A 115,343-nucleotide genomic window follows, 5' to 3' on the forward strand; every position below is an offset into this window, starting at 1 on the left:
GGGCTGGTGGATCCACGGGTTCGTCGGCAGGAATTCCACCTGGTAGTCCGGCGTGAAGGTCGACAGGCCCTTGGTCCAGATCACCGCGCTGCGCAGCTCGGTGATCGGCTTGTAGTTGTTGCGCAGCATGTCCACGACCTTGTGCAAGGTGTGGCCGGAGTCGGCCAGGTCGTCGACCAGCAGCACCTTGCCCGCGATCTCGCCCTTGGGCGTGGTGATGTAGTGGGCGATGTCCAGGTGGCCCTGCACGGTGCCGGCTTCCGCGCGGTAGGAGCTGGTGGACATGATCGCCAGCGGCTTGTCGAACACGCGCGAGAGGATGTCGCCCGGCCGCATGCCGCCGCGCGCCAGGCACAGGATGGTGTCGAACTGCCAGCCGCTCTGGTGGATCTTGATCGCCAGCTTCTCGATGAGGTTGTGGTACTCGTCGTAGCTGACGTACAGGTGCTTGCCGTCTTCGGTCAACATGGCGGTGCTTCCTTTATGCGAGGTAGGGGTGGCGCATCATGATCGTGTGGTCGCGATCGGGGCTGGTCGAGATGATATCGACCGGCACGCCGGTGACCTGCTCGATGCGCTGCAGGTACAGGCGGGCGTTCACCGGCAGCTGGTCGTACTGCGTGACGCCCACCGTCGATTCGGTCCAGCCCTGCATGGTCTCGTACACCGGCTTGCAGCGCGCGATCTCGTCGGCGCCCAGCGGGAGGATGTCGGTGTGCTCGCCATCGAGCTCGTAGCCGGTGCACAGCTGCAGCTCCTTGATGCCGTCCAGCACGTCGAGCTTGGTGATGCACAGGCCCGTGAGGCCGTTGACCTGCGCGCTGCGCTTGAGCAGCGCGGCGTCGAACCAGCCGCAGCGGCGCGAACGGCCGGTGGTGACGCCCTTCTCGGCGCCCACGGTGGACAGGTGGTAGCCCACGGTGCCGGGCTTCTGCCAATCGAGTTCGGTCGGGAACGGGCCGCCGCCCACGCGCGTGCAGTAGGCCTTGGTGATGCCCAGGATGTAGTGCAGCATGCCCGGGCCGACGCCGGCGCCTGCGGCCGCATTGCCGGCCACGCAGTTCGACGAGGTGACGTAGGGATAGGTGCCGTGGTCCACGTCCAGCAGCGTGCCCTGCGCGCCTTCGAACAGCAGGTTGTCGCCGTGGATGTGCGCCTCGTTCAGCTCGCGCGAAACGTCGGCCATCATGGGCCGCAGGATCTCGGCGTGGCGCATCGCCTCGTCGAACACCGTCTGGAAGTCCAGCGCCGGGGCGTGCAGGTACTGGGTCAGCATGAAGTTGTGCAGCTCCATCAGCTCCTTCAACTTCTCGGCGAAGCGCTGGGGATGCTTCAGGTCCTGCACGCGCAGCGCGCGGCGCGCGATCTTGTCTTCATACGCCGGGCCGATGCCGCGGCCGGTGGTGCCGATCTTCTCGGTGCCGCCCTTTTCGCGGAAGGTCTCGCGCGCGATGTCCAGCGCCGCGTGGAAAGGCAGGATCAGCGGGCAGGCTTCCGAGATGCGCAGGCGCGAACGCACTTCGACGCCGGCCTTCTCCAGGCCTTCGATCTCCTCCAGCAGCTTGGCCGCCGACAGCACCACGCCGTTGCCGATGTAGCACTTGACGCCCGGGCGCATGATGCCGCTGGGGATCAGGTGCAGCGCCGTCTTCACGCCGTTGATCACCAGCGTGTGGCCGGCGTTGTGGCCGCCCTGGAAGCGCACCACGCCCTGCGCCATCTCGGTCAGCCAGTCGACCAGCTTGCCCTTGCCTTCGTCGCCCCACTGGGTGCCGACCACGACCACGTTGCGGCCCTTCGTCTTCGTCATGACAAATCGCTCTCGAGAAGTTTGGATTCGGTATCAGAGGCCGCGCACGGCCCAGCGGCCGGCGGCATCGCGCGCCAGCTCGCGGTCGCAGTGGAACTCGTCCACTTCGCTTTCGTGGCCCGGCAGCACGCAGACCACGGTTTCGCCCTGCCCGCGCAAGGCGGCGATGGCCGCCCGCAGGTCGCTTGCGTCCGGGCCGCTGTCGAGCCAGGGGGCGCGGATGGCGGCCTTCAGCGCGCGCTTCGAGGCCACGCCCACCAGCTCCTTCACGTCCAGGCTGAAGCCGACGGCGGGACGGTTGCGGCCGAACACGGCGCCGACCTCGTCGTAGCGGCCGCCGCGCACCAGCGCGTCGCTGGCGCCCGGCGTGTAGATGCCGAAGCGCACGCCGCTGTAGTAGGCGTAGCCGCGCAGGTCGGCCAGGTCGAAGCGGATGGCGGCGCCCTCGACGTGGCCGGCGAGCCATTCCAGGTGCTTCAGCGCATCGGCGATGGCCGGCGCGTCCGGCAGCGCCTTGCGCGCCTCGGCCAGCACCCTGCCGTCGCCATAGAGGGAGATCAAGGCCTGCAGGCCGCCGCGGGTGGCGGCGGGCAGTTCACGGGTGAGGTCGGCCAGCTCGGAGGCGTCCTTGGTCGCCAGCGCGGCGTGGATGCGGGCCAGGCGGGCGGCGTCGAGGCCCAGGCCGACCAGCAGCGCGCTCACGATGCGGGCGTCGGCCATGTCCACGGTCAGCGGGCCGACCTTGGTGGCTTTGAGGCAATCCAGCGCCAGCGACAGCGCTTCCAGGTCGGCTTCGAGGCCGGCGTGGCCGTATATCTCGGCGCCGAACTGCAGCGGTTCGCGGGTGGCGTGCGGGCGGTCCGGGCGGGTGTGCAGCACCGGGCCGCAGTAGCACAGGCGCGTGACGCCGCGGCGATTGAGCAGGTGGGCGTCGATGCGGGCGACCTGGGGCGTCGTGTCGGCGCGCAGGCCTAGCATGCGGCCGGACAGCTGGTCGACCAGCTTGAAGGTCTGCAGGTCGAGGGCTTCGCCGGTGCCGGTGAGGAGCGACTCCAGGTGCTCCAGCATCGGCGGCATCACCAGCTCGTAGCCGTAGCCGCGGGCGGTGTCGAGCAGCTCGCGCCGCAGTTCTTCGATGTGCCGGGCCTCGGAAGGCAACACATCGGCGATGTGATCCGGCAGGACCCAGGCGGACATGAAAAGGGGACGCTGTTAAAAACGTGATTCTACCGAAGCGCCGGGCCGGGAATCTCCGCCCCGGCCTGCGGGGGAGCCGTCAGAGCACCAGCCAGAGCGAAACGAGCCCCAGCACGATGCTCACCAGCCCGAAGAACCGCACCTGCCCGTCGCGCAGCTTCAACAGCTGCTCGAAGGTGCGGCGCCAGCCGCCGGGCGAGAGCAAGGGGAACAGCCCCTCGAACACCAGCATCAGGGCCAGCGCGGCCCAGACGAGGTTCCAGTCCAACGGGGCTACCGGCGCGGGCCGGGAGCGGCCGCCGGCGCGCCGCCGCCACCCGAGCCGCCGTTGCGGAAGGTGCGGAAGAACTCGCTGCCGGACGGGTCGAGCACGACCACGTCGCTCTTCTTGTTGAAGCTGTTCTTGTAGGCCTCGAGGCTGCGGTAGAACTGGGCGAAGCTGGGGTCGCGGCCGAAGGCCTCGGCGTAGGTGGCTGCCGCCAGGGCATCGCCCTCGCCCTTGATCTTCTGGGCGTCGCGGTAAGCGTTGGCCACCACCACTTCGCGCTGGCGATCGGCGTCGGCGCGGATCTTCTCGCCCTCGGCGGCGCCGGTGGAGCGCAGCTCGTTGGCCACGCGCTTGCGCTCGGCTTCCATCCGCCGGTACACGGATTCGGTGATGGCCTCGACATAGTCGGCGCGCGTGATGCGCACGTCCACCACGTCCACGCCCCAGGGCTTGGCGCCCTTCACCACTTCCAGCACCTCGCGCTTGACGTCGGCGACGACCTGCTCGCGCTTGACCGACAGCAGCTCGCGCACGGTGCGGCGGTTGATCTCTTCCTGGAAGGCGTTGCGCACCACGCGATTGAGCTGGTTGGCGCCCGCGGTCTCATCGAGGCCGACGTTGCGGATGTACTGCAACGGGTCGGAAATGCGCCAGCGCACGTACCAGTCGATCACCACGCGCTGCTTCTCGGCCGTCAGCATCGGCTCGGTGTCCACGCTGTCCAGCGTGAGCAGGCGCTTGTCAAGGTAGCTCACGTTCTGGAACGGCGGCGGCAGCTTGAAGTTGAGGCCGGGCTGGACGATCACGTCCTTGATCTGGCCGAAGGCGTAGACCACGCCGAACTGGCGCTGGTCGACGACGAACAGCATGGAGCTGAGCAGCGCGAGCGCCACCAGCAGCGTGGAAACGATGAAGCCGATTCTGTTCATGGTGTATCTGTTCCCTGCTCTCTAGCGCGACTCGCGCTCGCGGCCGCGGCCGGCGTCGCGGCTGCGCGCATCGGCGGCGGCGGCGGGCGTGGAGGGAGCGGCGGGCGCGGCGGCCGGCGCCGCATCGGGCGTGGCTGCCGGCGTGGCGGCGGAACCGCCCTGGGCCACCTGCTGCATGATCTTGTCGAGCGGCAGGAACAGCATGTTGGAGCCCTGGCGCGAATCGACCAGGATCTTGGTCACGTTGCCGTAGATCTGCTGCATGCTGTCCAGGTAGAGCCGGTCGCGCGTGACCTGCGGCGCCTTCTGGTACTCGGCCAGCAGCGACTTGAAGCGCTGGCTGTCACCCTGGGCCTGGGCCACTATGCGGGCCTTGTAGCCCTCGGCCTCCTGCGCCAGGCGCGCGGCGGCGCCGCTGGCACGCGGGACCACGTCGTTGGCATAGGCCTGGGCCTCGTTCTTGGAGCGCTCGCGTTCCTGGCCGGCGCGCAGCACGTCGTCGAAGGCGGCCTGCACCTGCTCGGGCGGCCGCACGCCGCTTTGCTGCTGGTTGATGCCGACCACTTCGACGCCGATCTTGTACTGGTCCAGCAGCTTCTGCATCAGCGCGCGCACGCGCGGGCCGATCTGGTCGCGTTCCTCGGCCAGCGCCGAGTCCATCTTCATCTTGCCGACCACCTCGCGCACGGCCGTCTCGGCGGCCTGCACCACGGCGTCCTGCGGGTTCTTGCTCTCGAACAGCCAGGCGCGCGCGTCGGAGAGGCGGTACTGCACGGCGAACTTGATCTCGACGATGTTCTCGTCCTCGGTCAGCATCGCCGATTCCTTCAGGCCGGTCGCGCGGATCACGGTGTCTCGGCCCACGTCGACCGAGCGGATCTGCGTGACGTAGACCACCTCGTGGCGCTCGATCGGGTACGGCAGCCGCCAGTTGAAGCCGGCGCCGACGGTGGAGTTGTAGCGGCCGAAGCGCGTGATGACGGCCTGCTGGCCTTCCTGCACGATGAAGATGCCGGTGAACATCCAGATCGCGACCACCACCACGGCGATCAGGCCGGCGCCCACGCCCGCGCTCTTCATGTCGGGCTGGAAGTTGCCGTTGCCGCCGCCGCCGAAGCCGCCCCCGCCGCCCTTGCGGCCGAACAGCCCCCCGAGCTTGCGGTTGAAGTCGCGCCACAGCTCGTCCAGGTCCGGCGGGCCCTGGTTGGGGCCCTTGCCGTCGCCGCGGTTGTTGTCGGCGTTCTTGTTGTCTTCGCCGCGGCCCCAGCGGGGATCGTTCAGGTTGAACATGCCCCGCAGGCGGTCTCTCAGCCCGGCAAAGGTCAGGCTGCGCAAAGGAAGGTTCATTCGCTCGGTACTCTTGTTGTCGGCAGCCGCATTGTGCCCGTTCAGGCTGAGGTTTCGGCCGGGGCGGGCTCGGGAAGGGGATGGCGCTCGGCCAGGATGCGCGCCAGCTCCTGGCGCAGCACGGGCAGGCCGGCGCCGGTCTGGGCGCTCACGAAGACGCGCGGCACCTGCCGGCCTTCGATCTCGAAGCTGTCGACCAGCTGCAGCGGCTGCCGCTCCGCGGCGACCGCATCGGTCTTGTTGAAGACGAGCAGCTGCGGCACCTCAGCCGCGCCGATCTCGCGCAGCACGTTCTGCACTTCCTCGATCTGCTCGGGGTAATGCGGGTTGGACGCATCCACCACGTGCAGCAGCAGGTCGGCGTCGATCGATTCCTGCAGCGTCGCCTGGAAGGCGGCGATCAGGCCGTGCGGCAGGTCGCGGATGAAGCCGACCGTGTCCGACAGCGACACCGAACGCCCCGCTTCGCCCAGGTAGAGCTGCCGCGTGGTGGTGTCGAGCGTGGCGAACAGCTGGTTGGCCGCATAGGCGCGGGCCTTCACCAGCGCATTGAACAGCGTCGACTTGCCGGCGTTGGTGTAGCCGACGATCGAGATGTTGAAGGTGTCGCGGCGTTCGCGCTGCCGGCGCTGGGTGGCGCGCTGCTTCTTCACCTTGACCAGCCGCTCGCGCGTGCGCTTGATGGACTCGTCGATCATCCGGCGGTCCAGCTCGATCTGCTTCTCGCCCGGGCCGCCGCGCACGCCGGCGCCGCCGGTCTGGCGCTCCAGGTGCGACCAGCGCCGCACCAGGCGCGTGCTCAGGTACTGCAGGCGGGCGAGCTCCACCTGCAGCTTGCCCTCGTGGCTGCGGGCGCGCTGGGCGAAGATCTCCAGGATCAGCAGGGTGCGGTCGTTGACCGGCAGGCCGGTGTGCTTTTCCAGGTTGCGCTGCTGCGCCGGGCTGAGGGCCTGGTCGAACAGGATCTCGCTGGCGCCGAGCTCCTCGGCCAGGGCCTTGATCTCGTCGGCCTTGCCGCTGCCCACGAACAGGGCGGCGTCGGGCGCGCGGCGCTTGCAGGTGATGCGGGCGACGGGGTCGAGCCCGGCGGTCTGGGCCAGCTGGCCCAGTTCCTCGAGCTCGGAATCGAAATGGGGAAGGCCCAGGTCCACCCCCACCAGGATGGTGGCGGCGGCCGGGCGCTCGGACGTGGCTGTCAAGGGGCTACCAGATTCTCGTGAAAACAGGGAGCGCCCGCCGGCAGCGGAAAGCGGAAGAAAGCGGGCCGGTCAGGTCGGGCTGCTTTCGCTCGCTTCGGCCGCCGTGAAGTTCACGGCGCGGCCGGGGACGATGGTGGAGATGGCGTGCTTGTAGACCATCTGGGTCACAGTGTTGCGCAAGAGCACAACGTACTGGTCGAAAGACTCAATCTGCCCCTGCAGCTTGATGCCGTTGACGAGGTAAATCGACACCGGAACATGTTCGCGACGCAGGGTATTGAGGAAGGGGTCTTGTAGTAGCTGCCCTTTGTTGCTCACGATATTCTCCGTGTTCAAGCGTTGTTGGAACTTGCACATTACCACAGCAACGGCTGCCGTGCGGCGCGCTTGAGCAACCCAACTGCCGCCGTTCGGGCGGAATTCAAGACCGACGGACTATTCTTTGTCGGCGTAAGGGTTCTTGGACGTCTTCATCTCGATGCGCAGCGGCGTGCCAACGAGGTTGAATTCCTTGCGGAAGCGCCCTTCCAGGAAGCGTTTGTACGCATCGGTGACATGTTCCAGCGAATTGCCGTGGACCACGATCACCGGCGGGTTCATGCCGCCCTGGTGGGCATAGCGCATCTTGGGCCGGAACATGCCGGCGCGCTTGGGCTGCTGGAACTGCACGGCCTCCAGCAGCAGCCGGGTGAGCACCGGCGTGGTCATCTTGCACATGGCCGCCTTGTGCGCCTGCGCGATCGAGCCCCAGAGCGGCCCCATGCCCTGGCGCTTCTTGGCCGAGATGAAATGCAGTTCGGCGAACTTCAGGAAGGGCAGCCGGGTCTCGATCTGCCGGCGCACGTTCTCGCGCGCATAGTCGTCTACGGCGTCCCACTTGTTCACGGCCAGCACGACCGCACGGCCCGACTCCAGGATGTAGCCCGCGATGTGGGCGTCCTGGTCGGTCACGCCCTGGGTGGCGTCGAGCAGCAGCAGCACGACGTTGGCCGATTCGATGGCCTGCAGCGTCTTGACCACCGAGAACTTCTCGATCGCTTCGAACACCTTGCCCTTGCGGCGCAGCCCGGCCGTATCGATCAGCTCGAACTTCTGGCCGTTGCGCTCGAAGGGCACCGAGATGGCGTCGCGGGTGGTGCCGGGCAGGTCGAAGGCCACCAGGCGCTCCTCGCCCAGCCAGGCGTTGATCAGCGTCGACTTGCCGACGTTGGGCCGTCCGGCGACCGCCAGCTTGACGATGCCCGACTGCTGCGGATCGGCGGCTTCGTCGTCCTCTTCCGGCAGGTGCAGCGGCTCGAAGGCCAGGTCCACCAGGTCGCGGATGCCCTGCCCGTGCGCCGCCGAAATGCCGTGGACGTCGCCCAGGCCCAGTTCGTAGAACTCCGACAGCTGCGCGCCCGCGGTCATGCCTTCGGCCTTGTTGGCCGCCAGCACGGTGGGCTTGCCCAGCTTGCGCAGGTACTTGGCGATGTCGTGGTCCTGCGCCGAGAGGCCCTCGCGGGCGTCGACGACGAAGATCACGACGTCGGCCTCGGCCACCGCCTGCTGCGTCTGCTTGGCCATCTCCTTGTAGATGCCCGTCTCGGCATCCGGCTCGAAGCCGCCGGTGTCGATGACGATGAACTCGTAGCGACCGTGCTTGGCGTTGCCGTAGTGGCGGTCGCGGGTGAGTCCGGCGTAGTCCGCCACGATGGCGTCACGCGACTTGGTCAGCCGGTTGAACAGCGTCGACTTGCCGACGTTGGGGCGGCCCACCAGGGCCATGACCGGCTTCATCTTGTCCTTTTACTGCGGCACGAAGCCGTAGACGCCGCCGTTTTTCGTCACGACGACGAGAGTGTTTCCGGCCACCACGGGCGCGGCGGCGATCGCCGAGCCGTCGGTGGCGAGGCGATTGAGCAGCGTGCCGTCCTCGCGCGACAGCATGTGCACGAAGCCGAAGGCGTCGCCCACCACCACCGAGCGGCCCAGGGCCAGCGGCGTGCCGAGGCCGCGGTGCAGCATCTTCTCGTTGGTCCAGGCACGCTGGCCGGACTCGCGCTTCCACGCGATCACCTTGCCGTCGGCTTCGGTGCCGAAGACGCTGGCGCCGTCCCCGCCCACGCCTTCGGAGCCGTTGGCCTTCTGGGTCCAGGCGACCTGGCCGCGGGCGGCATCGACGCAGCCCACCGCCGCCTGGAAGGCGCGCACGCAGACGCTGTCGCCGACCCGGCTGACGCGGCCGACCAGGTCGACCAGGCGCTCCACGTCGTTGATGCCGCGGGCGATGGCCACGGGCGCTTCCCAGCGCACGCTGCCGTTCAGCGGATTGAGGCCGGCCAGGCGGCCGCCCTGCCCCACCACCAGCGTGTCGGCCACGGCCAGCATCACGCCGGACTGGCGCAGCACCAGCGGCTCGCCGGCGCGCGACTGGGTCCAGAGGCGGCGGCCGGTGGCGCCGTCGAAACCGGCGACGGAACGGTCCGCGCCCAGCACGAACACGCGGGCGCCGGCCACGAAGGGCGCGGTGTACGACAGCACGGTCAGCTTCTGGCGCCAGGCTTCCTTGCCGTTGGCGAAGACGACGAGGTCGTTGTTGCGGGTCACCACCGCGGTGGTGGCGCCATCGGTGCCCACGCCGGCAGCCAGCGGGGCGCCGGCGCTCACGCGCCACTGTTCGCGGCCGGTGGCGGCGTCGAGGGCCATCACCGTGCCGTCGCTGGCAGCGAGCGTCGCGGTGGTGCCCGTGACGGCGACCGACAGCGGGAAGTCGACCTTGCCGATGGACGTGGTCCACGCCTGGCGGATCGCCAGCAGGTTCGGGTTGGCTTCCAGTTCGGCGGGCTTCGGCTTGTCGGAGCTGCCGCCGATGTAGGGGATCGAATTCCAGACCGCGCAGCCGCCCAGCAGGGAGGCGGCGGCGACAGCCAGCAACGCGCGGGTGAGGCGGCGGCCCATCATGACTTGGTGCTTTCCGCGGCCGGCTGCAGCGTCTTCACGTCGACGCCCAGCGAGGTGAGCTTCACTTCCACCAGGCCGCGGTAGTCGGCGGCGGTGCTCATGCCCTGCCAGGCCTTGGTGTACTCGGCCCGCGCCTGGTCGCGCTTGCCCTGCAGGTTGTAGATGTCACCGCGGCGGTCGGCCGCCAGCGGCTCGAAATCCTTGGGCATGGAGGCCGACAGCGTCTTGAGCGCCTCGTCGTAGGCCTTGGCTTCGGCCTGCAGGCCCGCCAGGCGCAGGCGCGCGACGGCCTGGTAGCCCTCATCCTTCGCCTCGTTGGCCACCCACTGCAGGTCGGCCTTGGCGGCATCGAGCTGGCCCTTGTCGGCCAGCACCTTCGCGGCCAGCAGGGCGGCCTGGGGCGCATAGGTGGTGCCGCCGAACTTGTCCTGGATGTCCTTCACGGCCTGCTGCAGGCGCGCCGTGTCGCCGCCGGCGGCGGCGCGGTCCACCTCGTCGTACAGCTGCGAGGCCTTGGCGGCCTGGGTGCGCTGCCAGTACTGCCAGCCGTTCCAGGCGGCGAAGGAGCCCAGGACGGCGATCAGGAGCCAGGTGATCAGGTTGCCCCACTGGTTCCAGAAGTGCTTGAGCTCGTCAAGCTGTTCCTGTTCTTCGAGATCGAGATGTCGTGCCATTGTGTTGCCCAGTTTGCGGGCGATTGTAGTTAGGCTTTGAGGGACGGGGCCCAGGACTGCGGATTGGCCAGCGGCTGGAGCGCCTGCTGCCCGTCGGTCAGGTTCTTCACCATGACCTGGCCGTGCGCCAGTTCGTCCTCGCCGAGGATCAACGCGAAGCGCGCCCCGCTGGCGTCGGCCTTCTTCATCTGGTTCTTGAACGAACCGCCGCCGGCGTGCATCGTCACCTGCAGGCCCGTGGCGCGCAGCGCTTCGACGAGCGACAGGGCGGGCGTCACGGCTGACTCCGAAGGCACGATGCAGTAGGCGGCCAGCGCGTCGCGCGGCGGCTGCAGGCCCAGCTCCTGCACCAGCAGCAGCAGGCGCTCGATGCCCAGGCCGAAGCCGATGGCCGGGGCCGCCTTGCCGCCCATCTGCGCGATCAGGCCGTCGTAGCGGCCGCCGCCGCAGATCGTGCCCTGCGAGCCCAGGTGGTCGGTGGTCCACTCGAACACGGTGCGGTTGTAGTAGTCCATCCCGCGCACCAGGCGCGGGTTGATGCGGTAGGGCTGGCCCGCCGCATCCAGCAGCGCGCGCAGCGCATCGAAGTGGGCGCGCGATGCGTCGCCCAGGAAATCGAGCAGCTTGGGCGCGGCTTCCACCATTGCCTGCATCGCCGGGTTCTTGGTGTCGAGGATGCGCAGCGGGTTGCTGTGCATGCGCTGCCTGGCCTCGCTGTCCAGCACGTCGAGGTTGGCCTCGAAGTGGGCCACCAGCGCGGCGCGGTGGGCGCGGCGCTCCTCGGCCTCGCCCAGCGTGTTGATTTCCAGCCGGTAGTGCTGCCCTTCGAGGAGCCCCAGCTCGCGCCAGAGCGCGCGGCCCATCAGGATCAGCTCGGCATCGACATCGGGGCCGCCGTAGCCGAGCGCCTCGACGTCCAGCTGGTGGAACTGGCGGTAGCGGCCCTTCTGCGGCCGCTCGTGCCGGAACATCGGCCCGGCGGTCCAGATGCGCAAGGGCCCGTTGTAGAGCGCGTTGTGTTCGACCACGGCGCGCACGATGCCCGCCGTGGCTTCGGGCCGCAGCGTGAGCTTGTCGCCGTTCATGGAATCGGTGAAGGAGTACATCTCCTTCTCGACGATGTCGGTGACCTCGCCCAGGCCGCGCACGAACAGCGCCGTCGGCTCGACCACCGGCGTCACGATGTACTGGTAGCCGTAGCGCGCCATCACGCGCCGCACGACGTCGTCGAACCACTGCCAGGTCGCCGAGCGCGGGAGCACCTCCTTGCGATCGACGCTCGCGGGCAGGATGTCGTTCATGCCTTTGACGGCATTCAATTTCTCGGCCATTTTTCTGTCGCCTTTAGGCGTGTTCGGTGACTTGACCGAAGCGCTTCTCGATGTAGTTCTCGACGATCTGGTGGAACTCGGTGGCGATGTTCTCGCCGCGCAAGGTGAGGGCCTTCTGGCCGTCGATGAAGACCGGCGCGGCCGGCGCCTCGCCCGTCCCGGGCAGGCTGATGCCGATGTCGGCGTGCTTGCTCTCGCCGGGGCCGTTGACGATGCAGCCCATCACGGCCACCTTCATCTTCTCCACCCCGGGGTACTTGGCGCGCCACACCGGCATCTGCGCGCGCAGGTAGTCGTCGATCTGCTTGGCCAGCTCCTGGAAGGTGGTGCTGGTGGTGCGGCCGCAGCCCGGGCAGGCGGTGACGCTCGGCACGAAGCTGCGCAGGCCCAGGGCCTGCAGGATCTCGGAGGCGATCACGACTTCCTGCGTGCGCGATTCGCCCGGCTGCGGCGTGAGCGAGACGCGGATCGTGTCGCCTATGCCTTCCTGCAGCAGGATGCCCATGGCGACCGACGAGGCGACCGTGCCCTTGGTGCCCATGCCGGCCTCGGTCAGGCCCAGGTGCAGCGGGTAGTCGCAGCGGCGCGCCAGTTCGCGGTAGACGGAGATCAGGTCCTGCACGCCGCTCACCTTGCACGAGAGGAGCACCTGCTCGTGGCGCATGCCCAGTTCCTCGGCGAGCCGGGCCGACGTGATGGCGGAGGTGATCAGCGCCTCGTACATCACGGACTTCGCGTCCCAGGGCGTGGCGCGCAGCGCGTTCTCGTCCATCAGCTGCGCGAGCAGTTCCTGGTCGAGGCTGCCCCAGTTGACGCCGATGCGCACCGGCTTGTCCCACTTGAGGGCCGCTTCGATCATCTGCGCGAACTGGCGGTCCTTCTTGTCGCCCTTGCCCACGTTGCCGGGGTTGATGCGGTACTTGGACAGCGCCTGCGCGCAGTCAGGGTAATCGGTCAGCAGGCGGTGGCCGTTGTAGTGGAAGTCGCCGATCAGCGGGACGTCGATGCCCATGCGATCGAGCTGCTCGCGGATGTACGGGACCTGCTGCGCCGCCTCGGGCGTGTTGACCGTGATGCGCACCAGCTCGGAACCGGCCAGCGCGAGCTCCTTCACCTGGATCGCCGTGCCGATGGCATCGACGGTGTCGGTGTTGGTCATGGACTGCACCCGCACCGGCGCGTCGCCGCCGACCGTGACCACGCGCGACCCCCAGGCCACGCGGGCCTGGACGGAGCGGCGGGCCGCGGGCGCGGCGGGTTCGACGGGCAGGCAGGGGGCGGTCATCACGAACTCACTTGACTTCGAAGCGGGCCACGTTGTCGCGCGACACGGGTCCCAGGTTGAACGGCTTGCCGCGCACCTGCACCTCGGTCTGCTCCACGCTGCCGATGGTGACGGCCAGCGGCAGCGTGCCGCTCGCGCCGGCGACGTCGCCGGGGCCCATCAGCTTGCGGAACACCGTCGTGCCGGCGGCGTCGGTCACCTGGATCCAGGAATTGCCGCGGGTGCGGAAGGTGACGACGCCCTTGGCCGCGATGGCCGCGGCGCTGGCGGCCGCACTGGCGGCGGAGGCGGCAGGCGTCGCCGCCGCGGCGATGGCGGATGCGGCAGCGGCGGGTGCGGGCACCGCCGGAGCGGCAGGCGCCGCCAGCGACGGCACGGCGGACGCCGGGCGCAGGGCCAGGGAGGCTGGCGCCGCCGGAGCGGCGGCGACCGCGGCGGGCGCACTGGCCACGGCGGCAGGCGCCGATGCGGGCGCGGCGGCGGCCGGTGCCGTTTCCGCGGGTGGATGGATCTCGACCGGCGCGCCCGGCGGGAAGGCCGGCTCGCCCGTCTTGGCGGGGCCTGCGCTGGCGGCTTCGTCGTCGCGCTTCGGCAGGAAGATCAGCACCACGGCGGCCAGCAGCAACGCCACCACGATCAGCGCCACGGGGCGTGACACTTGCTGCGGCAGCCCCGGCGCGGGACCGTCGCCAGGCGCGCGGAAAGGCGCGTTGATGCCGTCGTCGTCCTGGATCAGGCGCGGGCGGGCGGTCTGCGGCAGGCGCTCCAGCACCGGCTGCGGGTCGATCTTGAGCGTGCGGCACACGCTCGAGGCCAGCGCGCGGATGAACACGGCATCCCCGAGCTGGTCGTAGCGGTCCTCTTCCAGCGCCTCGAGCTTGCGCACCGGCACCTTGAGGTTGGCGGCAAGCGTCGCGACATGCAGGCCGGCGGCTTCGCGGGCCTCGCGCAGCAGCGTTCCGGCCGACGCTGCGCTTCCTTCCACGGCCTCCCCGCCCTCACTCATTGAAGGCCCCCCGGTCGAACGACTGGCGTTCCTTCGATTGCGGGAAGCGCTTGCGCAGCTGGTCGCCCAGCTGGTCCATCGCCACCTTGTCGTTCATGCGCTGTTCGACCTTGACGCCCAGCCACAGCGTTTCGGCATTGGCCAGGTCGCTGTTGTTCAGGCGGCGGATGTAGAACTGCGCGCGGTTGTAGTCGCCGCGCTGGTACAGCAGCTGCGCGAGGTTGTAGCCGATGATGGGGTTGCCGGCGTCGAGCTCGTAGGCGCGCGCCAGCGTGGCTTCGGCTTCGGGCTTGAGGCCGGCGCGGGCCTGGCACAGGCCCAGCAGCATCATGCTCTTGGAGCGGCCGGCGTAGATCGGGTTGGCGAGCGCCGCCTCGAAGGAGCGGAACGATTCGGGGTAGCGCGCCTGCTGGCATTGCAGCCAGCCGTAGTTGTGCAGCGCATCGGGGTCGCGCGGGTTCAGGGCCAGCGCGCGGCGGAAGCTGTCTTCGGCCTGGCGGTTGTCGCCCAGGCGCATGTAGATCAGGCCGCGCATGTTGTACGCGTCGGAGAAGCTGGGATCGATGGCGATGACCTGCTTGAGCTCGTCCAGCGCGATCTCCACCTTGCCCTCCTCGAAGTAGCCGGAAGCCAGTTCGAGCCGGATGCGCGCGCGCTTGCGGGCCTCGCTGTCGTCGGCGGGCGTCACCATTTCGCTCGCGCCGCCCCGTTCCGACTGCTGCGTGGCGCAGCCCGCCAGCCCCAGCAGCACCGACGCCGCCGCGGCGGCCAGAAGGCCACCCGCGCGCAGGCGCCCCAACCCCGCCATGCCTGTTCTCATGTTCCCCTTGCCTCCTTGGGCGCGGCCTCCACCGGGAGCGGCTTCAGCATCACCGTGCGTTGTTGCGCGATGCGCGTGCCGACGCGGGTGCGGTCCTTCACGTCGCCGGCCAGCTGGCCGCAGGCCGCATCGATGTCGTCGCCGCGCGTCTTGCGCACGGTCGTGACGATACCAGCATCACTCAGGATTTTCGCGAAAGCCTGGACCTGCTGTTGCGGCGAACGCACCAGCCCGGAGGCGGGGAACGGGTTGAAGGGAATCAGGTTCAGCTTGCAGGACACGCCCTGCCCGCCGTGGTGGCGCACCAGCTCCACCAGCTGGCGCGCGTGCTCCGGCTGGTCGTTCACGCCATCGAGCATGCAGTACTCGAAGGTGATGAAGTCGCGCGGCGCGTGCGCCAGGTAGCGGTTGCACGCGTCCAGCAGTTCGGCCAGCGGGTACTTCTTGTTCAGGGGCACCAGCTTGTCGCGCAATTCGTCGTTGGGCGCGTGCAGCGAGACGGCCAGCGCCACCGGCACGTCCTCGCCGAGGCGGTCCATCATCGGCACGACGCCGGAGGTGGAGACCGTGACGCGCCGGCGGGACAGCCCGTAGCCGTGGTCGTCCAGCATCACGCGCAACGCCGGCACCAACGCCGAATAGTTCTGCAGCGGCTCGCCCATGCCCATCATCACCACGTTGGAGATGACGCGTTCGCCGTTGGTCTTCAGGTGCGCGCGCAGGAAATGCTCGGCAAACCAGAGCTGGGCGAGGATCTCGCCGGTGGTGAGGTTGCGCGAGAAGCCCTGGTGCCCGGTGGAGCAGAAGCGGCAGCCGACGGCGCAGCCGGCCTGCGAGGAGATGCACAGCGTGCCGCGGTCGTCCTCGGGGATGAACACGGCCTCGACGGCGTCGCCGTTGCCGACGTCGAACAGCCACTTGATGGTGCCGTCGGCGGATTCGTGCTGGGTGAGGACGGGCAGCCCCGTGATGTGGGCGGCCCCCTGGAGCTTGTCCCGCAGCGACTTGGCCAGGTCGGTCATCTGGCTGAAATCGCGGGCGCCCTTCTGGTGGATCCAGCGGAACAGCTGGGTGGCGCGGAAGCGCTTTTCACCCAGCGAGGCGCAATAGGCGGCCAGACCCTCGAGGTCGAAATCCAGAAGGTTGGCCGTCATCTCATCTTCAGCGCGAGTAGATGTTCATCGCCGGGAAGAAGAAGGCGACTTCGTTCTTCGCGGTCTCGGCGGCGTCGGAGCCGTGCACGGCGTTGGCGTCGATGCTGTCGGCAAAGTCGGCGCGGATGGTGCCGGGAGCGGCCTTCTTGGGGTCGGTGGCGCCCATCAGGTCGCGGTTCTTCAGGATCGCGCCTTCGCCTTCCAGCACCTGGATCATCACGGGGCCGGAGATCATGAACTCGACCAGGTCCTTGAAGAAGGGACGCTCCTTGTGGACGGCATAGAACTGCTCGGCTTCACCGCGCGACAGGTGCGCCATGCGGGCGGCGATGACCTTCAGGCCGGCGGCTTCGAAGCGCGCATAGATCTGGCCGATCACGTTCTTCGCCACGGCGTCGGGCTTGATGATGGAGAGGGTGCGTTCGATAGCCATGTCGTTTCCTGAGCTTGATGTTTTAGGGTTTTGCCGGAAGCAGAAAGTTCGGCAAAGCCCGCAATTCTAACCGGGCAAGCACGGCGGCGCCGTGCTGTGGGTACTAGCGGCCGCGACCGCCGCCGCCCCTGCCGCCGCCGCGCGGGCCGCCGCGGCCACCACCGCCGCCGCCACCCCCGCCGCCACCGCTGGGCCCGGGGCCGCGGCGCTGGCGATTGAAGCTGTCGTGGCCGATGTAGCCCAGCGATGTCTTCATGGGATCGGGCTGGTTGCCGCCCGGGGCGCGATCGCCGCCACCTCCGCCGCCACCGCCACCGCCCTTGTTGCGGCGGCCCTGGCCCTGCCCTTGCCCCTGGCCCTGGTTGGGAAAACCGCCGCGGTCGCGCGGCGCCGGCCCGCCCTGCGGACGCGGGCCGTCGCCCCGCGTGTTGCCGCGGCGCTTGTTGCGTCCGCCGCCGCGCCCTGGCTCGCCCTCGCCGCGCGGCTGCTGCGGCCGCGCCAGCCCGGGCGCGCCCACCGCATGGGTCAGCGCGCCGATGTCGCGCTCGTCCAGTTCCATGAAGGCGCCGCGCTTGAGGCCGCGCGGCAGCACCATGGCGCCGTAGCGGATGCGGATGAGGCGGCTGACCGCATGGCCCACCGCCTCGAACAGCCGGCGCACCTCGCGGTGCCGGCCTTCGTTGATGGTGACGCGGTACCAGACGTTGGAGCCCTCGCCGCCGCCCTCTTCGATCGATCCGAACTGGCCCTGGCCGTCGTCCAGCTGGACCCCATCGAGCAGCTTCTGGCGCTCTTCGGCGTTCAGCGCGCCCAGCACGCGCACGGCATATTCACGCTCCAGGCCGAAGCGCGGATGCATGAGCCGGTTGGCCAGTTCGCCGGAGTTGGTGAACAGCAGCAGGCCTTCGGTGTTCAGGTCGAGGCGCCCGACCGACTGCCACTTGCCCTGCGGCAGCTTGGGCAGCTTGCGGAACACCGTGGGCCGGTTCTGCGGGTCGTCGTGCGTGACGACCTCGCCCACGGGCTTGTGGTACGCGATGACGCGCGCCGGCGGCGGCGCGATGCGCACGCGGATCGGCTTGCCGTTGACCTTGATCGAATCGCCGAACTGGATCCGCTGGCCGATGTGGGCGGGCTCGTTGTTGACCGAGATCCGCCCTTCCATGATCAGCTGCTCCATCTCGAGCCGCGAACCGAGGCCGGCCTGGGCCAGCACCTTGTGCAGCTTGGGCGAATCGGCCTGCGGCGACAGCACGCGCTTGGCGAGGCCGGCCTCGGGCGCCTCTTCGGCGGCGTCGAACTGGCCGCTGACGACGTCCTCGAAGCGCACGGGCGGGGCCGGCGGCGGGGCCGCGACGCGCTCGCGGCGGGGGCCGCGTCCGGGCGCGCCGGAGGGCTCGTCGTCGCCCTCGTCCGCATCATCGTCGCCCAGGTCCTCGTCGGCGTCCGGCAGCTGCTGCGCGCGCGGGTCCTGTTCGTCCCCGGCGGGTTCTTCGGGAGGGCGGCGCGCGCCGTCGGTGGAGTCGTTCATGCTTCAGGTCTCGACGGCTTGCGCCGCATCTTCGTCGTCGCCGCCATCCGGAGCGGAAGCGTTGGACGGCTGGGGCTGGGCTTCATCGTTGGCGGCCGGGCCGTGATCTTCGGGTGCAGGCTCTTCGGGTGCGGCCTCTGCGGCCACAGGCTCTTCCGCCGGCGCCTCCAGCGGGAGCTCGCCGGTGGTGTCGCCGCCGCCGGCCATGGGCAGCGCCGGCTGGGCGGCCATGCTTTCTTCGAGCGCGCTGAACACTTCGGCCTGCTGGGCCGGATTGGTCAGTTCGGGCAGCTGGTCGAGCGAGGCGATGCCCAGGTCGTCCAGGAACTGGCGCGTGGTGGCGTACAGCCCGGGGCGGCCCACGGCCTCGCGGTGGCCGATCACCTCGACCCAGCCGCGGTCCTCGAGCTGCTTGAGGATCTGCGTGTTGATGGTGACGCCGCGGATGTCTTCCATGTCGCCGCGCGTCACCGGCTGGCGATACGCGATGATGGCCAGCGTCTCGAGCGCGGCGCGGCTGTAGCGCGGCGGCTTCTCGGGATGCAGGCGGTCGAGGTATTCGCGCATCTCGGGCCGGCTCTGGAAGCGCCAGCCGCTCGCCACGCACACCAGTTCCACCCCGCGCTGGGACCACTCGTCCTGGAGCTGGCCCAGCAGGTCCTTGATGGTGTCCGTGCCGAGTTCGTCGTTGAAGAGCACCCGCAGCTCGCGCACTTGCAAGGGCTGCTGCGTGCAGATCAGCGCGGTTTCGAGGACGCGCCGGGCATCCGCCGTATTCATGGTCTTGTGTTGGAGGCGCCTTGGTGGCGCTGCTTGGGTCGGGGCTGGGCGCGCCGATCAGGGCGCCGCTGCGGGCTGGCCAGGAAGCCAGGCCGCTTCATTGTAACGCAGCCCCCAGGCGGACCACGCCTGCCGCAAGTCCTCGGGCAGCGGGGCGTGGAAGGCCAGCGGCGCGCCGGTCACGGGGTGGGCCAGCGCCAGTTGGAAGGCATGCAGCGCCTGCCGCTGCAGTCCGGCGGCCGGCGCCCCGCCGTAGGTCGGGTCGGCCACCAGCGGATGGCCGATGTGCGCGAGGTGCACGCGGATCTGGTGGGTGCGGCCCGTCTCCAGCGTACAGCGGACCGCGCAGCCCTGGGCGCAGTTCTCCAGCAATTCGGCGACGGTCGCCGCCGGCTTGCCCGGATGGTGGGAGTCGACGACGGCCATGCGCAGCCGGTTGCGCGGGTCGCGGCCGATGTGCGCGTCGATGCGGCGGCGCGCCGCGCCTTCCCAGGGCCGGTGCGCCAGCGCGAGGTACTGGCGCGTGACCTCGCGCGCCGCGATCATCGCCACCAGCCGGTCCATCGCGGTGCGGGTGCGCGCCACCAGCATCAGGCCGCTGGTGTCCTTGTCGAGGCGGTGCACGATGCCGGCGCGCGGCAGCGAGCGGGCCGCGACGTCGCGCCCCAGCAGCGCGTTGAGCAGCGTGCCGCTCCAGTTGCCGGGCGCCGGATGCACGACCAGGCCCGCGGGCTTGGCGATCACCAGCAGGTGCTCGTCCTCGTGCACCACCTGCAACGGGATGTCCTCCGGCAGGAAGGCCTGGCTCTGCGGCGTGGGGCGCAGCTCGATGCTGCCGGCGTCGCCCGCCCGCACCTTGTGCGAGGCTTTGGTGGCCGTGGCGCCTTCGAGCCTGACCGCGCCCGCGTCGAGCAGCTGCACCAGGTAGCTGCGGGAAAATTCCGGCACCAGCAAGGCGAGCGCGCGGTCCAGCCGCTGCCCGTGCAGGCCGGGGGGAACGGTGAACGGACGGGTTTCCGCCTCGGCGCCGGGCTCGGCATCGAGTTCGTCGTGGGCGGGATCCTGGGGGTCGGTCGATATAATGGTTCGGCCCTATCAGAAGAGAGTTGCGCGTGCTTGTTCCAGCCAAATTATCGATGGTCCCCGCCCTCCTCGCGCTTGCCGTGCTGGCCGGCTGCGCCAGCAAGGAAGCCGACCGGACCGAGAACTGGAGCGCCAACAAGCTCTACGCCGAGGCCAAGGACGAAATGAACGCGGGCGCCTACGACAAGGCGATCCCGCTGTACGAGAAGCTGGAAGGCCGCGCCGCCGGCACGCCGCTGGCGCAGCAGGCCCAGCTGGAACGCGCCTACGCGCAGTACAAGGCCAACGACGCCGCCCAGGCCCAGGCCACGCTGGACCGCTTCATGAAGCTGCACCCGGCCAGCCCCGCGTACGACTACGCGCTGTACCTCAAGGGCATCACCAACTTCAACGACAACCTCGGCACGCTGAACTTCGTGGCGCGCCAGGACCTGTCGGAGCGGGACCAGAAGGCGGCCAAGGAGTCCTTCGAGGCCTTCAAGGAACTGGTGACGCGCTTCCCCGAGTCGCGCTACACGCCCGATGCGCGCTCGCGCATGCAGTACATCGTCAACTCGCTGGCGCAGTACGAAGTGCACGTGGCGCGCTACTACTACGGCCGCGGCGCCTACGTGGCCGCGATCAACCGCGCCCAGGCGGCCCTGGCCGACTACCGCGACGTGCCGGCGCTGGAAGAGGCGCTGTTCATCCTGATGAAGTCCTACGACGCGCTGGGCATGACGCAGCTGCGCGACGACGCCAAGCGGGTGCTGGAGAAGAACTATCCGGCCGGCGAGTACGTCACCAAGGGCCGCCGCACGGCGAGCGACCCGTGGTGGAAGATCTGGTAGCTCCCCGTCATTCCCGCGCAGGCGGGAATCCAGAGCCTTGAAGAGTGCCCGCGCCGCGGGCACTTTGTTTTTGGAAGCGCTGGATCCCCGCCTGCGCGGGGATGACGGTCGGCGGCCCTCAGCGCTCGAACGACTTCAGCGCTTCCTCGAAGTCTTCTTCGCTCTCCAGCCGCCGCATCGGCGGCAGCGCGGCCAGCAGCCGCCGGCCATAGGCCATGGTCGCGAGCCGCGTGTCGCACACCACCAGCAGGCCGCGGTCCGTCTCGCGGCGAATGAGGCGGCCGGCGCCCTGCTTCAAGGCCACCGCGGCCTCCGGCACCGAATAGTCGTTGAAAGGGCTGCGCCCCTGCAGCTCCAGCCGCTGGCTGCGCGCTTCCACCAGCGGGTCGCCCGGTGGCGGAAACGGCAGCTTGTCGATGATCACCAGCTCCAGCGCGTCGCCCGGCACGTCGATGCCTTCCCAGAACGAAGCCGACGCCACCAGCACGCAGCCTGGACGTCCATCTGCCGCGCCCTCGCGGAAGCGCTCGATCAGCCGCCGCTTCGGCCACTGGCCCTGCACCAGCACTTCGAGCTCCATGCCGCCGGCAAAGCGCGCCTGCAGCTGCTCGCCGATGGCGCGCAGCGCGCGCAGCGTCGTCGTCAGCACCATGGTGCGGCCGCCCAGGCGCCGCGCGGCCTGCTGCGCCAGCAATGCGACGGCGGCGCTGTGCCCCGGGTCGTTCGGCTTGGGCATGCGGCGCGGCACGTAGAGCGCAGCCTGCGCCGGATAGTCGAATGGGCTCGCGACCTTGAGGATGTCCGCGCTGCCGAGGCCGCAGGGCTCGGTGAACCAGCTCAGGCGGCTGTCGTCGCCCAGCGTCGCCGAGGTGAAGATCCAGCTGCGGCGATGGGCGGCTTCGTCCTCGCTGCCGGACTTGAGCAGCTTCTGCTGCACCGCTTCGGCGATGTCCAGCGGCGACTCCACCAGGCGCAGCGCGTTGCCCACATCGACCCAGCGCACGCAACCCAGGGCCGCTTCGGCGCCGAAGGAATGCAGCGCCGATGCGAGCTTCAGCGCGCGCTCGTGCAGGCGCACGAAGTCCGGCGCGATTTCACTGACCGTGGCGAGCCCTTCGGCCGCCTTGTCGAGGGCGCCCTCGAGCTGCTCCAGGGCATCGGTCCAATGGCCTTCGAGCACGCCTTCCGGCGCGATCTCCGTCCAGCGCAGCCGGCTGCCCGGAGGCGCACGGCCCACCACCAGCCGCAGGTCGCGCGCGGCACGTTCGACGTTGCCCGCGAGCATCTGCCAGTCGACCAGGCCGCGGGCCAGCTGCAAGCCGGCGCCCAGCAGGTCGCGCGCGAAGTCCAGCACCTGGTGCGTGCCGACCTGCTTGCCGAGGAACTGCACGCCGGTTTCATTGAGCTGGTGCGCCTCGTCGAACACCACGACGCGTACCGTGGGCAGCAGTTCCGCCATGCCGGACTCGCGCACCGCGAGGTCGGCGAAGAACAGGTGGTGGTTGATCACGACCACGTCGGCCGCCAGCGCATTGCGGCGCGCCGCATTGACGTGGCAGGCGTGGAACTTGGGGCACTCGGAGCCCAGGCAGTTGTCGCGCGTGGAGGTGATCAGCGGGATCAAGGGCGAACGCTCGTCCAGCCCCGGCATCTCCGCGAGGTCGCCGGTGCGCGTGGTGCGCGCCCAGTCTTCCACCTTGGCCAGGGTGCGCAGCGCGGTGCGATCGGGCAGCGAGGTGTCCTGGCGCGCCAGGTCCAGGCGATGCGGGCAGAGGTAGCTGCCACGGCCCTTCAACAGCGCCATCTTCACCGGCAGCCCCAGCGCCTGCGCGAGGCGCGGCAGGTCGCGGCCGAACAGCTGGTCCTGCAGGGTCTTGGTGGCGGTGGAGAGCAGCACGCGCTCGCCGCTCAGGAGGGCGGGCACGAGATAGGAGAAAGTCTTGCCGACACCGGTGCCCGCTTCGACCACCAGCGCCCCGCCCTCTTCGATGGTGCGCGCGACGGCCAGCGCCATCTCGGTCTGGCCGTGGCGGGGGCGGAAGGCTTCGGCGGCGCGCGAGAGCACGCCCCCCGGCACGAAGGCTTCGCGCGCGAGGTCGACGAGGCGTCCGGGGACCAACGGCTCGGGCACGCCCGGGTCGGCGTCGCTTCCGGGCCACGCCACTGCGGACTCGGTCATCAGGCGGGTTCTTTGGGATCGAGCGCGAGTTCCAGCCGCGCGATTTCGTCACGCAGCGCCAGCCGGCGCTTCTTCAGGCGACGCATCATCAGTTCGTCGGTGGGGCTTTGCTCGCTGGTGCGGTCGATCAGGGCGTCGAGGTCGGCATGCTCCATGCGCAGCTCGATCAGGCGCCGCTCGGGGGAATGCAGGTTGGAGTCCAAGGTAACAGGCGTGCGCCGCGGCGGGATCGTTCGATAATACGTCTTTCGCAGGCATTTTTCGAGCGGACGCCAGTGCGGAAGCCCCTACACTCCGCCCATGACCAGCAAAGGCTACCGTCTCACCGCCTCCACCGGCATCCACAAGGGTGACCGCGAATACCAGCAGGACCAGATCGCGCTGATCTCGCATCCGCGCCTGAACGGCTGCCTCCTCGGCGTGGTGGCCGACGGCATGGGCGGGCGCAGCGGCGGCCGCAAGGCGAGCGACCAGGTCATGATGACGTGCAAGCAGCTGTTCGAGCGCTATTCGCCGGACCACGACGACGCGCCGGCCGTGCTGAAGCAGATGGTGCAGGAGTCGCACCTCGTCATCAAGCTCACGGCGATCTCCTCGGAGCAGGAGCCGCACAGCACGATCGCCGCCTTCATCATCAACCCCAATGGCGAGTGCTTCTGGGTGCATGCCGGCGACTCGCGCATCTACCACTTCCACAGCAACCGCCTGGTGAAGCGCACCATGGACCACTCCTACGTGCAGACGCTGGTGGACCGCGGCGAGCTGACCGAGGAAGAAGCCAACGTGCATCCGCAGTCCAACATCCTCATGGGCTGCCTGGGCGCGGAGGAAGACCCGCCGGCCGACATCCACCACATCGCGGAACTGCGGCCCGGCGACACGCTGATGGCCTGCAGCGACGGCGTGTGGCACTACTTCAATCCGGAGGAGCTCGGATCGGTGCTGTCGTCCCTCTCCCCGCGCGAGGCGACCGAGTTCCTGATCGAGAAGGCGCGCTCGCGCGCGCATGGTGGCGGCGACAACCTGTCGCTGGTGATCGTCAAGCTGGAGCCGCTGGGGAGCTGAGCGGGGGCGGCCCCCGCCAAGCTCAATTCGCCGGAACGGGCAAGGCCGAAGCCGGCGGCTTGGTGCGCTTCGCGGCGCGTTCGGCCACGGCGGCCTTGTGCGCCGCCGCTTCCTTCTGGTTGGCCTCGAACCGCGCCCGGTTCTCCGCCGCCTTGCCGGCGCCCGGTTGCGGCGCATTGAAGGCGCGCGAGGCGCGCGGCTTGCCTTGTGGCTCCACGGTGCCGGACTTGGCCGCCTTCGGCGCCGGCGCGGGATGCGCCGCCTTCTCGCCCTGTTCGGCGGCGCGTTTGGCCGCCTTCTCGTCGAAGCGCTGCTGCCGCTCCTCGGCTTCCTTCAGCGCCCGCGCGCGCCGCTCGGCGGCCTCCTGCTGGCGCTCGGCCGACTGGCGCTCTTCCAGTTCGCGGCGGCGCTGCTCGGCGCGGCGCTTGCGCTCGGCATCGTTGATCGCGAGTTCCTGCTTGCGCAGCTCCCCCAGGTCGGCGCTGCGGCTGCGCTTGGCACTGTTGACGCAGTCGTTGACCGCGAACTTCTGGCGGCAGGCGTGCTCCTCGACGCGGAAGCGCTCCTCGATGATCGCCTTCTCGCGCTTGATGCGGTCGCGCTCCTTCAACTCGTGCGCCTCCTCGTCCGAGACCTGCGCAAAGGCAGGCACGGTCGCGGCAAGCAGCAGCGCGCAGGCAAGGAAGGACTTCATGTGATGCGGGTGTCGACGGTACGGTGTTCCAGGGCCAGGAATTCGGCGGACTGCATTTCGGTGAGGCGGGACACAGTGCGCGGGAATTCGTGGGCCAGCGGGCCTTCGGTATACAACGCCTCCGGCGGCACCTCCGCCGACAGGATCAATTTGACCCGGCGATCGTAAAGGACGTCCACCAGCCAGGTAAACCTGCGTGCTTCCGAGGCCAGCCGGGCGGACATTTTCGGCACGTCGCTCAGCAGCACGGTGTGGAACTGCGTGGCGATCTCCAGGTAGTCGTTCTGCGAGCGCGGGCCGCCGCACAGGGTGCGGAAGTCGAACCAGACCACGCCCCCGGCCTTGCGCCGCGCCCGGATCTCGCGCTGCTCGATGTGCAGCACCGGGTCTTCGTCGTCGTGCGTCTCGGCCAGCCGGCTGAAGGCCTCGTTCATCTCGGCGTCGGCCTGCGGACCGAGCGGCGAGTGGTACAGGCGCACCTGCTCCATCGTGCGCCGGCGGTAATCGGTGCCGTTGTCGACGCTGATCACTTCCAGCTTCTCGTTCAGCAGCGCGATGGCCGGCAGGATGCGGTCGCGGTGCAGGCCGTTGGGATAGAGGTCGTCGGGCCGGAAGTTGGAGGTGGTGACGAAGCCCACGCCGTTGTCGAACAGCGCGTCCAGCAGGCGGTGCAGGATCATCGCGTCGGTGATGTCGGCGACGTGGAACTCGTCGAAGCAGATCAGGCGGTAGCGCCTGGCCATGCGCTCGCCCAGTTCGTCCAAGGGGTTGACGGTGCCCTGCAGCTCGGCGAGTTCGCGGTGCACCTCGCGCATGAACTCGTGGAAGTGCAGGCGCGTCTTGCGCACGATGGGAACCGCCTGGTAGAAGCAGTCCATCAGGAAGCTCTTGCCGCGCCCCACCCCGCCGTACATGTAGACGCCGCGCGGGATGTCGGGGCGGTTCACCAGCTTCTTGAAGAAGTTGGAGCGCTGCTCCTTGTACTCCGCCCATTCGGCGGCGCAGCGCTCCAGCGCCTCGACGCCGCGCAGCTGCGCGGGGTCGCTCTGGTAGCCCCGCGCCGCGAGTTCCGCTTCGTAGACTTCGCGGACGCTGGGCACTTTAGAAGTTCAGCGTGCGCTTGTCGACCGCGAGTGCCGCTTCCTTGGTCGCTTCGGACAGAGACGGGTGCGCATGGCAGATGCGCGCGATGTCTTCCGCGGAGGCCTTGAACTCCATCGCGACCACGGCTTCGGAGATCAGCTCGCTGGCCATCGGGCCGACGATGTGCACGCCGAGGATCTCGTCGGTCTTGGCGTCGGCCAGGAACTTGACCATGCCGGTGGTGTCGCCCAGTGCCCGCGCGCGGCCGTTGGCCAGGAAGGGGAAGGTGCCGGCCTTGTACTGCACGCCGGCCGCCTTGAGCTGCTGCTCGGTCTGGCCCACCCACGCGATCTCGGGGCTCGTGTAGATCACCCAGGGGATGGTGTTGAAGTTGACGTGGCCATGCTGGCCGGCGATGCGCTCGGCCACCGCCACGCCCTCTTCTTCCGCCTTGTGCGCCAGCATCGGGCCGCGCACGACGTCGCCCACCGCCCACACGTTGGGCAGGTTGGTCTTGCACAGCTCGTCGACCACGATCGCACCGCGCTCGTCCAGCTTGAGGCCGACGGCTTCCGGATTCAGGCCGATGGTGTTGGGCACGCGGCCGATCGAGACGATCAGCTTGTCGGCTTCGATCTTCTGCGCCTCGCCCTTGGCGTTGCTGTAGTTGACGGTGACGCCGGCCTTGCCGTTCACCACTTCGCCCACCTTCACGCCCAGCTCGATCTTCAGGCCCTGCTTGTCGAAGGCCTTCTTGGCTTCCTTGGCGATCTGCTCGTCGACCGCGCCCAGGAAGGTGGGCAGCGCTTCCAGCACCGTCACTTCGGCACCGAGGCGGCGCCACACGGAGCCCATTTCCAGGCCGATCACGCCGGAGCCGATCAGTACCAGCTTCTTCGGCACGGACTGGATGCGCAGCGCGCCGTCGTTCGACAGCACGTTCTGCTCGTCGAAAGGCACGCCGGGCAGTGCGCGGGCGTTGGAGCCCGTCGCCACGATCACGTGCTTGCCCACCAGGGTCTCTTCGCCGACCTGGATCTCGTAGCCTTCGCCGCCCGCCTTGGCGAAGGAGCCGCGGCCGTGGAAGAAGGCGATCTTGTTCTTCTTGAACAGGTAGAGGATGCCGTCGTTGTTCTGCTTCACGACGGCGTCCTTGCGGCCCAGCATCTTCGCGACGTCCAGGCCCAGGCCCTTGACCTCGATGCCGTGGTCGGCGAAGTGCTTGCCGGCGTGCTCGTAGTGTTCCGAGGACTGCAGCAGCGCCTTGGACGGGATGCAGCCCACGTTGGTGCAGGTGCCGCCCGGGGCCGGTCCGCCCTTGTCGTTCTTCCACTCGTCGATGCAGGCGGTGTTGAAACCCAGCTGCGCCGCGCGGATGGCGGCGATGTAGCCGCCGGGACCGCCGCCGATGACGATCACGTCGAATTGTTTGCTCATGGATCTTGCCTTCTGGTTGTCATCCCGGGCTTGACCCGGGATCCAGCCCCGGCGATCGATCAACCACGGGAGCTGGATTGCGGGTCAAGCCCGCAATGACATGGTTTGTCAGATATCGAACAGCAGGCGGGCCGGATCTTCCAGCGCTTCCTTCATCGCCACCAGGCCCAGCACGGCTTCGCGGCCGTCGATGATGCGGTGGTCGTAGGACATCGCCAGGTAGTTCATCGGGCGGACCACGATCTGGCCGTTCTCCACCACCGCGCGGTCCTTGGTGGCGTGCACGCCCAGGATGGCCGACTGCGGCGGGTTGATGATGGGGGTGGACAGCATCGAGCCGAACACGCCGCCGTTGGAGATGGAGAAGGTGCCGCCCGTCATCTCCTCGATGCCCAGCTTGCCGTCGCGCGCCTTCTGGCCGTATTCGGCGATCTTCTTCTCGATGTCGGCGAACGACATCTGGTCGGCGTTGCGCAGGATGGGCACCACCAGGCCGCGCGGCGAACCGACGGCGATGCCGATGTCGAAGTAGCCGTGGTAGACGATGTCGTTGCCGTCGACCGAGGCGTTCAGCACCGGGTACTTCTTCAGCGCGTGCACGGCGGCCTTCACGAAGAAGGACATGAAGCCGATCTTGACGCCGTGTTCCTTCTCGAACTTCTCCTGGAAGCGCTTGCGCATCTCCATCACCGGCGCCATGTTCACTTCGTTGAACGTGGTCAGGATGGCGTTGGTCGACTGCGACTGCAGCAGGCGCTCGGCGACGCGCGCGCGCAGGCGCGACATCGGCACGCGCTGCTCGGGACGGTCGCCCAGGTCGGGCGCGCTGACCGGCGCGGCCACTTGCGGCAGGTTGGCCTTGGGAGCGGCCGCCACCGGCACGGGCGCGGCCACCTTGGCGGCGCCGCCACCGGCGACGGCGCCCAGCACGTCACCCTTGGTCACGCGGCCGTCGCGGCCGGTGCCCGGCACGGAACCGGCAGCCAGGTTGTTGTCGGCCATCAGCTTGGCGGCGGCCGGCATGGCGACGCCGGACTTGGAGCCGCCGGCAGCAGGCGCGGCCTGGGCGGGAGCCGCGGCGGCGGGGGCCGGGGCAGCGGCGGCAGCGGGCGCACCGGCCGCGGCCTTGCCTTCGCTGTCGATCTTGGCGATCACCTGGTCGGCGGTGACGGTGGCACCGTCGGCCTGCACGATCTCGGCCAGCACGCCCGCGCTGGGCGCCGGCACTTCGAGGACCACCTTGTCGGTCTCGATCTCGACCAGGATCTCATCGATCGCCACGGCTTCGCCGGGCTTCTTCTTCCACTGCAGCAGGGTCGCTTCTGCAACCGACTCGGACAGTTGCGGGACCTTCACGTCAACGATAGCCATTTGAATTCTTTCAGTGTTCTGGAACAGTCGTCATCCCCGCGAAGGCGGGGATCCAGGGCGCCCTGGATTCCCGCCTCCGCGGGAAGGACGAAGCAACCTATTTGGTGAGAACGAAGCCCTTGAGCTTGGCAAAGGCCGCATCGACCAGCGCCTTCTGCTGCTCGACGTGCAGGTGCGAATAGCCCACCGCCGGCGAGGCGGACGCGGCGCGGCCGGCATAACCGAGCTTCTGCCCTTCCTGCATGTTCTCGTGGATGTTGTGCTGGATGAAGAACCAGGCGCCCTGGTTCTGCGGCTCGTCCTGGCACCACACTATGTCGGCGGCGTTCGGGTACTTCTTCAGCTCCGCGGCGAAGGCCTTGTGCGGGAAGGGGTACAGCTGTTCGACGCGGATGATCGCCACGTCGTCGGCGCCCTTCTCCTCGCGCTTCTTGGCCAGGTCGTAGTAGACCTTGCCCGAGCACACGATCAGGCGCTTGACCTTGTCGGCCTTCAGTTCCTTGTCTTCCGGGATCACGGTCTGGAAGGCGCCGCGGGTGAACTCCGACAGCGGCGAGGTCGCGTCCTTGTTCCGCAGCAGCGACTTGGGCGTCATGATGACCAGCGGCTTGCGCAGGTTGCGGATCATCTGGCGGCGCAGCAGGTGGAAGATCTGGCTGGCGGTCGTCGGCTGCACCACCTGCATGTTGGTGTCGGCCGACAGCTGCATGAAGCGCTCCAGGCGCGCCGAGCTGTGCTCGGGGCCCTGGCCTTCGTAGCCGTGCGGCAGCATCAGCGTGATGCCGTTGACGCGGCCCCACTTCACTTCGCCGGAGGCGATGAACTGGTCGATGACGACCTGCGCGCCGTTGACGAAGTCGCCGAACTGGCCTTCCCAGATCACCAGCGTGTGCGGGTCGTTGGAGGCGTAGCCGTATTCGAAGCCCAGCACCGCCTCTTCCGACAGGATGGAGTCGATGCAGGTGAACGGGGCCTGGTTCTCGGCCACGTTCTCCAGCGGCACGTAGGTGCCGACGTCCCACTTCTCGCGGTTCTGGTCGTGCAGCACGGCGTGGCGGTGCACGAAGGTGCCGCGGCCCACGTCCTCGCCCGACAGGCGCACCGGGTAGCCCGACGCGACCAGCGAGGCGTAGGCCATGTGCTCGCCCATGCCCCAGTCGACGTTGGCTTCGCCGCGGCCCATGGCGGCGCGGTCTTCCAGCACCTTCTTCACCAGCGGGTGCACGGTGAAGTTCTCCGGCACGGTGGTGATGCGCTCGGCCAGGCGCTTCCACTCGGCCAGCGGGATGGCGGTGTCGGCGGCGTCGGTCCACTTCCTGTTCAGGTAGGGCGCCCAGTCGACGGCGTACTTGCTCTTGAAGTTGGACAGCACCGGGTCCACGGTGTGCTTGCCGGCGTCCATGGCGGCGCGGTAGCCCTTGACCATGTCGTCGCCCAGCGTGTCGCCCATGCCCTGCGCGGCCAGCTTGTCGGCGTACAGCTTGCGCGTGCCCGGGTGCTGGGCGATCTTCTTGTACATCAGCGGCTGGGTCAGCGCGGGCGTGTCCTGCTCGTTGTGGCCCAGCTTGCGGAAGCAGACGATGTCGACCACGACATCCTTCTTGAACTCCATGCGGTATTCGATCGCGAGCTGCGTCGCGAGCACCACGGCTTCCGGGTCGTCGCCGTTCACGTGCAGCACCGGCGCCTCGATCATCTTGACGATGTCGGTGCAGTACAGCGTGGAGCGGGCGTCGCGCGGGTCGGAGGTGGTGAAGCCGATCTGGTTGTTGATGACGATGTGCACCGTGCCGCCCGTGTAGTAGCCACGGGTTTCGGCCAGCGCCAGCGTCTCCTGCACCACGCCCTGGCCGGCGATGGCGGCGTCGCCGTGCACCAGCACGGGCAGCACCTGCTTGCCCAGTTCGTCGGCGCGGCGGTCCATCCGGGCGCGCACCGAGCCCTCGACCACCGGGTTCACGATTTCCAGGTGCGACGGGTTGAAGGCCAGCGACAGGTGGACCGGGCCGCCGGGGGTGCTGACGTCCGAGCTGAAGCCCTGGTGGTACTTCACGTCGCCGGCCGGCAGGTCTTCCGGCGCGCTGTGGTCGAACTCGGCGAACAGGTCCTTGGGCATCTTGCCCAGGGTGTTCACCAGCACGTTCAGGCGGCCGCGGTGGGCCATGCCGATCACGATTTCCTGCACGCCCTTGGCGCCGGCCTGCTGGATCAGTTCGTCCATCGAGGCAATGAAGCTCTCGCCGCCTTCGAGCGAGAAGCGCTTCTGGCCGACGTACTTGGTGTGCAGGAAGCGCTCGAGGCCTTCGGCCGCGGTCAGGCGGTCGAGGATGTGCTTCTTCTTCTCCGCGCCGAAGGTCGGCTTGGAGCGGATCGCTTCCAGCTTCTGCTGCCACCAGCGCTTGCGGTTCTGGTCGCTGATGTACATGAACTCGGCGCCGATGGTGCCGCAGTACGTCTCGCGCAGGGCGTTCAGCAGGTCGCGCAGCGACATGCTCTGCTTGCCGAAGAAGGTGTTGCTCGTGTTGAACACCGTTTCCTGGTCGGCGTCGCTGAAGCCGTAGAAGGAAGGCTCCAGCTCGGGGATGTTCTCGCGGACGTCGCGCTTGAGCGGGTCCAGGTCGGCCCAGCGGGCGCCGACGTTGCGGTAGGCGGCGATCAGCTGCTGGACGGCCGTGCCCTTGCGGGCCAGTTCGGTGTCGCCGCCGGCCGCGACCACGACCTTGGTGCCGCCCTGCTTCGCGCGCTCGGCGAAGGCGTTGACGACGGGAAGGTGGGGGACGTCCTTGGCATTGCTGCCGTCGACGGCGGGAACGTTCTGCAGCGCGTCGAAGTATTCGCGCCAGTTGTCGGGAACGCTGCCTGGGTTGGCCAGGTAGTTCTCGTACATCTCCTCGACATACGGCGCGTTGCCGCCGAAGAGGTACGAATTGCTGTTGTACGCCGTGTAGACGGTGCTTTGCTCACTCATCCTGTCCGCTACTTTCCGTCTCCCTGGAGGAGACTTTTAGCTGGTTAAGTTACCTTCCGCGACACGGCTGGACCGGTTGGCGGATGCGACTGTGGGGGAAGGTCCCGGGTTGCGGTGGCGATTGTGCCACCGAATCAGGGTTACCACCAAGGATGGGCTGCTTACCCGCGCAGGGTGTCCTTGATCTGCTGCAGCGCCGTCGGGTCCTCGATGGTGGTGAGGTCACCCGCATCGCGCCCTTCGCACACCGCCTGGATCGCCCGCCGCAGCAATTTGCCGCTGCGGGTCTTGGGCAGCAGCGTGACGAACCGCACGCGGGCGGGCCGGGCGACGGCGCCCAGCTGCTGGTCGACCAGCTTCATGATGTCGCCCTCCAGTTTCAGGCGCGCGGGCTCGTCGGCGATGCTGGCCGCGTCCTTCACGACGCAGAACGCCATCGCCACCTGGCCCTTCAGCGGATCGGCCACGCCCACCACGGCGACCTCCGCCACCTTCGGGTGGCTGGAAATGCTCTCCTCGATCTCGCGCGTCCCCAGCCGGTGGCCGGCCACGTTGATCACGTCGTCGGTGCGGCCCAGGATGTAGAAGTAGCCGTCCTCGTCGCGGATGCCCCAGTCGAAGGTGCTGTACACCTGCCGGCCCGGAATGCTGGACCAGTAGGTCTGCACGTAGCGCTGGTCGTCGCCCCACACGGTCTGCATGAAGCCGGGCGGCGTGGGCCCGGCGATCACCACCACGCCTTTCTGGTTGGGCTCAGTGAGTTCCTCGCCCGTGGTCTCGTGCACGATCTTGACGTCGAAGCCGTACATGGGCACGCCGGGGCTGCCGAACTTGCTGGCCTGCCGCTCCACGCCATTGGCGATGGTCAGGATCGGCCAGCCGCTCTCGGTCTGCCAGTAGTTGTCGATGATGGGCACGCCCAGGCCCTCGCTGATCCAGCGCGCCGTCGGCTCGTCGAGCGGCTCGCCGGCGAGGAACAGCGCCTTCAGGCTGGACAGGTTGTACTTCTTCAGGAACGCCGGGTCCTGCTTCTTCAGCACGCGCACCGCCGTCGGCGCGCTGAACATGGAGGTCACCTTGTACTTCTCGACCAGGCTCCACCAGATGCCGGCGTCGGGCCGGATCGGCAGGCCCTCGTAGAGGATGGTCGCCATGCCCGCGATCAGCGGCCCGTACACGATGTAGCTGTGGCCCACGACCCAGCCGATGTCGCTGGTGGAGAAGTAGGTCTCGCCCGGCTCGCCCAGGAAGATGTGCTTCATGCTGGCGGCCAGCGCCACCGCGTAGCCGCCGACGTCGCGCTGCACCCCTTTCGGCCGCCCGGTGGTGCCGCTGGTGTAGATCGTGTAGCTGGTGTCGGTGGCGTCCAGCCAGGCGCAAGGCACTTCGGCGTCCGCATGCCGGTCGGCCAGCGTCGCCCAGTCGTGGTCGCGGCCGGCCACCAGGTCCATGGGCGCGAGGTTGCGGTCCACGAGCAGCACGGCCTGCGGCTTGTGCCCGGCCAGGCGGATCGCTTCGTCCAGCAGCGGCTTGTACGCCACCACCTTGCCGCCGCGGGAGCCGGCATCGGCGCTGACGACGATGCCGGGGGCGAAGTCGTCGATACGGGAGGCGAGCGACACCGAGGCGAAGCCGCCGAACACCACCGAGTGGATGGCGCCCAGGCGCGCGCAGGCCAGCATGGCGAACACGGCTTCCGCGATCATCGGCATGTAGATCAGCACGCGGCTGCCGCGCGTGGCGCCCAGCGACTGCAGCACCGCCGCCATCTTCTGCACCTCCCGGTGCAGTTCGCGGAAGGTGTAGGTTTTCTCCTGGCTCGTTTCGCTGGAGACGTAGATCAGCGCCGGCTGGTCGGGCCGCTCGCGCAGGTGCCGGTCCACCGCGTTGTGGCACAGGTTGGTGGTGCCGCCGGCGAACCAGCGCACGAAGGGCGGCTCGCTCTGGTCGCAGATGCGCTGCGGCGGCGTCTTCCAGTCGATCAGTTTCGCCTGCTCGGCCCAGAAGGCGTCGCGCTCCTCGAGCGAACGGCGGTGGAACTCTGCGTAGCGCATGGCAATGTCTCCTCGCATCTGCGGGCCATTGTGGCCACGCGCCTTGCCGCAGCCTGACGCCGCGCGCCCGCCTATTTGAGCAAGGTCAAGACTTCCTTGAAACGGGGATGTTCCGCATCGCGCAACCACTCGAAAGCCACCATCTCGGTCGTCACGAGTTCGGCGCCCGCGCCGGCCAGGCGGTCGAAGGCGGCATCGCGGTTGCGCTCGCTGCGCGAGCCGCAGGCATCGGTCACCACCCAGACTTCCAGTTCCTGCTCCAGCAGGCCCAGTGCGGTCTGCAGCAGGCAGACGTGGGCTTCGCAGCCGGCGAGCACCAGGCTTTCGCGGCCGGGCGCCGCCTGCGGCGCGGCCTTCTGCAGGTGCTTCGGCAGGCTGCGGGCGTTGCCGCCCTGGGCCTTGGGCGCGGGTTTCAGGCGGGGCAGCAGGTCCTCGGTGCCATCGAAGGCCATCTTGGCGATCACCCGGCCGGCGACGTGCGGCTGCAGCGCCTCGACCGTGTCGCCCAGGCCGTCCGGGTTCTCCTCGGTGCCCCAGATCGGCACTTGCAGCAGCTTCGCAATGCGTGCCAGCCGCACGGCATTGGCGAGCACGGCTTCGCCCTCATGGATGGCGGGCATCAGGCGTTGCTGGTAGTCAACGAGCACCAGCTGGGATTCTTCGACGTCGAGAAGCATGCTTTTTCCTTTGCCCCGATTATTCCAGCGCAACTTAGGCAACAGGCTTGACGCCGCGGCCGCCTGCACCGCTACACTCGACAGCGCATCACCATGTCCAGCCGCGCCGCCGCCACCGACCTTCGTCCCATCCGGCTGCTCTGCGTCGAGGACAACCCCGACGATGTCGAGCTGATGAGCATCGCGCTCGAGCGGGCCGACCCGTCGCGGCGCTACGAGCTGCACCGCGTCGACAACGCCGCCAGCTTCGTCGAGGCCCTGCAGGGCAGCTACGACGTCATCCTGTGCGACTTCAACCTGCCGCGCTTCTCGCCCTATGCGGCGCTGCAGATCCTGGTGACCCGCCGCAGCGGCATTCCGCTGATCGTCCTGACGCGCGCCATCGGCGAGGAAGCCGCGGTGCACGTGCTGCGCTGCGGCGCCAAGGACTACCTCACCAAGGACAAGCTGGGCACCCTGCCCCAGATCATCGGCCGGGTGCTGGAGGAAAGGCGCCGGGCCGAGGAGAAGGAGCGCGTCGACGCCGAACTGCAGGCGGCCTACGCGCGGCTGAAGGAGCTGTCGGCGCGCTTCGTGCTGGCCCAGGAGCGCGAGCGGTCCCTGATCTCGCGCGAGCTGCACGACCAGCTCGGGCAGACGCTGACGGCGGTGGTGATCCACCTGCACGCGGCGCAGCGCGCCCCCGAGCCCGAAGCCGCCACCCGCCACAGCGACACCGCCGCGGAACTGGTGAACGGCGCGCTGCAGCAATTGAAGACGCTTTCGTTCTCGCTGCGGCCCGCGCAGCTCGACCTGCTGGGCCTGGTGCCGGCGGTGCAATCCGCGATGCAGCGCATCGCCGAACCGGCCGGCCTGGACTGGGAGGTAACCACACGCGGGGAGGAGCCGAAGACACTGGAGGAGAATGCGGCGGTGGCCGTGCGGCTGGTGCAGGAAGCCCTGACCAACACCGTGCGGCATGCCGACGCCTCGCGGGTGCGCGTGCGCCTGCGGTTCCTGCCGGACAAGCGGATCAGCGTGCTGATGCTGGACGACGGAACCGGCTTCGACAAGGCCGAGGTGCTCAACGGCGTGCAGAGCGAGAGGAACATTGGCTTGTACGGCATGATCGAAAGAACGGAACTCGCCGGCGGCCGGCTGCACATCCGCACCGCGCCGGGCCGCGGCGTCGCGGTGCGGGCACTGGTCTGAAGACGGGGAGGAACAACTCGAAATGGCGCAGAACACGAATACGGGGGGCCGCATCCAGGTGGTGCTGGCGGACGACCACGACCTGGTGCGATCGGGCATCAAGGCCTTGCTGTCGACGGTGGAAGGCGTCCAGGTCATCGCCGAGGCGCGCAACGGCAACGAGCTGCTGCAGCTGCTGGAGACGGTGAAGCCCGACGTGGTGATGACCGACATCTCCATGCCCGGCATGGACGGCATCACCGCCATCGCCGAAATCCACAGCCGCTATCCCGAGGTGCGGGTGGTGGTGCTGTCGATGTACGACACCGTCGATTTCGTCAAGCGCGCGGTGGCCAACGGCGCCTGCGGCTACCTGATGAAGGACGCGCCGCCCTTCGAGCTCGAACAAGCCCTGCGCAGCGTGATGGCCACCGGCAGCTACTTCAGCGCCGCGGTGGCGCAGCGCCTGCTGCAGCCCTCCGAGCCGACGGTGGACGACGAACTCACGGTGCGGCAGGTCGAGATCCTGACGCTGATCGCGCAAGGCAAGTCGGCCAAGGAAATCGCCTTCGAGCTCGGCCTGAGCCCGAAGACGGTGGACGTGCACCGGGCGCGGATCATGGAGCGGCTGCGCCTGAACGACATCGCCAGCCTCACGCGCTATGCCGTGCGCAAGGGGCTGGTGAAGGCCTAGGGCCGCACGCGAACCAGCTTGCCGTTCGCTTCGTCGGTGAGGATGTACAGCAGCCCGTCCGGCCCCTGCCGCACATCCCGCACCCGCCCCACCCCTTCCAGCAGGCGCTGCTCCCGGCGCACCTTCCCGTCGGCCAGCTCGATGCGGTCCAGGTAGCCGAACTTCAGCGAACCCACGAACAGGCTGCCCTGCCACGCGGCGCCATAGCGGTCGCTGGACAGGAAGGCCATGCCCGAAGGCGCGATCGAAGGCACCCAGTAGTGCAGCGGCTGCTCCATGCCTTCCTTCGCGGTGATGCCCGCGCCTATGGGGCCGCCGCCATAGTTCTCGCCATAGGTGATGACGGGCCAGCCGTAGTTGCGGCCGGCGCGCGGCTGGTTGATCTCGTCGCCGCCCTGCGGCCCATGCTCGTGCATCCACAGGCTGCCGTCCGGCGCCAGCGTCGCGCCCTGGCCGTTGCGGTGGCCGTAGCTCCAGATCTCGGGCAGCGCCCCGGTGCGGCCGACGAAGGGGTTGTCGCGCGGCACGCTGCCGTCCTTGGCCACGCGCACGACCTTGCCGTGGTGGTTGTCCAGGCGCTGCGCATCCTCCTTGCGCGAGAAGCGCTCGCCCAGCGTCATGAACAGGTTGCCATCCTTGGCCTCGACGATGCGGCAGCCGAAGTGCGCATTGCTGGCCACCTTGGGCTGCTGCCGGAAGATCACCTTCACTTCTTCCAGCCGGCGGTTGTCGCCCGCCAGCCGGGCCCGCGCCAGCGCGGTGCTGTTGCCGCCCTCGCCCGGCTCGGAAAAGCAGAAGAAGAGCGTGCGGTTCTGCGCGAAGCCCGAATCCAGCACGACGTCCAGCAGGCCGGCCTGCCCGCGCGCCACGACCTCGGGCACGCCGGCCAGCGCCGCCCCGAGCTTGCCGTCGGACTCCACCACGCGCATGCGTCCCGGGCGTTCGGTGACCAGGTAGCGGCCCTCGGGCAGGAAGGCCAGGGCCCAGGGATGGTCCAGGCCGTCGGCGACCGTCTCGGCGCGGACCGACTGGGCGGCCACCGGCTGGACGGCAAAAGCTGCGAGAATGCCGGTGGACCAGAGCGCGGCCAGCCGGCGAAAGATTCGGTGCTGCGACATGTCGGAGATCCCGGGAATGTTGGCGACACGCCATTGTTCCCGTGACTGGCCTCCTTGGGGGCCCGTTGGAAATCCGATACAAATCAAGAACTTGGAATGCTTTCTTCGCTTGACTTCTGGCTTGGCCAGCGGCTAACCTCAGCCTTCATGAAGACTTGGCTGAGCTTGATCCTGCTGGCAGCGGCAGGCGCCCACGCGGCGCCGCCGACCTCGGCCGAGGACGACATCGGCCGCTTCATGGCGGAAAAGAAGCTGGTCGAGCGCATCGACCAGGTGCGCGTGACCGTCGGCGAGAAGGTCAGCGCCGGCGCCAACACCGTGGCCCTCAAGACGTCCGAACTCGTGGTCAACGCCATGGGTTTCCTCGGCGTGCCTTACCGGCGCGGCGGCAGCAATGCCGACGGCTTCGACTGCAGCGGCTTCGTGCGCGCGATGTACGAGCAGACCGTGGGCCTGATGCTGCCGCGGCGCGCCAACGAACAGGCCGCGGCCACGCAGAAGATCGAACGGCAGGACCTGCAGCCCGGCGACCTGGTGTTCTTCAACACCATGCGCAAGGCCTTCAGCCACGTGGGCATCTACGTCGGCGACAACAAGTTCATCCACTCGCCCAAGCCCGGCGCCCAGGTGCGCGTCGAGGACATGGGCGTCGCCTACTGGAAGACGCGCTTCGACGGCGCGCGGCGCGTGCTTGATGGCGCGCAGCCCGCGCAGCAGCCGACCCAGCCCTGAGCGCACCCGCGCTTCACAAGTTCCCTTTGGTACATCCGTGAATACGCGCGGTGCGGGAAATCCGCGCCCGCCTTACCATCCCGCCGGCTTACCAACGAAGGAGAGCAAGGGATGGCGAAACTCCATGTCAACGGCGCAGTGCGCGACCACGATGCGGAGGGTGACACGCCCCTGCTGTGGGTCCTGCGCGAGCAACTGGGCCTGACCGGCACCAAGTACGGCTGTGGCATCGCGGCCTGCGGCGCCTGCACCGTGCACATCGACGGCGTTCCCACGCGCAGCTGCGTGCGGCCCGTGTCCACCGTAGGCCCCACCGAGAAGATCGTCACCATCGAGGGCCTGTCCCCCAATGGTTCGCATCCAATCCAGCGCGCCTGGGTGCAGCTGGACGTGCCGCAGTGCGGCTACTGCCAGTGCGGCATGGTGATGGCCGCCGCCGCGCTGCTGGCCGCCAAGCCGCGTCCCACCGACGCGGACATCGACGATGCGATGAGCAACATCTGCCGCTGCGGCACCTACAACCGGGTGCGGGCCGCCATCAAGGCGGCCGCCAGCGGCGACCTCAAGAGCGCGGGCCTGGCCATCCAGCACACCGACGGGAGCACGACATGAGCGCAGTCCTCGACAGACGCGGCTTCCTGAAGGTTTCCGCTGCCGGCGGGCTGGTGGTCGGGTTCCACATTCCGTTTGCCGCGGCGCAGGCCGTTTCGCCCGAAATCAACGCCTGGGTTGTCGTCAAGCCCGACGACACCGTCGTGATCCGCATCGCCCGTTCCGAGATGGGGCAAGGCAGCCTGACCGGCCTGGCGCAGCTGGTGGCCGAGGAACTGGAGTGCAACTGGGCCAAGGTCACCACCGAGTACCCGACGCCCGGCGAGAACCTCGCGCGCAAGCGCGTCTGGGGCAACTTCTCCACCGGCGGCAGCCGCGGCATCCGCGAGTCGCACGACTACGTGCGCAAGGGCGGCGCCACGGCCCGCATGATGCTGGTGCAGGCGGCCGCCAACGAATGGAAGGTGCCGGTGGCCGAATGCCGCGTGGCCAACAGCGTGGTGACGCACACGCCCAGCGGTCGCACGCTCGGGTATGGCCACCTCGCCGCCGCGGCCGCGAAGCTGGAGCCGCCGGCGCAGGTCACGCTGAAGGACCCCAAGGACTGGAAGCTGGTCGGCAAGCGCGTCGCGCGCCTGGACACCGTCGACAAGGTGACGGGCAAGCAGGTCTACGGCGCCGACCTGAAGATGCCCGGCCTGCTGAATGCCGCCATCAAGGACTGCCCGGTCTTCGGCGGCAAGGTCAAGAGCTTTAACGCCGCGGCCATCGCATCGCGCCCCGGGGTGAAGAAGGTCGTGCCGGTCGGCGACAGCGCCGTTGCCGTCGTGGCCGACACCTGGTGGCGCGCCAAGACGGCGCTGGATGCACTGCCCATCGAATGGGACCTGGGGCCCAACGCCAAGGAGTCGAGTGCGACCGTCGCGGCCATGCTGAAGGCGGGTCTCGATGCGCCCGAGGCCGCCGTCGGCAACTCCAACGGCGACGCCAGGGCCGCCCTCGCCTCGGCAGCGCGCGTGATCGAAGCGGTCTACGCCTATCCGCACCAGAACCACGCGACCATGGAGCCCATGAACGCGACGGCGCGCTGGACGCCGCAGCGCTGCGAGGTCTGGACGCCCACGCAGAACGGCGAGGCCGCCCTCGCCGCGGCATCCGAAGCGGCGGGCCTGCCGCCGGCGCAGTGCGAGGTCTACAAGTTGCACCTCGGGGGCGGCTTCGGCCGACGCGGCGCGGTGCACGACTGGGTGCGGCAGGCCGTGGAGATCGCCAAGGCGATGCCCGGCACGCCGGTGAAGCTGCTGTGGACGCGCGAAGAGGACATGCTGCACGGCCGCTACCACCCCATCACGCAGTGCAAGCTGCGCGCCGGCATCGATGCGCAGGGCAACGTGACCGCCCTGCACATGCGCATCTCGGGGCAGTCGATCCTGGCCGGCGTCTCGCCGCAAAGCATCCAGAACGGCAAGGACCCGGTGGTGTTCCAGGGCCTCAATCCGCCCGGGCCCGAGGCCTCGATCGGCTACGGCTTCGCCAACCTGCTGGTGGACCATGCGATGCGCAACCCGCCGGTGCCGCCGGGCTTCTGGCGCGGCGTGAACCTGAACCAGAACACGATCTACCTGGAGTGCTTCATCGACGAGGTGGCCCATGCGCTGAACCAGGATCCGCTCGCGCTGCGCCGCAAGCTGATGGCGAACCATCCGAAGCACCTCGCCGTGCTGAATGCCGTGGCCGAGCGCGCGGGCTGGGGCAAGCCGGTTCCGGACGTCGGCGGGCAGAAGGTCTACCGCGGCCTGGCGCAGACCATGGGCTTCGGCAGCTACGTCGCAGCCTGCGCCGAGGTGTCGGTGGACCGGGAGGGCGAGCTGAAGGTGCACCGCATCGTCGCCGCCACCGACCCCGGCTACGCGGTGAACCCGCAGCAGATCGAGGCGCAGGTGGAAGGCTCCTTCGCCTATGGCCTGTCGGCGGCGCTGTTCGGCGAATGCACGCTGAAGGACGGCCGCATCGAGCAGGACAACTTCAGCACCTACCCGGTGGTGCAGATGCGGCACATGCCCAAGGTGGAGACGGTGCTGGTGCCCAGCGGCGGCTTCTGGGGCGGGGTGGGCGAGCCGACCATTGCGGTGGCGGCGCCGGCGGTGCTGAACGCGGTGTTCGCGGCAACCGGCAAGCGCATCCGCGACCTGCCGCTGCGGCACCACAGCCTCAAACGCGCCTGAACGCGGCATGCGCTGGGCGGTGCTGGTGCTGTGGGCCGGCTGCGTGACGGCGCGGGCGGAGCCCGTGGTGCCCTATGTCGTCGAGGGCGATGCGATCGCGCAGCCGCTCGCGGGCCTGCGCGGCGACCCGACCCGCGGCCGCGCGCTGGCGGCCAGCCGCCCCGGCCTCTGCCTCCTGTGCCACACGGCGCCACTGCCCGAGGAACGCTTCCAGGGCAACCTGGCGCCCGACCTCGCGGGCGCCGGTGCGCGCTACAGCGCCGGCCAGCTGCGGCTGCGCGTCGTCGACGCGCGGCGGCTGAATCCGCAATCGCTGATGCCGCCCTTCCATGCCCTGCCCTCCGCCGCGCGCGTTGGCGCTGCCTGGACGGGCCAGCCCATCTTCTCGGCGCAGCAGGTCGAGGACGTGGTCGCCTGGCTGGCCAGCTTGCGCTAGGCTGCGGGCATGGCATCCACGCGGCGACATCTCCTGCAAGCCGGCGCGGCCCTGGCGGCGCAGGTGGTCGTGCGCCCCGCGGCGGCGCAGGACACCGGCGAGCTGGCCGCGGCCGTCGCGCGCTTTGCCGGCGGCCGGCCGGTGCAGGCGGGCCGCGTGCAGCTCGAGATCGCCGCGCTGGTGGACAACGGCAACGTGGTGCCCATGCGCGTCGCCGTCGCGAGCCCGATGACGGCCGCCGACCACGTGCAGGAGATCGCCGTCTTCAACGAGAAGAATCCGCAGCGCGAAGTGGCGCGCTACACCCTCGGCCCCCGCAGCGGCAAGGCGGAGGTTGCCACCCGCATACGGCTTGCCACCAGCCAGCAGCTGGTGGCCCTGGCGCGCATGAACGACGGCAGCGTCTGGTCGCACACGGTCGACGTGATCGTGGTGCTGGCCGCCTGCATCGAATGAGGCGGCGAGCATGGCGCGCACGCTGATCCAGGTCCCGTCCACCGCCACCCGCGGCCAGGCGATCGAGCTGCGCGTGCTGATCGCGCACCCGATGGAGACCGGCTACCGGCCCGGCGCCGACGGCCGGGTGCTGCCGCGCGACATCCTGCGCAGGTTCGCTTGCCGCTACAACGGCGAGACCGTGTTCACGGCGGAGTTCTATCCCGCCATTGCGGCGAATCCCTACCTGGCCTTCCACACGCTGGCCACGGAGAGCGGCACGCTGGAATTCGAATGGACCGGCGACAACGGCTTCGCGCAGGTGGAGCGGCGCACGCTGCAGGTGACGTGAGGCGGCTGCTCGTTTCCCTCGTGGCCGCCTTGCTCCTGGGCTGCGCCGCGGCACCCGTGCAGGATGCGCGGCGCTCGGGCTTCGCCGACATGGGCGCGTCCACGCAGGCCATGCAGCGCGACGACGCGATGAATCCCGCCCTGCTGTGGGTGCGCGAAGGCGAGCAGCTGTGGCGCGCGGGCGCGCGCTCCTGCGCGAGCTGCCACGGCGAGCCGCAGGCGCTGCGCGGCGTCGCCGCCCGCTATCCGGCGTGGGACGAGAAGCTGGCGCGTCCGGTCAACCTGGGCGGCCGCATCAACCTGTGCCGCGAGCGGCACCAGGGCGAGCGGCCGTGGCAGCGCGAAGACGATGCGCTGCTCGCGCTGGAAAGCCTGGTGGGAATGCAGTCGCGCGGACTGCCGATCACGCCGGCTGGCGACGCGCGCCTGGCGGCCTTTCGCGAACGTGGCGCGGCCCTCTTCCGCCAGCGCATGGGGCAGCTGGACCTGTCCTGCGCGCAATGCCACGACGAACGGGCGGGCGGCAAGCTGGGCGCGGCGCTCATCCCGCAAGGCCACGCCACCGGCTACCCGATCTACCGCCTCGAATGGCAGGCGCTGGGTTCGCTGGAACGGCGCCTGCGCAATTGCATGACCGGCGTGCGCGCCGAGCCCTTCGCGGCCGGATCGTTGGAGATGGCGGAACTGGAGCTGCACCTGGCCGCCCGCGCGATGGGCATGCCGTTGGAGACGCCGGCGGTGCGCCCGTAAGATCGCGCCATGAAAAGTCCACGGGGATTCACGCTGATCGAGCTGATGGTGGTGGTGAGCATCGCGGTGCTGCTGATGCTGGTCACCCTGCCCAACCTCACCGACAAGGCGGTGCGCGAGCAGGTGGCCGAGGCGCTGCCGCTGGCCGACATCGCCAAGGCGCCCATCGAGCTGGCCTGGCGCGCGAGCCAGCCGCTGCCGGCCGACAACGCAGCGGCCGGCCTGCCCGCGGCCGACAAGATCGTCAACCAGCGCGTGGTCTCGGTAACGGTGGCCCAGGGCGCGATCCACATCCTGTTCGGCGGCCGCGCCCACAAGGAGCTGGCGGGCAAGGTGCTGACCGTGCGGCCCGCCGGCGTGGAGGACGCGCGCATCGTGCCGCTGACCTGGCTGTGCGGCAACACCGCGCCGCCGGACAAGATGATCGCGCTGGGGCAGAACCGGACGGACCTGCCGTTGAAGTTCCTGCCGGCGAAGTGCCGTTGATGGTGGGGTCGCTGTTGCGCCGGCGGCGCAACGCGAACCCACCCTACTTCCGCTGGGGCGGGACGTCGGTGCAGGTGCCGTGGGCGATCTCCGCCGCCATGCCGATGCTTTCGCCCAGCGTGGGGTGCGGATGGATCGTCTTGCCGATGTCGATCTCGTCGGCGCCCATCTCGATGGCCAATGCCACTTCGCCGATCATGTCGCCGGCATGCGTGCCGACGATGCCGCCGCCCAGGATGCGGTGCGTCTGCGCGTCGAAGAGCAGCTTGGTGAAGCCCTCGTCGCGCGTGTTGGCGATGGCGCGGCCCGAAGCCGTCCAGGGGAAGTGGCCCTTCTTGACCGCGATGCCCTTGGCCTTGGCCTCGTCCTCGGTGAGGCCGACCCACGCGACCTCGGGGTCGGTGTAGGCCACGCTCGGGATCACGCGGGCGTTGAAGACGCTCTTCTCGCCGGCGGCGGCTTCGGCGGCCACGTGTGCCTCGTGCACCGCCTTGTGCGCCAGCATCGGCTGGCCCACGATGTCGCCGATCGCGAAGATGTGCGGCACGTTGGTGCGCATCTGGATGTCGACCGGGATGAAGCCGCGGTCCGTCACCGTGACGCCGGCGCGCTCGGCGCCGATCTTCTTGCCGTTGGGACTGCGGCCCACGGCCTGCAGCACCAGGTCGTACAGCTGCGGTTCCTTGGGCGCCTGCTCGCCTTCGAACTTCACCAGGATGCCGTCCTTGGTGGCTTCCGCGCCCACGGTCTTGGTCTTCAGCATGATGTTGTCGAAGCGCGGCGCATTCATCTTCTGCCACACGCGCACCAGGTCGCGGTCCGCGCCCTGCATCAGGCCGTCGAGCATCTCCACCACGTCCAGGCGCGCGCCCAGGGTGGAATAGACGGTGCCCATCTCCAGGCCGATGATGCCGCCGCCCAGGATCAGCATGCGCTTGGGGTCGGTGGCCAGTTCCAGCGCGCCGGTCGAATCGACCACGCGCTTGTCGTCCGGCATGAAAGGCAGGTGCACGGCCTGCGAGCCGGCGGCGATGATCGCGTGCTTGAAGCGGATCATCTGGCGCTTGCCGGTCATCTCGTCGGCGGTGCCCGTCGTTTCCTGCACCTCGAGGTGGTACGGGTCGATGAAGTTGCCGATGCCGCGCACGGTCGTGACCTTGCGCATCTTGGCCATCGCCGCGAGGCCGCCGGTGAGCTTGCCCACCACCTTGTCCTTGTGCGCCTTGAGCTTGGCGCGGTCGATCTGCGGCTTGCCGAAGCTGATGCCCAGCGTATCCATGTGGCTGGCTTCGTCGATCACGGCCGCCACGTGCAGCAGCGCCTTCGAAGGAATGCAGCCGACGTTGAGGCAGACGCCGCCCAGGGTGGCGTAGCGCTCGACCAGCACCGTCTTCATGCCGAGGTCGGCGGCGCGGAAAGCGGCCGAATAGCCGCCGGGGCCGGCGCCCAGGACGAGCATGTCGCACTCGAAGTCGACGGCGCCGGAATAGGAGCCGGCCGGAGCGGGCGCAGGCGCAGGCGCCGGAGCGGAAGCGGGAGCCGGCGCCGCAGCGGCCGGCGCTGGAGCCTTGGCAGGTGCGGCAGCAGCCGCACCCGCGGCAGCTTCCACCTTCAGCAGCACGCTGCCTTCGGAAACCTTGTCGCCCACCTTGACCAGCACTTCCTTCACCACGCCCGCGTGCGTGGAAGGAATTTCCATCGAAGCCTTGTCGCTCTCGACGGTGACCAGCGACTGCTCCACCTTCACCGTGTCGCCGGGCTTCACCAGCAATTCGATCACGGCCACTTCCTTGAAGTCCCCGATGTCGGGGACCTTCACTTCCGTCAGGGTGCTCATTGTTTTTCTTTCGCTTTGACTGTGAACAGGTCACAGGGCATCGCGGAGTTGCGGTCGAACTCGCAGCCGGCGGCGATGCCGGCTTCCGCGATTTCCTTGGCCGTCTTGGCCTTGGCATAGGCCGCATGCATGGCGCCCAGCGCGAAGCTGCGGCCCGAGCCGATGCCCCAGAACTCCTTGAATTCGAAGACTTCGCGGTAGCTGTAGAGGCCGTAGATGCCGCTCGCGTTGGCGATCACCACGCTGAACTGGCTCGACTCGTAGGGGTCGCTGTCCTCTTCCTTCGTCTGCAGGAAGAAGTTGTCCTTCAGGTAGGGATGCAGCTTGGTGAACGTGTCGAACACGTCGTCCTTGCTGCCCAGGCGCAGGATCTCCTTCGGCATCGAGCCCATCGCCTTGCGCAGCACCGGGAAGTGCGCCACGGTGCCGGCCATGCCGATGTAGCTGGGTCCGTCGTCGGTCTCGACCCGGAAGATCTTGGTGTTGTCTTCGAAACGGTGCGCGAGGCGGGTGTCTCCGAAGGTCACCAGGGTGTCTGCTGCAATCGCGATCTGCCCGGCTTTCTTCACCACCACTACTGTTGTCATTGATGCTTGTTGTTAGAGGAGTACGCGGCGGAAGTCCGCCAGGATCTGCCCCAGGTAAGCGTTGAAGCGTGCCGCCGATGCGCCGTCGATGACCCGGTGATCCCACGACAGCGACAGCGGCAGCTTCAGCCGCGGCTGGAACTGCTTGCCGTCCCAGACCGGCTCGGTCTGGCTCTTGCAAACACCAAGGATAGCGACTTCCGGCGCATTGATGATCGGGGTGAAGTACCTGCCGCCGATACCGCCGAGCGAAGAAATTGTGAAAGTTGCGCCGGACATGTCAGCAGGGCTGAGCTTGCCGTCACGCGCCTTCTTGGCGAGCTCTGCCATTTCCTGGCTGATCTGCAGCACGCCTTTCTTGTCGGCGTCCTTGATGACCGGCACGACCAGGCCATTCGGCGTATCGGCCGCAAAACCGATGTGGTAGTAGCTCTTCAAGACCAGGTCGTCACCGTCGAGCGAGCTGTTGAAGTCGGGGAATTTCTTCAGCGCGGCCACGCAGGCCTTGATGAGGAAGCCGAGCATGGTCACCTTGATGCCCGACTTCTCGTTTTCCTTGTTGGTCGCCACGCGGAAGGCTTCCAGCTCGGTGATGTCGGCGTCGTCGTGGTTGGTGACGTGCGGGATCATCACCCAGTTGCGGTGCAGGTTGGCGCCGCTGATCTTCTTGATGCGCGACAGCGGCTTGCGCTCGATCGCGCCGAACTTCGCGAAGTCGACCTTGGGCCAGGGCAGCAGGCCCAGGGCCTCGCCGCCACCGCCCGCCGGCGCCTTGCCGGCCGCGGCCTTGGTCTGCGCCGCGCCCGCCATCACGGCCTTGGTGAAGGACTGGACGTCTTCCTGCGTGATGCGGCACTTGGGACCGGTGCCCTTCACTTCCTCCAGCGGCACGCCGAGCTCGCGCGCGTACTTGCGCACGGAGGGCGAGGCATGGGGCAGCGTGCCGGAGGGCGTGGCCGGTTCGTGCGGCGGCAGCGCGGCGGTCGGGGGCGTGCGCTCGGCGGAAGCCGGCGCGGCAGCGGCCGAAGCAGCGGCCGGCGCGGGCGCCGGCGCAGGCGCAGCACTGGCCGGTGCCGCGGCGCCACCGCCGGTGCCTTGCACGATGGCGATGAGATCTCCGATGTTGACCTTGTCGCCGATCTTGACCTTCAGCTCCTTGAGCGTACCGGCGGCCGACGACGGAATCTCCATCGATGCCTTGTCCGACTCCACCGTGATCAGCGACTGTTCCTGCTTGATCGTGTCGCCCGGCTTGACGAGCAACTCGATGACGGCGACGTCCTTGAAGTCACCGATGTCCGGCACCTTGACTTCGATCGGGCCGGCGGCAGCGGCCGGGGCCGCAGCCGGCGCGGGCGCTGCCGCCGCAGGAGCCGGTGCGGGCGCGGCCGCCTGGGCAGGCGCCGGCGCAGCCGCGGCGGCGCTGCCCGCGGCATCGATCACCGCGATCACGGTTCCCTCTGCAACGTTGTCGCCGATCTTGACCTTCAGCTCCTTGAGCACGCCGGCGTGGCTGGACGGAATTTCCATCGACGCCTTGTCCGACTCCACCGTCAGCAGCGATTGCTCGACCTTGATGGTGTCGCCCGGCTTGGCCAGCAATTCGATGACGGCGACTTCCTTGAAGTCCCCGATGTCGGGGACCTTCACTTCGACGAGTGCCATGTTTCTTGTCTTTCTTGTTATGCGTACAGCGGGTTGATCTTGTCGGCCTTGATGTTGTACTTCCTGATCGCCTCGGCCACCTTGCCGGCGGGCACGGTGCCCTCTTCCGCCAGCGCCTTCAGCGCGGCCACCACGATGTAGTGGCGGTTCACCTCGAAGTGCTCGCGCAGCTTGCTGCGGAAGTCGCTGCGGCCGAAGCCGTCGGTGCCCAGCACCTTGTAGGTGCGGCCCTTGGGGATGAAGGCGCGGATCTGGTCCACGTACTGCTTGATGTAGTCGGTGGACGCGACCACCGGGCCGGTGCTCTTTTCCAGCTGCTTCGTCACGAACGGAACCTTGGGCGCCGCATCGGGATGCAGCAGGTTCTGGCGCTCGCAGTCCAGGCCGTCGCGGCCCAGTTCGTTGAAGCTCGGGCAGCTCCAGACGTCGGCCTGCACGTCCCATTCCTTGGCCAGCAGCTCCTGCGCCGCGATCGATTCGCGCAGGATGGTGCCGCTTCCCAGCAGCTGCACGCGCTTCTTTCCTTCCGCGCCGGGCTTGCACAGGTACATGCCCTTGACGATCTGCTCCTCGGTGCCGGGCTGCAGGCCGGGCATCGGGTAGTTCTCGTTCAGCAGGGTGATGTAGTAGAAGACGTTCTCCTGCTTCTCCACCATGCGCTTGAGGCCGTCCTGCATGATCACCGCGACTTCGTGCGCGAAGGTCGGGTCGTAGCTGACGCAGTTGGGGATGGTGCCGGCCAGGATGTGGCTGTGGCCGTCCTCGTGCTGCAGGCCTTCGCCGTTCAGCGTGGTGCGGCCCGAAGTGCCGCCCAGCAGGAAGCCGCGTGCCTGCATGTCGCCGGCGGCCCAGCACAGGTCGCCCACGCGCTGCAGTCCGAACATCGAGTAGTAGATGTAGAACGGCACCATGATGCGGTTGCTGGTGCTGTAGCTGGTGGCCGCGGCGATCCAGCTGGACATGCCGCCCGCTTCGTTGATGCCTTCCTGCAGGATCTGCCCGCTCACGTCCTCCTTGTAATAGGAGACCTGGTCGCGGTCCTGCGGCGTGTACAGCTGGCCGGCCGGGTTGTAGATGCCGATCTGGCGGAACAGGCCTTCCATGCCGAAGGTGCGCGCCTCGTCGACCAGGATCGGCACCACGCGCGGGCCGAGTTCCTTGTCGCGCAGCAGCGCGGTGAGGAAGCGCACGTAGGCTTGCGTCGTCGAGATCTCGCGGCCCTCAGCCGTGGGGTCGGTCACCGACTTGAAGGCGTCCAGCGCCGGCACTTTGAGCTGCTCTTCGGCCTTGGCACGGCGCTTGGGCAGGTAGCCGCCCAGCGCCTTGCGGCGGGCGTGCAGGTACTGCATCTCCGGCGTGTTCTCTTCCGGCTTGTAGAACGGGATCTCGGCCAGCTTCTCGTCGGGAATCGGGATGCTGAAGCGGTCGCGGAAGGCGCGGATGTCGTCGTCGCCCAGCTTCTTGGCCTGGTGGGCGATGTTCTTGCCCTCGCCGGCCTTGCCCATGCCGAAGCCCTTGACCGTCTTGATCAGGAGCACCGTCGGCTGGCCCTTGTGGTTCACGGCGCGATGGTAGGCCGCGTAGACCTTCTGCGGATCGTGGCCGCCGCGGTTCAGGCGCCAGATGTCCTCGTCGCTCATCTTGGCGACCATCTCCAGCGTCTTCGGGTTGCGGCCGAAGAAGTTCTTGCGGACGAAGGCGCCGTCGTTGGCCTTCATGGCCTGGTAGTCGCCGTCCAGCGTGTCCATCATGATCTTGCGCAGGCTGCCGTCCTTGTCGCGCGCCAGCAGCGGGTCCCAGTAGCTGCCCCAGACCAGCTTGATCACGTTCCAGCCGGCGCCGCGGAACTCGCCTTCGAGCTCCTGGATGATCTTGCCGTTGCCGCGCACCGGGCCGTCGAGGCGCTGCAGGTTGCAGTTGACGACGAAGATCAGGTTGTCGAGCTTCTCGCGCGCGGCCACGCCGATGGCACCGAGCGATTCCACTTCGTCCATCTCGCCGTCACCGAGGAAGGCCCAGACCTTGCGGTTCTCGGTGTTGGCGATGCCGCGCGCGTGCAGGTACTTCAGGAAGCGCGCCTGGTAGATCGCCATCAGCGGGCCGAGGCCCATCGACACCGTGGGGAACTGCCAGAACTCGGGCATCAGCTTGGGGTGCGGATAGCTGGAGAGGCCCTTGCCGTCGACTTCCTGGCGGAAGTTCAGCAGCTGCTCTTCGGAGATGCGGCCTTCGAGGAAGGCGCGGGCGTAGACGCCGGGCGCGCTGTGGCCCTGGATGTAGAGGCAGTCGCCGCCGTGGTTCTCGCTCTCGCCGTGCCAGAAGTGGTTGAAGCCCGCGCCGAACATGGTGGCCAGCGAGGCGAAGGAGCTGATGTGGCCGCCGAGGTCGCCGCCGTCTTCCGGATGCAGCCGGTTGGCCTTGACCACCATCGCCATCGCGTTCCAGCGCATGTACGCGCGCAGGCGCTCTTCGACATCGAGCTGGCCCGGGCAGCGCTCTTCGTCCTGCGGTTCGATGGTGTTGACGTAGCCGGTGGTGGCGGAGAAAGGCATGTCGATGCCTTCCTGGCGCGCCTGTTCCAGCAGCTGTTCGATCAGGAAATGTCCGCGCTCCCGGCCCTCCGAAGCGATGACGGCGGAGAAGGCGTCGAGCCACTCCCGCGTCTCCTGCGCATCGGCGTCATTGGCGGCGGCGCCGTACAGGTTGTCAGGCTGGGCGGACATTGTTTGTCTCCTTGTTGGTTCGATGAATTTAGTACGTGTCTTCGTACCGTGGCGCGGAGTGTCGCATAAGTTTTTCTCAATTTCAAATGGTGCGCATTCGTTTCATAATGCGAATTCCTCCAAGATGAGCAGGAAGCCAGGACAGGCCTGTCCCACTAAACTACTGCTCTTCATGCAAGACTCACCCGCTTCGGAGCTGTTACCCGAAGGCCCGATCCCCAACTGGTGGCGCCATTGGTGGCGGCGCCAGACCCCCACCCGGCAGGACCGCTACGCCATGCTGGCGCCGCTGGCCGCCGTGCTGCTGTTCCTGGCCGCCATCATTTCGGCCTTCTGGTACCTGCGGCTGGAAGAAATGGACCGCGAACAGGAAGCGGTCAAGCGCGACGTCGAGTACGCGCAGCAGCGCATGCGCCTGCGCCTGCTGGAGCGGCAGGAGCAGTTGATGCGCGTGGCGCGCGACATCTCCAACAAGGAAGTCGACGCCGAGGAATTCGTGGTGCGGGCCGAGTCGATGATCGCCCAGTACCCCGAGCTCCTGATGCTCACCTGGATCGACGAGCGCCGGCGCATCAAGGCCGCCTACGCGGCGCCCAGCATCAGCAATGCCCAGGCCCGCGTGCCGGGCGAGATCCTGCGGCCCGGCGAAACCGAGAGCATGTACGGCCTGGCGCGCGACCTGCAGCAGCCCGTGTATTCGCAGCCGGTCGCCGGCCCCGACAACTCCGGCCTGCTGCAACTGCACGTCCCGCTGGCCGACCAGGGCAAGTTCGGCGGCGTGATCCTCGGCGAATACTCCATCGACGGCCTCCTGCGCTACGGCGTGCCGGCGGAGATCTCCGCCAAGTACGCGGTGGGCCTGCTCGATGGCAAGGGCAAGATGCTCGCGGGCGTCTCGGTGCCGCCGCGCAATCCGGCCACGCAGTTCCTGCCCTGGGCCGCGCAGCCGAACGAATACGAAGTGCCCGTTTCGCCGGTAGGCAACGGCCTGGTCGTGCGGGCGCAGGCGTATCGCACCTCGCTGGGCGTGATCGGCAGCGGCCTGTTCTGGCTGGTCGGCGCGCTGGCGGCGATGACGGGCTGGATGCTGATCGCCAACTGGCGGCACACGCGGCGCCGCATGCAGGCGCAGCAGGCGCTGATGGCCGAGACCAACTTCCGGCGCGCGATGGAGAACTCGATGCTGACCGGCATGCGGGCGCTCGACATGCACGGCCGCATCACCTACGTGAATGCCGCGTTCTGCCAGATGACGGGCTGGAGCGAAGCCGAACTCGTGGGCCGCACCCCGCCCTTCCCCTACTGGCCCGAGGAAGACCTCGAACTGCTCGCCGCGCGCCTCGAGGACGAACTGCAGGGCCGCACCGTGCAGGGCGGCTTCCAGGTGCGCGTGAAGCGCAAGAACGGCAGCCTGTTCGACGCCCGCCTGTACGTCTCGCCGCTGGTCGATCCAAAGGGCCACCAGACCGGCTGGATGACGTCGATGACCGACATCACCGAGCCGACGCGCATCCGCGAGCAGCTGCAGGCCTCGCACGAGCGCTTCACCACGGTGCTGGAAGCGCTCGATGCGTCCGTGTCGGTCGCGCCCCTGGGCAGCGAGGAACTGCTGTTCGCCAACAAGCTGTACCGCCTGTGGTTCGGCGGCCAGGCCGTCGGCCACCTCGGCATGGTGGCGCAGGCCGGCATGACCGACCAGCCGCGCACGGGCGACGAATCGCTGGACGAAGTCGATTCCTTCGTCGGCCTGCCGACCGATGGCCTCGCGACCGCCGTCTCGGAGAACGCCGAGATCTTCGTGCCCGAACTGGGCAAGTGGCTGGAAGTGCGTTCGCGCTACCTGAACTGGGTGGACGGCCGCCTCGCGCAGATGGTGATCGCCACCGACATCACCTCGCGCCGCGTGGCGCAGGAGCTTGCCGCGGCGCAGGCCGAGCGCGCGCAGTCCGCCAGCCGCCTGATCACGATGGGCGAGATGGCTTCCAGCGTGGCGCACGAACTGAACCAGCCGTTGACGGCCATCAGCAACTACTGCAACGGCCTCGTGTCGCGCATCAAGTCCAAGCAGATCAGCGACGAGGACATGCTGGCGGCGCTGGACAAGACCGCGCGCCAGGCGCAGCGGGCCGGCCAGATCATCCAGCGCATCCGCAGCTTCGTGAAGCGCAGCGAACCGAACCGCACGCTGTCCGACGTGAGCGTGATGGTGAGCGAAGCGCTGGAGCTCGCCGAGATCGAGCTGCGCCGGCGCAACGTGCGCATGTCGCACTATGTCGCGGCGCGCCTGCCGCGGCTGATGGTGGACCCGATCCTGATCGAACAGGTGCTGGTGAACCTGCTGCGCAACGCCGCCGAGGCGATCGAGCAGGCGGGCCGTCCGCCCGGGCGGCGCAGCGTGGAACTGCGCGTGATTCCCAAGCAGGTCGATGACCAGCCGGTGGTGGAATTCTCGGTGCTCGACTCGGGCCAGGGTCTCGCGCCGGAAGTGATGGAGCGCCTGTACGAAGCCTTCTTTTCCACCAAGGCCGAAGGCATGGGCATCGGCCTGAACCTGTGCCGCACCATCGTGGAGTCGCACCACGGCAGGATGCAGGCGGAGAACATCTACAATGGCAGTGAAGTCGCCGGCTGCCGTTTCTCCTTCTGGATACCGCTCTCCGGCGCTACAAATCCGATAGTGGGCAAGGACGCGGGGGTGACAATCCTATGAGCTTGATTCCCAAGAAGGGAACCGTCTATGTGGTCGACGACGACGAGGCGGTCCGTGATTCGCTGCAGTGGCTGCTGGAAGGCAAGGACTACCGCGTGCGCTGCTTCGACTCCGCGGAGTCCTTCCTCGCCCGCTACGACCCGCGCGAAGTGGCCTGCCTGATCGTCGACATCCGCATGGGCGGCATGACGGGCCTGGAGCTGCAGGATCGCCTGGTCGAACGCAAGTCCCCCTTGCCCGTGGTCTTCATCACCGGCCACGGCGACGTGCCGATGGCGGTGAACACCATGAAGAAGGGCGCGATGGATTTCATCCAGAAGCCCTTCAAGGAAGACGAACTGGTGAGCCTGGTCGAGCGCATGCTGGAGCGCGCCAAGGACACCTTCGCCGAATTCCAGAGCGCCGCCAGCCGCGACGCCCTGCTCTCCAAGCTGACCTCGCGCGAGGCGCAGGTGCTCGAACGCATCGTCGCCGGCCGCCTGAACAAGCAGATCGCCGACGACCTGGGCATCAGCATCAAGACGGTGGAAGCGCACCGCGCCAACATCATGGAAAAGCTGAACGCCAACACCGTCGCCGACCTGCTGAAGATCGCGCTCGGCCAGCAGCCTCCGAAAGCCTGATGCCCGCCCAAATCATCGACGGCAACGCACTTGCCAAGCAGATCCGCAGCGAAGTCGCCGGCCGCACCGCGGCCCTGAAAGCCAAGGGGGTGCAGCCGCACCTCGCCATCGTGCTGGTGGGCGAGGACCCGGCCAGCCAGGTCTACGTGAAGCACAAGGTCGCCGACAGCGAGCAGACCGGCCTGCAGGCCACGCTGCAGCGGCTGCCCGCCGACACCACCGAGGCCGACCTGCTGGCGCGCATCCGCGCCCTGAACGACAACCCCGGCGTGCACGGCATCCTGGTGCAGCTGCCGCTGCCCAAGCACATGGACAGCCACCGCGTGATCGAGACCATCTCGCCCGCCAAGGACGTCGATGGCTTCCACGTGGCGAGCGCCGGCGCCCTGATGGTCGGCCAGCCGGGCTTCTGGCCCTGCACGCCCTACGGCTGCCTGAAGATGCTCGACTCCATCGGCTACGACCTCAAGGGCAAGTACGCCGTCGTGATCGGCCGCAGCAACATCGTCGGCAAGCCGATGGCCATGATGCTGCTGGGCCGCGACGCGACCGTGACCATCGCGCACAGCCGTACCGCGGACCTGAAGGCGCTCACCCGGCAGGCCGACGTGGTGGTTGCCGCGGTCGGCAAGCGCAACGTGCTGACCGCCGACATGGTCAAGCCCGGCGCGGTCGTGATCGACGTCGGCATGAACCGCAACGACGAAGGCAAGCTCTGCGGCGACGTGGACTTCGACGGCGTCAAGGACGTCGCCGGCTGGATCACGCCGGTACCGGGCGGCGTCGGCCCCATGACCCGGGCCATGCTGCTGGTGAACACCATCACGGCGGCGGAACGCGCCGCCCATTGAAGAGGGCCGCGCCTGCCGCAAAATAGGCGGCATGAGCAACCCCCTCCTCGACTTCACCGACCTCCCGCTGTTCGACGCCATCCGGCCCGAGCACGTGGGCCCCGCGATGACCGAACTGCTGGGCCAGGCCGACCAGGCCCTGGCCCAGGTCACGGCGCCCGGCTTCGCGGCGGACTGGAACGCGATCGCCGGCACGCTGGACGTGGCCACCGAACGCCTGGGCCGCGCCTGGGGCGTGATCGGCCACCTGAACGCGGTTGCCGACACGCCCGAGCTGCGCGCCGCCTACAACGAGGCGCTGCCCAAGGTCACCGAGTTCTGGACCCGCCTGGGCGCCGACGAGAAGCTGTACGCGAAGTACAAGGCGATCGACCCCGCCAGGCTCACCGAGGAACAGCGCCAGGCGCGCAAGAACGCGCTGCGCAACTTCGTGCTGTCCGGCGCGGAGCTGACCGGCGCCGCCAAGGAGCGCTTCTCCCGCATCCAGGAGCGGGCTGCCGAGGTGAGCCAGAAGTTCAGCGAAAACGCCCTCGATGCCACCGACGCCTTCGCCTACTACGCCGACGCGAGCGAGCTCGATGGCGTGCCGCCCGACGTGGTGCAGGGGGCGCGCGCCGCCGCCGAAGCCGAAGGCAAGGCGGGCCACAAGCTGACGCTCAAGATGCCCAGCTACCTGCCGGTGATGCAGTTCGGCACCAACCGCACGCTGCGCGAGCGCCTCTACCGCGCCTACGTCACGCGCGCCAGCGACCAGGGCGATCCCAGGTTCGACAACACGCCGCTGGTGAAGGAGATCCTGTCCCTGCGCCGGGAGGAGTCGCAGCTCCTGGGCTACAAGAACTTCGCCGAGGTCTCGCTGGTGCCCAAGATGGCGGAGTCGCCGACGCAGGTGATCCAGTTCCTGCGCGACCTCGCGCGCCGCGCCCGCCCCTTCGCGGAGAAGGACGTCGCCGACATGCGCACCTTCGCCGCGGAAAAGCTCGGCCTCGCCGATCCGCAGGCCTGGGACTGGTCCTTCATCGCCGAGAAGCTGAAGGAGGAGCGCTATTCCTTCAGCGAGCAGGAGGTCAAGCAGTACTTCACCGCGCCCAAGGTGCTGGCCGGCCTGTTCAAGATCATCGAGACGCTGTTCGAAGTGGCGATCCGTCGCGACTACGCGCCGACCTGGAACCCGGGCGTCGAGTTCTACCGCATCGAACGCGACGGCAAGCTCGTGGGCCAGTTCTACCTGGACCCCGCGGCCCGCACCGGCAAGCGCGGCGGCGCCTGGATGGACGACGTGCGCGCGCGCTGGCTGCGGCCCGACGGCGGCAAGCTGCAGACGCCGGTGGCGCACCTGGTGTGCAACTTCGCCGAGGGCGTGGACGGCAAGCCGCCGCTGCTCACGCACGACGACGTGATCACGCTGTTCCACGAATCGGGCCACGGCCTGCACCACATGCTGACGCAGGTGAACGAGCGCGACGTCTCGGGCATCAGCGGCGTGGAGTGGGACGCGGTGGAGCTCCCCAGCCAGTTCATGGAGAACTTCTGCTGGGAATGGGGCGTGCTGAAGCACATGACGGCGCACGTCGACACGGGCGAGCCGCTGCCGCGCGAGCTGTTCGACAAGATGCTGGCGGCCAAGAACTTCCAGAGCGCGCTGGGCACGCTGCGGCAGATCGAGTTCGCCCTGTTCGACATGCTGTTGCATTCGGACCACGATCCGCAGGCCGACATCATGCCCCTGCTGCAGCAGGTGCGCGACGAGGTGGCGCTGCTGCATCCGCCCGCATTCAACCGCATGGCGCACACATTCAGCCACATCTTCGCCGGCGGCTACGCGGCGGGCTATTACAGCTACAAGTGGGCCGAGGTCCTCAGCGCCGACGCCTATGCGGCTTTCGAGGAAACGGCGGGTAAGGACGGCTTGCCCAGCGTGCAAACGGGCCGAAAATACCGCCAGGCCATCCTGGAAGCGGGCGGCAGCCGGCCCGCCATGGAGTCCTTCAAGGCCTTCCGCGGCCGCGAGCCGACCCTCGACGCCCTGTTGCGGCACCAGGGCATGGCCTGACAGAATCGAAGAAAACCGTTGGAGGAGTGATGGCCATGTTCCGCGTCCGGAGTTTCGGATTCGCCTTTCTTGCCGCAGCCGGCATGCTTGCCAGCCTGGGCGCCGCTGCCCAGGTCTATCGGATCGTCGGCCCGGATGGCAAGGTCACCTTTTCCGACAAGCCGCCGGCCGACAACCAGGCCAGGCCGACCATCGCCCCCAGCGTGGCCATGCCCGGTGCCGGTGCGCCGGCCGCGGGCGGCGGCCTGCCCTTCGAGCTGCGCACCGCCGCCGGCAAGTATCCGGTGACGCTCTACACCGGCGAAGGCTGCGGTCCCTGCACGCCCGCGCGCGACTTCCTCGCCAGCCGCGGCATTCCCTACACCGAGCGCACCGTCAACAGCAACGAGGACGCCGCGGCCTTGCGCAAGCTGTCGGGCGACCTGCGCGTGCCTTTCCTGACCATCGGGTCGCAGCAGCTGCGCGGCTACTCGGAAACCGAGTGGACGCAGTACCTCGACGCGGCAGGCTATCCCAAGACATCGCAGCTGCCTCCCAGCTACCGCAACCCGCCGCCCGCGCCCATCGTCGCCCAGCAGCAGGCCAAGCCGCAGGCGCCGGGCGCTGCCGCGCCCGCGGCAGCGCAGCAGGCGCCGGTGCAGCAGCCCTCGCTCGAGCCGACGGCGCCCGGGATCCGGTTCTAGTAATTGATGGTTTGAACGCCGCCGGCGGTGCCGAGGAGGCACACGGCGGCTTTTTGATGGGCGAACACGCCCACGGTCACCACGCCCGGCCACTGGTTCACCTCGGTCTCGAAGGCCAGCGGCTCGCCGATCTGCAGGCCCGTCACGTCCAGGATGTGCTGGCCGTTGTCGGTGACCAGGGGCCGCCCGTCCTTCAGCCGCACCTTGGCGGTGCCGCCCAGGGCCTGGAACTGGCGCACGATGCGCTGCGTCGCCATCGGGATCACTTCCACCGGCAGCGGGAAGCCGCCCAGGCGCGCGACCTTCTTCGATTCGTCGGCGATGCAGATGAAGCGCCGCGACTGCGCCGCCACGATCTTCTCGCGCGTGAGCGCCGCGCCGCCGCCCTTGATCATGTAGCCGCGCCCGTCGATCTCGTCGGCGCCGTCGATGTAGACCGCCAGCTCGCCCACCTCGTTGGCGTCGAACACCGGGATGCCCAGGGCGCGCAGGCGCTCGGTGGAAGCCGTGGAACTGGACACGGCGCCCTTGATCTGACCCTTGATGTCGGCCAGCGCCTCGATGAACTTGTTGACCGTGGAGCCGGTGCCGACGCCGACGATTTCGCCGAGCGCCACGTAATGCAGGGCCGCGCGGCCCACGAGAGTCTTGAGTTCGTCCTGCGTCACGCGACAATCCCCGGTTCGTGCCTTGAAAACCGGATTATCGGATGTCCTTCGTTCCCTACGGCCTCGCCCGTCCCTTCCTGTTCGGGCTGGATCCCGAAACGGCCCATGAACTGACCCTGGGCTCGCTCGCGCGCGCGCAGGGTACGCCGCTGCAGCTGGCCTACAGCAACACCTTCGTGCCGGACGCTATCGAGCTGGCCGGCCTGCGCTTCCCCAATCGCGTGGGCCTCGCCGCGGGCCTGGACAAGAACGCCCGCTGCATCGACGGCCTGGGCGCGATGGGCTTCGGCTTTGTCGAAGTGGGCACGGTCACGCCGCGGCCGCAGCCGGGCAACCCCAAGCCGCGCATGTTCCGGCTGCCCGAGGCCAATGCATTGATCAACCGGCTCGGCTTCAACAACGACGGGCTCGACGCCTTCGTCGCCAACGTCAAGCGCGCGAGCTTCCGCCGCAAGGGCCGGCTGCTGGGCCTCAACATCGGCAAGAACGCGATCACGCCGATCGAGGAAGCCACGGGCGACTACCTGGCGGCGCTGGAAGGCGTCTATCCCCATGCCGACTACGTGACGGTCAACATCTCCAGCCCCAACACCAAGAACCTGCGCGCGCTGCAAAGCGACGAAGCGCTGGACGCGCTGCTGTCGGCGGTGGCGCAGAAGCGCGAGCAACTCGCCACGCGGCACGGCCATCGCGTGCCGGTCTTCGTCAAGATCGCACCCGACCTCGACGAGGCGCAGGTGCAGGTGATCGCAGCCACGCTGCGCCGCCACGGCATGGACGGCGTGATCGCCACCAACACGACGACCTCGCGCGACGCGGTGAAGGGCTTGCCGCATGCGGAGGAAGCGGGCGGCCTGAGCGGCGCGCCGGTGCTGCAGGCCAGCAACCGCGTGATCGCGCAGCTGCGCGCTGCGCTCGGCGCGGGCTATCCCATCATCGGCGTGGGCGGCATCCTGAGCGCGGACGATGCGCTGTCCAAGCTGCGGGCCGGCGCCGACGTGGTGCAGATCTACACGGGCCTGATCTACAAGGGACCGAAGCTGGTGGACGACATCGCGCGGGCCTTCAAGCGGCAACGCACGCTGTAACGGCCTCGGCGATCGCCATCGCGCTGGTCAGGCCCGGCGACTCGATGCCGAACAGGTTCACCAGCCCGGGCACGCCGTGCAGCGCGGGTCCGTCGATCCGGAAGTCCGGCGCCTTCTCGTGCGGCCCGTGGATCTTGGGCCGCACGCCGCTGTAGCTGGGGCTGAGGGCTCCATCGGGCAGGCCCGGCCAGTAGCGCCGCACCTCGGCATAGAAGCCCTCCGAACGCGCCGGATCGACCCGGTAGTCGATCTGCTCCGGGGACTGCACGTCCAGCCACTCGATGTCGGGCCCGAACTTGGCCTGGCCGCCCAGGTCCAGCGTGAGGTGCGTGCCCAGGTGCGCATCGGCGGGCGCGGGATAGATCAGGTGCGTGAAGGGCGAGCGGCCGGCCAGCGCGTAGTAGTTGCCCTTGGCAAACCATTCGCGCGGCACGAAGCGCGGATCCAGGCCTGCGAAGCGGCGCGCCAGGGCCGGCGCGTGCAGCGCGGCCGAATTGACGACGATGGCCGCTTCCAGTTCGCTGCCGTCGGCAAAGCGCACCACATGGGGCTGCCCCGTGCGCAGCGACTCCACGCGCGCGCCGAAGGCGACCATGCCACCCGCCCGTTCGAGGTCCCCTTGCAAGGCCAGCATGAAGCCGTGGCTGTCGACGATGCCGGTGCTGGGCGAATGCAGCGCCGCGATGCAGCGCAGCGCCGGCTCGAGCGCCAGTGCGTCGCGCGCCTCCAGGAACTCCACCGGCACCCCGTTGGCCGCCGCCCGATCCTGCAGCCCGCGCAAGGCGGCGACTTCGGCATCGCTGTTGGCCACGGTCAGCTTGCCGCAGCGCCTGTGCTCCACGCCATGGCTCGCGCAGAGCGCATAGAGCATTTCCTTGCCGCGCACGCACAGCTTCGCCTTGAGCGAACCGGGTGCGTAGTAGAGCCCGGCGTGGATCACCTCGCTGTTGCGCGAGCTCACGCCCTGCCCTATGCCGTCCAGCGCCTCGGCGACGATGACTTCGTGCCCGGCCTGCGCCAGCGCGCGTCCGACCGCGAGGCCGACGACGCCGGCGCCTATCACCAATGCTTCGACGCGGTCCATCAGCGGTAGCTGCGCGGGTCGATGGCCAGCAGCTGGTCCACCATCTGGCGCAGGTGGCCGCGCAAGGTGGCGAAATGGGCGTTGGGCTCCAAGGTCGTCTCGTCCATGTAGAGCTTGCGGTTCACTTCCACCTGGATCGAATGGCGCTGCTGCGCGGGTTCACCATAGCGGCGCACCAGTTCCACGCCCTTGTACGGGTGGTTGTAAGCCACGTCGTAGCCGAAGCCGCGCAGCAGGTCGCACAGCGCCTGGCTGAGCGCGGGATGCGCGGTCGTGCCGTCCCTGTCGCCGATCACGAAGTCGGCATGCGCCAGGCCCGGGAAGTCGGTCGAATAGGCCGAGGCGATCGCGGGCATGGAATGGCAATTCAGGTGGATGCTGTAGCCGTGGCGCGCATGCGCGTCGGCGATCGCCTGCTGGACGGCCTGGTGGTAGGGGCGCCAGCACTGGTCTATGCGGCTGCGCACCTCCGCCGCGGTGAGCTTGCGTCGGTAGATCGGCGTGCCTTCATCGGTCATGCGCCAGATCAGGCCCTTGCCCAGGCGGACCTTGGCGAGCGCGGCGGGATCGGTCTCGACCGCATCGGACCAGTCGTCCTCCATCAGCGTGACGTCGATCTCGGTGGTGTTGCGGTTGACGTCGATGTAGCTGCGCGGAAAGAGCGCCTCGATCCAGGCCACGCCCAGCGCCGGCGCGAAGTCGTACAGCTTCTCGACGTGGGTGTCCTCGGCCTGGCGAAGCACGGCCAGTTCGCAGTCGTGGCCGAAGTCGGCGGGGTAGGCAACGCCGCTGTGCGGCGAGTCGAGCACCAGCGGGGCGCTGCCCGGCAGGAATCGGATCAGCGAGGACATCCCGCCATTGTCTCAGGCCTCCTGGCGCAGCAGCGCGGCCGCCTGGACCATCGCGGCCAGCTTGCCTTGCGCCACGTCGCGCGGCAGGTACTTCATGCCGCAGTCGGGCGCCAGGATCACCTGCTCGGGCGCGATGTGCTCGAGCGCGCGGCGGATGCGCGCGGCGACCACTTCCGGCGTCTCGACGTTCATGTCGGAGAGGTCGAGGCAGCCGACCAGCACCTGCTTGCCATCGAGCTCGCGCAGCACGCGCGTGTCCAGGCTGGACTGCGCCGTCTCGATCGACACCTGCCGGCAGCGGCAGCCGGCGAGTTCCGGCAGGAAGGAGTAGCCGCTGGGCCGCTGGTGGATCACGGCCGCGTAGCCGAAGCAGATGTGCACGCAGGTCGTGCCCTCCACGCCCTCCAGCGCGCGGTTCAGGGCCCGCAGGCCGTACTGGCGCGCCTTCTCGGGCCGCGCCTGCATGTAGGGCTCGTCGATCTGCACCACGTCCGCGCCGGCCGCGAACAGGTCGCGGATCTCGGCGTTCACCGCCTCCGCGTAGTCCATCGCCGCCTCTTCCTCGCTGGCATAGAAGTCGTTCTGCGCCTGCTGCAGCATCGTGAACGGGCCGGGCACGGTGATCTTGGTCATGCGCCTGGTGTGGCGCTTGAGGAAAAGCAGGTCCTCCACTTCGACCGCGTGGCGGCGCCGGATCCGGCCCACGATGCGCGGCACCGGGTTCGGATGGCCGGAGCGGTCCAGCGCGGTGCCGGGGTTGTCGAGGTCGACGCCGTCCAGCGCGGTGGCGAAGCGATTGGAATAGCTTTCACGGCGGATCTCGCCGTCGGACACGATGTCCAGGCCCGCGTCCTCCTGCGCGCGGATCGCCAGCAGGGTCGCATCGTCCTGCGCCTGCGCCAGGTACGGCTCCTGCAGGCGCCAGAGCTCACGGGCCCGCACCCGCGGGGGGAACCGGCCCGCCAGCTTCGCCCGGTCGATCAGCCATTCGGGCTGGGGATAGCTGCCGACGATGGTGGTGGGAAACAAGTGCACGGCCTGGCTCCTGGGTCTTGGCGGGTGCGGGCACTCTCGCACGGGCGGCGCAGCGCCGCAAGGGCGGGAAAGGTCCCGGTGACAAAGGCGCGCCGGCCCCGTAGGATGCGCAGGACTCGGGACGAAGGAGCAGTGGAGTGCGCATGGCAAGAACAGGCTGGATGCTTGCGGGCGGCATCGCGCTCGCCCTGGCCGCCCGCGCCGACGGGCCGGCGCAGGAATTCGACTGCATGATCGAGGCGCGCCAGAACATCGAGATCCGCAGCCCCGCGGAGGGCCTGATCGACCGCGTCCTGGTGCAGCGCGGCGACATCGTCGCCCGCGGCCAGGTGCTGGCCATCGTGGAGTCCAGCCAGGAGCGCGCTGCCCTCGACGTCGCCCGCACCCGTGCCGAAATGCAGGGCGAGATCAAGGTCGCCGAAGCCCGGCTCGACCTGTCTTCCAAGAAGATGGAGCGCGCCCAGGAACTGCACCGGCAGCAGTTCGTCTCGGACAGCGCGCGCGACGAAGCCGTGGCGGAATTCCGTCTCGCGTCCGAGGACCTGCGCCGCACCCGGGAGAACCAGCGCCTCGCGCAGGCCGAAGCGGCGCGGGCATCGACGGCGGTGGAACTGCGCACCATCCGCTCGCCCTTCAACGGCGTCGTGGTGGAGGTGCTGCTCAAGCCGGGCGAACTGGCGGCGACGGCCACCGTGAAGAACCCGGTGATGAAGCTGGCCGAGATCGACCCGCTCTACGTCGAGGTGGTGCTGCCGTCCAAGCTGTTCGGCAGCATCCGGCGCGGCCAGCAGGCCACGGTGCTTCCCGAAGCGCCGGTGCACGGCCAGCATGCCAGCGTGGTCAAGGTGGTGGACCGCGTCATCGACGCGGCAAGCGGCACCTTCGGCGTGCGCCTGGAACTGCCCAATCGCAACGGCAGGGTGCCGCCCGGCATCCGCTGCCGGGTCCGCTTCTAGCCCCTATTCGCCGCGGCCGGAGAAGGCCAGCAGGTCTTCCTGCGACTGCCCCGCCTTCAGCAGTTCGCGCCGCGTGCGCGAGTGGGTCCGCTCGGCCAGCGCCTGCGCCAGCACCAGCAGCGGCCGTCCTGCCCAGGCCGGCACCTCGCCGCGGCGGTTGCCCAGCCGCGCCGCCAGCCGCGCCGTCGCCGGCAGGTAGGTTTCGCACAGTTCGTCCTCGAGGCTGAGGAAGGTGAGGCACTCGCCCGGGTCGCCCTGGCGCCCGCAGCGCCCGTAAAGCTGGCGGTCGATGCGGCCCGAGTCGTGCCTTTCCGTGCAGACCACCAGCAGCCCGCCCTCCTGCGCCACGCCAGCGGCCAGCTTGATGTCGGTGCCGCGGCCCGCCATGTTGGTGGCGACCGTCACGCGCCCGGGCTGGCCGGCCTCGGACACGATCTCCGCTTCGGCCGCGTCCTGGCGGGCATTGAGCAGGCGGAACGCGATCTCCGAGCGCTCCAGCAGCGCCGCCAATTCCTCGGACGCCCCCACCGACCGGGTGCCGACCAGCACCGGCCGGCCCGCCGACTGGCTGGCGCGGATCGCCGCCAGCACGGCCTGCCACTTGTCCTCGGCCCGCGCGAACACGCGCTCGGGTCGCAGCAGGCGCCGCACCGGCTTGTCGGTCTCGATGCGCGCCACCCGCAGCCGGTACACCGCCCACAGCTCGCCGGCGACCTCGGAGGCCGTGCCGGTCATGCCGCACAGGTGCAGGTAGCGGCGAAAGAAGATCTGGTAGCTGATGCGCGCGAGCGTGGTGCGCTGCGCGCTCAGCGCGCAGCCTTCCTTCAGCTCGATCAGCTGGTGCAGGCCCTGCTCCCAGGCGCGGTCCGGCATCAGGCGGCCGGTGTTCTCGTCGATGATCAGGACCTTGCCGTCCTGCACCAGGTAGTGCTTGTCGCGGTGGAACAGCTCAAGCGCCGTCAGCGCCTGCAGCACCAGGCGTTCGCGCCGCCGCGGCCCTGTCCACAGTCCGCCCAGGCCGGCGGCGAGCTGCACCAGGCGCTCGTGGCCGGAGGATGTGAGTTCCAGGTGGTCGCCTTCGATGCGGTAATCGGCCTCGCCCAGCGCGTGCGCCAGGGCCAGCGCCTGCCGGTAGGTCGCCTCCTCGCGCCCGCTGTCCTGCTGCGTCGCCAGCACCAGCGGCGTGCGTGCCTCGTCGATCAGCACGCTGTCGGCTTCGTCGACGATGGCGAACTGCAGGCCGCGCAGCAGCGGCGGCTCCTGCTCGCGCCCGGGCGCCAATCGTCCCAGTTGCGCGGCGATCGGCCGCGGCCGGCCGCCCAGCGTGAGGCGATCGCGCAGGTAGTCGAAGGTGAGTTCCTTGTTGCTGCAGTAGCAGACGTCGCAGCCGTAGGCCTGGCGGCGCTGGGCCGGCTCCATGCCGTGCACGATGCAGCCCAGGGTGAGGCCGAGCGCCTCGTACAGCGGCCGCAGCGCCTGCGCGTCGCGCTGCGCCAGGTAGTCGTTGACCGTCACCACGTGCACAGCCTGGCCGGCCAGCGCCGCCGTCGCCGCGACCAGCGTCGCGGTGAGGGTCTTGCCTTCGCCGGTCTCCATCTCGGCCAGCATGCCTTGCAGCATCGCCCAGCCGCCGACCAGCTGCACGTCGTGGTGGCGCAGGCCCAAGGTCAATCCGGCGGCGGCGCGCACCAGCGCGAAGGCTTCGGCGGCCAGCGGTTCGGTCCAGCCGGAACGGCGCAGGCGTGGCCGCAGCTCCGCGGCGCGGGCCCGCAGCAGTTCCGCATCGACGGGCGGCAGCGCCGCCTCGCAGGCATGCACCTGCGCCACGATGCGCCGCAGCCGCTCGCGACCGGTGCGGCCGCGGCCCGCGACGTAGGTCACCGCGCCCAGAACCTTGCGCAAGGCGTCGCTGCGTTCCTCGACCCGCTCGGGGTAGCCGCTCCAGGCGAGTGCCGTCGCTGCCGCCGTCATACGGTCAGCCGGCTCAGGAAGACCTGGCGCACGGACCGGTACAGCCGATGCGCCAAGGGTTCCGGGTCGTGCAGGAAGCGCACGTGCACCCGCTCGCCGATGCTGCGGCCGGTGGACTGCGGCAGCTGCAGCTCGAACTCGAACCAGCTGTCCATCGCCACGGCCTGCGGCTCGCCCGGCCGCGGGTCGGTGGCGACCAGGCCGCCGCCTTGCGCGGTGAGCGCCGGGTTGGGGACGCGCCGGCTCGCCGCCGGCACTTCGCGCAGCAGCCGCGCCGGCTCGGTCACGGCCAGCGCGCCGGCGCGCTTGATCTCGATGGAGCGCGTGCGGCTGCGCACCAGGTCCACCTCGTCCTGCGAGACCAGCACGCGCACCGTGGCGGGCCCGGGCGGCAGCACGAAGGCCACCTGCTGGCCCTTGCGCAGGAAGCGGTCCGGCAGGTCGTCGGCGCCCGGCAGGAACAGCACGCCCGCCAGCGGGCTGCGGATGACGAGCTCCTCGTACCGTTCGCGCGCCACTGCCAGCTCCGCGCTGGTCGACTTGATCTCTTCCTGCGTGCTTTGCCAGCGCACGCGGTCGACGTCGCGCTCGGCACGCGCCCGCGCCTCCAGCAGGTCCAGCTGCGCCTGCAGGATGCGGATGCGCGGCGCGAGCGCGGGGTCCTCGGTGGTCACCAGCACGGTGCCGCGTTCGACCTGGCCGCCGGCCGGCGCCAGCACCTTCTGCACGAAGCCGTCGGTGCCGGCGGCGATCACGGCCTCCTGCGCGGTCCAGGTCACGCCTTCGGCCCGGGTCCACAAGGGCATGGGCAGCGCGAACAGCAGCAGCAACAGGAACACCGCGATGCCGGTGGACACGGCCACCGCGCGCAGGCGCCGGCGCCGCAGCCGGTTGTGCCGCGCGAGGTAGGCCACGCCCTTCACCAGCGGCCAGACCAGCGTCGCGGCGACCGACCACAGGGCCAGCAGCACGCCGACGAAGAAGTACTCGCGCGCGATGAACAGGGCGATCGCGAGCATCACCGCGATGCGGTAGAAGAAGGACGCGACCGTGAAGGCCAGCAGCCAGGCCCGCTCGCGCGGATGCTGCTCCACCGGCGGCGCGTCGACGCCGAACAGGCGCGACTCGACCACCTGCACCAGCAGCTGCTGGCCGCGGCTGCGCATGTTGGGGATCTGCAGCAGGTCCGAGAGCACGTAGTAGCCGTCGAAGCGCAGCAGCGGATTGCCGTTGAACAGCACCGTGGAGACGCCGGCGATCAGCATCACGTCGTACATCACCGCGCGCGCCATGCCGGGCTGCAGTTCCAGCCAAAGCAGCAGCGCCAGCGAGGCCAGCAGCAGTTCCGCCATCACGCCGGCCGCACCGACCACCGCCCGCCGGCGGGTTTCGCGGAAGGCGCTGGAGGCGCTGGCGTCGACGTAGGGCACCGGCATCAGCACCAGCAGCATCACGCCCATGTCGTGCACCTCGCCGCCCCAGGCCTTGACGGCGCACGCGTGGCCGAACTCGTGCAGCAGCTTGACCACCGGGAAGGTGAGCGCGATCAGCAGCAGGTTCTGCGGCGCCAGCACGCGATCGGTGACGTCCTCGGCCAGTTCGCGCCAGTGCCCGGCCGCGAGCAGGCCCGCGGCCAGCACGATGGCCAGCCAGACGAAGAAGCCGGCGCGCGTGAACAGCGGCCGGTACCAGGGCAGCAGCCGCTGCAGCAGGCGGTCGGGGTCGAACAGCGGGATGCGCACCGCCAGCGGCGACAGCCAGCGCTGCACCAGCTGCTGGCGGCGGTGCTTCTGCGTGCGCCGCAGCAGCTCCGCCACGTCGGGCGACACCTCGGACTGCAGGACGTCGGCCGCATGCAGCTGCGCCAGCAGGCGGATCAGTTCATCCTGCGTGGGGGCGTCGTCGCCGAAGGCGGTAGCTGCCAGGTCCCACAGCTCCTGCACCGTGCGGCGGCCATCCATCAGGCCGAGGATGTGGTGCGCAGCGGGGTTGAAGCGGTGCATGCGCCGCGACAGCAGGTCCTCCAGGACGTACCAGCGCTGGCCGCGGTATTCGTGGCGATGCACGCGCAGGTGCCCGCGCAGGCGCGGCCGCAGCTCCGCCACGCGGTACCAGGACGGGCTGAAGAGGCTGTCGGCGGCCATGCGGATCGCTGCCGCTCAGGGCAGCCAGAGCCAGAACCAGAGGCGGATCCGGTCGACCAGCGAATGGGTCCAGATCCAGGCCAGGTTGCGCTCGCCGATCTCGATCTTGCCGACGCCCTTCATGCCGGGGCGCAGGCGGCCGTAGTCGCCCACCATCTTCGCTTCGACCCGGAAGGTGTTCTTGCCGTCGCGCGCCTCGTTGACGGCGGTGACCTTGGTGACCTCGAAGGGGAAGCTCGCCCCGGGCATCGAGTTGACCGTCAACTTGCCGCGCTGGCCCGGCTGCACCGCGGCGAAGTCGTGCTCGTCGACCATCAGCGCCACCCGGAAGCTGCTGAGCGGCGCCAGCTCGAACAGCGACTGGCCCCGCTCCACCGGCGCACCCAGCTTCTGCGACAGGTCACCCGTCACGATCACCGCGTCGAACGGCGCCACCAGCACGGTGCGGGCGATCTGCTCCTCCACCAGTGCCAACTGCGCGCGCGCCTGCTCCAGCTGCGAGCTGGCCATCAGCGCCTGCGCCCGCTCGCGCCCCGCCGTCGCCTCGCGGTACTGGCCACCGTACTGTTCCACCTGGCTCAGGAGCTTGGCGCGTTCGACCCGCAGGTCGCGATCGTCCAGGCGCGCGATCACGGTGCCCTTGCGCACGGCGTCGCCGGCGCGATGCGGCGCGTCCTTGATGAAACCGTTGATGGGCGCGCTGGCCGAGCGAAGGATCTCGCCCTCGACGGTGGAGTCGGCGGTGACGCGCCAGTCGCCGGTGGCGAAGACGAAGAACAGCACGACCAGCAGCGCGGCCGCCCCGGCCAGCTTCCAGCCGGCATGGCGCGGCCCCAGCACGCCGTCGCGCAGGCGCACGGCATCGGCGCCCGCATGCGCCAACAGCCCGCGCTCGCCGGCTTCCTGCAAGGCCACGAGGGGGCCGGCCACCGCGGCGACGGCGGCGCACAGTTCGAGGGTCGCCGGATCGAAGCCCTGCCCGGTGGCGCGCTCCAGCGTGAGCGCGCCGACCTGCTGCTCGCCGCGCCGCAGCGGCAGCGTCAGCACCGCGCCGGCGCCCGAGGCTTGCGCGAGCTGCTGGTGGGCAAACCGCACCAGCGGCGCCGAGTCGTCTTCGGCCGCGGGAAAGCCGACCGTCGCATGCTGGTCCAGCGCCTCGTCCATCGCGTCCTCGATGGCGCGCGTGAGGTTGCCCTGCGCCGCCACCTGGCTCGAATGCGACATGGCCTTCAGGCGCGTGCGGGGCCCCTGGCGCAATCCCAGCGCCACGCGGTCGCAGTGCAGGCGCGATGCGAGCTCGGTGACGAAGGCCGGTCCGCCTTCGGCCAGGCGCTGGTGCTCCAGCAGCGTGGCGACCAGGTCGAGTGCGAGCTGCTGCCGTTCACCCCCGCCTTCGGCCGGCGAGACCGCGGCGCCGGCAACCATCTGTCGCCGCAGCCACGCTTCCAGCCAGCCCGAGCCCCATTGCAGCGAGCGCATCGCGGCGCGGACCTCGGGGTCGCTGCGCTGGGCGATCTCCAGGCCCACGGCGCCGAGCACCTGCGTATCGACCAGCAGCGGCAAGGCGAGCTGGTAGGCCACCGGCTCGTCCTCCGTGCCCGGCGCCGCCGTCCCGGGCCGCGCCAGCCGCGGGAGCACTACGCCGCGGCCCTCGGCCAGGGCGCGTTCGATCACCTGCGCGAACAGCGCGCGGTCGGGCGGATGGCGGGGATGGAAGGCGGCGGGGGCCAGCAGCTCGGCGCCGGGCTGCCGCAGCAGCACCACGCCGTCGCCGACCTCGCCGATCTGGGCGCACTGCAGGGCCAGCCAGGCCTGCGCGAATTCCTGCAGCGATTCGGCACGGGCAAAGCGCCGCCAGGCCTCGTCGGCCGCGGCCGCGCGCTGGCCCGCGCCCGGCGCGACGGAACGCACCAGGCGTCCTTCCTGCATGCTGCTGTCGATGTCCACTCCTCAGGCCGCGCCGCTGGGGCGCGGCAGCCCGGCTTACTTGTCGTTGCGGGGGGCGGGCGACATCTGGGTGATGCCGCCGCCCTCGACGTCGAGCTGCCCGAAGCGGCTTTCGTACTCCTTGACCACGCCGGACAGCACCATGCTCAGGCGCTTGGCGGCATAGGGGCTGATGATGATGCGGTCGGTCAGCTGGATGGTGACTTCCTGCTGGCCGCGGTTCCACGCCTGGTTGACGCCGAACAGCAGCACGACCTCCTCGCGGGTGCTGCTGACGTTGCAGACGTTGGCATACGCGCTCGACATGCGCGAGTCGTCCCACTTGATGCGGGGCGCCGCCGCTTGCTGCGGGGCTTCCTTGTTTTCAGCCATGAAATGAACTTCCTTCGTTGAACAACCGAACCCGCCGCGGCCCTCACTGCGGCGTCAGGAAGGAGAAGTCGTCCAGGTGCGACGACACGCCCTTCTTCATCACGCTCGTCTGGCCGAAAGGCACGTAGCCCAGGCCGAACTCGCCATACGTCCCGTCCCAGTTCACCAGCCGCGACCCCACCAGGTAGCGCAGCATCGACGAGTTGTTGGAACCCTCGTAGTCGTTGCGGCGGCCGTTGCCGGTGCTCAGGGTGTCGTGCCCGTCGCCACCGACCAGCCAGTCGTCGCCGTTGTCGCCGTACAGCTTGTCGTCGCCGGCCTGCCCGAACAGGATGTCGTCGCCTTCGCCGCCGCGCAATTCGTCGCCGTGGTCGAACCGGATGCCTGCACGGTACGGCCAGTCGTGGCTCCAGTCATCCGGGTAATCCTCATCCCCGCGGCCGTTCAGGCGGCCCCAGTAGTCGGCGCTGTCGGTCAGGATGGCGATGCGTTCGGCCCCGTCCTGCACGCTGTCGGCCGCATAGCCCCAGTCGCGGCTGCTGATGTTGGCGGCGCGGTTGACCGCGAAGTCCAGCACCGCCAGGCTGTCGCCGTAGGCGATGTCGTCGCCGGCGCCGCCGTCGATCGAGTCGCGGCCCATGGCCAGCGAGGCCAGCTGGAAGTCGTAGTGCTTGTGGTACTGCTTGCGCCAGGCATCGTTGCCGTACCAGTGGTCGCCCTCGTCGCGCCAGTCCGGGTTCTGCCAGAGGTCGTCGCCGTACTTGTAGACCGGCGTGGCGGAGGCCGTGACGTTGACCACCGGCGTGCGGACGATCATCGCGTCCCCGATCGCCAGGTCGCTGCCGTCGCCGCCGTAGATGGCGTCGTTGCCCCACAGGACCAGGTCCGCATGGTGGCGGATCGTGTTGTAGGTCTTCCTGTTGATCACCTGCGTGCCGAGCTCGTCGCGCAGCGCGTATTCCAGGTCGACCAGGTCGAACACGCCGCGCGCGATCTCGTGGCCGGCGTCCGAGATGCCTTCGATGAAGCGCTCGAAATCGCCCGCCAGGTGCACCGGCAGGTTGAACGTGGGTTGCACCACCACGCTGTCGTCGCCCACCAGCACGTCGTTGCCGCCCTGCCCCTGCAGCACGTCGGCACCCAGGTTGTAGCTGGCATCGACCACCCAGGCGTCGATGTGCTCGCCGTAGTAGCGGTCGCCCAGCAGTTCGAAGTTGCGGTTGACGAGGTCGGAGAAGTCGTCCGACAGGTCGTAGAAGCGGACCGCCAGGTCCTTCGCCTTCGCCATGGTGGCGTCGGTGAAGGTGAGCGTACGCGCGAACACCACCTGGTCGTCGCCCACCAGCGTGTCCTTGCCGTCGCCGCCGGCGACGCTGTCGTTGCCGCGGATCTGCCGCAGGTGGCTGCCAACCTCCGGCGTGACGGAGGCGTAGGCCACCATCCGGCCGCCGTCGGCCAGGCGCAGCGCGTTGTCCGCCGGAAGCAGCGTGGAATTGCCGAACACGAAGGGCAGCACCGCCGTCTCGGGCGCCATGTTGGCGCCCGGGGTGACGTCCACCATCGGGACGATCGTCGTGCCGAACTGGCCGAGCGCGACGCCGAGCGCCGCCTCCGCGGACGCCGCCGTGTGGATCACCCACTGGCCCTGCATCACGTTGGGCGCGCTGCCGGTGTCGCTGTCCACCAGCAGGTTGTCGCCGACCACGGTGTCGTCGCCCGCTCCGCCGTCCAGCGCATCGTTGCCGGTGCCGCCCGACAGCAGGTCGTCCCCGGCGTCTCCCGCCAGCACGTCGTCGCCGCGCTGGCCGAACAGCACGTCGGCGCCATCGCCACCGCCCAACGTGTCGTTGCCGTCGGCGAGCAGTTCCAGCAGCAGCGCACGGCTGTCCCAGGCGCCGTAAGGCGTGAGCAGCACGTTGGCGCCGGCCCCGTCCTGGCGGCCCGCCAGCAGCACCACGTCGGCGCCCAGCAGGGCATCGACGGTGGCGCGCGAGGCCGCCGGGGTGGTGGACCACCACGAGGACGTATTCAGCGCGACGCTGCCGGAGAGGTACGCCATGTCCAGCAGCAGCACGTCGCGGTGCCAGGAGCCATTGGCATCGATGCGCGGGCTGCCGTCGGCATTGAAGGTGCGCGTGACGACCCCCACGTCGCCGAGCAGGAAGTCGCGCCCGCCGCCGCCCGTGAGCTGGTCGTTGCCGAGTTCGCCGAACACCTCGTCGTCGCCCTCGCCGCCGGCCAGCACGTCGTTGCCGCGCTGCCCGTGCAGGATGTCGGCGCCGCCCGAGCCGAGGATGGTGTCGTTGCCGGCCACCAGGTCGACGTCGTCGAAGCGGGTGACGTCGCGGATGACGTCACCGAAGGGAGCGGCGTAGCGCACCCACTGGCCGCCGGCGTCCAGGCGGCGGACGATGCGTCCGTTGTCGCCCAGCACGACGTCCTGCTGGTCGCCCGCGTCGATCCAGTCGCCGCCGTCGCTGCCGGCCAGCACGTTGTGGCCGCCGGTGATGTCGTCCTGGCCGTCGCCGCCGAAGATCGTGTCGCCGCCCTGGCCACCCAGGATGCGGTCGTCGCCGGCGTCGCCGTAGATCGTGTCGGCGCCACCGTTGTCGGCGACCTGCGTGGAGACGGACAGGTAGTTCGCGTTGCGGGCGCCGTTCGGGTTGAACCAGCCGTGGTCGCCGAAGATGACGTCCTCGCCGCCGCCACCGTGGATTTCATCCGCGGCCGCGCCGCCGACGATGCTGTCGTTGCCCTCGCCGCCCCAGATGGTGTCGGCGCCGCCCAGCGCGATCGTGGCGCTGGGTGCGATGTCGCTCAGCTGGCCGTTGGCATAGGTCAGCACCGCGCCGTCGCCGAGGATCACGTCGTCGCCGCCGTTGCCGGACAGCACGTCCGCGCCGGCCGAGCCGACCAGGACGTCCCGGCCCGAGCCGCCGGACAGCGTATGCACGCCGCTGGCCGCCGCGTCGAGCGCGGTGACCTTTTCGAGGGCCCCCGTCGCGGTCCAGGTGATCACGGCATTGCCGGCCACCATCAGGTTGTTGCCCGCCGGGTCGCTGGCGCTGTCGGCGCCGGCGCCGGCGCCGGTGACGATGATGTCGTCCCCGTCGCCGCCCAGGATGGTATCGCTGCCGCCCGGCGCGTTGGTGCCGGGGGTGGCGGCCTGCCGCAGGACGCCGTTGACGTAGGTCAGCTGCGCCTCGTCGCCGAACAGCAGGTCGCGCCCGGCGTCGCCGCTGATCCAGTCGTTGCCGAGACCGGCGATGACGATGTCGTCGCCCGCGCCGCCAATGAGGACGTCGTCGCCCGCGGTGGCCGGGTCGCTGATGAACACGGGCACGCCGGCCACGTAGTCGATCACGCCCTGGTCGCCCAGCAGGATGTCGGCGCCCGCGCCGGCGTCCATGGTGTCGTTGCCGGCGCCGCCCACCAGGATGTCCGCGCCGCTGCCGGAGACCACGTGGTCGTCGCCGCCGTCGGTGGGATCGGTGGTGGTGACGTAATCCAGCAGTCCGGCAATCCATTCGATGCGGCCGTAGTCGCCCAGCACCAGGTTGGCACCGTTGCCCGCGTCGATGACGTCGCCGCCGCCGCCGCCCACGATGACGTCGTTGCCGGCGCCGGTGGTGATGGTGTCGGCCGCATCGGCGGCTTCCGGGGTGCTGGCCGCCAGGTCCAGGGTGGACAGGACCGGCAGCACCTCGAGGGCGTAGTCCACCACGCCGTTGTCGCCCAGCACCACCTTGTTGCCGTCGCCGGTGGAGATCGTGTCGCCGGCCGCGCCGCCGACCAGCACGTCGAAGCCCGCGCCGCCGTAGATCGTGTCGGCGCCGCCTATCGTGGGCGCCAGGGTTGCGACGCGCAGCAGGCCGCCGGACGCATTGCGGTACACGCGGCCGCTGTCGCCCACCAGCACGTCGTTGCCGGAACCGCCCGTGAGGGTGTCGCCGGCCATGCCGCCCAGCACGATGTTGCCGCCGGCGTCCGCGCCCGCGGTGATGGTGTCGGAGCCGCCGATGCCGGTGGCGGTGCTGAAGACATCGCGGTCGGCGCCGGACAGGTTCACCTGGCCGCTGTCGCCCAGGATGATCTTGCCGCCCAGCAGCGCCGTGATGGTGTCGCCCCCGGCGCCGCCGAGGATGATGTCCGTGCCGGCGCCACCTTCGATGGTGTCGGACCCGCCGATGCCTTCGTCGACGCTGGCCACGCGAAGGACGTTGCCGCTCGCGTCGCGGTAGACGCGGCCGCTGTCGCCGAGGATCACGTCGTCGCCGCTGCCGCCGAAGATGCCGTCACCTTCCGCACCGCCGAGGATGATGTTGCCCAGCGCATCGGCGCCGCCGACGATGGTGTCGCTGCCGCCGATCGCCGACTCCGCGGTGAAGACGTCGCGGTCGCCGCCGGAGAGGTTCACCTCGCCGCTGTCGCCCAGGATGATCTTGCCGCCCTCGGGTGCGGTGATGGTGTCGGCCCCTGCGCCGCCCAGCAGGATGTCGCGGCCGCTGCCGCCGCTGATGTGGTCGTCGCCACCCACGCCGTGGTCGGTGCTGGCCACGCGCAGGACGGCGCCGCTGGCGGAACGCCGCACCACGCCGCTGTCGCCGAGGATGACGTCATCGCCGCTGCCGCCACTGAGCGTGTCGCCCGCCGCGCCGCCGAGGATGATGTTGCCCACGGCGTCCGTGCCGGCAGTGACCAGGTCGATGCCGCCGATGGCTGCATCCAGCGTCTCGACGTCGCGGTCGGCGCCTTGCAGGTTCACCTGGCCGCTGTCGCCCAGGACGATCTTGCCGCCCAGCAGCGCGGTGATGGTGTCGCCGCCCGCGCCGCCCACCAGCAGGTCGCTGCCCGCGCCGCCGTCGATGGTGTCGTTGCCGCCGATGCCGGTGTCGGTGGAGGCAATGCGCGTGATCGTGCGGTCGGCCAGCCGGAAGACCCGTCCGCCGTCGCCCAGCACGATGTCGTTGCCGAGGCCGCCGGAGATGGTGTCGCCCTCGGCGCCGCCCAGGATGATGTTGCCCACCGTGTCGGCGCCGCTGGTGATCCGATCCGCGCCGCCGGTGTCGGCCTCGGTGGTGTAGACGTCACCGCCGAAGTCCACCACCCCGTTGTCGCCGAGGATGGTCTTGCCGCCGATCAGGGCGCTGATGGTGTCGCCGAGCGCGCCGCCGAGGATCACGTCCGCGCCCGCGCCGCCGTCGATGGTGTCGGCGCCGCCGATGGCGGGCGCCTGCGTCGCCACCTGCAGCAGGCCGAAGGCAGCATCGCGATGGACGACGCCACTGTCGCCGAGGATGACGTCGTCGCCGGCGCCTCCGGTGATCGTGTCCTGGCCCGCGCCGCCCAGGATGATGTTGTTGCCGCTGCCGCCGGTGATCGTGTCGTCGCCGCCGAGGCCGAAGTGGGTGCTGGTCACGTCGCGGTTGGCACCCGCGAACGACGCCGTGCCGTTGTCGCCCAGGATGATGTTCACGCCGGCCGGCGCGCCGATGGTGTCGCCGCCGACGCCGCCGAAAATCACGTTGCTGCCGCCGTCACTGGTGATGGTGTCGGCGCCGCCGGTGGCGTCCGTCGCATCGGTGGCCGCCACGAGGACGATGGCGCCCGCGCCGTTGCGTCCCACGAGGCCGTTGTCGCCGACCACCACGTTGGTGCCGCCCGCCAGCGTGATCGCGTCGCCGCCGAAGCCGCCGAGGATGGTGTTCACGCCGTCGCCGACGGTGATCGTGTCCGCGCCGCCGAGGGCGATGTCGCTGGTGGTGATGTCGTTGGCGGCCGCGTCGTTCAGCGTGACGCTGCCGTTGTCGCCCAGCACGATGTTGGTCCCGCCGTCCAGGGTGACGGTGTCGGCGCCGAGGCCGGCCAGGATCACGTTGTCGCCCACGGCGCTGGTGATCGTGTCCGCGCCCGCGGTGGCGTCGCCGCTGTCGATGGACCGCACCAGCCGCCAGGCTTCGGAAGCATCGCGCAGCACTTCGGCGTTGTCGCCGGCGACCACCGCCCGGCCGCTGCCGGTGGCGATGTGGTCGGCCCCGAAGCCGCCGATCAGGATGCTGGTGCCGGCGCCGCCGGTGATCGTGTCGTCGCCGCCCTTGTCCAGGGCCGTGGAACGCACGTCGTTGCTGTCGCCCGCCGCGCCGTGGTTGAGGAAGATCTCGCCGCTGTCGCCCAGCACGATGTCGCTGCCGAGGCCGGCCTCGATGTGGTCGCCGGCCGCGCCGCCGACGATCAGGTCGTTGCCCGCGCCGCTGGTGATGTGGTCGACGCCGCCGATGCCCGCATCGATGCTGTAGACGTTCTTGGCGACGCCCGCTTCGCGCACGACATAGCCGCCGTCGCCCAGCAGGATGTTGTCGCCGTCGCCGCCGGCCAGCGTGTCGTCGCCGGCGCCGCCCAGGATGATGCTGCGGTTGGCCGCCCCCGCGCCGGCGCCGCCCGTGATGCTGTCGTTGCCGCCGATGGTGGGGCTGGTGCTGTAGACATCGCCCGTGAGGTCGGCGAAGCCGCCGTCGCCCAGGATGATGTCGCCGCCCAGGCTGGCGACGATCTCGTCGCCGGCCGCGCCGCCGAGGATGACGTCGGCGCCCTCGCCGCCCGCAATCGTGTCCACGCCGCCGATGGCGTCGTCGATCGTTGCAACCGTCAGCACGCTGCCGCCGCTGCGGTGCACGCGCGCGCCGTCGCCGGCAATCACGTCGTTGGCCACGCCTCCGGTGAGCTCGTCGTTGCCGGCGCCGCCGATCAGGATGTTGCCCAGCGCGCCGCCGACGATGGTGTCGTCGCCACCCAGGGCCGCGTCGACCGTGTAGACGTCTTCCGCTCCGGGGAGGAAGCCGGCCACGCCGTTGTCGCCGAGGATGATGTTGTCGCCCTGCGGCGCCTCGATGGTGTCGGCCCCGACGCCGCCGAAGATGACGTTGGCCCCGCCCTCGCTGGTGATGGTGTCGTCGCCGCCGGTGGCGCTCTCCGTGTCGCTCGTCGCGACCAGGGTCACGACGCCACTGCCGTCGCGCAGCACCACGCCGTTGTCGCCCAGCACCACGTTGTCGCCGCCGCCCAGGGTGATGGTGTCGGCGCCGAAGCCGCCGAGGATCTTGTTGACGCCCGCGCCGGCATCGATGGTGTCGTCACCACCCAGGCCGGTGTCGTCGGTGGCGATGTCGTTGGCGCTCGCATTGTTCAGCGCCACCGTGCCGTTGTCGCCCAGCACGATGTTGACGCCGCCGCCCAGCAGCACGTGGTCGGCGCCGAGCCCCGCGATGATGACGTTCTCGCCCGCATCGCTGCTGATCACGTCGCCGCCCGCGCTGGCGTCGCCGCCGTCGATGGAGCGCACCCGCCGCCAGGTCTCGTGCTCGTCGCGGCTCACCTCGGCGTTGTCGCCCACGATCACCGCGCGGCCGCTGCCGGTGGTGATGTGGTCGGCGCCGAAGCCGCCCACCAGGATGCTGGTGCCGGCACCGCCGGTGATGGTGTCGTCGCCGCCCACCAGCAGGTCGGTGGAGCGCACGTCGTTGCTCTCGCCCGCGCCGGTGTGGTTCAGGAAGATCTCGCCGTTGTCGCCCAGCACGATGTCGCTGCCGAGGCCGGCCACGATGTCGTCGCCGCCCGCGCCGCCGACGATCAGGTCGCCGCCCGCGCCACTGGTGATGTGGTCGATGCCGCCCGTGCCGGGGGCGATGCTGCGGACCTGCCGCACGACGCCGGCCACGCGCTCGACGTAGCCGCTGTCGCCCAGCAGGATGTTGTCGCCGTCGCCGCCGGCCAGGATGTCGTCGCCCGCGCCGCCCAGGATGATGCTGCGGTTGGCCGCGCCCGCGCCGGAGCCGCCGGTGATGGTGTCGTCGCCGCCGACGCCGGGGGCGGTGGAGTACACGTCGCCCGCCAGGTCCGCGAAGCCGGCGTCGCCCAGGATGATGTCGCCGCCCAGGCTGGCGATGATCTCGTCGCCCATCGCGCCGCCCAGGATGACGTCGCTGCCGTCGCCGCCGGTGATGTGGTCGACCCCGCCGGTGGCGTCGTCGACCGTCTCCACGCTCAGCACCGTGCTGCCGGAACGCAGCACCTTCGCGCCGTCGCCGGCAATGACGTCGTCGCCGCCGGTGCCATCGATGCGGTCGCCGCCGGCGCCGCCGATCAGCACGCTGCCGAGCCCGCCGCTGGTGCTGCCCACGCCGAGGATGAAGTCGTCGCCGCCCTGGCCCGCCGTGGTGGTCTCCACCCGGCCGCCGACCACGACCACGCCGCCGTCGCCGAGGATGATGTCGCCGCCGAGGCCCGCCGTGATGCGGTCGCCGGCCACCGGGCCGACGCCGGCTTCGACGCCGCCCAGGATGATGTCGCTGCCGTCGCCGCCGTCGATGGTGTCCACGCCGCCAAGCAGCACGATGGTGCCTTCGAGGTCGATGGTCTCGATGCGCACGGCCAGGCCGCCGGCCCGAGTCACGTAGGCCGCGTCGCCGACGATGATGTCGTTGCCGCTGCCGCCGGTGATCTTGTCGTTGCCCGCGCCGCCGATCAGGACATTGGCCAGCTGGCCGCCGGTCAAGGTGTCGTTGCCGCCCGCCGCGGACGAGGTCGAGTACACGTCGCCGCCGATGACCACCACGCCGGCGTCGCCGATCGCGATGCTGCCGCCGCCCAGCGCCGACAGCACGTCGTCGCCGGCGCCACCCAGCATCACGTCGTTGCCCTGGCTGGAAGTCAGGGTGTCGGTGCCGCCCTCGATGTCGTCTTCCGTCGCCACGCGCAGGACGCGGTAGGCGGCGTCGCGCACGATGCGCGCGTTGTCGCCGACCAGCAGGTCGTCGTTCTCGCGGCCGTCGATGAAGTCGTCGCCCAGGCCGCCCACCAGCACGTCGGCCTGCAGCCCGCCAATGATCGTGTCGGCACCGCCGTCGCCGAAGACGGCCAGGCCGCCCAGGGTGGCGCTGGCGCCGGTCTGCAGCAGCCGCACCAGGTCATCGCCGGCGCCGCCGTGCACCTCGAGGTAGCGCGGGTCGTTTTCGGTGATCCGCACGTCGTCGTTGCCGCCGCCCGCGTCGACCCGCGTCACTTCGACCATCGCCGCGCCCGCGTTGCGCGCGGACTCGACGGTGATGGTGTCGCGGCCGGTGCCGGCCAGCACCGTGACGCCGGCGCTGAAGCTGCCCGTGGCCGCATCGAAGCTGCTGCCGAAGAAGCCGGTGGTGGCGTTGTAGGTGATGGCGGCCGGCGCCAGGCCGGTCACCGTGGTGGCCGTGATGCGCACGTTGGTGTCGCCATCCGGGTCGTTCGAGTCGTCGATGACCAGCACGTTCCCGTTGCCGCCCTGCGCGTCGATGTCGAGCGCGCCCAGGATGCCGTCGAGCGAGCCGTCGCGTCCGACGGTGATGCGGTCGTTGCCGCCGCCGGTGCGCAGCCGGGTCGAGGGCTCGGTCGCCAGCACGAAGAAGGTGTCGGCCCCGGCGCCCAGGCGGATCTCGAGGTCCTCGATGCGTGCCGCCTGCACGAAGGTCGCGGTCCCCGCGCCATCCTGCATGTTCAGCCCAGACAGCGTGCCGCCGTCCAGCGTGCCGGTCAGCGGGGTCGAGGTGCCTTCGGTGCGGACGAACAACCGGTCGGCCCCGGCCTCGTAGGTCTCGGTCACCGTCTTCAGCGGGAACGGCAGCAGCACCAGGTGCGTGCTGGGGATCTTTGTGACCGGGTCGCGGATCACCTGGCCGGCGGCGTCGAGGTCGACGGCGGTCGCATAAGCCGGGCCGCTGCGCAGCGTGATGCTCCCGTTGGCATTCTTGGTGGCGTACTGCTGGCCGGCCGCGTTGGTCACCAGCGGCGTCACCGGTACCGGCGTGTGCTGGCCGGTGGCCGGATCGATGCCGTCCACCCAGTTGGGCGCGACTTCGGTCACATGCTTGTCGCCGTCGAAACTCAGGTTGGCATCGATCGCGTCGAGGTTGACCGCGTCGCTCCAGACCTCGACCACGTCGTTGCCGGCGCCGCCCAGGATGGACGTGTTGCCGGCGATGCTCTTGACGCGGACGTAGTCGTCGCCGCCGCCCAGCACCAGCCGCGTGCTGTCCGCATGCGTGTGTTCGATCGTGACTTCGTCGTCGTGGCTGCCCAGCCGGGCGTCCAGCGATTCGACGTCGTCGTACAGCACTTCGGCGCCCAGGCCCGCGCCGTTGAGGGAGCCCCATTCGCGGCCCGAGACGGTCCGCGCATCGAGCACCAGCGGGTCGCCCGCGCCGCCCTCGTCATGGACGACGATGCTGTCCTCGCCCTCGCCGCCTTCGATGTTGACCTTGCCGCGGATGCCGCCCAGCGTGTTGACGGCCGGCAGCTTGAAGGCAAACGGCGGCGCGTCCACCACCACCGGCGGCGGCGTGATCGTCGTCGTCTTCTTGACCTGGATGGTCTCGGTGGTGAAGGTGGCCGGCTGGTCGACCACGATGGTGGCGCTGACCGGCAGGCTGAAGCTGAAGGTGCCGCCCCAGCCGAAGAACCAGAACGAGAAGGTGTAGGTCTGCTGGTTGATCGACGCTACGTGGATCTGGTTGAAGGTGTTCTGCACCCCGAAGCGCTGCGCCAGCGAGTCGCTGATGGTGAAGTCCGGGTTCAGGTCCGTCAGCGCCACCACGCGGGTGAACGGCGCCGGGTCGTTGCTGACGATCCGGGTCTCGGTTTCATAGGTGACCTTGGTGGTCGGCGCCGGCTGCACGATTTCCGGCGGCGGGTCGAACACCAGCACCGGATGGTCGCCACCGATGTGCACCGTGTCCTTGCCCGAGCCGCCGCGCACGTTTGTGACCAGGTTGGGGTTGGTGGTGAGGACGTAGATCTCGTCGTCGCCACCCGCCGTCTGCACGTTGATGGTCTCGATCTCCGAGAAATACGTGATGCGGCCGCCGCCGGCCACGAACTTGTCCGTGACCACGAACACGTCCTTGATGCCGGTGCCCGTGATGGTCAGCGTGTCGTTGCCCGAGCCGCCGATGATCTCCACCGGCGCGTTCTGCAGGTACTCGTAGGAGTTGCTGCCGCTGCCGCCGTCCAGCGAGGTCAGGTTGACGGCCTTCTCCCGGCCGGCTTCCACCTTGACGAGGAAGGTGAACACGGCGAACACGTCGTCGCCGGCGTCGCCGTGCAGGAACAGCTCGGCCTCGTTGTGGAAGACGTTGAATTCGTCGTTGCCGTCGCCGCCGCGCACGGTCATCTTCGCGGAGGTGCCGGGCGTGGTCTGCTGCAGGTTCACGACCTCGACGCCGAATTCGTCGATGTAGGTCTTGACCGAGGCGATGTCGATGCGGTCGTCGCCCGTCCCCATCTCGATCAGCGTCTCCATGGCGTTGTCGTCCACCAGGAAGGTGTCATTGCCGCCGAGGCTGCGGATGGTGAACTTGTCGATGCGGTCGAAGGCGACGTCGTTGCGTGCCGGGTTGACGACCTTGGCCGCGATGCCCGTGTTGGTGAGGGTCTCGACCGGTGCGCCGCCGGCCGTCACCAGCAGCGGGTCGCCGAAGATGTCGTACAGCGGCCGGCCCTGGGCATCGGTCTGCTGCACATGGAACAGCGGCCGCCCCTGGCTGTCGGTCTTCTGCACCTCGCGCTGGCCGGCGACCAGCAGGCCGACCGGGAAGGCGGTGCCGTTGTCGTTGGCGCCCAGCCAGAACTGGTCGGCGCCGGCAGTGCCGTTGATCACCAGCTCGTCGAAGCCGTTCACCACGTCGCTGTCGGTCACCGTGACCGGCAGGCCGACCAGCGAGCCGATGTTGAGCGTGATCAGGTCGTCGCCGGTGTTGCCGTCCAGCTTGAGCGACGCGCCCTCGGCGGCGGCGTCGCCGACGCCGTCGAACAGCGTCAGTTCGTCGTTGTCGAGGCCGCCCAGGACCTCCAGGTTGCCCGCCAGGGTATCGATGCGGATCTTGTCGTTGCCGCCGCGGCCGTCGACGCGCGTGAAGCCGGCCATGGTGGCGGCGATCACCAGTTCGTCGCTGGCCGAACCGAGCACAAGGTTCAGGACGTTGAAGTCCGCGTAGCGGATCACCGCGCTCATGCCCAGGCCGTTGAGGCTCTGCGCCGCCAGCGTGCCCTTGGCCGCGCCCGACTTGCCGACGGCGGTGCCGTCCTGGATGTTCACCGTGTCCGTGCCGCCTTCGGTCGCAACCTCCTTGCCGCCGACGAACAGTTCGCCCCGGATGCCCTGCAGGTCGGTGGTGACCCCGACGTTGACGGTGTCGTTGCCCGCGCCGGTGACGATGTTGGTGGCGCCGCCGGTGCTGCGCACGTTGACCACGTCGTTGCCGGTGTCGCTGAACACGTTGGTGGTCACGCCCGCGAGGGTGCTTTCGACCGTGATGTTGTCGGCCGCGTAGCCGCCCGCGAAGTTGAGCGTCTCGGCCTCGCCGTAGACGATCTTGCCGCCCATGCCGAAGCCGGTCACCTCGGTGGACCGGATCGTGCCCGCCACGCCGGTGCCGTCGAAGCTGTTGAGGATGTTGACGGTATCGGCGCCCGTGCCGCCCATGATCGTCAGCGTGGCGTCGATGTCCACCAGGGTCGCGGCCGCGCCGTAGACATTGATGGTGTCGTCGTCGGCCCCGGTGTTGACCGTGACGGCATGCTGGATGCCTTGCACCGTCACCTCGTCGCGGCCGATGCCGGTGCTGAGCGTGACCGGCGCGCCGGTGCCGGTGATGCGGAAGACGTCCGCGCCGTCGCCGAGGGTGATGTCCAGCGCTTCGACGCGGCTGTACGCCACGTGCTCGGTGTAGCCCGCCTCCACGGTGCCGACGCCGATGTTGGTGGCGGACAGGCGGCCGCCGAAGCCGCTGTCGTCGGCCTGGTTGGCGATCACGAGCCGGTCGGTGCCACCCGTGCCGAAGGTGGCGCTGTAGAACTCCTGCACCTGCATCCGCGGCTTCTGGGTGACCACCGTGACCGGGATCTTCGCCGTGAGGGTCTGGGTCGCCGGCGTGCGATCCCCGTTCTTCGCGATGACGCGCAGGCCGTTGCGGATGTCGTAGGTGACCAGCGTGCCGTCGGTGAACTTCTGGCGGCCGTGCTGCGCCGCCGTCTGCATCCAGTCGCCGTTGGGATCGATGCGCTCGAGTTCGGGGTCGAGGTACACCAGCTTGCCGAGGCTCTTGCGCAGCTGGCCGGTCTGCGGATCGGTCTCGAACAGCTCGGCGCCGTCGAACACGGCGGCATCGGTGAAGATGTACTGGCTGTTGGCGAAGACGCCGCCGTCCTCGCGGCGATAGGCCGTGAAGTTGGCGTTCAGGTAGGCCGATGTGATGTCGACCAGGTTCTCGGCCACCTTGCCTTGTGCCGTGATCGTCGCGACCGGGATGAACTCGGACGTGGCGGTGGAGGTTTCGTAGCGGTGCGCGTCGCCCTGGAAGTCGAGCACGCCGTGGACGTCGCCGAGGTCGTGGGTGGCGTCGCCGACCGTCACCGTGTCGCTGCCCGCGCCGCCCAGGATGGTGACGTTGCCGGCGGTGGCCAGCACGCTGACGCTGTCGTCGCCGCCGCCCAGCGCCACTTCGATGTCGCCGGCGACGTGCGAGCCGACCGGCGTCACGTCCATGTTGACGGTGAGCGTGTCCGCCACGCCCGTCAGGCGCAGCTGGGTTTCCTCGAAGCGCTCGAATTCGACGCCGAAGTAGTTGCTCAGGCCCGTGGTGACCTGGCCGAAGCCGGTCAGCACGTTGACGGCCTCCAACACGGTGTCGCCTTGCGCCAGTCCGCTGGCGCGCACGGAGCGCGTCGCCGCGTCGCGGCCGGTGCCGTTGGTCGACAGCACGGCCAGTCCGGCGATGCGGCCCGGCGCGTTGCCGGTCTGCTTGACGAACAGAACCGGGTCGTTGCCGGCCAGCGTGTAGGTGCCGCCGGCGCCGCGCGTGACCGTGATCACGCCACTGGCCGCGTTGAAGGTGTAGCCGCTGGTGATGGCCTGCCCCAGCGTGGTCGCCAGCTTGGAGGCGATGGTCTGCGCCGTGTCGCCCGCCACCGACTTGTAGCTGAGGGTGCGGTTCTCCACCGTGACGGTGTAGACGGTGTTGGACACGACCTGGCTGATCGCCACCGCGCCGACGCCGTTGACGGGACCGGTGACGGTGGTGAGCGGCGGCTGCAACTCCGCCGTGTAGCCGCTGCCGCCGTTGACCGCCGTGGCCAGCCGGGCGGCGACCGAGCGCAGGCTCTCGCCGCTGTTGGCGGTGACGCTGTACGTGGATGTCCCGGCGCGCAGGCTCCAGATGTCGCCGGCGACGGACGCGCCGCGCAGCGTCAGGTTGTGGCCGTCGCGCTCGTCCAGGAATTCGTTGTCGCCGGCGGTGTAGAGCAGCCGGCCCTGGGCATCGCGCTCCTGCACCTTGTACAGGAGTTCCAGCGTGCCCTCGTGCACCGTGCCGTTCTCGTCGTGCACCACGAAGCGGTCTTCGTCCGCGCCGCCGTCCACCCGCAGCTTGCCGGCGAACTGGTTCAGGTTGTCGACGCGCGCCTCGGCGATGTAGTAGGCCTTGGGGTCGACCCACAGCTTCGGCGGCGACGTCGCGTAGTACGTCTGGAACATCCAGTCCGCGAGGTTGTAGTACGAGAAGCCCGGGACGGTGTAGCCGGCCTGCGTGCGCACCTGCAGCTGCTGGTGCTGGTTCCAGGCGCGGTCGTCCCACTTGACGAACGCGTCGGTCTTGGACGTGAGGTAGACCGAGGCGTTGATGAAGTTGCGCAGGTCGTCGGCCGGGCCGACGCCGTTGTCGTAGGTGAAGCCGCCGTAGCCCGGCACGTTGACCGTGCCCTGGATGTCGTACAGCGAAGGCGCGAAGAAGAACCACCACGGGGTGCCGCCGCCGCCGTAGCCCTGCCACCAGAGCTGGAACTGCGCGGTGAGCCGCGCCAGGTCCTGCGTGCTGCCCCAGGACGGCGGATAGTAGTAGTACCAGGCGCCCTGGCTGTCGATCTTGAACAGGTTGGCCGCCACCCACGAGTAGTAATCGAGGTTGCCGTTCCAGCCGCCGTTCTGCAGCATCTGCCAGATCTTGTCGTCTTCCTGGCGCAGGATGGGATCGGGCGTGAACAGGTACTCGGGCGGGTCGCGCAGCACGGGGGTCTGCTCGCCGCCCATGTGGATGGTGTCGTCGCCGGAGCCGCCGCGGATCACCGTTTCCAGCTGGTCGGAGGTCGACAGCACGTAGATCTCGTCGTCGCCGTCCGCGGTGTTCAGCTCCAGGCGTTCGATGCCTTCGAAGTTGATGAAGCGGCCGGCGCCGGCCACGAAGTTCTTGGCCACCACGAACACGTCGCCGATCGGCGTGCCGTTGATCACGATGGTGTCGACGCCCGGACCGCCGTCGATGTTGACGTTGGCGCTCTGCAGGTAGTCGTACAGGGCGGCCTGGTCGGCACGCCGCTGGTCGCCGGTGCGCACGTCGTAGGTGTTGGTGCCCTGCCCGCCCACCAGCGAGCGTGCCTTCGGCCGGTTGTCGTTGTTGAGGCTGGTCTTCTCCACCAGGAAGGTGTTGATGATGAAGAGGTCGTCCCCGCTCTCGCCGTACAGCCAGATCTCGGCCTTGTTGTAGTTGATCTCGAATTCGTCGTTGCCGCTGCCGCCGAAGATCTGCGTGCGGGCACTGACGCCGGCCGTGGTCAGCGACAGGTCCACCACCGGGATGCCGTCGTTGTTGCTGGAGGGCTTGAGCACCACGGTGCCGATGGCCACCGTGTCCTTGCCGGCGCCGAGGTAGATCTCGGTGTCGGCGCGGTTGTCGTCCAGGCGCACGGAATCGGCGCCTTCGCCGGTGTCGATGACGATCTTCTCGATGCGGGCGTCGTAGTGGATGACGTCGGGCGAATCCGCGCCGACCACGATGCGCGCGTCCTGCTGCGGCGTGTTCGGGTTCAGCACTTCCATCCGCAGCAGGTCGGCCACGTCGCGCCCGAACACCAGCAGGTAGTCGAGACCGGTGGTGCCGCCGCTGTCGGCGATGGTGATGTTGGAGCCGGCGCCGTCGGTGGTGTAGATGACGTAGTTCTCGGCCGCGGAGCTGCCGAAGTTGGACACGTTGTCCAGGGTGACGGCGGCGCTCACCACCGTGACCGACAGCATGCCGTTGGCAGCCGCGTTCACCACGCCGTTGTTGTCGTTGACCACCAGCAGGTTGTCGTTCTCGCCGCCGGTCAGGCGCACGAACTCGAAGATCGGCTGGCCGGCCTGCAGCAGGCTCTCGACCTCCACCCCCGCCAGCCACTGGTCGTAGGTGCCGCGCTGGATGTGACCCGCCAGGTAGTAGTTGCCGTACAGGGCCAGGTCGAGGTTGCGCGTCTCGGTCAGGGTGTCGCTGCCGCCGGCATCGAGGAACACGTCCACGCCGGCGCCGCCGGTGACGAGGTCGTTGCCCAGGCCGGACTGGATCTCGTCGACGAACATCGAGCCGATCACGGTGTCGTCGCCCACGCCGCTGTGCAGGTGCAGGATCTTCACCAGTTCGACCGTGATGCCGCGCGCATCCAGCGTGTCGCGGTCCGCCGCGTTGGCGGCCGAGAGATCGGCGCCCTGCGCGTAGCTGCGCACGAACACCTCGTCGCTGGCCTTGTTGCTGTTCTCCACCTGCACCAGCACGCCGCCCTGCAGGGCGACCTGCATGACGTTGGCGCTGGTGTTGTTGTCGAACAGGGTGCGCGCCGTGAAGCTGTCGGCGCCGCCCGTGCCGAACACGGTGATGGTGTCGGCCTGGGAGTCGAGGCCGAACACCGGCGTGACGAAGCGGTCGTAGACGATGTTGTTGTTCTCGTCGCGCTGGTACACCGGCACGCCCTTGAGCGGCTCGGCGGTCAGCGAGAACAGCTCGCCGCTCACGCGCGTGACCTGGATCGTGGCGCGCTCGTCGGCGTTGTTGCCGTCGTTGACGACCGTCACCAGGTAACCCGCAGGGACACCGGTGATCGCGGCCAGCTTGGCGGCGATGACGTCGACGTCCAGTCCGTCGGTGGTGTTGGCGGTGTAGGAAGCCTTCCAGTCGCCGATGCTGTAGCTCCAGACGCTGCCGGGGTTCACCGGGCCGATGAAGGTCACCTTGCCGGCCACGCCGACCTGCGGCTTGGTCACCTGTGCCACCGATTCCATGATCGGCGCGCCGTTGGCATCGACGGCCGCCACCGGCGTCTTGATGCTCTGCGAGGTGTTGTGCAGGCGCGTTTCGGCCTGTTCCAGCACGAAGGCGCCGGTCGCCGTCTTGAGCTTGTCGCCCGTGGCGTCCTGCACCCGGTAGACCGTGCCGCCTATCGTCACGTCCAGCAGCTTGGGCGTGCCGTCCATGTCGTACAGGTAGCTGCCGTTGCCGGCCAGCTTGAAGCGGTAGAACGAGTCGCGCGGCGTGAAGTCGCCGGTCTGCGGGGTCGCTCCCACGATCGCCACGTAGGCGTTGTTCTGGGCATCGCCGCCCAGGCTGCGGATGCGTGTCTCCACCTGCTCCAGCACCGGCTTGCCGGCGACCAGCAGGCGCGGGCCGGTGTAGGCCTGCACGTTGGTCAGCACGCCGCGGATGGTTTCCTGCTGCAGCTTGGGCGAGCCGTCCTCGTTGTAGAGATAGGTGCCGCCGGTGCGCAGCTGCCAGCGCGAGAAGGTCTGCAGGACCGTTTCGCCCGTCGCGAGCGGATCGGTGTGCAGCACGACCTTCTGGTTGCTGCGCTGGAACACCTGCTCGGTATCCATGACCACCGAGGTGCTCGTCGCGCGCGTCTCCACTTCCTCCAGCACATGGGCGCCGCCGGCGGCGGTGAAGAGCACGGCGTTGGCGCTCGTGCGCTGCACCCAGAAGTCGCGCCCGCCGATGTCCTGCTTGTCCAGCAAGGGCACGCCCTGTGAATCGAACAGGTGGCTGCCGGAAGCCAGGCGATAGCGGTAGAAGCTGCTGACCGTTTCCGCGACGCCGTCGCCGGTGGTGTCGCCGATCGAGACCGGCAGCGCGCTTTCGCTCACGAGCCGGCGCGATTCCACCGTCTCCAGCACCGGCTGGCCGTTCAGCAGCAGCAGGTTGCCCACATGGCGCTGGATCGGGTCGGCATCGCCGGGACCGGCCAGGGAGAATTCGAAGGTGATGTTGCCCGTGTTGCGGAAGGTCAGCACGCCATTGTTGGCGGTGGCCGTGTAGGTCGAGCCGGAGGGCAGCGCCGCCGCGATGCGCGTGGCCAGGGTGGCGACGGAGTCGCCGCTGGCGGCGTTCACCTGGTAATCGATGTTGGTGTTGTCCGAGCCGCGGATGCTGACGCTCCAGGTGCCGCCGGCGACGATGGGGCCGACCAGCGCCGCCCGCACCTCGGTGCCGGACACCACCGTCACGTCGGCGGTCGACTGGTACAAGGGCGCGCCGCTGGCGTCGAACAGGTACTGGCCGCCATCCTGCAGGGCATAGCGCCGGAAGACGAAGCTGTCCTCCGTGATCGGCTTGGTGGTCTGCACGAAGACCGGCGTCACGATCTTGCCGCCCTCGGTGGCGAGCACCAGGTTGCGCGTCTCGACCTGGATCAGGCCCTGGGTGGTGTCGACCACGCCCAGGTGCTGCTGCACGCGGTAGTTGGTGCCGTTGATCAGCTCGTTCAGGATCGTCGGCGTGCCGTCGTCGTTGAACAGGTAGTTGCCGCTGGTGAGCGCGTGGCGGACGAAGGTGTCGTCCACTTCCTGGCCCTCGCCCAGCGGATCGAGGTCGTGGTCGCGCAGGTACACCGCGCGCTGGCTGCCGGCCAGGTACACGGTGCGGTTGCCGCCGGTGGTGGCGACCACCGTGCTTTCGGAGACGGTCGCGCCCTGGAGGATGCGCTGCTGCTCGAAGATCTCGCCGCGGCCGGCGTCCACTTCGACGCGGCCCAGCGCCGCGCCGCGCAGGTCGGCCACGTTGATGATGTCGGCGCCCTCGCCCGCTTCCAGCCGCAGCAGTTCGACGCTGTTCATCGAGACCAGCGCCACCAGGCCGCCGAAGTCGGTGTAGGTGACGGTGGAATCCGTGGTGCTGCCGCGCCGCACGTCGAAGGTGTCGGTCACCGCGCCGGTCTGCGCCTGCACCAGCACCTTGTCGCTGCCGGTGCCGCCATCGACGGTGTCATTGCCGTCGCCATGCGTCCAGCGGATGAAGTCGCCGCCGTCGCCGGCGTTGATCACGTCGGCCGCGAGGCCGCCCACCAGCTGGTCGTCGCCGCCTTCGCCGAAGATCGTGTCTACGCCTTCGTTGCCTTCGATGTAGTCGTCGCCGGAGCCGCCGACCAGCATGTCGTCGCCCAGGCCGCCCTTGATCTTGTCGATGCCGGCGCCGCCATAGATGCTGTCGTTGCCTTCGCCGCCGTCGATCTGGTCGCGGTCTTCCGAGTCGCCACCGTCGCGCGTATCGTTGCCGTAGATGATGTCGTTGCCGGCCAGGCCGACGATCAGGTCGCGGCCCGCGCCGCCGTAGATCGTGTCGACCAGGCTGCCGCCCGCGATCTTGTCGTCGCCGGAGCCGCCGCGCAGCGTGGCGGCCGTGTAGCGGACCTGCGTTTCGTCCTCGGGCACGGCGATCTTGATGTCGTCGCGGCCGCTGCCGCCGTCGACGTCGATGGCGCCCAGCACGGCTGCCGTGATTTCCACGATGTCGTCGTCGTTGCCGCCGCGTACCGTGACGTTGCGGCCGCTGGTCACCGTGAACTTGTCGTTCCCGCCGCCGCCTTCCAGCAGGATGTCCATGCCGTCCAGTCCGGCATCGATGAAGTAGCGGTCGGCCTCGGAGCTGCCGTGGCCTTCGATGCGCGTGACCTGGCTGACCATGAAGTCGCGCGCGAAGCTGCCCATGCGGGCCCGGATGTGGTTGCCGGTCTCGCTGCCGACCCACTCCAGCGCCTGGCTGGCGTCGTTCCAGACGTAGTCGCCGCGCTCGACGCGGTGCGTGTGCGCCTCGTCGACGGCGGAGCCGTCCACCTCGTTGACCAGCACCAGCGTGCTGCCTTCCAGGCGCGCCACCACCGGCACGTCGGGCGGCGGGCAGCTGTGTTCGAAGCTGGCGATGACCACGTCGACGAAGCGTTCGCGCGCCTCGAACAGGGTGATCTCGAAGAAGCCGGCGTCGATGCCGACCCAGATGAAGGCCTCCAGGAAGGCGCGCAGCTCGCCGTGCATGTTGAACAGGCACAGCGGGTCCTGGTCGATGCGCGCGATGATCTCGTCGATGCGCAGCTTGCCGTCGTACTTCGCCGTCGGGTTGACCGTGCCCGGGCCGGTGCCCTTGTTCGGCACGTCGGCCAGGTCGAAGTCGATGCGGGCTTCGATGCCGCCCTCGACGCCGGCCTCCACGAGGCCGCCAATGCCCAGCGAGGCGCCGGCCTTGATCGCGGCATAGAGCGAGATTTCCGGCTTGTCGGTGGCGCTGCCCTCGATGCCGTGGTCGTCGACGAAGAAGCCTTCGAAGATGCGGTCGATCTCGCTGAGCGCGAAGTCCTCTTCCTCGGCCCAGGCCCGGATGCCCGAAGTGTCGAAGCCGAAGCTGAAGTTGGTCTTGGCCGAGATCTCGCCGGTCAGCCGGGCGTTCAGGCCCGGGAACACGGGGTAGGACTTGGTGTAGGTGAAGCCCAGGTCCAGGTTGGGCATGTCGAAGATGAAGAGGTCGACGTCCTTGCCCATGAGCAGGCCGAAGACGCTCTTCGGGTCCTGCAGGATCGGGAAGCGGAACGCGCCCTTGGTCGTGCCGAACTTCTTGGTCACCTGCGCCGCGCTGCTGCCGGCGGCCGCGCCGCCCAGGTTGCCCAGGTTGGGCGTGGCGGCGGTGGTGGTGGGCACCGATGCGGCGCTCTTGGCCGCCAGCTGCGCTCCGCCCAGCGTGAAACTGCCGAAGTTGATCAGGATGCTGTCGTTGCCGACGCTGTTGACCATGTCGATGAAGTCGATCGCGTCCTGGATCGCATACACCGCCTTTTCGACGGTGGCGAACTGGGTGGCCGACAGCTTCAGGCGCGCCAGGTCCAGCAGGCGGAACTGGGTGATGCCCAGGTCGATCGGCGTCAGCAGCAGGTCCACCACCGGCTTCACCGGCGCGATGATGTCGCCCACCGTCTCGACGATGGGCGCGACGAAGCCGCTGATGGCCTTGCCCAGGTCGAGGGTCACGTCCTCGAACTGGATCACGGCGCTGCCGGAGAAGTCGGCGCTGAAGCCCTGGCCGATGCGGATGTCGGCGAAGACCTGGTCGTAGTGGATCTTGGTGGTGATCTCGGGCAGCGAGATGTCGCCGGCGGAGATCGCGACGCGGGCATTCAGGTCGACGTTGGCCTCGGCCTTGAAGCGGGCTTCGACCGTCAGGCCCTCCAGGCCCTTCTCGCCGGTGGCGCCGCGCGGGTTGAACAGGCGCCAGCGGCCGTCGTTGTTGGAGTCCTTGAGGTCCACCGTGAACTGGCCGAACAGCCCGCTCTCGCCGTCCTCGTCGGCCGTGCTCGTGAGCTGCGCCGTCAGGAAGAACAGTTCGGCCGACAGGCCGCTGTTGTCCGGAATGGTGACGTCCAGGTACAGGATCAGTTCTTCGCCGGACGCGGTGGCGCCGGAGGTGTCGACGTAGAAGCCGTCGTTGGCATCGAAGCCGAAGCCCAGTCCCAGCTGGTAGCCCAGCTCGAACTGGATGGTGGTGTCGCTGCGCAGCTCGAAGCCGGGGAAGGCCGCGCCGAAGTCCAGCGGCACGTCGAGGTCGAACACGGTGCCGGCCAGCAGCAGGTTGAAGCTGATGCCGGTGCCGGTGAAGTCCACCTGGATGTCGTCGGCGCTCTCCACGTTGCGGTACTGCACGCGGCCCCGCGCGTCGTACAGGATGGTGCCGCTGTCGTCGGTGAGCGGCACCTGCAGGTAGGCGCCGAGCTTGTCGAAAAGCTCCTGGCGCACGCGGTCGACGATGAACTCGAAGGTGCCGCTGCCGGTGTCGATCGCTTCCTGCAGGAAGCCGCCCAGGGTGTCCAGGTAGCCCGAGGCTTCGTTCGCCCCGTTGTAGTACTTGCCCTCGGCGTTGGCCTGGCCGAGCAGCGAGTGCTTGAGGTCGTCGACGAAGCCGGCGGCGCCGGCCAGCTTGTCGCCGATCAGCGGCAGCTTCAGGCTCTCGATGTTGTTGCGGATCGTGTTGCGGATGCCGTCGAACATCGCCTCCAGGCCGTGCAGCACCTGCGACGGATCGTTCAGCAGCGCGGAGACGTTGAACAGGTCGCCCAGTTGCGGCGCGACGGTCTCCCAGGTGAAGGCGCCGTTTTCCATCTGGGCGCCCAGGTGCAGCACGTTGTCGCCGATGCCGTCGCCGTCGTTGTCCTCGGCCGAGCCGCCGATCGGGAAGCTGGCCGACGGGAAGTACAGCGGCAGGTCGATGGCCGCCGAGCCCGTCACCGTCGCCTCCAGCGACAGGCCGGGGATGCCGCTGGACGTGATGGCATAGCTGCCGGTGCCGGTATGCGCCAGGCCGAAGCGGGCGGCGAGGTCCACGCTGGCCGTCGCGTCGTCGATCAGGAAGCCGACCTTGCCGAAGCCGAACAGGTCCAGCAGCACCGAGATGTCGATCGGGTCGGTCGTGCCCAGGTGCGCGGACAGGGTCACCCCCGCGTCGTCGTCGATGGAGGCGACGGGTGCGGAGAGGTCGCTGAGGTCGAAGGAGATGCCGAAGTCGATGCCCAGGGACGCCAGCAGTTCGAGGTTGACGTCGTCGACGTTGACCTCCAGGCCCAGGCCGGCAAGGCTGCCGATGCCGAGTTGCTGCGCATAGGACTCGAGATCGATGTCGAAGCCGAAGGCCTGGCCCACCAGCTGGTAGTCCAGGTCGAAGTCGAGCTTGAGCGTTCCGTCTTCGTAGGTGAGCGAGAACGGGTCGAGGGTGGCGCCCAGCAGGTCGTTGACGCGCTGGTTCAATGCGTCGGCCAGGCCGTCGAGGCTGAAGTCGCGCACTTCCTCCAGCGCGTCCTTCAATTGCGACAGCAGGTCCGTGCCGCCACCCAGCAGTTCCGCCAGGCTCTGGTTCACCAGCGGCAACGGCTGGTAGAGGACGCTGTCCGGTTGCACCAGCGCATCGAGGCCGGCGATCACCATGTCGAGGATCTGGCCGGCGCTCAGCGAGCGCAGGTTGAAGATCTCGTCCATGTTGGGCGTCTGCAGGTCGATCGCCGACAGCAGGCTGCGCAGGTCGGCCGGGCCGCCCTGGAAGCTGCCGTTGGAGGCGATGTGCATCTCGCCCAGGCCCAGGCCGCCGAGCGCGCCGGTCAGTTCCAGCGGCAGGTCGATGTTCCAGTGCGCGCCGCCATCCAGCGTCGGCGAGAACATGGACTTGTCGAACTTGTTGGCGGCGAGCGTCTGGTAGTCCAGCCGCGCGTTCGTGCCCATGCGCATGGTCGCGCCGATGTCGATGACGCCGTCCTCGATGCCGAGGCCGACCGGCCCGATGCTGATGCCGGCGTCGAAGGGCTGGTCGCCGCTGTCGACGGACAGGTCGGCGACGATGCCCGGATCGTCGACGTAGAAGGCGCCGGTGCTGTCGATGCCGAACTCGAATTCGAGGTAGAAGCCGGCCCGCAGGTGCAGCACCACGTCCGAGTTCAGCTCGATGCCCAGGATGCCCGGGTCGAAGCCCAGGTCCAGGTTGCTCGCGTCCAGGTCGATGTCCTGGGTGGCCGCCAGGCCCGGCAGCGCGACGCGTGCCTTGTAGGCCTTGTTGCCGTTGCCCTGGGCGAAGTCGATGAAGTCGAGCGCGGCGATGTCGTCGTTGGTGACCTCGCCGTCGCCCGCGAACAGCGCCGCGACGGTATCGACGATGTCGTCCTTCAGCGCGCCGGTGAGCTTGCTGGCGGCATCGCCGTCCAGGCCGAACACGCCGGCGAGGCTCAGGTCGCCCAGGAAGGGGATGGTGACCGACTGCGCGAAGATGTCGTCGACCCGCTCGCCCAGCGCGCCGACCCAGCCGCCGAACGCTTCCAGGCCGGCTTGCAGCTTGCTCTGGTCCGACGACGCCAGCGTCACGGCGGAGATCGCCGTCGTGGGCAAGGCAATGCGCGTGCCGGGGGCGATGGTGGGGTCCATCACGTCGACGGCGGTGGGCACCAGGTCGTGGTCGAGGCCGAGCACGTGGCCCATTTCGTGCAGCACCACCGACAGCAGGTCCATCTTGCCGGCCGGAATGTCGTCGGCCGTGGCCAGGGTGGTGTCGACGAACCAGCCGCGGCCGCCGGCCGTGGGGTCGATCAGGATGGTGCCGTTGGCCAGGGTGCGGGCGATCTCCCGCCCGCCCAGGTCCTGGAACTGCAGGGTGACGCCGGCCAGCTTGGCGGCGACGTCGACGGCCGCCGTGCTGTTGCCTGCCACGTTGACGGTGACGGCGCCCCAGCGCGTCTTGGCGGCGGCAAGGATGGCGTTGGTGTCGGCGGTGGCCGCGGTGAGCGCGCCGGCGGGGAGCGTCGCCGCTTCGAGCGGCGCCTCGTACCAGGCGATGGAATCCTGCTCGATGGTGCCGGACACGGTGCGGTGCGCGGTGTCGACCGCCAGCGTGTTGCCCATCGTGACGTGGTCCGCGTCCAGGTGCAGGCGCGCGCCGATCTCGTGGATGACCACGGACAGCAGGTCGACCTTGCCGCCGGTCGGTGCGGTGGTCGTGCTCGTGTGCCAGCCGTTGTCGGCGGCGGTGGCGTCGATCAGGATCTCGCCGGTGGCGAACCGCGAGCTCACCTGCTTGCCCGGCAGGTCGGTGACGACGATGCCCAGCCCGCGGCTGTCGAGGATGTCGGTGCCGACGGAAGAGCGCAGCACCACCCGGGTGACGCCGTCGGAGTCGGTGACGCTGCGGGCTTCGAGCTCGAAGTCGTCGAAGCCCGTGCCGTCGGTGCGCGGCGCGCGGATCTTCACGCCGTCGAAGGCGAGGACGGCCGCGTCGAGCACGGCCTGCGGCACCGCCGTGATGGCCAGGCCGGCCGGCGGATCGGCCAGCACCACGCTGTCCTTGGTAAGCGTCACGCCGTTGCGGGTGCCGAAGGCGTCGGCGGCGAACTTGCCGACCACCTTGAACTCGCCGCGCTCGATGCGCACGGTGTTGTCCGAGATCTCGTCGCCACCGTCGGTGAAGTAGATCTGGGTGTAGTCGACGCCGCCGATGTTGACGTTGCGGGTGTGGCCTTCCCAGGCGCGGGGCAGGAACGAGAAGTCGAGCGTGTCCGTCGCACCGGTGCCCGTGGCCTGGGAGGCGACGACGTCATTGCCGAAGTCGGTGGTCGAGGTGACGCCGCGCGTGGCATGGAACTCGAAAGTCTCGGCGGCGGAACTGCCGCGGATGGTGTCGTCGCCGACGCCCGAGATCACCTTGGTGCTGCTGATGTTGGACAGGTAAGGCTGGCCGTCGAGCAGGACCGTGTGGGCGCCGAGGTCGACGGTGAAGTCGCCGCTGCGCTTGGTGCCCGGCAGGTTCAGGCCGCCGGGGAAACTGTAGTCGTCGTCGGCGTTGGCCTGGATGTCGATGGCCGCGCCGTTCACCTGGCGGAAGGTGTCGTGCTGCGGCGAGCCGATCACCGTCGCCAGGCCGCTGACGGCGAACTGCGCGAAGGTGTTGCTGATGACGTTGTCCTCGCCGCCGATGTCGGCCAGCGTGGTCAGGCCGGCCAGCCGGTGGCCGCGGATGCCGGTCGCCGAAGCGGTGGCGGTGACCGGGAGGTTGGGCAGCGACAGGTTGCCCAGGCCGATGCCGCCCAGGATGTTGCCGGTGGAGATCCCGGCTTCCACCAGCGCCGAGAAGTCGATGCCGCCCGCCTTGCCGTTGCCGCCGAGGCCCACCGTCTGCAGCACGGAGTTGCCTGCCGTGACGGAGACCGGATCGTCGTAGTCGGAGTAGTCCAGCGTGACCGTGCCCAGCATGCCGCCATTGACGGTGCCGCGCAGCTCCGCATGGTTGTGCATGTTGATCCGCAGGTTCCCGAGCTTGGGGCCGACGATCGACTCGATGTCGGTGGCCACCAGGAAGCTGGTGGGCGCATTGGCGAAGTAGTCCCCCCAGTCGGACGGGTTCAGGCCGAGCTGCTCCAGCACGCTGACGAAGCTGCTGCCGAACGTGCCGGCCTTCACCAGCAGGAAGTTGGTCTCGACGTCCACCCAGCCGCTGAAGTCCGCGCCCGGGATCAGGCCGACGGTGTTCTTGACGGCCGAGAAGTCGTAGACATCCACCGTCACGTCGCCGAACATGCCGGAGAAGTCCAGCGTGTCGAGGAACTCCGGGATCGGCACGCCGGAGATGCTCAGGTCCGGCATCTCGAAGACCGCGCCTACGCCCCAGAGGTTGTTGAACTTGTAGGTATCTGCCCCGGACAGGCCGGACAGCAGGTCGACGCCCGGGCGCAGGGCCTTGTGGTTGAAGACGTTGTTGCCCTGGTCGCCGCGCAGCAGGTTGAAGCCGGTGCCGTAGTTGATGTCGGAGATCTTCGCCGGCAGCTGCAGCGTGCCGGCCGGCTCGAGGATGATGTTCGAGATCCCCGGCATGCTCGTCAGGTTGCCCTCGTAGATGGTCGAGAGGTTGCTGAAGGGATGCGCCAGGCCGGTGAGGAAGCTGCCGAAGTTGTTGCCGAGGTTCAGCAGCCCCTGGCCCGAGGTGATCGGCCCGCGCCGCACGCTGCCGTCGGCGAGGTTGACGTAGGTCGTGCTGAAGATGTTGCCCAGGTCGTCGCCGAGCTTGGACGTAAAGTCGACGTCGTTGTCGATCTGCAGGCCGCTGGGCAGCGCGCGCTCGGTGAAGCCGGGCACGTTGGAGAACTTGGCGCCATTCAACAGGGTCAGCGTGCCGCCGAAGACCGCATCGTGCTTGACGCGCAGGCTGTTGCTGTTGCGGCCCGTGATGACGTCGGTGTTGGCGTCGATGCCGTACACCGTGATGCGTTCGGCCTTGCCGGCGATGTCCTTGACCGTGTTGAGCGACAGGTCGGTGGCGCCGGTCAGCTTCTCGATATACAGCACCGTCACGTTGTCGATCACGTCGAAGGTGAAGCGCAGGGGAATGCTGGCGCCGCTGAAGTCCAGCGTGAGCTTGTGGCCCGCGTCGTGCGTGGCGCCGGCCCGCACGATGGTGTCGCTCCAGCCGTTGCCGAACAGCAGCGTCTGGTTGCCCTTGCCGGTGACGACCTCGGTCACGTTGTTGCCGAACTTGCCCAGCGGCCCCGTGGCCTGCACGGTGACCTGGTTGGCCGCCGCGGCAAAGGTGCCGCTGGCCTTGGAGAAGCCCGGCAGCTTCGAGTCGTTGCCCGCCAGCGCGTTCTCGCGGGTGAAGACGCCCTCACCCACCTTCAGCATGTTGTCGGCGAAGCTCCAGGTCAGGTTCTGGTTCGTCGGCGAGAAGTCGATGATGTCGTTGCGGCTTTCCGTCAGGCGCTCGACCACGGTGTCCTGGCCCCAGCCGTCGCGGAACACGTAGCGGTCGGCGTTGTCGCCGCCGTCGAGCGAGTCGTTGCCGTCGCCACCGGCAATCGTGTCGTTGCCGTCGCCGCCGACGATCGTGTCGTTGCCCACGCCGCCGCTCAGGATGTCGTTGCCCTTGCCGCCATCGACCACGTCGTTGCCGCCGCGTGCGTAGATCTGGTCGTTGCCCACCCCGCCGGTGATGTTGTCGACGGCGCCGTCGTTGCCCAGGAAGGCGTCGGCCGAGCCGGTGCCCACCACCTTCTGGATGTTCGCCACGGTGCCGGTGACGCGGCCCCAGTCGCCGGCCAGGGGGCCGACTTCGGTGATCACGCCCGCGAAGGGCGGCAGCGCCGGCGTGAAGCCGTCGGCGAACTGGCCATGCTGCAGGTTGAGTTCGGCGGCGTCGAAATCGCCGATGTTCCAGGCCGCTTCGCTCACGCCCTGGTAGGTCAGCGTGTTGGTGTTGGCACCGCCATCGAGGTTGCCGCCGATGGCCGCACGGTCGCCCAGCGTGATCTTGTCGTCGCCCGCGCCCGTTTCCAGGTTCCCGCGCAGCACGGCGCCGTCCTTCAGCGTCACTTCGTCGGCCGCCGTGCCGGTGCGCAGCGTGGCCACGTTGTAGACCACCAGCTTGCGGTCGATCAGCCCGCCGATCACCGAGGTGGCCGGGAAGGTGATCGTCACCTTGTTGCCGCGATAGACGACGTCGTCGACCGTCTCGCTGTGCATTTCGACGCTGACCTTGAGCGTGACGGCGATGGCGCTCAGGTCCAGCACCGCCGCGGGAATGTCCTGCGCGGCCGACAGCGGATTGCGGATGGTTAGCGTGTTGCTCAGGCCGTCGCGGTCGTAATTGGTCGCGAAGCCTGCCAGCACCGTGTAGGTGTTGACGCGCGCGCCGCCCACCAGCTCCTCGATGTGCGTGTTGGCGGTGGCGCGGTTGGCGCCCTCGGTGACCTGGAAGAACTCGGCGCCGGCGTTGGCCGATGAGCCCAGCGTAATAGCCAGGTTGGCGTTGACCGTCGCGAAGGACATCGTGTCGGTGCCGCCGCCGTCGGCTTCGCTCGCCACGTCCACGCCCCAGGCCGGGCCGAAAACATAGGTGTCGTCGCCCGCCCCGCCCACCAGCGTCTCGTTGCCCGAGCCGCCATCCAGCGAATCGGCGCCGGCGCCGCCCTGCAGGTCGTCGACTCCACCGCCGCCCGACAGGCTGTCGTCGCCCGCATTCCCGAGCAGGACGTCCGCCTCGGCGTTGCCCACCAGGGTGTTGCCCCCGGCGCTGCCGGTGAGACGGTTGGCCGCCGCATCGCCGCGGATCTCCGAGATGTTCTTGCCGGCCACCACGTCGCGGATGTTCTTCACGCCGCCCGTGAAGCCCACCGCCTGCTTGAAGCCGCCGCCGCCGACGAGCACGGTTTCGAAGTTGACGATGCCGCGGGCCGTGTAGGCGGAGTAGTCCAGCGTGTTGTTGCCGCCGCCGCCGTCCAGCGTGCCGGCCAGCGAGCCGCCGGGCTGCAGGACGAAGGTGTCGTTGCCCAGGCCGCCGATGATGTGCGTGACCTTGTTGACCGTGAGCAGCGGCGTCGCCTGCCCGGTGCGCGTGATCACCACCTGGTTGGTGGCGCCGGCGCTCTTGATGGTGACCGTGAGGTTGCCGGTCACCGCGCTCAGGTTCAGCGTGGTGTCCTGGGTGCCGCCCTTGACGATCTCGACGTTGTCGATGTCGCTGTTGAGCGCGCCGCGGATGGAATTGGTGCCACTGGTGATCTCGGCGAGCGAGCCGTCGGCCGCGAAGCGCAGCGTGATGTCCGCGGCCACGCCGCTCATGTCGATGGTGTCGGTGCCCTCGTTGGCGACCTCCACCACCTTGTCGTCGCCGAACACGCCCGAGAACACGTAGACGTCGTCCAGCTTGCGGCCGGTGAGCGTGTCGTTCTGGTTCGGCAGCGAGAGCAGCCGGTCGCGGGTGGGGGTGTTGCCGGCGTCGCCGGTGATGTCGGCCAGCAGGCCGGGCATGTCCAGGGCCAGCAGGCCGGACTCGATGGTGCCGGTGCGCGCCTCGAGCTCCCAGTTGCCGCCGAGGGCGGCTTCGCCGGTGCGGTCCGTCGATGCGGCGATGTCCGCGCCCGTGAGCGCGGCCAGGCCGGACAGCAGCGCCGCGCCGGGCTCGCCGGCGGCCACGTCGCAGCCGTAGAACAGGATGTCGGCGTCGGCGCTGAGCGCATCGCCCCAGCGCGCCAGCTGGTCGCCGAACTGCGCAAGCCCGGCGGCGTCGAGCGTGGTTGCGCCCAGCTGCAACTGGCCGGCGCTGCCATGACCGAGGATGTGCAGCGAATCGATGCCGCTGCTGCCGGCCAGTGCGTCCGCGATGGCGGAGACTCCGTCCTGGCGGTCGTCGAGCATCACCAGCGTGCTGTCCTGCGGCAGTTGCGGCAGCAGGTCCTGCCAGCGGTCGACCGCCGGGTCGACCACGATGATCGAGCGCGGTGCGGTGCGTGCCTCGGTCAGGCGGAAGTCGACGCGCGGACCGGCAAACACTTGCACCAGCGGCGCCACCGCGGGCTGGTCGTCCGCGGCATCGGGCATCGGCAACAGGTCGGCCGACAGCAGCAGCCGCGGCTCCAGTGCCTCGAACACCATGGACCGGCGGAACGGAACCTTGCGGCGTGCAGGGGCGTCCTTGGCGGTGGAACCGAAAAGGGAATTGCGCTGGGACGGATGTCCCAGCCGCTCGGCATCGAGATCTGGCACGGTTGCCTCCAGGGTCAGCAGTCGCTTTCCCAACGACGAGGCGCAGTTTTTATTGTTGCGTTTCCGGCGTGTCGGAAACACCCTACACAGTACTCCAACAACCGCTTACACGCTTCAAACAGCCGACGAGCGGAAGAAGCGCTGCGACGCGGGTTTACCCCCGTTGACGGAGCACGGCATAAGCGCCACCGCCGCCGAGCAGCGCCGCGGCCGCCCAGAACAGCGGAAGCATGCCCAGGGCCGCGCCGAAGGCGCCGAAGGTCAGCGGCAGCGCCATCTGGTTGAGGCTGATGATGGCGGAGCGCAGGCCCACCGCCTCGCCGGTGCGGTCGGCCGGCGCGCTGTCGTGCAGCAGGCTCATCACCACCGGCTGCCCGCAACCCAGCACCATGCCGAGTGCCACTGCAAGGGGCAGCATGGTGGCCACGAGGGTGCAGAAAGGCATGAGGAAGTAGCCCAGCGCCGCCAGCACCAGCGTGCCGCCCAGCAAGCGCCACTGCGGCACGCGCGCCGCGATCCAGGGCAGCGCCAGCCGCACCAGCGCGCTGCCCACGCCGAAGCCACCAGCCACGACGCCGATCGCCGTGGCCGACAAGCCGTTGCGCGCGCCGTGCAGCGGCACGAGAAAGGTGAACAGGTCCCACCCGGAGGACACCAGGGCGCTGACCACCAGCACCGAACGCAAGGCGGGCAGCCGCAGCAGGTCGATCACGCTGCCGGTCTTCGCGCCGCCCGGCCCCTGCGGCTGCAGCAACGGCGCGGCCAGCTGCAGGAGGGCGAAGGCAAGCAAGGGCGACAGCGACAGCAGCGCGAACGCCCAGCGGTAGCCGAGGTGGTCGATGGCGAGGCCGGCCGTCATCGGGCCCACCAGCGCCGACAGGGAGAAGCCCACGCCCATCAAGCCGAAGGCGCGCGTGCGGTGCGCACCGGCGATGTGGCCGATGGCATTGTTCACGGCCACGTGGACCACGGTGAAGCTGGTTCCGACCAGCACGCAGCAGGCGGCAAGACCCGCCAGCGAAGGCAAGAGCGCGGCACTCCAGGCGCCAGCCACGATGCCGGCCAGGCCCAGCGCGGCGGGCTTGCGGTAGCCGATGCGGTCGACCCAGCGGCCCACCGGCACGGAAATGAAGGTCGCCACCACCATCATCAGGCTCATGAGCAGGCCCACCGTGAGCGCGGACGCCTGCAGGCTCAAGGCGTGCAGCGACACGGCCAGGCGCGCGCCGGCGAAGCCGGCATGGCTGACCGCCAGCAGGACGATCAGCGGCAGGGGACTGGGCGGAGGCAGGATGGGAGGCGGGCCGCTGGGGCCCCGGGTAGCCGGAGGGACCGGGCTATCTTAAGGGCGCCGGATGCGCACCCGGGCGCATCAGCCGTTGGCGCGGCGCGTCCACTGGATGGCGCCGGGCGGCAGGTCGCCGCCGGACTGCGGCTTGACCACGCCATTGGACAGCACGACGTAGCTGCGGCGGCCGGACTCGCCCTTGCCGGACCACTCGATGGTGCCGATGGTGCGCGGCGTGGCCGCGGCCGTGCGGACCGCGGCGGGACGTTCGGCGCCGGCGGCAGCAACGGCCGGCAGCGCCACTTGCGGCAAGGCCGGCATCGCGGGACCGCCCAGGCTGGCATTCAGCTTGTCGGCCTGCAGCGCCCCCGCCCGCACGTTGCGGATGTGGCGCAGCGTTTCGACCGGCAGCTGCTCGGTGTTGAGCCCGCTCCAGGTGCTGCGGGCGCGCGTCGAGAGGTTGTAGTAGATCGAGATGCCTTCGCGCAGCTTGGCGGCGCGCTGCTCCGGCGACAGGCCGAGGCGGGCGATGCGCTGCGCGCTCCAGACGGCGGCTTCGCGCAGCAGGCGCGCTGCGGCATGCACGGCTTCCACCGCATCGTTCGGGTTGCGCAGGCCCACCGCCTTGGCCGTCGCCGGTTCGAACTGGCCGAGGCCCTGGCTCACCACGCCGTTGCGGCCGAGGCCGGCGCGCGGCACCCAGCTGGTCTCGGCGTTGATCACGCCGTAGACGTCGCGGAAATCCAGGCCGACGTCCTTCAGGCCCGCGCGGTCGGCGGCGGAGCGCGCCAGCAGCAGCCGCGAGTTCGGATCCAGCGTGACCGTGCCGCCGCCGAGGTTCGCGGGCACCCAGCGCAGCTGGGAATCCAGCGACGCGGAGGCGGACGCGGCGCCGGCTCCCATCAGGAAAACGGCGAAAACGGCAAGGCAACGGCTGAGGCTGGAGGTCTTCTTCATGTAGGTCACGAGGCGAGGACCTTGTATGACTGGTCCTACACGGATGGTTCCGGCCGGATGGGCTCGCAGCCCGTGAAATTGTCCCCGGCGGAAAGGAAAACGCCACCCGGAGGTGGCGTTTCGAAGAATTCTGGTGGGTGATGCAGGGTTTGAACCTGCGACCCCTGCCGTGTGAAGGCAGTGCTCTACCGCTGAGCTAATCACCCATTTCCCTGTGCGGGAAGCCCATGATTATGCCACAGTCGAAATGCTCAGCTGACGCCAGACTGTCTTGCCGCCGCTGGCCTTGTCCAGTTGCTTGAGCACGTCCTCGTGGGCCGCCGCTTCCTGGTCGCTGGCCAGCAGCACAGGCAGCGTGAACTGGCGCAGGTCGATGCGGGTGACGATGCCGCTGACGGCGCTGGCGTCGCCCTCGTCGATCAGCAGGGCGTCCTGGCCGCGCGTGAGGTTGATGTAGACGTCGGCCAGCAATTCGGCGTCCAGCAACGCGCCGTGCAGCGTGCGGCCGGAGTTGTCGACTTCCAGCCGGTCGCACAGCGCATCCAGGCTGTTGCGCTTGCCGGGATACATCTCCTTGGCCATGGCCAGGGAGTCGGTCACCTTGGCCACGTGCCCGGTGAACGCAGGCCGGCCCAGCAGTTCCAGCTCCTTGTTCAGGAAGCCGATGTCGAAGGGCGCGTTGTGGATGATGATCTCGGCGCCGGCGACGTACTCCATGAACTCGTCGACGACGGCCGCGAACTTCGGCTTGTCGCGCAGGAACTCGTTGCTGATGCCGTGCACCTTGAGCGCGTCCTCGTGCGAGTCGCGCTCCGGGTTCAGGTAGAAATGCTTGTTGTTGCCGGTGAGCTTGCGGGCCACCAGCTCCACGCAGCCGATCTCGATGATGCGGTCGCCGGTCTCGGCGGACAGGCCGGTGGTTTCGGTGTCGAGGACGATCTGGCGCATCGGCGCGATTATAGGGAGCCACCCCCGGGCGCCGGCCACCCGGACGGCGCTTCCGTGCGAATGTCCCATGCAATGTCCCATTGACAGGACATTGCAACCGATCGACCATGCGCAGCCATGGCGGACACCCTCCCCCTGCCCAAGTACCACCAGATCTACCTGGTGCTGCGCGAGCAGTTGCACGAGGGCCGCTTCGCCCAGGGCCTGCCCGGCGAACTGGCCTTGATGCGGCAGTTCGGCGTGGCGCGCGTCACCGTGCGCCGGGCGCTGCAGGAGCTGGCCGGCGAAGGCCTGATCGCGCGCGAGCGCGGCCGCGGCACCCATCCCGTGGCCGGCAGCATCGTGCCCATCGCCACCCGCGCGTCCGACCCCGGCATCAAGCGCACGCGGCTCACCGGGCTGCTGGAAAACATCGTGGCGACCAGCCTGCACACCTCGGTCAAGGTGCTGGAGGTGACGCAGGTTGCCGCCACCGTCGAAGTCGCGCAGGCGCTGCGCCTGCTGCCCGGCGACCCGGTGCAGAAGGCGGTGCGGGTGCGCTCCACGCGCGCCGGGCCGCTGTCGCACATCACCACCTGGGTGCCGGCGGAACTCGCACGCAGCTTCGGCAAGCGCGAACTGCAGAAGAAGGCGATCCTGCTGCTGCTGGAAGAGGCCGGCGTGCGGGTGGGCGGCGCCCACCAGACCATTTCCGCACGACTGGCCGACGCGCAGGTCGCGTCCCACCTGGGCATCGCCGTCGGCTCGGCGCTGATGGCGGTGCGCCGCCTGATCCACGACGAACAGGGCAAGCCGGTGCAGTGGCTGCACGGCCTGTACCGCCCGGATCGCTACGAATACCAGATGCAGCTGTCCCGCATCGGCGACATCGACGCCAAGGTGTGGGTCAGCCGCGAGTTGTCCGCGCAGTTCCATTGAAGAAACTTCCAGGAGAACGAACGATGAGCCAGATCCAGAACAGCCGCCGCCGCTTCGTGGTGCAGGCCGGCGCGGCCGGCGCCGCCCTTGCCTTCCCGCTGGTGGGCGGCGCGCAGCCCAAGTCCGTGCGCGTCGGCGTGCTGCATCCGGTGACGGGCGCCCTGGCCTACTCGGGCCAGCAATGCCGCGAAGGCGCGCTGATGGCCATCGAGGACATCAACAAGGCCGGCGGCATCAAGTCCATGGGCGGGGCCAAGATCGAGCCGCTGCTGGGCGACGCGCAATCGACGCCCGCGGCGGGCACGGCGGAAGTCGAGAAGATGAACGATGCCGGCGTGAGCTGCATCGTGGGCGCCTACGCCTCGGCAATCTGCCTGGCGACGACGCAGGCCGCGGCCAAGTACAACCTGCCGCACATCGTCGACGTCGGCGTGGCCGACCAGATCGTCGAGCGCGGGCTGAAGAACACCTTCCGCTTCGCCCCAGGCTACACCAAGTGCGCGCAGGTCGCGCTGGCCAACCTGCACGTGCTGAATACCGCCGCCGGCAAGCCGGCCAGGAGCGTGATGATCATCCACGAGGAGTCGCTGTTCGGCACCGGCACCGCCAACCTGCTGGCGCGCGAGCTGCCCGGCTACGGCTACGAGGTGAAGGAGGTCGTCAAGCACGCCAACCCCACGCGCGACTTCAACAACATCGTGCTGCGGATGAAGGCGCTCAACCCCGACATCGTCATCCCCGCCAACTACTACAACGAATACGCGCTGCTGGTGCGCACCATGCAGCAGCAGAAGGTGCGGCCCAAGGCGATCTACTCGGTGCTGGGCGGCGCGGCTTCCAGCTACAAGTTCGTCAAGGAGTTCCCGGACGCGGCCGAAGGCATCATCGACTGCAACCACTGGTTCAACCCCAAGGACAAGCGCAGCGCGGAGCTGAAGAAGCGCACCGAGGCCAAGAACATCTTCTACAGCTACGAGGTGTTCCTCACCTATACGGCGATGCGCCTGCTGGCCGACACGCTGGAGCGGGCGAAGTCCGCCGACCGCGCGGCGATCATCAACGCGCTGGAGACCAGCACCTTCAGCGACCACTTCCTGCCCTACGGCCCGACCAAGTTCGTCAATGGCCAGAACACCGGCGCGCAGCCGCTCATGACGCAGGTGCTGGACAAGGACATCAAGGTGATCGTGCCGCGCGACTACCGCCAGGCCGACCCGGTCTTCCCGCTGAAGGCCTGAACGCGCGCACCGCGGGACGCCCATGTTCGACTTCGGCATCCTGTTTCCCGCGGTGTTGAACGGCCTGACCACCGGCGCGGTGTACGCGCTGGTGGCGCTGGGGCTCACGCTGATCTACGGCGTGCTGCACATCATCAACTTCGCCCACGGCGCGGCGCTGATGATGGCGCTGTACGGCGTGTACTTCCTCAAGCAGGCGCTGGGCCTGGACCCTTACCTCGCGCTCTTGCCGATGGTGGCGCTGATGTTCGCCGCCGGCTACGGCCTGCAGCGGCTGGTGGTCAACCGCGCGAGCCACGGTAAGGACGAGAACATCCTGCTGGTCACACTGGGGATCTCCATCGTGCTGGAGAACCTGGCGCTGCTGGCCTTCCGCTCCGACACGCGCACCATCGACACGGCCTACACGTTGACCACGGTGCCGATCGGGCCGGCGATGATCGCGCTGCCCAAGATCGTCGCCTTCTTCGGCGCGCTGGTGGTGTCGGCGGTGCTGCTGTGGATCGTGAAGCGCACCGACCTCGGCCGCGCCATCCGCGCGGTGGCGCGCGAGAAGCACGGGGCGCGGCTGGTCGGCATCGACGTGGACCACGTCTACGCCATGAGCTTCGGCATCGGCTTCGCCTGCCTGGGCGCGGCGGCCTGCTTCCTGCTGCCCGCCTATTACGTCAATCCCACGGTGGGCAACGGCTTCGTGCTGGTGGCCTTCACCATCGTCGTGCTGGGCGGCATGGGCAGCTTCGCCGGTGCGCTGGTGGGCGGGCTGCTGGTGGGCGTGGTGGAGTCGCTGGGCGGCCTCTGGCTCGGCGAGTCGCTGGGCCAGGTCGGCATCTTCCTGCTGTTCATCGCCGTGCTGCTGTTCCGGCCGCAGGGGCTGTTCGGAGCGAAGGCATGAGGCGCGACCTGCTGCAGCTGGCGGTCTTCGTGGTGGCAGCGGCGCTGCTCACGCTGTTCGCGCAGTCGGGCGCCCTGCTGAACCTGGTGATGATGGCGCTCTACGGCGCGCTGATGGCGCAGGCCTGGAACCTGCTGGGCGGCTATGGCGGGCAGTTCTCCTTCGGCCATGCCCTCTTCTTCGGCACCGGCGCCTACGTGCAGGCGATCGCGCAGGTGCAGGGCCACCTCAATCCCTGGCTGGCGCTGCTGCTGGCCGTCGCGGCGGCGGCGGCGGTGGGCCTGGGCGTGGGCGCGCTGTCGTTCCGCTACGGCCTGCGCGGCTCCTACTTCGCGCTGGTCACGCTGGCGTTTGCCGAGGTCTTCCGGATCCTGGCGCTGTCCGTGCCTTTCACCGGCGCCGGCGTCGGCCTGATGGTGCCGCTGCAGGCCGGCGCCGCCAACATGCAGTTCGCCGACAAGCGCGGCTTCGCCTGGCTGGCGTTGGCGCTGCTCGCGCTGGCGCAACTGCTCACGGTGTGGCTGCGGCATTCGCGCTTCGGCGCGCGGCTGCAGGCGGTGCGCGACAACGAGGATGCGGCCCGGGCGATCGGCGTCGATCCCTTCCGCGTGAAACTGGGCGCCATCGTGCTGTCGGGCGGGCTCATGGGCGCGGGCGGCGCTTTCTACGTGCAGGTGTTCCAGTACCTCGACCCCGGCATCGCCTACGGCGCGCACACCTCGGTGGAAGCGCTGGTCGCCGCCATCGTCGGCGGGCTGGGCACGCTGTGGGGGCCGGTGCTCGGGGCGGTTGCCCTGCACATCCTGGGCGACCTCACGCGCAACCTGTTCGGCGCCCTGCCCGGCATCAACATGGTGATCTACGGCGTGGTGCTGGTGGTGATCGTCATGTTCGCGCCGCGCGGCCTGCTGGGCGTGGGCCAGTCGGTGCGGCACCTGTGGCGGCGCGCCACGGGGCCCGCCCCGGGCGCCGCGGCAGCTCCGGAGGACGCCCGTGGCTGACGCCCTGCTGCAGCTCGCGGGCGTGTCGAAGTCCTTCGGCGGCCTCGCCGCGGTGCGCGACGTTTCGCTGGCGCTGCCGGCCGGCACGCTCTCCGCGCTGATCGGGCCGAACGGCGCCGGCAAGACCACCCTGTTCGCGCTGATGTCCGGCTTCCTCCGGCCCGACGCGGGCCGCGTGGTGTTCGACGGCCACGACATCACCGGCACCCCGCCGCACCTGAACGCGCGCCGCGGCATGACCCGCACCTTCCAGATCGTGCAGCCTTTCGCCGCGCAGACGGTGCGCGAGAACATCGCCGTCGGCGCCCACCTGCATTGCGCCGATCGGCGCGAGGCGCTGGCGCGCGCCGAGGCCGTGGCGCAGCGGGTCGGCCTGCGCGCGGCACTCGACCAGCCGGCCGGCGAGTTGACGGTGGCCGGCCGCAAGCGGCTGGAGCTCGCCCGGGCGCTGGCCACGCAACCGAAACTGCTGCTGCTGGACGAAGTGCTGGCGGGGCTCAACCCGCAGGAAGTGGCCGAGATGGTGCCGGTGGTGCGCGCCATCGCCGACGGCGGCGTCACGGTGCTGATGATCGAGCACGTGATGCAGGCGGTGATGAACCTGGCGGCCCACGTCTGGGTGCTGGCGCAGGGCCAGCTGATCGCAAGCGGAACGCCCGGCGAAGTCACCCGCGACGAGCGCGTGATCGAAGCCTACCTGGGCCCCGGCACGGCACGACGGCTGGCGCGCTTCATGCCGCAGGAGGCGGCATGAGCGAAGCGCTGCTTTCCGTGCAGGGCCTGCGCAGCGGCTACGGCGCCGTGGAGGTGCTGCGCGGCGTTACGCTGGAGGTGCGGCCCGGCGAGATCGTGGCGCTGCTCGGGAGCAACGGCGCCGGCAAGACCACCTTCAACCAGACCGTGAGCGGATTGGTGGCGGCCCGGGCCGGCAGCATCCGCTTCGACGGCCGCGACATCACCCATGCGCACTACCGCGCGGTGGTGGAACTCGGCCTGATCCACGTGCCCGAGGGCCGGCGCATCTTCCCCAACCTCTCGGTGCTCGAGAACCTGGAGCTCGGCGCCTTCGCCCGCGCCCGCGCCAACCGCGCGCGCAACCTGGAACGCGTATTCGCGATCTTCCCGCGGCTCAAGGAGCGCACGCGCCAGGCCGCCGGCACCATGAGCGGCGGCGAGCAGCAGATGCTGGCCATAGGCCGCGGCCTGATGGGCGAGCCGCGCCTGCTGATCCTGGACGAGCCCTCGCTCGGCCTGTCGCCGCTGCTGGTGGAGGAACTGTTCGGGCTGATCGGGCGCCTGCACGCCGACGGCCTCGCCATCCTGCTGGTGGAACAGAACGTCGCGCAGTCGCTCGAGATCGCCCAGCGCGCCTACGTGCTCGAGAACGGGGCCGTGCAGTTTTCCGGCGGCAGCGAGGAGCTGCTCGCCACCGACCGCCTGCGCCAGGCCTACCTGGGCGCATGAAAAGGAGACAAGATGTGAACCGCCTTTCCCGCCGCGCCCTGCTGCTGGCCGCAGCCGCCGCGCCCCTCGCCCGCGCGCAAGGCACGCAGCCGCCGGTGCGCATCCTCGTCGGCGCGCCACCGGGCGGCACGACCGACACCATGGCGCGCGCCGTCGCCGTCGAAATGGGCCGCGCCCTGGGCCGCACCGTGCTGGTCGAGAACAAGCCGGGCGCCGGCGGCAACATCGCCGCGGACGCCGTGGCCAAGTCGGCGCCGGACGGCACGACGCTCCTCATGAGCTTCACGAGCCATGCGATCAACGCGAGCCTCTACCCGAGCCTGCCCTTCGACCCGGAGAAGGACTTCACGCCGCTCACCATGGTGTCGACCTCGCCCGCGCTGCTGGTGGCCAATCCCGCGGTGCCCGCCAACAACCTGCGCGAGCTGATCGCCCTGGCGAAGGCGCGGCCCGGCAAGCTGAACTTCGCCATCGGCGGCGTCGGCTCCTCGGTGCACATGGCAGGCGAAGCCTTCAAGATGATGTCGGGCAGCTACATCGTCAACATCCCGTACAAGGGCACCGCGCCGGCGATCCAGGACGTGCTGGCCGGCCAGGTGGAGCTGATGTTCGCCAACGTCGGCAACGCGCAGGCGCATGTGAAGGCCGGCAAGCTCAAGGCGCTGGGCGTGACCAGCCCGCAGCGCCTGCCCGCCTTTCCGGACGTGCCGGCGATCGGCGAAGTGCTGCCCGGCTACCAGTCCACGGCCTGGTTCGGCCTGTTCGGGCCGGCCAAGCTGCCGCCGGAGCTGACCAAGCGCCTGAGCGACGCCGCGCGGCAGGCGGTCGGCTCGCCCGAGGTGCGCAAGCGCATCGAATTCGAGGGCGCCACGCCGGTCGGCAACACGCCCGACGAGTTCGCGCGCTTCGTGCACGAGGAGATCGTGCGCTGGGCGAAGGTGGTGAAGTACTCGGGAGCGAAGCCGGAATGACGCAGTCCCTCGCGCAGAAGCTGGTGGCCCGCGCCGCGGGGCGGGACAGCGTGCGCGTGGGCGAGATCGTGACGTGCAAGGTCGACCTTGCCATGTTCCACGATTCGTCCGGGCCCCGCCGCCTGCAGCCGATGCTGGAGCAGCTGGGCGCCGGGCTCTGGGACAAGTCACGCATCGTGCTGGTGATGGACCACTACGTGCCGGAACGCAGCGACGACGCCCGCCGCATCGTGCGCATCGCGCGCGACTGGGCGCGCGACCAGCAGCTGCCGCACGTGTACGACTCGGTCGGCATCTGCCACGTGGTGGTGCCGCAGCACGGCCACATCCGGCCCGGCCTGTTCTGCGTAGGCGGCGATTCGCATTCGCCCACCGGCGGCGCCTTCGGCGCCTACATGTTCGGCGTGGGCAGCACCGAAATGCTGGGCGTGGTGACCACCGGCGAGATCTGGGTGCAGGTGCCGCGGACGATCCGCATGCGCTGGGACGGCCGGCTGGCCGCCGGCGTGGCGGCCAAGGACATGATGCTGGCCATGATCGCCCGCTTCGGCATGAACGGCGGCGCCTGGCAGGCGGTGGAGTTCGCGGGCGAGGCCGTGCGCGCGCTGCCCATGCACGAACGCATGACGCTGGCCAACATGAGCGCGGAGCTCGGCGCGCAGGTGGGCCTGGTGGCGCCGGACGAAGTGACGCGTGCCTGGCTCGCCGAGCACGGCGCCCCCGGCGTGGACATCGCGCCCTGGCATTCGGACCCGGACAGCTGGGACGAGGAGCATGCCTTCGATGCCGGCGCGCTGGCCCCGCAGGTCGCGGCGCCCTTCAGCCCCGCCAACGCCGGCCCGGTGCAGGACCACGCGGGCACGGCCATCCAGGCGGCCTACATCGGCGCCTGCACCGGCGCCAAACTGGAAGACCTGCGCTTCGCGGCGCAGGTGCTGCGCGGGCGCCATGTCGCCGCCGGGGTGCGCCTGCTGGTGGCGCCGGCCAGCCACGCCGACCGCGACACCGCGCTGGCCGAAGGAACCCTGCAGGCCCTGACGGACGCCGGCGCACAGCTGCTCCCCAGCGCCTGCGGCGTCTGCGCCGGCTATGGCGACAGCTTCGGAGCCGGTGAAACCGTCATCTCCAGCACCGCGCGCAACTTCAAGGGCCGCATGGGCCCGGCCAGCACGCAGGTCTACTTGGCCTCGCCCTATACGGTCGCCGCATCGGCGCTGGCGGGACGCATTGCCGATCCGCGCGAGGTGCTCGCATGAGCGGGCCGCATCGCGTCTGGAAACTGCCGGCGCAGGTGGACACCGACGCGCTGGCGCCGGGCAGCTGGATGCAGCACGGCATCGACGTCATCGCGCAGCACTGCCTGGAGTCGCTGCGGCCCGATTTCGCTGCGGGCGTGCAGCCGGGCGACGTGGTGGTGGCCGGCGCGGACTTCGGCATCGGCTCCTCGCGCGAGCAGGCCGCCGCCGCCTTGCGCCACCTTGGCGTGGCCGCCGTGATCGCGCCCTCCTTCGCCGGCCTGTTCTTCCGCAATGCCTTCAACCTCGGCCTGCTGCTGCTCACCTGTCCGGGCTGCGAACGCATCGCCGAAGGCGAGTCCATCACGCTGGACGCCGCCACGGGACGCGTCACCCGCGCCAATGGCGAAGTGCTGCAGGCCGATCCCATTCCACCTTTCCTGCTCGCCATGGTGCAAGCCGGCGGGCTGCTGCCCCAGTTGAAAAGCCGATTCGCAACGAGGACTTCACCGTGACCGCTCCGCCCTACGACCTCCTGATCAAGAACGTGCGCGTGGTGCGCCCCCACGGCAACGTGGTGCACGAAGGCGACATCGCCATCCAGGACGGCAAGTTCGCGCGCGTGGCGCCCGCCATCGATGCGACGCTGGCCAAGGAAGTGCACGACGGCCGCGGGCTGCTGGCCTTCCCCGGCGTGGTCGACGCCCACATGCACAGCGGCATCTATTCGCCGCTGGCCGAGGACGCGGTGACCGAGTCCAAGGCCGCGGCCATGGGCGGCGTGACCTCCAGCCTCAACTACTTCCGCACCGGCCAGTACTACCTGAACAAGGGCGGACCGTATGCGGACTTCTATCCCGAGGTGCTGGAGACCAGCAAGGGCCGCTTCCACGTCGACTACGGCTTCCACCTGGCACCCATGGACAGCACCCACATCGAGGAGATCCCGATGCTGGTGGAGAAGTACGGCGTGGCCAGCTTCAAGATCTTCATGTTCTACGGCTCGCATGGCCTGCACGGCGCCAGCGACGCGCAGCGCAGCTTCCTCATGATCGGCGACGACCAGCGCTACGATTTCGCCCACTTCGAATTCATCATGCGCGGCATCCAGGCCGCCCGCGAGCGCTTCCCCGAGAAGGCCGACCAGCTCTCGCTGTCGTTGCACTGCGAGACGGCGGAGATCATGACGGCCTACACGAAGATCGTGGAGAAGGACAAGTCGCTGTCGGGCCTGGCGGCCTACAGCGCGTCGCGGCCGCAGCATTCCGAGGGCCTCGCGGTCTTCATCGCTTCCTACCTCGCCAACGAGACGGCGCTGCCCACCATCAACCTGCTGCACCTGAGCTCGCGCAAGGCGGTGCAGGCCGCGCTGATGATGGCCGAAACCTTCCCCCACATCGACTTCCGGCGCGAAGTGACCATCGGCCACCTGATGCTGGACATCGATTCGCCCGCCGCCGAACTGGCCAAGGTGAACCCGCCGATCCGGCCCCGCGCCGACGTCGAATATCTCTGGGAGGCGCTGCTGGCCGGGGAACTGGACTGGGTGGTCTCCGACCACGCCTGCTGCCGCCACGAAACCAAGATCGCCAAGAGCTACTTCGGCAACATCTGGATGGCCAAGAGCGGCTTCGGCGGCACCGAGTACCTGCTGCCGGCGCTGGTGAGCGAAGGCACGCGGCGCGGCATGGGTTACAACCACATGGCGAAGGTGACCAGCTGGGCGCCGGCGCAGCGCTTCGGCCTGAACCGCAAGGGCGACATCGCCGAAGGCTACGACGCCGACCTGGCGCTGGTCGATCCGGCGAAGACCTGGACCATCCACGCCAGCGAATCGCCCTCCACGCAGGGCTACACGCCTTTCGAGGGGCTGGAGCTGTCGGCGCGGGTGGAAGCGACCTACCTGCGCGGCACCCAGGTCTATGCGCAGGACCGCGGCGTGCTCGGCCAGCCGCGCGGGCAGTACCTGTTCCGGCCGACCGCTTGATGGCCTGATGGCATCGTCGCCGCGCATCGTGCGCACCGGGCACTTCGAGGCGCCGGTCCGGGTGCCCGTCGCCATCGTCGGCGCCGGCGCCTGCGGCCTCGTGGCGGCGATCGCCTTGCGCGATGCGGGCGTCGACTGCCTGCTGCTGGAACGCGACACGGCGCCCACCGGGTCGACGGCGCTCTCCTCCGGCTTCATCCCCGCTGCCGGCACGCATGCGCAGGCTGCGCAAGGCATCGCGGACAGCCCGGAAGCCTTTGCAGCGGACATCCAGCACAAGGCGCGTGGCACGGCCGCGCCGCACCTCGTGCAGGCTTACGCCAATGCCGCCGCGGCGGCGATCGACCGGCTCGCCACGCACGGCCTGCGCTTCCAGGTCCTCGACAACTTCCTCTATCCCGGCCACACGGTGCACCGCATGCACACGCTGCCGCAGCGCACCGGGGCCGCACTGGTGGCCGCCTTGCTGGACGCCGCGCAGCGGGCCGGCGCCGATCTCCTCACCTCCGCGCGCGCGGTGGAACTGCACGTGGACGCCGGCGACCGCGTCCTGGGCCTCGCGTTCGAGCGCCCGGACGGCGCCATTGAACGCGTCGCCTGCGACGCCCTGCTGCTCGCCTGCAACGGCTTCGGCGGCAATGCGACGCTGGTGCGCGAGCTGTTGCCGGAAATGCGCGATGCGACCTTCGCCGGCCATGCCGGCAACGACGGCAGCGCCATCGTCTGGGGCCAGGCACTGGGCGCGGCGACCGCCGACCTCGGCGGCTACCAGGGCCACGGCTCGTGGGTCGTGCCGCAAGGCGCGCTGATGACGTGGGCGGTGATGATGGAAGGCGGCGTGCAGCTCAATGCGCGCGGCGAGCGTTTTCACGACGAGACGGCGGGCTACTCCGAAGCGGCGGTGCAGGTGCTGGCGCAGCCGGGCGGCATCGCCTGGAACGTGTTCGGCGACCGGCAGCTGGCGCTGGCACGCGAGTTCCCGGATTTCGTCGCGGCGGAAAGTGCCGGTGCGCTGCGGACCGCGCAGGACCGGACTGCGCTGGCACGCATCATCGGCTGCGCGCAAGACGCGCTCGCCCCCGAGATTGCCCGCTTCGGCCCGCCTTTCCATGCGGTGCGCGTAACCGGCGCGCTGTTCCACACCCAGGGCGGACTCGCCATCGACGAACTCTGCCGGGTGCGGCGAGCCGACGGCACCGTCTTCCCCAACCTGCTCGCCGCCGGCGGCGCCGCCCGCGGCGTCAGCGGCAATGCGGTCTGGGGCTATCTTTCCGGCAACGGCCTGCTGAGCGCCGTCGCCGGCGGCTGGATCGCCGCCCACACCCTCACGGAGGCTTCATGAAGGAACTGCTGCAACGGCCCCAGCCGCTGCTGGCCCCCGGCGTCTACGACGCGCTCAGCGCGCTCGCCGCGCAGCAGGCCGGCTTCGAGGCGCTTTACCTGTCCGGTGCGTCCATCGCCTACACGCGGCTGGGACGGTCGGACGTCGGGCTCACCACGGCCAGCGAAGTGGCGAACACGCTGGCCAACATCACGGACCGCGTGTCGCTTCCGGTGATCGTCGACGCCGACACGGGCTTCGGCAATGCCCTGAACGTGCAGCGGACGGTGCGCGACTTCGAACGCGCGGGCGCCGCCATGATCCAGCTGGAGGACCAGGGCTTTCCCAAGCGCTGCGGGCACCTCGATGGCAAGACGGTGGTCGCCACCGGCGAGATGGTCGGCAAGCTGAAGGCGGCGCTGGATGCGCGCCGCAGCGCCAGCACGCTGGTGCTGGCGCGCACCGATGCGCTGGCGATCGAAGGGCTGGACGCGGCGCTGGAGCGGGCCGAGCGCTACCTGGAATGCGGGGTGGACGCGCTGTTCATCGAGGCCTTGCGCTCGCCGGAACAGATGCAGGCGGCCTGCGCCCGGTTCGCGTCCCGTGTGCCCCTGCTGGCGAACATGGTGGAAGGCGGGAAGACGCCGATCCTGAGCGCCGCCGAACTGGGGCGGATCGGCTTCCGGATCGTGATCTTCCCCGGCGGCACGGCGCGGGCGGTGGCGCATACGCTGCAGCGGTACTACGGAACGCTGAAGAAGGATGGCACCACCGCGGCGATGCGCGGGGAGATGCTGGACTTCGACGGGCTGAACGAAGTGATCGGAACGCCGGGCTTATTGGCGGCGGGGAAACGCTACGAGTGAGCCCCAGCCCTTGTCATTGCGGGCTTGACCCGGGATGACATTCGTTCAATGCTTCTCTTTGGCGTGGTTGATCGAGTACTTCGGAATCTCGACCACCAGGTCCTTCTGCGCCACGATCGCCTGGCACGACAGGCGCGAGTCCGGCTCCAGGCCCCAGGCGCGATCGAGCAGGTCTTCCTCGCTCTCGTCCATCTCGTTGAGCGAGCTGAAGCCCTCGCGCACGATCACGTGGCAAGTGGTGCAGGCGCAGCTCATGTCGCAGGCGTGCTCGATCTCGATGCCGTTGTCCAGCAGCGCCTCGCAAATGGAAGTGCCGCCGGGCGCATCGATCTGCGCGCCGTTGGGGCAGTACTCGGGATGGGGAAGGATCTTGATGACGGGCATTCAGATGGCCTCTACGTTCTTGCCGGCAAGAGCCTTGCGGATGCCCTCGTTCATCCGTTGCGCCGCGAAGGCTTCGGTGCCTTTCGCCAGCGCCTGCACCGCGGCTTCGACCGCCGCGGGATCGGTGCTCGTTTGCGCCACCTGCCGCAGCGCGACGACCAGCGTTTCGATGGCCTCGCGCTCGTCCGGCCGCAGCAGGTCGGCGTCGGCATCCAGCGCGCTTTGCGTCGCCAGCAGCATGCGCTCGGCATCCACCCGCGCGGTGGTCAGCGCGCGCGCCTTCATGTCCGCTTCGGCGGTGGTGAAGCTCTCGCGCAGCATGGTGGCGATCTGGTCGTCCGAGAGCCCGTAGGAGGGCTTGACGGCGATCTGCGCCTCGACGCCGCTGCCCTGCTCCCGCGCCGACACGTTCAGCAGGCCGTCGGCGTCGACGGTGAAGGTCACGCGGATGCGCGCGGCGCCGGCGGCCATCGGCGGGATGCCGCGCAGCTCGAAGCGCGCCAGGCTGCGGCAGTCGGCGACCAGGTCGCGCTCGCCCTGCACCACGTGGATGGCCATCGCGGTCTGGCCGTCCTTGAAGGTGGTGAAGTCCTGCGCCTTGGCGGTGGGGATGGTCTCGTTGCGCGGCACGATGCGCTCCACCAGCCCGCCCATGGTTTCTATGCCCAGCGAGAGCGGGATGACGTCCAGCAGCAGCAGGTCGCCCTGCGGGTTGTTGCCCGCGAGCTGGTTGGCCTGGATGGCGGCGCCCAGCGCCACCACCTCGTCGGGATTCAGGTTGGTCAGCGGTTC

Annotated in this window: 79 protein-coding genes and 1 tRNA gene (2 of these 80 running past the window's edge); 31 read left to right on the top strand and 49 right to left on the bottom strand. The window is 69.3% G+C overall.

The window, feature by feature from the left end; genetic code table 11:
* The 20 genes from LZ009_RS12915 to LZ009_RS13010 form a co-directional block, all read right to left on the bottom strand.
* Positions 1-468, bottom strand: the 5' portion of a protein-coding gene (locus LZ009_RS12915) for a phosphoribosyltransferase (RefSeq protein ID WP_275698340.1). Its footprint begins 57 nt before the window's first position; the window shows 468 of its 525 coding nt (coding positions 1-468); its start codon is at positions 466-468; the stop codon falls past the left edge of the window.
* Between the two features lie 13 nt (positions 469-481).
* Positions 482-1,810, bottom strand: coding sequence for an adenylosuccinate synthase (locus LZ009_RS12920; RefSeq protein WP_275698341.1), 1,329 nt, complete (start codon positions 1,808-1,810; stop codon positions 482-484).
* A 33-nt stretch (positions 1,811-1,843) separates the two neighbouring features.
* A complete protein-coding gene (locus LZ009_RS12925) occupies positions 1,844-3,007 on the bottom strand; it encodes an ATP phosphoribosyltransferase regulatory subunit (RefSeq protein WP_275698342.1) in 1,164 nt (387 codons plus the stop codon).
* Positions 3,008-3,086: 79 nt separating this feature from the next.
* Positions 3,087-3,275 carry a DUF2065 domain-containing protein gene (locus LZ009_RS12930; protein ID WP_275698343.1) on the bottom strand — a complete coding sequence of 63 codons (189 nt, stop codon included), beginning with the start codon at positions 3,273-3,275 and terminating at the stop codon, positions 3,087-3,089.
* Between the two features lie 5 nt (positions 3,276-3,280).
* A complete protein-coding gene (hflC, locus tag LZ009_RS12935; protein WP_275698344.1) occupies positions 3,281-4,204 on the bottom strand; it encodes a protease modulator HflC in 924 nt (307 codons plus the stop codon).
* A gap of 21 nt (positions 4,205-4,225) precedes the next feature.
* Positions 4,226-5,551, bottom strand: coding sequence for an FtsH protease activity modulator HflK (gene hflK / locus LZ009_RS12940; protein ID WP_275698345.1), 1,326 nt, complete (start codon positions 5,549-5,551; stop codon positions 4,226-4,228).
* 41 nt (positions 5,552-5,592) lie between these two features.
* Entirely contained in the window at positions 5,593-6,750 is a 1,158-nt protein-coding gene (gene hflX / locus LZ009_RS12945; RefSeq protein ID WP_275698346.1) for a GTPase HflX, read from the bottom strand.
* A gap of 69 nt (positions 6,751-6,819) precedes the next feature.
* Complete coding sequence (hfq, locus tag LZ009_RS12950) at positions 6,820-7,068, bottom strand: RNA chaperone Hfq (RefSeq protein WP_430300320.1); 249 nt, start codon at positions 7,066-7,068, stop codon at positions 6,820-6,822.
* A gap of 117 nt (positions 7,069-7,185) precedes the next feature.
* Positions 7,186-8,526, bottom strand: coding sequence for a ribosome biogenesis GTPase Der (gene der, locus LZ009_RS12955; protein ID WP_275698348.1), 1,341 nt, complete (start codon positions 8,524-8,526; stop codon positions 7,186-7,188).
* 9 nt (positions 8,527-8,535) lie between these two features.
* Positions 8,536-9,687 (bottom strand): outer membrane protein assembly factor BamB, encoded by a 1,152-nt coding sequence (gene bamB, locus LZ009_RS12960; RefSeq protein WP_275698349.1) that lies wholly within the window; start codon positions 9,685-9,687, stop codon positions 8,536-8,538.
* A complete protein-coding gene (locus LZ009_RS12965; RefSeq protein ID WP_275698350.1) occupies positions 9,687-10,364 on the bottom strand; it encodes a YfgM family protein in 678 nt (225 codons plus the stop codon). The genes bamB and LZ009_RS12965 overlap by 1 nt, the downstream gene beginning before the upstream one ends.
* A gap of 29 nt (positions 10,365-10,393) precedes the next feature.
* Positions 10,394-11,695, bottom strand: a complete 1,302-nt coding sequence (gene hisS / locus LZ009_RS12970) for a histidine--tRNA ligase (RefSeq protein WP_275698351.1) — start codon at positions 11,693-11,695, stop codon at positions 10,394-10,396.
* 13 nt (positions 11,696-11,708) lie between these two features.
* The gene (gene ispG, locus LZ009_RS12975) at positions 11,709-12,980 is read right to left on the bottom strand and encodes a flavodoxin-dependent (E)-4-hydroxy-3-methylbut-2-enyl-diphosphate synthase (protein ID WP_275698352.1); all 1,272 of its coding nucleotides are present in this window, start codon (positions 12,978-12,980) and stop codon (positions 11,709-11,711) included.
* A 7-nt stretch (positions 12,981-12,987) separates the two neighbouring features.
* Positions 12,988-13,965: a helix-turn-helix domain-containing protein gene (locus LZ009_RS12980; RefSeq protein ID WP_275698353.1), complete on the bottom strand. Its 978-nt coding sequence runs from the start codon at positions 13,963-13,965 to the stop codon at positions 12,988-12,990.
* Between the two features lie 13 nt (positions 13,966-13,978).
* Positions 13,979-14,806: a type IV pilus biogenesis/stability protein PilW gene (gene pilW / locus LZ009_RS12985; RefSeq protein WP_275698354.1), complete on the bottom strand. Its 828-nt coding sequence runs from the start codon at positions 14,804-14,806 to the stop codon at positions 13,979-13,981.
* Complete coding sequence (rlmN, locus tag LZ009_RS12990) at positions 14,803-15,960, bottom strand: dual-specificity RNA methyltransferase RlmN (protein WP_275698355.1); 1,158 nt, start codon at positions 15,958-15,960, stop codon at positions 14,803-14,805. The genes pilW and rlmN overlap by 4 nt, the downstream gene beginning before the upstream one ends.
* A 7-nt stretch (positions 15,961-15,967) precedes the next feature.
* Entirely contained in the window at positions 15,968-16,393 is a 426-nt protein-coding gene (ndk, locus tag LZ009_RS12995; RefSeq protein ID WP_275698356.1) for a nucleoside-diphosphate kinase, read from the bottom strand.
* A gap of 103 nt (positions 16,394-16,496) precedes the next feature.
* The gene (locus LZ009_RS13000; RefSeq protein WP_275698357.1) at positions 16,497-17,924 is read right to left on the bottom strand and encodes a pseudouridine synthase; all 1,428 of its coding nucleotides are present in this window, start codon (positions 17,922-17,924) and stop codon (positions 16,497-16,499) included.
* Between the two features lie 3 nt (positions 17,925-17,927).
* The gene (gene scpB, locus LZ009_RS13005) at positions 17,928-18,704 is read right to left on the bottom strand and encodes an SMC-Scp complex subunit ScpB (protein ID WP_275698358.1); all 777 of its coding nucleotides are present in this window, start codon (positions 18,702-18,704) and stop codon (positions 17,928-17,930) included.
* A gap of 57 nt (positions 18,705-18,761) precedes the next feature.
* A complete protein-coding gene (locus tag LZ009_RS13010) occupies positions 18,762-19,787 on the bottom strand; it encodes an RluA family pseudouridine synthase (RefSeq protein ID WP_430300340.1) in 1,026 nt (341 codons plus the stop codon).
* Between the two features lie 53 nt (positions 19,788-19,840).
* Here LZ009_RS13010 and LZ009_RS13015 point away from each other — a divergent pair, with 53 nt between their 5' ends.
* Positions 19,841-20,617, top strand: coding sequence for an outer membrane protein assembly factor BamD (locus tag LZ009_RS13015; protein WP_275698359.1), 777 nt, complete (start codon positions 19,841-19,843; stop codon positions 20,615-20,617).
* A gap of 118 nt (positions 20,618-20,735) precedes the next feature.
* Here the strand turns inward: LZ009_RS13015 and yoaA are convergent, their stop codons facing one another.
* Both yoaA and LZ009_RS13025 read right to left on the bottom strand, forming a co-directional pair.
* On the bottom strand, positions 20,736-22,796 hold the full coding sequence (gene yoaA, locus LZ009_RS13020; RefSeq protein WP_275698360.1) for a DNA repair helicase YoaA: 2,061 nt from the start codon (positions 22,794-22,796) through the stop codon (positions 20,736-20,738).
* Positions 22,796-22,999, bottom strand: a complete 204-nt coding sequence (locus tag LZ009_RS13025; protein ID WP_275698361.1) for a YdcH family protein — start codon at positions 22,997-22,999, stop codon at positions 22,796-22,798. Before LZ009_RS13025 ends, yoaA begins: the two co-directional genes overlap by 1 nt.
* A gap of 97 nt (positions 23,000-23,096) precedes the next feature.
* Here LZ009_RS13025 and LZ009_RS13030 point away from each other — a divergent pair, with 97 nt between their 5' ends.
* Complete coding sequence (locus LZ009_RS13030; RefSeq protein WP_275698362.1) at positions 23,097-23,861, top strand: PP2C family protein-serine/threonine phosphatase; 765 nt, start codon at positions 23,097-23,099, stop codon at positions 23,859-23,861.
* A gap of 22 nt (positions 23,862-23,883) precedes the next feature.
* Here LZ009_RS13030 and LZ009_RS13035 read toward each other — a convergent pair whose 3' ends face one another.
* The 7 genes from LZ009_RS13035 to LZ009_RS13065 all read right to left on the bottom strand — a co-directional run bounded on the left by LZ009_RS13035 (position 23,884) and on the right by LZ009_RS13065 (position 34,145).
* Positions 23,884-24,555, bottom strand: coding sequence for a hypothetical protein (locus LZ009_RS13035; protein WP_275698363.1), 672 nt, complete (start codon positions 24,553-24,555; stop codon positions 23,884-23,886).
* A complete protein-coding gene (zapE, locus tag LZ009_RS13040) occupies positions 24,552-25,655 on the bottom strand; it encodes a cell division protein ZapE (protein ID WP_275698364.1) in 1,104 nt (367 codons plus the stop codon). Before zapE ends, LZ009_RS13035 begins: the two co-directional genes overlap by 4 nt.
* A gap of 1 nt (position 25,656) precedes the next feature.
* Positions 25,657-27,075, bottom strand: a complete 1,419-nt coding sequence (gene lpdA, locus LZ009_RS13045) for a dihydrolipoyl dehydrogenase (protein WP_275698365.1) — start codon at positions 27,073-27,075, stop codon at positions 25,657-25,659.
* A gap of 108 nt (positions 27,076-27,183) precedes the next feature.
* Positions 27,184-28,446: a 2-oxoglutarate dehydrogenase complex dihydrolipoyllysine-residue succinyltransferase gene (gene odhB / locus LZ009_RS13050; RefSeq protein WP_275698366.1), complete on the bottom strand. Its 1,263-nt coding sequence runs from the start codon at positions 28,444-28,446 to the stop codon at positions 27,184-27,186.
* Between the two features lie 97 nt (positions 28,447-28,543).
* Positions 28,544-31,414, bottom strand: coding sequence for a 2-oxoglutarate dehydrogenase E1 component (locus LZ009_RS13055; protein ID WP_275698367.1), 2,871 nt, complete (start codon positions 31,412-31,414; stop codon positions 28,544-28,546).
* Between the two features lie 161 nt (positions 31,415-31,575).
* On the bottom strand, positions 31,576-33,468 hold the full coding sequence (locus LZ009_RS13060) for a propionate--CoA ligase (RefSeq protein ID WP_275698368.1): 1,893 nt from the start codon (positions 33,466-33,468) through the stop codon (positions 31,576-31,578).
* A gap of 71 nt (positions 33,469-33,539) precedes the next feature.
* Positions 33,540-34,145, bottom strand: coding sequence for an isochorismatase family protein (locus LZ009_RS13065; RefSeq protein WP_275698369.1), 606 nt, complete (start codon positions 34,143-34,145; stop codon positions 33,540-33,542).
* Positions 34,146-34,238: 93 nt separating this feature from the next.
* Between LZ009_RS13065 and LZ009_RS13070 the strand changes: the two genes are divergently transcribed.
* A complete protein-coding gene (locus LZ009_RS13070) occupies positions 34,239-35,336 on the top strand; it encodes an ATP-binding response regulator (protein WP_275698370.1) in 1,098 nt (365 codons plus the stop codon).
* 22 nt (positions 35,337-35,358) lie between these two features.
* Entirely contained in the window at positions 35,359-36,009 is a 651-nt protein-coding gene (locus LZ009_RS13075; RefSeq protein ID WP_275698371.1) for a response regulator transcription factor, read from the top strand.
* On the opposite strand, the gene LZ009_RS13080 is transcribed toward LZ009_RS13075, so the two are convergent.
* Positions 36,006-37,127 (bottom strand): PQQ-dependent sugar dehydrogenase, encoded by a 1,122-nt coding sequence (locus LZ009_RS13080; RefSeq protein WP_275698372.1) that lies wholly within the window; start codon positions 37,125-37,127, stop codon positions 36,006-36,008. The genes LZ009_RS13075 and LZ009_RS13080 overlap by 4 nt on opposite strands.
* A 147-nt stretch (positions 37,128-37,274) precedes the next feature.
* On the opposite strand from LZ009_RS13080, the gene LZ009_RS13085 reads away from it, so the two are divergent.
* From LZ009_RS13085 to LZ009_RS13120, 8 genes are all read left to right on the top strand, one after another.
* On the top strand, positions 37,275-37,859 hold the full coding sequence (locus LZ009_RS13085; protein WP_275698373.1) for a C40 family peptidase: 585 nt from the start codon (positions 37,275-37,277) through the stop codon (positions 37,857-37,859).
* A gap of 111 nt (positions 37,860-37,970) precedes the next feature.
* Positions 37,971-38,471 (top strand): (2Fe-2S)-binding protein, encoded by a 501-nt coding sequence (locus LZ009_RS13090; protein WP_275698374.1) that lies wholly within the window; start codon positions 37,971-37,973, stop codon positions 38,469-38,471.
* Entirely contained in the window at positions 38,468-40,636 is a 2,169-nt protein-coding gene (locus LZ009_RS13095; RefSeq protein ID WP_275698375.1) for a xanthine dehydrogenase family protein molybdopterin-binding subunit, read from the top strand. The genes LZ009_RS13090 and LZ009_RS13095 overlap by 4 nt, the downstream gene beginning before the upstream one ends.
* 7 nt (positions 40,637-40,643) lie before the next feature.
* The gene (soxX, locus tag LZ009_RS13100; protein WP_275698376.1) at positions 40,644-41,072 is read left to right on the top strand and encodes a sulfur oxidation c-type cytochrome SoxX; all 429 of its coding nucleotides are present in this window, start codon (positions 40,644-40,646) and stop codon (positions 41,070-41,072) included.
* 9 nt (positions 41,073-41,081) lie between these two features.
* Positions 41,082-41,528 carry a SoxY-related AACIE arm protein gene (locus LZ009_RS13105; protein ID WP_275698377.1) on the top strand — a complete coding sequence of 149 codons (447 nt, stop codon included), beginning with the start codon at positions 41,082-41,084 and terminating at the stop codon, positions 41,526-41,528.
* 10 nt (positions 41,529-41,538) lie between these two features.
* Positions 41,539-41,859 carry a thiosulfate oxidation carrier complex protein SoxZ gene (soxZ, locus tag LZ009_RS13110; protein ID WP_275698378.1) on the top strand — a complete coding sequence of 107 codons (321 nt, stop codon included), beginning with the start codon at positions 41,539-41,541 and terminating at the stop codon, positions 41,857-41,859.
* Positions 41,856-42,608 (top strand): sulfur oxidation c-type cytochrome SoxA, encoded by a 753-nt coding sequence (gene soxA / locus LZ009_RS13115; protein WP_275698379.1) that lies wholly within the window; start codon positions 41,856-41,858, stop codon positions 42,606-42,608. Before soxZ ends, soxA begins: the two co-directional genes overlap by 4 nt.
* Positions 42,609-42,617: 9 nt before the next feature.
* A complete protein-coding gene (locus LZ009_RS13120; protein WP_275698380.1) occupies positions 42,618-43,094 on the top strand; it encodes a pilin in 477 nt (158 codons plus the stop codon).
* 43 nt (positions 43,095-43,137) lie between these two features.
* On the opposite strand, the gene lpdA (LZ009_RS13125) is transcribed toward LZ009_RS13120, so the two are convergent.
* Genes lpdA (LZ009_RS13125) through aceE form a run of 4 tightly spaced genes read right to left on the bottom strand, consistent with a single transcriptional unit; the run spans position 43,138 to position 49,906 of the window.
* The gene (gene lpdA / locus LZ009_RS13125) at positions 43,138-44,931 is read right to left on the bottom strand and encodes a dihydrolipoyl dehydrogenase (protein WP_275698381.1); all 1,794 of its coding nucleotides are present in this window, start codon (positions 44,929-44,931) and stop codon (positions 43,138-43,140) included.
* A complete protein-coding gene (locus LZ009_RS13130; protein WP_275698382.1) occupies positions 44,928-45,518 on the bottom strand; it encodes an Ntn hydrolase family protein in 591 nt (196 codons plus the stop codon). The genes lpdA (LZ009_RS13125) and LZ009_RS13130 overlap by 4 nt, the downstream gene beginning before the upstream one ends.
* A 12-nt stretch (positions 45,519-45,530) precedes the next feature.
* Positions 45,531-47,183, bottom strand: a complete 1,653-nt coding sequence (aceF, locus tag LZ009_RS13135; protein ID WP_275698383.1) for a dihydrolipoyllysine-residue acetyltransferase — start codon at positions 47,181-47,183, stop codon at positions 45,531-45,533.
* 17 nt (positions 47,184-47,200) lie between these two features.
* A complete protein-coding gene (gene aceE / locus LZ009_RS13140) occupies positions 47,201-49,906 on the bottom strand; it encodes a pyruvate dehydrogenase (acetyl-transferring), homodimeric type (protein WP_275698384.1) in 2,706 nt (901 codons plus the stop codon).
* Positions 49,907-50,078: 172 nt separating this feature from the next.
* Between aceE and LZ009_RS13145 the strand changes: the two genes are divergently transcribed.
* The 5 genes from LZ009_RS13145 to LZ009_RS13165 are packed head-to-tail and all read left to right on the top strand — an operon-like array spanning position 50,079 to position 56,826.
* On the top strand, positions 50,079-52,616 hold the full coding sequence (locus LZ009_RS13145) for a PAS domain-containing sensor histidine kinase (RefSeq protein ID WP_275698385.1): 2,538 nt from the start codon (positions 50,079-50,081) through the stop codon (positions 52,614-52,616).
* The gene (locus LZ009_RS13150; protein ID WP_171557431.1) at positions 52,613-53,239 is read left to right on the top strand and encodes a response regulator transcription factor; all 627 of its coding nucleotides are present in this window, start codon (positions 52,613-52,615) and stop codon (positions 53,237-53,239) included. The genes LZ009_RS13145 and LZ009_RS13150 overlap by 4 nt, the downstream gene beginning before the upstream one ends.
* The gene (folD, locus tag LZ009_RS13155) at positions 53,239-54,090 is read left to right on the top strand and encodes a bifunctional methylenetetrahydrofolate dehydrogenase/methenyltetrahydrofolate cyclohydrolase FolD (RefSeq protein ID WP_275698386.1); all 852 of its coding nucleotides are present in this window, start codon (positions 53,239-53,241) and stop codon (positions 54,088-54,090) included. Before LZ009_RS13150 ends, folD begins: the two co-directional genes overlap by 1 nt.
* Positions 54,091-54,121: 31 nt before the next feature.
* Positions 54,122-56,143: a M3 family metallopeptidase gene (locus LZ009_RS13160; protein ID WP_275698387.1), complete on the top strand. Its 2,022-nt coding sequence runs from the start codon at positions 54,122-54,124 to the stop codon at positions 56,141-56,143.
* Between the two features lie 35 nt (positions 56,144-56,178).
* Complete coding sequence (locus LZ009_RS13165) at positions 56,179-56,826, top strand: glutaredoxin family protein (RefSeq protein ID WP_275698388.1); 648 nt, start codon at positions 56,179-56,181, stop codon at positions 56,824-56,826.
* On the opposite strand, the gene rpiA is transcribed toward LZ009_RS13165, so the two are convergent.
* On the bottom strand, positions 56,823-57,494 hold the full coding sequence (gene rpiA / locus LZ009_RS13170) for a ribose-5-phosphate isomerase RpiA (protein WP_275698389.1): 672 nt from the start codon (positions 57,492-57,494) through the stop codon (positions 56,823-56,825). The two genes, LZ009_RS13165 and rpiA, sit on opposite strands and share 4 nt — an antisense overlap.
* A gap of 41 nt (positions 57,495-57,535) precedes the next feature.
* Here rpiA and LZ009_RS13175 point away from each other — a divergent pair, with 41 nt between their 5' ends.
* On the top strand, positions 57,536-58,582 hold the full coding sequence (locus LZ009_RS13175) for a quinone-dependent dihydroorotate dehydrogenase (RefSeq protein WP_275698390.1): 1,047 nt from the start codon (positions 57,536-57,538) through the stop codon (positions 58,580-58,582).
* On the opposite strand, the gene LZ009_RS13180 is transcribed toward LZ009_RS13175, so the two are convergent.
* The 3 genes from LZ009_RS13180 to LZ009_RS13190 are packed head-to-tail and all read right to left on the bottom strand — an operon-like array spanning position 58,560 to position 61,552.
* Positions 58,560-59,666 carry an NAD(P)/FAD-dependent oxidoreductase gene (locus LZ009_RS13180; protein WP_275698391.1) on the bottom strand — a complete coding sequence of 369 codons (1,107 nt, stop codon included), beginning with the start codon at positions 59,664-59,666 and terminating at the stop codon, positions 58,560-58,562. The two genes, LZ009_RS13175 and LZ009_RS13180, sit on opposite strands and share 23 nt — an antisense overlap.
* Positions 59,666-60,517 (bottom strand): N-formylglutamate amidohydrolase, encoded by an 852-nt coding sequence (locus LZ009_RS13185; protein ID WP_275698392.1) that lies wholly within the window; start codon positions 60,515-60,517, stop codon positions 59,666-59,668. The genes LZ009_RS13180 and LZ009_RS13185 overlap by 1 nt, the downstream gene beginning before the upstream one ends.
* Before the next feature lie 12 nt (positions 60,518-60,529).
* Positions 60,530-61,552 carry a uroporphyrinogen decarboxylase family protein gene (locus tag LZ009_RS13190; RefSeq protein ID WP_275698393.1) on the bottom strand — a complete coding sequence of 341 codons (1,023 nt, stop codon included), beginning with the start codon at positions 61,550-61,552 and terminating at the stop codon, positions 60,530-60,532.
* A 143-nt stretch (positions 61,553-61,695) separates the two neighbouring features.
* Here LZ009_RS13190 and LZ009_RS13195 point away from each other — a divergent pair, with 143 nt between their 5' ends.
* Positions 61,696-62,508, top strand: a complete 813-nt coding sequence (locus LZ009_RS13195) for an efflux RND transporter periplasmic adaptor subunit (protein WP_275698394.1) — start codon at positions 61,696-61,698, stop codon at positions 62,506-62,508.
* 3 nt (positions 62,509-62,511) lie between these two features.
* Here the strand turns inward: LZ009_RS13195 and LZ009_RS13200 are convergent, their stop codons facing one another.
* From LZ009_RS13200 to dnaQ, 9 genes are all read right to left on the bottom strand, one after another.
* On the bottom strand, positions 62,512-64,479 hold the full coding sequence (locus LZ009_RS13200; protein WP_275698395.1) for a preprotein translocase subunit SecA: 1,968 nt from the start codon (positions 64,477-64,479) through the stop codon (positions 62,512-62,514).
* Complete coding sequence (locus LZ009_RS13205; RefSeq protein ID WP_275698396.1) at positions 64,476-66,623, bottom strand: PqqD family peptide modification chaperone; 2,148 nt, start codon at positions 66,621-66,623, stop codon at positions 64,476-64,478. Before LZ009_RS13205 ends, LZ009_RS13200 begins: the two co-directional genes overlap by 4 nt.
* Before the next feature lie 15 nt (positions 66,624-66,638).
* Positions 66,639-68,552 carry a GAF domain-containing protein gene (locus tag LZ009_RS13210; RefSeq protein ID WP_275698397.1) on the bottom strand — a complete coding sequence of 638 codons (1,914 nt, stop codon included), beginning with the start codon at positions 68,550-68,552 and terminating at the stop codon, positions 66,639-66,641.
* Positions 68,553-68,606: 54 nt separating this feature from the next.
* Complete coding sequence (locus LZ009_RS13215) at positions 68,607-68,942, bottom strand: DUF3467 domain-containing protein (RefSeq protein ID WP_275698398.1); 336 nt, start codon at positions 68,940-68,942, stop codon at positions 68,607-68,609.
* 43 nt (positions 68,943-68,985) lie between these two features.
* The gene (locus tag LZ009_RS13220; RefSeq protein ID WP_275698399.1) at positions 68,986-99,078 is read right to left on the bottom strand and encodes a DUF4347 domain-containing protein; all 30,093 of its coding nucleotides are present in this window, start codon (positions 99,076-99,078) and stop codon (positions 68,986-68,988) included.
* Between the two features lie 154 nt (positions 99,079-99,232).
* The gene (locus LZ009_RS13225; protein ID WP_346730742.1) at positions 99,233-100,372 is read right to left on the bottom strand and encodes an MFS transporter; all 1,140 of its coding nucleotides are present in this window, start codon (positions 100,370-100,372) and stop codon (positions 99,233-99,235) included.
* A 78-nt stretch (positions 100,373-100,450) separates the two neighbouring features.
* Positions 100,451-101,323, bottom strand: a complete 873-nt coding sequence (locus LZ009_RS13230) for a lysozyme family protein (RefSeq protein ID WP_275698400.1) — start codon at positions 101,321-101,323, stop codon at positions 100,451-100,453.
* Positions 101,324-101,454: 131 nt separating this feature from the next.
* Positions 101,455-101,529: transfer RNA gene (locus LZ009_RS13235), tRNA-Val, on the bottom strand.
* Between the two features lie 25 nt (positions 101,530-101,554).
* Positions 101,555-102,271: a DNA polymerase III subunit epsilon gene (gene dnaQ, locus LZ009_RS13240; RefSeq protein ID WP_275698401.1), complete on the bottom strand. Its 717-nt coding sequence runs from the start codon at positions 102,269-102,271 to the stop codon at positions 101,555-101,557.
* Positions 102,272-102,388: 117 nt separating this feature from the next.
* Here dnaQ and LZ009_RS13245 point away from each other — a divergent pair, with 117 nt between their 5' ends.
* From LZ009_RS13245 to LZ009_RS13300, 12 genes are read left to right on the top strand one after another with little or no spacing between them, the layout of a single operon-like run.
* On the top strand, positions 102,389-103,189 hold the full coding sequence (locus tag LZ009_RS13245) for a GntR family transcriptional regulator (protein ID WP_275698402.1): 801 nt from the start codon (positions 102,389-102,391) through the stop codon (positions 103,187-103,189).
* Between the two features lie 23 nt (positions 103,190-103,212).
* Positions 103,213-104,427 carry an ABC transporter substrate-binding protein gene (locus tag LZ009_RS13250; RefSeq protein WP_275698403.1) on the top strand — a complete coding sequence of 405 codons (1,215 nt, stop codon included), beginning with the start codon at positions 103,213-103,215 and terminating at the stop codon, positions 104,425-104,427.
* A gap of 22 nt (positions 104,428-104,449) precedes the next feature.
* Positions 104,450-105,322, top strand: coding sequence for a branched-chain amino acid ABC transporter permease (locus LZ009_RS13255; RefSeq protein WP_275698404.1), 873 nt, complete (start codon positions 104,450-104,452; stop codon positions 105,320-105,322).
* A complete protein-coding gene (locus tag LZ009_RS13260; protein ID WP_275698405.1) occupies positions 105,319-106,323 on the top strand; it encodes a branched-chain amino acid ABC transporter permease in 1,005 nt (334 codons plus the stop codon). The genes LZ009_RS13255 and LZ009_RS13260 overlap by 4 nt, the downstream gene beginning before the upstream one ends.
* Positions 106,316-107,077 (top strand): ABC transporter ATP-binding protein, encoded by a 762-nt coding sequence (locus LZ009_RS13265; RefSeq protein WP_275698406.1) that lies wholly within the window; start codon positions 106,316-106,318, stop codon positions 107,075-107,077. The genes LZ009_RS13260 and LZ009_RS13265 overlap by 8 nt, the downstream gene beginning before the upstream one ends.
* A complete protein-coding gene (locus tag LZ009_RS13270) occupies positions 107,074-107,787 on the top strand; it encodes an ABC transporter ATP-binding protein (RefSeq protein WP_275698407.1) in 714 nt (237 codons plus the stop codon). The genes LZ009_RS13265 and LZ009_RS13270 overlap by 4 nt, the downstream gene beginning before the upstream one ends.
* Complete coding sequence (locus LZ009_RS13275; RefSeq protein WP_275698408.1) at positions 107,784-108,758, top strand: tripartite tricarboxylate transporter substrate binding protein; 975 nt, start codon at positions 107,784-107,786, stop codon at positions 108,756-108,758. The genes LZ009_RS13270 and LZ009_RS13275 overlap by 4 nt, the downstream gene beginning before the upstream one ends.
* Positions 108,755-110,014: a 3-isopropylmalate dehydratase large subunit gene (locus LZ009_RS13280; protein WP_275698409.1), complete on the top strand. Its 1,260-nt coding sequence runs from the start codon at positions 108,755-108,757 to the stop codon at positions 110,012-110,014. Before LZ009_RS13275 ends, LZ009_RS13280 begins: the two co-directional genes overlap by 4 nt.
* Entirely contained in the window at positions 110,011-110,508 is a 498-nt protein-coding gene (locus LZ009_RS13285; protein ID WP_275698410.1) for a LeuD/DmdB family oxidoreductase small subunit, read from the top strand. Before LZ009_RS13280 ends, LZ009_RS13285 begins: the two co-directional genes overlap by 4 nt.
* Positions 110,505-111,980 (top strand): dihydroorotase, encoded by a 1,476-nt coding sequence (locus tag LZ009_RS13290; protein WP_275698411.1) that lies wholly within the window; start codon positions 110,505-110,507, stop codon positions 111,978-111,980. The genes LZ009_RS13285 and LZ009_RS13290 overlap by 4 nt, the downstream gene beginning before the upstream one ends.
* A 7-nt stretch (positions 111,981-111,987) precedes the next feature.
* Positions 111,988-113,322 carry an FAD-dependent oxidoreductase gene (locus tag LZ009_RS13295; RefSeq protein ID WP_275698412.1) on the top strand — a complete coding sequence of 445 codons (1,335 nt, stop codon included), beginning with the start codon at positions 111,988-111,990 and terminating at the stop codon, positions 113,320-113,322.
* Positions 113,319-114,167 (top strand): isocitrate lyase/PEP mutase family protein, encoded by an 849-nt coding sequence (locus tag LZ009_RS13300; protein ID WP_275698413.1) that lies wholly within the window; start codon positions 113,319-113,321, stop codon positions 114,165-114,167. The genes LZ009_RS13295 and LZ009_RS13300 overlap by 4 nt, the downstream gene beginning before the upstream one ends.
* Before the next feature lie 45 nt (positions 114,168-114,212).
* Here LZ009_RS13300 and fdx read toward each other — a convergent pair whose 3' ends face one another.
* The gene (gene fdx, locus LZ009_RS13305) at positions 114,213-114,551 is read right to left on the bottom strand and encodes an ISC system 2Fe-2S type ferredoxin (RefSeq protein ID WP_275698414.1); all 339 of its coding nucleotides are present in this window, start codon (positions 114,549-114,551) and stop codon (positions 114,213-114,215) included.
* Positions 114,552-115,343, bottom strand: partial view of a Fe-S protein assembly chaperone HscA gene (gene hscA / locus LZ009_RS13310; RefSeq protein WP_275698415.1) — the 3' portion only. It continues 1,068 nt past the right edge of the window; the window shows 792 of its 1,860 coding nt (coding positions 1,069-1,860); its start codon lies off the right edge, out of view; its stop codon occupies positions 114,552-114,554. It abuts the gene before it with no gap.

This window comes from Ramlibacter paludis, from assembly GCF_022012305.1.
In the GTDB taxonomy this organism is placed as follows: domain Bacteria; phylum Pseudomonadota; class Gammaproteobacteria; order Burkholderiales; family Burkholderiaceae_C; genus Ramlibacter; species Ramlibacter paludis.

Excerpts from the sequence above, each read along its gene's own strand:
- LZ009_RS12920 (WP_275698341.1), bottom strand. The coding sequence starts at position 1,810 with ATGACGAAGACGAAGGGCCGCAACGTGGTCGTGGTCGGCACCCAGTGG.
- LZ009_RS12925 (WP_275698342.1), bottom strand. The coding sequence starts at position 3,007 with ATGTCCGCCTGGGTCCTGCCGGATCACATCGCCGATGTGTTGCCTTCC.
- hflC (WP_275698344.1), bottom strand. The coding sequence starts at position 4,204 with ATGAACAGAATCGGCTTCATCGTTTCCACGCTGCTGGTGGCGCTCGCG.
- hflK (WP_275698345.1), bottom strand. The coding sequence starts at position 5,551 with ATGAACCTTCCTTTGCGCAGCCTGACCTTTGCCGGGCTGAGAGACCGC.
- der (WP_275698348.1), bottom strand. The coding sequence starts at position 8,526 with ATGAAGCCGGTCATGGCCCTGGTGGGCCGCCCCAACGTCGGCAAGTCG.
- bamB (WP_275698349.1), bottom strand. The coding sequence starts at position 9,687 with ATGGGCCGCCGCCTCACCCGCGCGTTGCTGGCTGTCGCCGCCGCCTCC.
- LZ009_RS12965 (WP_275698350.1), bottom strand. The coding sequence starts at position 10,364 with ATGGCACGACATCTCGATCTCGAAGAACAGGAACAGCTTGACGAGCTC.
- hisS (WP_275698351.1), bottom strand. The coding sequence starts at position 11,695 with ATGGCCGAGAAATTGAATGCCGTCAAAGGCATGAACGACATCCTGCCC.
- ispG (WP_275698352.1), bottom strand. The coding sequence starts at position 12,980 with ATGACCGCCCCCTGCCTGCCCGTCGAACCCGCCGCGCCCGCGGCCCGC.
- pilW (WP_275698354.1), bottom strand. The coding sequence starts at position 14,806 with ATGAGAACAGGCATGGCGGGGTTGGGGCGCCTGCGCGCGGGTGGCCTT.
- rlmN (WP_275698355.1), bottom strand. The coding sequence starts at position 15,960 with ATGACGGCCAACCTTCTGGATTTCGACCTCGAGGGTCTGGCCGCCTAT.
- ndk (WP_275698356.1), bottom strand. The coding sequence starts at position 16,393 with ATGGCTATCGAACGCACCCTCTCCATCATCAAGCCCGACGCCGTGGCG.
- LZ009_RS13000 (WP_275698357.1), bottom strand. The coding sequence starts at position 17,924 with ATGAACGACTCCACCGACGGCGCGCGCCGCCCTCCCGAAGAACCCGCC.
- scpB (WP_275698358.1), bottom strand. The coding sequence starts at position 18,704 with ATGAATACGGCGGATGCCCGGCGCGTCCTCGAAACCGCGCTGATCTGC.
- LZ009_RS13015 (WP_275698359.1), top strand. The coding sequence starts at position 19,841 with ATGGTCCCCGCCCTCCTCGCGCTTGCCGTGCTGGCCGGCTGCGCCAGC.
- yoaA (WP_275698360.1), bottom strand. The coding sequence starts at position 22,796 with ATGACCGAGTCCGCAGTGGCGTGGCCCGGAAGCGACGCCGACCCGGGC.
- LZ009_RS13030 (WP_275698362.1), top strand. The coding sequence starts at position 23,097 with ATGACCAGCAAAGGCTACCGTCTCACCGCCTCCACCGGCATCCACAAG.
- LZ009_RS13035 (WP_275698363.1), bottom strand. The coding sequence starts at position 24,555 with ATGAAGTCCTTCCTTGCCTGCGCGCTGCTGCTTGCCGCGACCGTGCCT.
- lpdA (WP_275698365.1), bottom strand. The coding sequence starts at position 27,075 with ATGAGCAAACAATTCGACGTGATCGTCATCGGCGGCGGTCCCGGCGGC.
- odhB (WP_275698366.1), bottom strand. The coding sequence starts at position 28,446 with ATGGCTATCGTTGACGTGAAGGTCCCGCAACTGTCCGAGTCGGTTGCA.
- LZ009_RS13055 (WP_275698367.1), bottom strand. The coding sequence starts at position 31,414 with ATGAGTGAGCAAAGCACCGTCTACACGGCGTACAACAGCAATTCGTAC.
- LZ009_RS13060 (WP_275698368.1), bottom strand. The coding sequence starts at position 33,468 with ATGCGCTACGCAGAGTTCCACCGCCGTTCGCTCGAGGAGCGCGACGCC.
- LZ009_RS13065 (WP_275698369.1), bottom strand. The coding sequence starts at position 34,145 with ATGCTTCTCGACGTCGAAGAATCCCAGCTGGTGCTCGTTGACTACCAG.
- LZ009_RS13070 (WP_275698370.1), top strand. The coding sequence starts at position 34,239 with ATGTCCAGCCGCGCCGCCGCCACCGACCTTCGTCCCATCCGGCTGCTC.
- LZ009_RS13075 (WP_275698371.1), top strand. The coding sequence starts at position 35,359 with ATGGCGCAGAACACGAATACGGGGGGCCGCATCCAGGTGGTGCTGGCG.
- LZ009_RS13080 (WP_275698372.1), bottom strand. The coding sequence starts at position 37,127 with ATGTCGCAGCACCGAATCTTTCGCCGGCTGGCCGCGCTCTGGTCCACC.
- LZ009_RS13085 (WP_275698373.1), top strand. The coding sequence starts at position 37,275 with ATGAAGACTTGGCTGAGCTTGATCCTGCTGGCAGCGGCAGGCGCCCAC.
- LZ009_RS13090 (WP_275698374.1), top strand. The coding sequence starts at position 37,971 with ATGGCGAAACTCCATGTCAACGGCGCAGTGCGCGACCACGATGCGGAG.
- LZ009_RS13095 (WP_275698375.1), top strand. The coding sequence starts at position 38,468 with ATGAGCGCAGTCCTCGACAGACGCGGCTTCCTGAAGGTTTCCGCTGCC.
- soxX (WP_275698376.1), top strand. The coding sequence starts at position 40,644 with ATGCGCTGGGCGGTGCTGGTGCTGTGGGCCGGCTGCGTGACGGCGCGG.
- LZ009_RS13105 (WP_275698377.1), top strand. The coding sequence starts at position 41,082 with ATGGCATCCACGCGGCGACATCTCCTGCAAGCCGGCGCGGCCCTGGCG.
- soxZ (WP_275698378.1), top strand. The coding sequence starts at position 41,539 with ATGGCGCGCACGCTGATCCAGGTCCCGTCCACCGCCACCCGCGGCCAG.
- LZ009_RS13120 (WP_275698380.1), top strand. The coding sequence starts at position 42,618 with ATGAAAAGTCCACGGGGATTCACGCTGATCGAGCTGATGGTGGTGGTG.
- lpdA (WP_275698381.1), bottom strand. The coding sequence starts at position 44,931 with ATGAGCACCCTGACGGAAGTGAAGGTCCCCGACATCGGGGACTTCAAG.
- LZ009_RS13130 (WP_275698382.1), bottom strand. The coding sequence starts at position 45,518 with ATGACAACAGTAGTGGTGGTGAAGAAAGCCGGGCAGATCGCGATTGCA.
- aceF (WP_275698383.1), bottom strand. The coding sequence starts at position 47,183 with ATGGCACTCGTCGAAGTGAAGGTCCCCGACATCGGGGACTTCAAGGAA.
- aceE (WP_275698384.1), bottom strand. The coding sequence starts at position 49,906 with ATGTCCGCCCAGCCTGACAACCTGTACGGCGCCGCCGCCAATGACGCC.
- LZ009_RS13145 (WP_275698385.1), top strand. The coding sequence starts at position 50,079 with ATGCAAGACTCACCCGCTTCGGAGCTGTTACCCGAAGGCCCGATCCCC.
- LZ009_RS13150 (WP_171557431.1), top strand. The coding sequence starts at position 52,613 with ATGAGCTTGATTCCCAAGAAGGGAACCGTCTATGTGGTCGACGACGAC.
- folD (WP_275698386.1), top strand. The coding sequence starts at position 53,239 with ATGCCCGCCCAAATCATCGACGGCAACGCACTTGCCAAGCAGATCCGC.
- LZ009_RS13160 (WP_275698387.1), top strand. The coding sequence starts at position 54,122 with ATGAGCAACCCCCTCCTCGACTTCACCGACCTCCCGCTGTTCGACGCC.
- LZ009_RS13165 (WP_275698388.1), top strand. The coding sequence starts at position 56,179 with ATGTTCCGCGTCCGGAGTTTCGGATTCGCCTTTCTTGCCGCAGCCGGC.
- LZ009_RS13175 (WP_275698390.1), top strand. The coding sequence starts at position 57,536 with ATGTCCTTCGTTCCCTACGGCCTCGCCCGTCCCTTCCTGTTCGGGCTG.
- LZ009_RS13180 (WP_275698391.1), bottom strand. The coding sequence starts at position 59,666 with ATGGACCGCGTCGAAGCATTGGTGATAGGCGCCGGCGTCGTCGGCCTC.
- LZ009_RS13185 (WP_275698392.1), bottom strand. The coding sequence starts at position 60,517 with ATGTCCTCGCTGATCCGATTCCTGCCGGGCAGCGCCCCGCTGGTGCTC.
- LZ009_RS13195 (WP_275698394.1), top strand. The coding sequence starts at position 61,696 with ATGGCAAGAACAGGCTGGATGCTTGCGGGCGGCATCGCGCTCGCCCTG.
- LZ009_RS13200 (WP_275698395.1), bottom strand. The coding sequence starts at position 64,479 with ATGACGGCGGCAGCGACGGCACTCGCCTGGAGCGGCTACCCCGAGCGG.
- LZ009_RS13205 (WP_275698396.1), bottom strand. The coding sequence starts at position 66,623 with ATGGCCGCCGACAGCCTCTTCAGCCCGTCCTGGTACCGCGTGGCGGAG.
- LZ009_RS13210 (WP_275698397.1), bottom strand. The coding sequence starts at position 68,552 with ATGCAGGAAGGACGCCTGGTGCGTTCCGTCGCGCCGGGCGCGGGCCAG.
- LZ009_RS13215 (WP_275698398.1), bottom strand. The coding sequence starts at position 68,942 with ATGGCTGAAAACAAGGAAGCCCCGCAGCAAGCGGCGGCGCCCCGCATC.
- LZ009_RS13230 (WP_275698400.1), bottom strand. The coding sequence starts at position 101,323 with ATGAAGAAGACCTCCAGCCTCAGCCGTTGCCTTGCCGTTTTCGCCGTT.
- dnaQ (WP_275698401.1), bottom strand. The coding sequence starts at position 102,271 with ATGCGCCAGATCGTCCTCGACACCGAAACCACCGGCCTGTCCGCCGAG.
- LZ009_RS13245 (WP_275698402.1), top strand. The coding sequence starts at position 102,389 with ATGGCGGACACCCTCCCCCTGCCCAAGTACCACCAGATCTACCTGGTG.
- LZ009_RS13250 (WP_275698403.1), top strand. The coding sequence starts at position 103,213 with ATGAGCCAGATCCAGAACAGCCGCCGCCGCTTCGTGGTGCAGGCCGGC.
- LZ009_RS13255 (WP_275698404.1), top strand. The coding sequence starts at position 104,450 with ATGTTCGACTTCGGCATCCTGTTTCCCGCGGTGTTGAACGGCCTGACC.
- LZ009_RS13260 (WP_275698405.1), top strand. The coding sequence starts at position 105,319 with ATGAGGCGCGACCTGCTGCAGCTGGCGGTCTTCGTGGTGGCAGCGGCG.
- LZ009_RS13270 (WP_275698407.1), top strand. The coding sequence starts at position 107,074 with ATGAGCGAAGCGCTGCTTTCCGTGCAGGGCCTGCGCAGCGGCTACGGC.
- LZ009_RS13275 (WP_275698408.1), top strand. The coding sequence starts at position 107,784 with ATGAAAAGGAGACAAGATGTGAACCGCCTTTCCCGCCGCGCCCTGCTG.
- LZ009_RS13280 (WP_275698409.1), top strand. The coding sequence starts at position 108,755 with ATGACGCAGTCCCTCGCGCAGAAGCTGGTGGCCCGCGCCGCGGGGCGG.
- LZ009_RS13285 (WP_275698410.1), top strand. The coding sequence starts at position 110,011 with ATGAGCGGGCCGCATCGCGTCTGGAAACTGCCGGCGCAGGTGGACACC.
- LZ009_RS13295 (WP_275698412.1), top strand. The coding sequence starts at position 111,988 with ATGGCATCGTCGCCGCGCATCGTGCGCACCGGGCACTTCGAGGCGCCG.
- LZ009_RS13300 (WP_275698413.1), top strand. The coding sequence starts at position 113,319 with ATGAAGGAACTGCTGCAACGGCCCCAGCCGCTGCTGGCCCCCGGCGTC.
- fdx (WP_275698414.1), bottom strand. The coding sequence starts at position 114,551 with ATGCCCGTCATCAAGATCCTTCCCCATCCCGAGTACTGCCCCAACGGC.